Consider the following 114287-nt stretch of genomic DNA (forward strand, 5'->3'; position numbering starts at 1 on the left):
CACCGACTCGGAATGACCACTCCAACCCTCTGGAGGTTAGATGATGAAAAGCACGACGAAGAAGGTACTTGCTACTGCCCTGATCATGGCCCTATCCGGTGGCGTGTATGCGCAGACAGGCGGTGCCGGTAACGGAACCGCGGGTGCAGGCGGCGGCGCGGCCGGCAACGGCGTCGGCGCAGGCGACGGCAACGCGGGCGGCGCAGGCGGCGTCGCGTCCCCCGGCGCGGGCGTCAACCGCATGCCGCGCGGCACCACCAACGACAGCGGCTACGGCTCGCCAGGCGTGACGGGCACGGGCGGCGGCATGGGCACGGGCACGGGCGCATCGCCGCAAGGCTCGGGCATGAACCGTTCGTACAACGGCTCGTCGAGCAACGGCACGACGTCCCAGCCGGGCACGACGGAGCAGCCGGACATGCGCTCGCAGGGCAGCCAGTAACGGCCTATCGATACGCGATCCACGCTCGATGGATCGAACGGGCGCCCCGACGTCATCACGATGTCGGGGCGCTTCGTTTATAGCGGCGTCTCTTCCCGGCGCGCGTCTTTTGTGCATTCTAGCCATTGGTGTCAAAATAACGTCTCGAGCGATTCCACGACAGAGACTGAGGAAAACATGGCAGGAGTTCGTCAATTCAACGAGGACGACGCGTTCGTGCAGGCGCTGGACGTCTTCTGGCGCAAAGGCTATCGCGCGACGTCGATGCTCGATCTCGCCGAGGCCACGGGCGTGCAGCGCGGCTCGCTGTACAACGCGTACGGCGACAAGGAAGAAATCTTCATGCGCGTGTTCGAGCGCTATGCGGAACGTTTCGTCGCCGATGCGCGCAAGGCGCTCGACAAGCCCGATCTGCACGACGCGCTGACGTCGTTCTTCACGTTCGCGATCCGATCGATCACGCAAGGCTCGCCGACGCGCGGCTGCCTGTCGACGAAGACGGCCGTCGAGATCGAGCCGGAATCGCCGCGTCTGCGCGAGGCCTTGCAGACCATGCTCGATGCGCTGGAGGCGGCGCTGCTGTCCGTGCTCGACACGAAGGAAGCGCGCGCGCAACTGACGCTGCCGCCGCAGCAGGCGGCCAGCCTGATCGTCACGACGACGCGCGGCATCGCGGTGATGGAGCGCGTCTACGGCGATCCGAAGAAGCTCAGGCAGACGGCGTTCGCGCTCGTCGATGCGCTCGTGCGCAAGAACTAGGCATCGCGATTCATCGCATTTCGCGTTTCGCATTTCGCGTTTCATCAGGCATCGCGTTTCGCGCCGCCCGCGTGGGCCTTTCCGTCGACCGCGCCGTGGTCTATTCCTTCAGCCGACCCTTCAGCCGATCCGCGTCGCGCGAAACGCATGGGTGATGTACGGCATCGTCACGACATCGCGTGACGCCAGCGCAGGTTCCGATGCGATCAGCGCGCGCACCTCGCGTTCCACTTCGGCCCATTCGTCGGGCGGCAACGCGAGAATGAAGCTCGTCGAGTGCACGCGCTTCACGATCACATCCTCGATGGAGCCCGTATGTCCATGCGGCATGTGCCGCTCTTCGAGTTGCGTGAAGCCGTCGAACGGAAACGCGTTGCGCCACCTGCCCGTGTGATGGCGCGGCACATCGCCCTCGCGCGCGCTGACGATCGCATCGAGCCGCGCCACCCAGTCGACGCGCGCATCGCGCACGTTCCATACGAGCCCGAGATGCCCGCCGGGCTTCAGCACACGGCGAATCTCGGCGAGCGCCTCGCGCGTCGCGAACCAGTGGAACGACTGTGCGCATATGACGGCATCGACAGAGGCATCGCCGAACGGCAACGATTGCGCCGTGCCTTCGCGCACGTCGGCTTGCGGCAACGCAGCGGCGAGCTGCGCGCGCATCTGCGCGACGGGCTCGACGGCCACCACCTGCGCGCCCGTCTCGATCAGGCGCGGCGTGAACTTGCCCGTGCCCGCGCCGAGATCGACGACGATCTTGCCGGGCCCGAGCCCGATATCGCCCGTCAGCCAGCCCGCCAGTTCTGAGGGGTAGTCGGGTCGGCCTTTCGCGTAGGTGTCCGCGCCCTTCGTATAGCCTTCCGCAGCGGCGTGGTGAACGTCATCCGTTTTGTTGTTGGTCATGTCGGCAACCCGGAGTATCGAAGAGATTCATTGTGAACGATCCGCTCGCGCACGAGCAAATGCGCGGACGGGCGAACGCGTCGCTGGATGACGCGCCGCCGCATGCGCTTGCGTGCGTCGACTGCTTCAATGGGCACCGCTCTTGCGACACTGTCGCGCCGGCGCATGCAGCGCGATAATGGTTCGCATCCGTCAGCGCGACGCACAGGGAGTCGGCGATGCAAGGCAGCCAGCTAACCGTCTACGCGGCAACCACCGGCCCGTGCAAGCACCACAAGAACACCATCGACTGGATACTCGACGAGGCGCAGCAAGCGGGCCTTCACGGCGCGACGGTCATCGAAATCAGCGAATGCATCGATGTGCACGGCAAATATCACGCCGCGCGCTTTCTCGAACTCGCCGACCAGCCGCGCGCCGTCACGCTCGCGGGCGACGACGCGCGCGTCGATGCGCTACTCGATCGCTTACGGCACGGCGGCGTGCCGCTCTTCTACACGCGCTGCCCAGTCGAATTCGAGGTGCTCGGCGGCGACGATCCCTGAAAGCGCGTAATCTGCATCACACCGCCGGCGCATACACTGCGACGCATGGGCCGCACGACGACGTGCAAACAGGCGCAGACACACAGAACAGAACACGCAGACGCTTTTCGACACGCGATGCGGCGCGACGGCAGTTTCGCGCGGCATGCCGATATCAGGAGAATCGCGATGAAGACAGAGCCAAGACTCTTGCACGATGTCGGACTGTTCGAAGCGGTGTTCGCTTGCGTCCACGACAAGGACCCTTCCGTGCGCGAGGGCGCGATGTTCGGCTGCCCGGCCGTGTTCGTCGGCTCGCATCTGGCGCTTTGCGTGTATGGCAGCGGAATTGGCATCAAGCTGCCCGCCGAACGCGCCGCGATGCTCGTCAGCGCCGGCCGCGCGTTCGCGTTCCAGCCGTACGGGCGCTCGGCGATGCGTGAGTGGGTCGAGATACGGATTCCGCGCGAACGCGTCGGCGAGATCGCACCTGTGCTGATCGAAGCGATCGAATATGCGCGGCATCACACAAGCCACGCGGAAGGCAAGGCCCCGTCCGCTTCGGCTTCGAGCGCATAGCAGACCATTGGGGTTTCACTCGCCGGACATGCGCTGCACGAGCAGCATGGCACTAGACATCAGACGATTCGAAAGTCACTCATTGATTTCGTCGAACCGGAATACCGTGCGGACTTCATCGCGCTGATGTACGGGACGGATGCTCTCGCGCAAGCTTTCCGCATCGCACGGATTTTTACTTCGAAACGCCCTTGGCTTTATTCGCCCCCTCATTCGCCGCCGCGTTCGCCGCCGCAGCCGCTGCAGCCACGGCCGATGCAGCAGACGCCGTCATAGTCGCGGAATTGTCGAGCTTGTAACCACGCTTTTCGGTGATCGAGCTGTACATGATCGTCGCAATCAGCAGCCATACGACGGCGACAATAAACACGGTAATACCAAGCGTCTCGTTTCGCTTCTCGCGCAGACCTTTCATGATGCACTCCGCCGGGCTTACGCCCTCACCGACGATCGCGCTGCGGTGGGCAATGCCGCGCTGCGGGACCCATCAGCCCCCTTTTCTCCACCACGGCGGCACGCACCGGCAACGCCGTCTAATGTTTGATCCATTACATCGTCGCAAGATTCATCGATGATGGGATGCCAGCACCCCATTCAAACCGGCGCGCGCCGCGTGGCCGATGCAGCGCACAAAAGCACCGCTACTGGCGATCGCGTATCCTGCGGGATCACGTATCAGCACATCGCCGCATCGCCGCATGGAGGAAGGAACCCGCATGCCTTCACTTTTCGACCTCGATGGACGCACCGCTCTCGTGACGGGCTCGACCCGCGGCATCGGCCTTGCCCTCGCCGAAGGACTCGCACAGGCGGGCGCGCGCGTGATCATCAATGGCACGCGCGAGCAGGCCGTCGCGGATGCGGTTGCCGCGCTCAATGCAAAGCTGTCCGACGCGCAGCGCGCGAATGACCGCGCAAATGGCCGCACGATCGAGCACGCGATTGAACGTGCGATTGGCCGCGCATTCGACGTCACCGATGAGGCCGCTGTCAGCGCCGCGTTCGAGCACTGGGACAGCGAAGGCATCCAGGTCGACATTCTCGTCAACAACGCGGGCATCCAGTTCCGTCAGCCGCTCGTGGAACTGAAGCTCGCCGACTGGCAGCGCGTGATCGATACGAATCTCACGGCGGCGTTCATCGTCGGCAGGGAAGCGGCGCGCCGGATGATCGCGCGCGGCGCGGGCGGCAAGATCATCAACATCGGCTCGCTGACGAGCGAAGCGGCGCGCGCGACGGTCGGCGCCTACACGGCGGCCAAGGGCGGCATCAAGATGCTCACGCGCGCGATGAGCGCCGAGTGGGCCGCGCACGACATTCAGGCGAATGCGATCGGCCCCGGCTACATCCTCACCGACATGAACGCGCCCCTCGTCGCCAATGCATCGTTCGACGCGTGGGTGAAGAGCAGCAACCCCGCGCAGCGCTGGGGCAAGCCGGAGGAACTCGTCGGCACGGCCGTGTATCTGGCGTCGGCGGCATCGAGCTATGTGAACGGACAGATCATCTACGTCGATGGCGGCTGGCTTGCCGTGTTGTAAGCCGCACCGTTGCGGACACAACGTCGTGGCGCTCGCGAGACGGGCTATGCAATAATCAGCGGTCACTTACATCGCTCGCCGCCCGTGCCGCCTGCCCTCAAGGCTTTTACCGCTCCCATCATCGTCGCTTGCGCGATGTTCATGGAGAGCGTCGATGCGAACGTCATCGTCACTGCGCTGCCGGAAATGGCGCGCGCGTTCGGCCGGGACCCCGTCACGCTGAAGATCGCCGTCACCAGCTACGTGCTCGGGCTCGGCGTGTTCATCCCCGTGTGCGGATGGCTCGCAGACCGCTTCGGCGCGCGTTCGGTGTTCCGCACGGCCATCGGCATCTTCGTCGTCGGCTCGCTGCTGTGCGCGGCGTCGACGTCGCTTGCGCCCTTCACGGTGGCGCGCTTCATTCAGGGCGTGGGCGGCGCGATGATGGTGCCCGTCGGGCGCATCATCATCTTCCGCGTGGTGGACCGCTCCGAGTACGTGCGCGCGATGAACTACCTGAGCGTGCCGGCGATGCTCGGGCCCGCTGCGGGGCCGCTGCTCGGCGGCTTCATCACGACGTATCTGCACTGGCGGCTGATTTTCTTCATCAACATTCCTGTCGGCATTCTCGGCATCTGGCTCACCAACAAGTACATCCAGAACACACGCGAGCCGCATCCCGGACCGCTCGACTGGACGGGCTTCATTCTGTCGGCGGGCGGCGCGTCGCTGTTTCTGCTGGGGCTGTCGCTCACCGACGGCGAGCTCGTGACGGGCACTACCGCCGTCATGATGACGCTCGTCGGCGCCGCGATGCTCGGTGTCTATGTGCTGTATGCGCGGCGTGCCGAGCGTCCGCTGCTCGATCTGCGTTTTTTCCGCGTGCCGACGTTTCAGGCGAGCGTGCTCGGCGGGTCGCTGTTTCGCATCGGTCTTGGCGCCGTGCCGTTTCTGCTGCCGCTCATGCTGCAGGAGGGGCTTGGCATGAGCGCGTTCGAATCGGGGCTGATCACCTGCGCGTCGGCGTTCGGCGGCATCTTCATGCGCACGCTCGCGGCCACCGTGTTGCGCCGCTACGGCTTTCGCACGGTGCTGATGTACAACGCCGCTTGCTCGGGGATCGCGATTGCCGCGTGCGGCGTGTTCTTTCCGGGCACGCCGACGTGGCTCATCTGGGTCATCGTGCTGCTCGGCGGCTTCTTCCCCGCGCTGCAGTTTACGAGCCTCAATTCGATGACTTACGCCGAGATCGAAAGCCGCGACGTGGGACGCGCGACGAGCCTTGGTAGTGTCGTGCAACAGATTTCGCTGGGGCTCGGCGTGACGGTTGCGGGCATCGTGCTGCAGATCACGCGGGCCTTGCATGGTCACTCGGCGCTGCAATGGTCGGATTTCTGGCCGGCGTTTCTGGTGGTCGGTTTGTGTTCGTTCGCGTCAATTCCCGTTACGCGGCGCTTGTCGCCGAATGCCGGCGATGAGATCGTGCGGGGCAAGCGGGAAGTGACGACGAAGGCGTAAGGCTCTTGTTGTAAGGTTCTTGTTTTGTCCGCGACGCTCTTTGTTTTTTGCCTTTGCGTTGGCATCCGCGATGCGGTTTTGTCTGCGACGGCCCTTTTATTGTGGTGCTTTTGCCTCTGCGCTGGCATCCGCGATGCGGTTCGTGTCTGCGACTGCCTTTTTGTGATGGTTGGGTCAGCGTGCCGCTGGCATCCGCGATGCGCCTCGCGGCGCGGGCGTTGCCCCTGTGCGGGGCGGCACCTACTCTTCTTTGCCGCGGCAAAGAAGAGTAGGCAGAAGAAAGCCGCTCACACCGCCAGTGCTTGACGTTTACCCGCGGGCCCTCAACGTCCCCGCATTTCTTGCGGCAGTGTGCTGGCTTGTGTTCCTTGCCAGCGCACTGCCTGAACGCCTCACCTGCTTCATGCACCTGCGTTACGGGCCCGCGACATCGAATATCCCCGGCCCCTTCGCGGCAAACTGTGTGTAGGCCTTCGCGCCGCCCAGGACACTCTCGCTACGCGATGCCGCTACAAGTGAGGGCGGCGTCCTGTACGTCGCAGCAACCTCATTCACTACCGACACGCGGCGATGAAACGTTCGATGCCCTAGCCATGTCATGGGTGTATGTCGCGGGTGAGGCATTTAACCAGTGAGTTGGCAACGCGCATTGGCCAGCACGCTGCCGCACGAAACACGGGGCCGTTGAGAGCCCGTGGGTAAGCGTCAAGCACTGGCGGTGTGAGCGGCTTTCTTCTGCCTACTCTTCTTTGCCGCGGCAAAGAAGAGTAGGTGCCGCCCCGCACAGGGGCAACGCCCGCGCCGCCAGGCGCATCGCGGATGCCAGCGGTACGCTGACACAACCACACAAAAAGGCAGTCGCAGACACAAACCGCATACGCGGATGCCCGCGGCGAGCGAGAAACACCGACAATAGAGTGTCGCAGACAGCAGAGAATAGACCGGAGACATGTCATGACAAACCCCCTCCCCATCAGCCGCTACCCGGTCCCCGCACCGGGAGAATGGCCCGACGACATCCGCGCGCGGATTCTCGAGGTCCAGGACAAGGCCGGTTTCGTGCCGAACGTGTTCCTCACACTCGCGCACCGTCCCGACGAATTCCGCGCGTTCTTCGCCTACCACGATGCGTTGATGCTGAAGGAAGGCGGCCTCACGAAAGCCGAGCGCGAAATGATCGTTGTCGCGACGAGCGCCGTGAACGACTGCCTGTATTGCGTCATCGCGCACGGCGCCATTCTGCGCATCTACGAAAAAGCGCCGCTGCTCGCCGATCAGATCGCAGTCAACTACCGCAAGGCTGACATCACGCCGCGCCGGAAAGCGATGCTCGAATTCGCGGTGAAGGTGTGCCGCGACTCGGCCTCGGTGAACGACGACGATTTCGCCACACTGCGCGGCCACGGCTTCAGCGATGCCGACATCTGGGACATTGCCGCGATCACCGCGTTCTTCGGCTTGTCGAACCGGATGGCGAACGTGATCTCGATGCGGCCCAACGACGAGTTCTATCTGATGGGCCGCGTCCCTCGCACATAAACGGCGCTTACTGTTCGAGCGCCTTCGAGCGCGGCGCGAGCGGCGACGACATCAGGTCTTCCAGCGACATCGGCCGCGCGAGGTGATAGCCCTGCCCATGCGCCGCGCCGATCGTGCGCAGCAATTCGAGCGTCGGCTCGTCTTCGATGCCTTCTGCGACGACCGTCAATTCGAGCGATTCCGCCATCCGCACGATCGCACGCACGATTGCGCGGCTGCGCGTGCTCTGCGTCAGTTCGAGCACGAACGACTTGTCGATCTTCAGCCCGCTGAAGCGGTACTGATGCACATAGCTCAACGACGAGAAGCCCGTGCCGAAGTCGTCCAGCACGACACACATGCCGTTGTCCGCGAGACTTTGCATCGTGTTGCGCGCAAGGTCCGGCTCGGCAACGAGCGCGCCTTCCGTCAGTTCGAGCGAGATGCGCGACGGGTGCACATCGTAGCGCTTCAGCAATTCGAGCAACTCGTTCGCGAACTCGGGGCGCGTGATGCTGTAGCTCGACAGATTGACCTGCACGAGCGGCCAGTCCATATGCACGCGCTGCGCCAGAATCTCGGCGACTCGCTTGAGCATGTACATGTCGAGCCGGCCGATCAGCTTGAGCCCTTCCACGGCGGGCAAAAAGCGGCCCGGCGCCCAGACTTCGCCATTCGGCTGCCGCCAGCGGATCAGCGCTTCGAGCGCGACGAGTTCGCCCGTCGCGATGTCGACGATCGGCTGGAAATACGGCACCAGTTCGTCATCGCGCTTGAGCGCGTTGCGCAGCGCGCCTTCCGTTTCGATCTGATCCGACAGCTCGCGGCGCATCTGCTGATTGAACATCGCAAAGCTGTCGCGGCCGCGATTCTTCACGCGGTACATCGCGGCATCGGCATCGCGCAGCAGATCGGCGGGCTTCAGATGGAACGCGCTGTCGGCGCTCACGACGCCGACGCTGCACGACGTGAACACCGTCTGCTCGTCGATGTTGAACGGCGCATCGAAGGCCGCGAGGATGCGTTCCGCGAGCGACAGCACCGTCTGCAGGCTCGCGCCCGGCACGACGACGGCGAACTCGTCGCCGCCCAGCCGCGCCAGCAGATCGTCGCGCCGCAAACATTCGCGCAGGCGCGCCGCCGCTTCGACGAGCAACGCATCGCCGAACAGATGGCCGAGACTGTCGTTGATGACCTTGAAGCGGTCCAGATCGATGAAGAGCACCGACAGCGGCACGCCGCGCCGGCTGTAGCCATGCCACGCCGCTTCGAGCCGCTCGTACAGATGCGTGCGGTTCGGCAGGCCCGTCAACGCGTCGTGATAGTTCTCGTGCAGCAGGCGCGCGTTGGCCTCGTCGAGTTCCTGCGTGCGCGCGAGCACGCGCGCTTCGAGTTCGAGATTCGCCGCGTGCTGCGCTTCCGCGACGCGCCGCCGCGACAGCGCGGTATCGATGTGACGCGAGACGAACGTCAGCAGCTCCTGATCGCGCCCGTCGTAGCGCACGCTCGACGAATAGCTCTGCACGACGAGCACGCCGCGCACGACATCGCCGTCGAACATCGGCACGCCGAGCCACGAACGCAAGCGGATATTCTCGCTGGCGAGGCTGATCTCGCCCGCTTCGACGAGACGCACGGCATCGTCGGTATCGATCAGGCACGGCACGCGCCGGCGGATCACGTACTCGGTGAGGCCGCGCTCGCCACGGCGCGGCGCGGGCACGTCGCGCAGCGCTTCGTCGATGTAATACGGAAACGACACCTCGGCCGTGCCGTGATCGTACAGCGCGATATAGAAGTTCTCCGCATACAGCAGCCCGCCGACGATCTCATGCAGGCTGCGAAAGAACTTGCCGATCTCGACGGACTGACTCGACAGTTCCGCGATTTCAAACAGCGCCGCCTGCAGGTGCTGCCCGCGCCCGCGCTCGGCGATTTCGGCGCGCAGCGTGTCGTTCAGACGCGAAAGCTCGGCCGTGCGGCGCGCGACTTCGGCTTCCAGTCCGACGCGATGCAAAATGCGATCGAGCGCCATCGCCACATGCCGCGCGACGACGAGAAAAAGCGCGCGGTCCTCCGCGCTGTAGATACGCGACGCGTCGTAGACCTGCATCGTCAACATGCCGAACACTTCGTCCGAAGCGTTCTTCAGCGGCGCGCCCATCCAGAACTTCGGCCGATGCCCGACACAATGAAAGCGTCTCGCCGCGGCCGCCTCGACGATGCCGTTCTCGTCGATCAGAAGCGGCTGGCCCGTGGTCAGCACATAGCCAGTGAGCGACAGCCGCTCGGGGTCGACCATGTCCATATGGTTCGCGTCGACGGCTTCGGTATCGATCAGGTCGATGTAGTACGGGTACGTGACGGCGCCTGTCTCGCGGTCGTACAGCGCGAGATAGAAGTTCTCCGCGTCGATCAGTGTGCCGAGTCGCTCGTGAATCGCCTGCAGGAACTCGGTGCGCTCGCTGATCGAGCTGGCAAGATACGCGATGTCGTACAGCACGCGCTGCACGTTCTGCGCGCGCAGCAGCGCATCCGTCTGCATCTGCTCGCCGATCGCGCGCGCGAGCGCGGCGAGCCGCGCATCGGATGCGAATGCGGCAGGCGCAAGCAGCCAGCCGAGCGCAAGCTCGCCGCGCCCCGTGGGCCACGCGATCCAGTCATACTCGGCGCACGCATCGTGCAGCATCGAAGGCACGATCGTGCGCGGCCAGTCGAAACGCGTCGCGCCCTCGCGAACCAGTTCGAGCTGCTGGCCCGCGCGATACCACGCCCATGATGCGCCGAGCGTGTCGACGGCGCGCGCCGCGTCGTCGATCGATTGCGCGTCCGTTCTGCTTGCCGACAGACCGGCATTCCACATAAGTCAGCCCTCGCGCCGTCCAGGATTGTTTTTCGTTCGTTGATGTCGACGGGAATTTGCTCTTCAGCGCTTGCTCCCATCTGATGCAAGGCTGTTATATCGACGAAAGCGGAGGCAAACTTGATGTATCCGACCCGCAAATAATATCGGCCACAGGGCGTGAAAACGTTTGCACCCAAGCTTTCGCGATTCGGTTTTGCCCTGATTGCTGCGGAACGGCACTTGCTGTTTAGCTAACGTCCGTGCCGCTCAGGCGACGCATGCTTTCCGTCCGCTTGCGCGGCGCACCGTTTCGAGGAGCAGACATGCAAGCACATTCGAGGGTCCCGGTGCACGCCGACGCATTCAGGCTCGGCCCGCGCGACTGGGTGCCGAACAACGGGCATCTGCCCGTCATCCTGTATCGCGACGTGCTGGACGATCCGGGCGACGGCGACAAGCTCGCCTCCACGTTCGAAGCGATGTTCACGCGCAACGGCTGGCCGCCGAAATGGCGCAACGGCGTCTTCGACTATCATCACTTTCACTCTTCGGCCCATGAGGTGCTGGGTATGGCAGGGGGCACCGCGGATGTGATCGTCGGCGGGCCGGGCGGGCGCGTCGTGCATCTGGAAACAGGCGACGTGATCCTGCTGCCCGCAGGCACGGGCCATTGCCTCGAATCGTCGAGCGGGCCGCTGCTGGTCGTCGGCGCCTATCCGCCGGGGCAGCAGTGGGACATACGGCGCGAAGCGCTGACCGAAAAGGAACGCATCGCGATGGAGGCGCTGCCGTTTCCGCACAGCGATCCCGTGCTCGGCGCACAAGGGCCGCTGATGGAAAACTGGCTGAAGGCCGCGTGACGCTCGCGGCTCTCGTTGCCGCCGAAAACGATCCTGAGCGCTTCAACGCGCGGCCATCACGCTGAATGTTCGTTGCAGGCGGGCGAGGCTAACGTCATCGGCGTCCGATCGAAGCTGTCACGTCTCGTGCGCTGCGTTGCGCGCGAATGCGCGGCTTGCACAAAGCGCAGGCGCGGCCCGGTGCCCGCCTCGCACGCGGCCCGATGCGTGCCGACGCATTGCCGGCAAGCACATGCGCCACGCCGCGCAACGATCGCTACCGTACGGACCTCCACTGATGTTCGCTGACGTTCGCGGCGCGTTCGGGCTAACATCCCGTAACGGCGTTCGCCGGTGCAGGGTCTCGCGCCAGTACCATGACAAAGGTCTTCATCAATTCGCTTGCCGTACTGACCGCAGTGGGAACGGGACTCTGCGCGCTACCCGCGCACGCGCTCGAACTCGATGAGCAACTCGTCTGCAACACCGACGCGCACACTTTCATCCAGGCGCTGCTCGACGATCAATACATCGATCCAAAACCGATGCGCGTCGAAGCGAATTCCGTCAATGCATTTCGTCCGATGCGCGGCCGCGATCTCACCGCATTCGGCTTTCGCGTCTACGCGATACTCGGCTATCAGCGCGACGACGCGATCTTCCGCAAAGGCGATGGAAAGGCGGAAGCGGATTCGATTTATGGCGCCGTCGTGTCCGGTCCTTCCGAGTCGGTGCGCGTGCGCGTGCAGCAGGCAGGCAGCGGCGCAACCGTGAAGCAGGTGCTGCCTTTCGTCCTCACGGCGATCGTGTGCAGCGACGGCTGAGAGCCGAAAGTCGAGACTGTTGTAATTCCCCACATGGTGCACGCTGCCATCAAACGGCCATCCCCCCGCCGCTAATCTTTCTCGCGCAATTTCATGCGCCGCGTGTCAATCGCGTGCGGCTCTTCATTGCGATTGTTTCGATTTGATGACGCATTACCGCGTCGCCGTGCAAGGGTCTCCTTCAGCCGCACGGCGTTAAATCGAGCCCCGCATTTTCCTATACTCGCCAGGCTGTTTTTTCACTCACTGTCTGGACTAGCTGGAGCTTAACCATGAAAAGAATTCCCGCCGCGGTCGCGGTGCTCGGCCTGTTTGCCACATCGGCTGCACACGCGCAAAGCTCGGTCACGCTGTATGGCCTAATCGACGCGGGTCTCATGTACACCAACAACGTACAGAAGAGCGGCACGAGCGGCGCGCTGTGGCAGGCGACGAGCGGCACGATCAACGGCAGCCGCTTCGGCGTGCGCGGCGCAGAAGATCTGGGCGGCGGCTACAAGGCGCTCTTCGTGCTCGAAAACGGCTTCAACGTGCAGAACGGCACGCTCGGCCAGCACAGTCGTCTGTTCGGCCGCCAGGCGTATGTCGGTCTCGGCAGCAGCACATACGGCACGCTCACGCTCGGCCGCCAGTACGACTCGCTCGTCGACTACGTCGCGCCGCTGTCGGGCACGGCCGGCACGTTCGGCGACACGGGCTTCGCGCATCCGTTCGACAACGACAACCTGAACCACTCCGTGCGGATGAGCAACTCGGTCAAGTACGCGAGCAACAACTACGCGGGCTTCAAGTTCGGCGCGCTGTACGCGTTCTCGAACAGCACCGACTTCGCGATGAACCGCGCGTATAGCGCGGGCGCGAGCTACCAGTGGGGTCCGTTGAACATCGCGGCCGGCTATCTGCAGATCAACGGCTCGAACAGCACGACGAACACGAGTGGCGCGATCGATACGGCCGAATCGGCCGCGAACGGCACGGGCGGCTTCCAGGTCGGCGCGGGTGTCGAGCGCGTGTTCGGCGCGGGCATCAACTACGCGTTCGGTCCCGCCGTGGTCGGCTTCGTCTACACGAACAGCCACTATCAGCAGTCGTCCGCATTCGGCATGACGAACGGCTCGATGCACTTCGACAACTACGAACTGAACGCCAAGTACGCGTTCACGCCGGCCATCTCGTTCGGCATTACGGACACGTACACCGACGGTCATACCAGCGGCTCGCGTACTTTCGGCTCCGATCCGAAGTTCAACCAGGTCAATGCGCAAGCCGTCTATTCGTTCTCGAAGCGCACGGACGTGTACGCCGAAGCGATGTATCAGCACGCGATCGGCCACGGCTATGTTGCGTTCATCAATACGTCGGGCGGCGCTTCGTCGACGGCCAATCAGGTCGTCGCCACCATCGGCATGCGCCATCGCTTCTGATCGGGTCTGCTTCAGCCGGCTTCAAATCATCCGGACTTTGCTTTTCAAAGCCTGCCGCACTTCATGCGGCGGGCTTTTTTTCGCGCTTCGTCGTGCATTGTTCGAACGATCCGCTGCATCGCCGCATTTCACGCGAAGCCGTGCGCTTCGTCCGCCGCGGCTTGCAATTCGACGATTCGGCGCCACATATCATTGACGCCAAAACAACGATCAGGCCGCCAGGGTCAACGCGCCTTTGTGCATCGCACCATGATTTTGACTATAGTGACGGGTGTACATGTCTTTCGCATTTGCGAAAGCACTAACTATTGACGGAGAGTCCGCCGCGACGCGGACGCCAGTCCGCCGCAAGTCATCGTGCTTGCGGTGCTCAGGCGAGGAGAAATCACGATGTTCGATGCCGAAATCGCCGCGAAACTGTTGAACCGGTGGGCGATCAAACCGCCCGCCACCCAGCACGATATTTCGCAGCACGACGCCTATCTGGATCTGCTGCGCGAAGGGAATCTACGCTTCACTCACCAAGTGGGACGCGTGACACTGGGAGATGTCAGCGCGGACGATCTGTTCGATCTCGAATCGCTCGTATTCGTCGACGGGTCGCGCGCGCTGCGCCTGAAAACACCGGGCGCCGTGCCCGACTGGACACAGTGGGCCGCATTCGAGCCGCCCGTCGCGCGCGGCGCGGAGAACGCGAAGTTCGATGCGGCCGACGAATCATCAGCGTGCACGCTGGAGGCGCCCGAGCGCTGAGTCACTCGCCCGCGTTCTGCTTGATCCTCTCGATCAGCGCCATCGCGGCTGCGGGGTTGTGCGCCTTGTGGCCGCTGATCACATAGAGATACACGTCGCGCGCTTTCTTCGCGGCGGGACGGCCGTAGCTGTCGAGATCGTCGGGCGCGCCGCCCGAGGCCCAGGCCTGCGCACGCTCGACCCATTGATCGAGCGCGTCGTCCGCATAGCCGAGCGGGTTCGCCTCTTCCGTGCCCATGATCCGCGCATAGACGAACGAGGCCGTCGGATCGGCGATCTGCGGATATTTCGAATCGCCCGCGACGACGATCGCGACATCGCGCTTGCGCGCGAGCGCGACCAGGGACTCGTCGCAAAAGCTCGCGTGACGCACTTCGACTGCGTGGCGCAGCGCGTGTCCGTTCACTTCCGCCGGCAGCAGTTCGAGAAAGTTGCCGAAGTCGTCGGCATCGAACTGCTTGGTTGGCGCGAATTGCCAGTTGATCGGGCCGAGCTTGTTCCTCAGCTCGAGCACGCCGCTTGCGAGAAAGCGCTCGACGGAATCACGCGCTTCCGCGAGCACGCGCCGATGCGTCGCGAAACGTGGCGCCTTCAGCGAAAAGACGAAGTCGTCGGGTGTTTCGTCGTGCCACTTCGCAAACGTCTCGGGTTTTTGTGAGCCGTAGAACGTGCCGTTGATTTCGATCGTCGTGAGTTGCCGGCTCGCGTATTCCAGTTCGCGTTTCTGCGCGAGCCCTTCCGGATAGAACACGCCGCGCCACGGCTCGAACGTCCAGCCGCCAATACCGACGCGAATGCGCGTTGCCTTTTTTCGAGTGGCCATCGTTGACGCCTTTATGAATCAGAAAGCCGAGCGCACGACGCCGCCGTCCACGCGCAACGCCGCGCCATTGGTCGCCGACGACAGCGCCGAGCACACGTACACGACCATGTTCGCGACCTCGTCAGGCGTCGTGAAGCGCTTGAGGATCGAGCTCGGACGCGCTTCTTCGAAGAACTGCTTCTCGAAGGCCTCGAAGCTTTGTCCGCCCGAAAGCTTCGCGACGAATTCCTCGACGCCGTCCGAACTGGTCGGCCCCGGCAATACGGCGTTGACCGTTACGGCCGTGCCCGTGCACGTTTCTGCAAGGCCACGCGACAGCGCGAGCTGCGCGGTCTTGGTCAGGCCATAGTGAATCATCTCGGTCGGAATCTGAATGCCGCTTTCGCTGCTGATGAACACCACGCGCCCCCAGTTCCTTTTCTTCATGCCCGGCAGATACGCGCGCGACAACTGCACGCCCGACAGCACATTGACGTTGAAAAAGTGCTGCCACTCTTCATTCGAGATTTCTTCGAATGGCTTCGGGTCGAAGATGCCCATGTTGTTGACGAGAATGTCCACATGCGGAAAGCGCTCGACGAGACGGGCGACTTGCGCGGGATCGGACACGTCGCCTGCAAAGCCTTGCACATTCGCGCCCGGCACTTTCACGCGCAGCGCGCCGATCGCCTGATCGACCGACTGCTGCGTGCGCCCGTTGACGACGACCTGCGCGCCTTCGCGCGCGAGTCCGGCTGCGATCGCGTGGCCGATGCCCTTCGTCGAGCCGGACACGAAGGCGAGCTTGTCCTTGATCTTGAGATCCATTTGACGATGTCCTTTGAAGTCGAGCGGGAGATGCATCGCGTGCAAGGGCGCGGCATGGCGCATGCGCTCGCATCGCGTAGCTGCATTCGCGAGTGTAGAACCGCTGCGAAAATCGTGCAGAAGGACAGACATGAATTGCGCGCGAAGGCCACGATGCAATCGCATCGGAGTCGCTGCAATGTCAGCGAACGGCGCTACGTCGACGATCACGCGCCGGCATGAAAAGGCGAGCGGCGCTAGCATTCGACAGACGTTCGCTCAGCCTCGTCGACGTGCGGGTCCATCGAATGGAAATCGGGTAGTGCGTGAACCCAATGTCGAATAACAAGCTATCCACGCGATCAAGGATACGCGGAGATGCCAACGAAACGACGCACCGAGCGCGCGCAGGCCGCCTCATCCGCTTGCATGGATGAGGCGGCCCGCTTGTGCGAGTGCGCGTGTGCGACTGCTATACGCCGTTACGCGGCTTTCGCCTGTTCCGGTTTAGCTGCATGCGTCGCGCCCGTGTCCTTCTGCTGCGCGATCTGCTCGCGCAACTTGATGAGCGCGAGCACCGTGTCGATGGTCGGCGTCTCGTGACTGACGAGGCGCCCCATCTCCTGCACGACGGTCAGCAGCGGATCGATCTCCATCGGACGTCCGGCTTCGAGATCCTGCAGCATCGAAGTCTTGTGCGCGCCCACGGCGCCCGCGCCATCGATACGCCTTTCGACATCCACACGGAAATGCACGCCGAAGCGGTCAGCCACCGACTTCGCTTCGAGCATCATCGTCTTGGCGACGGCGCGCGTGCCGACGTTGCTCGTGATGACATCGAGCGTCGCGTGCGTGAGCGCGCTGATCGGGTTGAAGCACAGATTGCCCCACAATTTCAGCCAGATTTCGTCGCGGATGTTGTCGCGGATGGGCGCTTCGAGTCCCGCCGCAACCATGATTTCGGAGAGCGCCTCGACACGCGGCGAACGTGTGCCGTCGGGTTCGCCGATCGGAAACTTCTTGCCGTACACGTGCTTGATCACGCCCGGTTCGACGATCTCCGCTGCCGGATAGACGACGCAGCCGATCGCGCGCTCCGGTCCGAACTTCTTCCATTGCGTGCCGCCAGGGTCGATGCTTTCGAGCGTCGTGCCCGCGAACTCGCCGCCATGCTTGTAGAAGTACCAGTACGGTATGCCATTGACGGCCGTGACGATCGCCGTCTTCGGACCCAGCAGCGGCTGGATTGCATCGACGACGCCCGGCACCGAATGCGCCTTCAGCGCGATGATCACATAGTCCTGCGGACCCAGCTCGCGCGGGTCCGATGAACAGCGCACATTGACGAGACGCTCGGTATCGTCGATCAACAAGCGCACGCCGTTGCGCTGCATCGCGGCCAGATGCGGGCCGCGCGCGACGAAACTGACATCCGCGCCCGCAAGCGCCAACTGTGCGCCGACATATGCGCCAATCGCGCCGGCTCCATAAACACAGATCTTCATCTATCTGCTCCCATTCCAAGAAGTGATCAGTGAGATCGAGCCGGGGCGTCCAAAGACGCGGCGCGCGATCGTCATCGTCGGTTCATCGTTGCCGACTCATGCGCCCGTTTCTTGACGGGCATATTGACGAAACGCGCGGCCGACTCATCCGCGTACCCAATGCGCGTTTATTGCGCGGCCGCCTCGACGGGGCGAGCAGCCACAAGCTGGTTCGGCAAGGCGCCGATGCCTTCGATCGACACCACGACAGTCGAGCCATCCTTGATCGAGCCGACGCCGATCGACGTGCCGCACGCGATGACGTCGCCGGGCATCAGCGTCATGTCGTGCGAGATCATGCTGACCTGTTCGGCGGGCGTGAAGATCATGTCGGAGAGCGGATAGTTTTGGCGTTCGACATCGTCGAGGCGCGTGACGACACTCGCCTTGCGCCAGTCGAATTCGCGTTCGATGACGGGACCGATGCAACTGAACGTATCGAAGCCTTTCGAGCGGCACCATTGCGCGAAATTCGGGTCTTCGTTCAGCAGGTCGACGGCCGTGACGTCGTTGATGCACGTGTAGCCGAAGATGTAGTCGTCGGCGACTTCGGGTGAGACGTTCGTGCAGCGCTTGCCGATCACGATGCCGAGCTCGCCCTCGTATGCGATCTTGCCGCTGTAGCCTTTCGGGCGGCGAATCGGCGCGCCTGGGCCGATCACCGACATCGGCGGCTTGATCAGAAAGAGGGGATGCGACGGCGCCGCCTTGCCGAGCTTCTGCGACAGCGCATGAAAGTTGTTCCAGAGCGCGACGACTTTGGTCGGCATGCACGGACTCAGCAACTCGACTTCATTCAGCGGCCAATGCTTGCCGTTGGGTTTCGCGTCGCCGAACATGTCGCCGTCGTATTCGGCAATGCTCGCGTTATCGAGCACACCGAAACCGATATAACCGTGCGGCTGCTGAAAGCGTATCCACGATGTCATCGAACCGTCTCCACAATGTTTTTTATCGACCGACACGGTGAATACGCCCGCGTCACGAGTTGAAGCCTGTTTGTGTATTCGTTCAACCTGGCTCAAATGGCGCCAGCCGTTCTGAGCGCGTCGATCTGCTCGCGTGAGTAGCCGAGTTCGGCCATCACCTCATCCGTGTGCTCGCCAAGCAGCGGCGAGCGCGTCACTTCCGTCGGGCTGTCCGACAGCTTGATCGGATTGCCCACGGTCAGGTACTTGCCGCGCACCGGGTGCTCGACCTCGACGATCGTGCCTGTTTTACGCAGCGATTCGTCGTCGGCGATCTCCTTCATCGACAGGATCGGGCCGCACGGAATGTCGTGCTCGTTGAGGATTTCCATCGCCTCGAACTTGGTCTTGGTCATCGTCCAGCGCTCGACTTCCGCGAAGATTTCCTTCAGGCGCGGCAGGCGCGCGTCCGGCGTCGCGTAGTCCGGATGTGTCGCCCACTCTTCCCTGCCGATCACGTTGCAGATCTTCACCCACACCGGCGCCTGCGTGATGAAGTAGATGTACGCGTTCGGATCGTGCTCCCAGCCCTTGCACTTGAGAATCCAGCCCGGCTGGCCGCCGCCCGATGCGTTGCCCGCGCGCGGCACCGCCTCGCCGAACGTGCCGTTCGGATACTGCGGGTACTCCTTCATCACGCCCGTGCGCTCCAGACGCTGCTGGTCGCGCAGCTTCACGCGGCACAGGTTCAGCACGCCGTCCTGCATCGCCGCGAGCACCTTCTGGCCGCGGCCCGTCATCGTGCGCTGGTAAAGCGCCGTGACGATGCCCAGCGCCAGATGCAGGCCCGTGCCGCTGTCGCCGATCTGCGCGCCCGTCACCACGGGCGGGCCATCGTCGAAGCCCGTCGTCGACGCCGCGCCGCCCACGCACTGCGCGACGTTCTCGTACACCTTGCAGTCCTCGTACGGCCCCGGACCGAAGCCCTTCACCGACGCGACGATCATGCGCGGATTGAGCTCCTGGATGCGCTCCCACGTGAAGCCCATGCGGTCCAGCGCACCCGGCGCGAAGTTCTCCACCAGCACGTCGCACTTCTGGATCAGCGCCTCGAGCACGAGCTTGCCCTCGGGATTCTTCGTGTCGATCGTCACCGAGCGCTTGTTGTGGTTGAGCATCGTGAAGTACAGGCTGTCGGCGCCGGGCACGTCGCGCAGCTGCTCGCGCGTGATGTCGCCCGCGCCCGCGCGCTCCACCTTGATCACGTCCGCGCCGAACCACGCCAGCAGCTGCGTGCACGTCGGTCCCGACTGCACATGCGTGAAATCGAGAATGCGCACACCGTCGAGTGCTTTGCCCATGCTACGTCTCCCATCATTGTTTGCTGTACGTTGCGGACGCGATTCGCGCACATCGGGACTGTCCTGCCCTAGCTTCGAATGCATCTGATATGTGATATATCGTATTTACAGCCCGCTATTTGAGCAAGCTTTTTCGGGCGTTTTTTTGCGGGGAAAAACCCTTATGGGCAACGAAGGTACTCAGCGCCCACTGCGGACGCGCCCCGCCCTCGCGATTCGCCCAAAGGCGAATGCGACGGTGGCGGTCGGCAGATTGTGGAAGCGTGAAGAGAGAAGCGGCGCTCTCGGCGAGCCTATGGCTCGATCAACGCAAAGGCGGCGCCTCGCGCGGCCGCAATAGCCGCGGCTTCGGTGGCGAATACGGTGTGGTCGGCGACCTGTTGATACGGCAGGACATGAACGGGCGCATCGGCGCCGTCGTCGAGTTTGCGCACGGCGGCGAATGCGGCCCAGCCGCCGTTGTGAATGAACTGCATGGCCGACAATTCGACTTGATACGGCCCGAAGGTTTCTACACGCATCGATGTTCTCCGTGCTGATCGCCGCGACGGCGATCGACGTGATATTGACTGCGCGAGTGCGGGACGGCGCACGCGCCGCCCGCGAGCAACAACGGGAACGCCACTTCAGGCGCTGACGCGCGCCTCGAGTTCCGCGATGCGCTTGCGCAGATTGCGGTCTTCCTGGAAGCGCGCGGTTTCGTCGCGAATGATGGCAACGATGCCCGTCAGTTCGCGCGTATCCGAATACAACAGTGCGACGGTAAAAGCGATGGACAGCGCGCGGCCATCCTTGTGAACGGAAGGCACCCGCAGCACATCGTTGCCATAGCGCGTCTGTCCCGTCGCCATGGTCTTTTCATAGCCTTCCCAATGACGCCCGCGCAGACGTTCGGGAATGATCAGATCGAGTGATTTGCCGAGTGCTTCTTCTTGCGTGAATCCGAACATGCGCTCGGCTGCGGGATTCCACAGCGTGATCGCGCCGCTCTTGTCGGAAATGACGACGGCATCGCCGATCGCATTGACCAGTTGTTCGTAATCGATGGCTGCTTGCATATTGGGGCTCGTGTATATGGCTGCCGCTCAGTGAAAAACAGCGCCTGGCTAAGGCGCTGTTCGACAGGGCTCCGCTTTTGCAACAGCTTCTGCTGCAACACGGAGCCCAGTGTGAAACGCCTCTGCGATTACACCACTTTCGCTTCGCGCATGCTGGCGATCTGGTCGAAGCTGTAGCCGAGGCCCTTGAGCACTTCTTCCGTGTGCTCGCCGAGCAGCGGCGAACCCGTGATCTCGGGCTTCATGTCCGAGAACTTGATCGGGCTGCCCACCGTCAGATAGCTGCCGCGCGCCTTGTGCTGCACTTCCGTGATCGTGCCGCTTGCACGCAGCGACGGATCGTTCGCAATTTCCTTCATCGACAGAACGGGCGAGCACGGAATGTCGAACTTGCGCAGGATGTCGACGGCTTCGAACTTCGTCTTGTCGGCGAGCCACAGTTCGATCGTGTTGAAGATATCGAAGATGTGCGGCTGGCGCGCTTCGGCCGTCTTGTACGCGGGATCGTCGATCCACTCGGGCTTGCCGATCGCGCGGCAGATCGGCTCCCAGGCGTGGCCCTGAACCGTGAAGTAGATGTACGCGTTCGGATCAGTTTCCCAGCCCTTGCACTTGAGCACCCAGCCCGGCTGGCCGCCGCCGCCCGCATTGCCGCCGCGCGGCACGACATCGGTGAACTCGCCGTGCGGATACTGCGGATACTCTTCCAGATAGCCGACGCGGTCCAGACGCTGCTGATCGCGCAGCTTCACGCGGCACAGGTTGATCACGCTGTCCTGCATCGACACGGCAACCTTCTGGCCCTTGCCCGTCTTGTCGCGGCCGATCAGCGCCGTGAGAATGCCGATCGCGAGGTGCATGCCCGTGTTGCTATCGCCGAGTGCAGCCGCGCTCACCGTCGGCGGGCCGTCCCAGAAGCCCGTCGTCGATGCGGCGCCGCCCGCGCACTGCGCGACGTTTTCATAGACCTTCAGGTCGTCGTAATGGTGGCCATCGCTGAAACCCTTCACCGACGCGACGATCATCTTCGGATTCAGCTCGTTGATGCGCTCCCACGTGAAGCCCATGCGGTCCAGCGCGCCCGGTGCGAAGTTCTCGACCAGCACGTCCGATTCCTTGATCAGCCGTTCGAGCACTTCCTTGCCGTCCTGCGTCTTCGTGTCGAGCGTCAGCGAACGCTTGTTGCTGTTGAGCATCGTGAAGTACAGCGCGTCGACGCCGGGGATGTCGCGCAGCTGGTTGCGCGTCACGTCGCCCGCGCCCGGACGTTCGACCTTGATCACATCGGCGCCGAACCAGGCGAGCAGCTGCGTGCAAGCAGGACCTGCCTGCACGTGCGTGAAGTCGATGATCTTGACGCCTTCAAGGGGTTTGGTCACTTTCGTATCTCCGTGGTTGGCTGAGGTCACTTTTTCATTGCCGCGCTTTGCGGGTTCAGATTGGTCAGGCGTCCGCTTTCCGTACCGGCCGCCTCGTCGATCACTGCGTTGATCAGCGTCGGCTTGCCGGATGCGATGGCTTCCTTGAGGGCCTTTTCGAGTTCTTCGGGCGTCGTCACGTTGTAGCCAATGCCGCCGAAGGCTTCGATCATCTTGTCGTAGCGCGCGTCCTTCACGAACACGGTCGGCGCAACGTCCTTGCCGCCCGTCGGATTCACGTCGGTGCCGCGATACACGCCGTTGTTGTTGAAGATCACCGTGCACACGGGCAGCTCGTAGCGGCAGATCGTTTCCAGCTCCATGCCGCTGAAGCCGAATGCGCTATCGCCTTCGATCGCGAGCACCTGCTTTCCGCTCGTCACGGCCGCGCCGATCGCGAAGCCCATGCCGATGCCCATCACGCCCCACGTGCCTGAGTCGAAACGCTTGCGCGGCTCGTACATGTCGATGATGGCGCGCGCATAGTCGAGCGTGTTCGCGCCTTCGTTCACGACGTTGATGTCGGGGTTCTGCTTGACGATATCGCGCAGCACGCGCAGCGCGCTGTGGAAGTTCATGGGCGAAGGATTCTTCGCGAGCGTCGCCGCCATCTTTTCGAGGTTCTTGTTCTTCTTCTCGTTGACGGCGTCGAGCCATTCCTTCGGCGGACGCGGGAAGTTATCGCCGACCTGATCGACGAGCGCGGCCACGCACGAACCGATGTCGCCGACGAGAGGCGCCGCGATCGCGACGTTGCTGTCCATTTCCTGCGGCGAGATGTCGATCTGCACGAACTTCTTCGGAGCGCCCCACGTCTTGCCCTTACCGTGCGACAGCAGCCAGTTCAGGCGCGCGCCGACCAGCACGACGACGTCGGATTCGGCGAGCACGAACGAACGCGCAGCGGAGGCCGATTGCTCGTGCGTGTCGGGCAGCAGGCCCTTGGCCATCGACATCGGCAGATACGGAATGCCCGTCTTCTCGATGAACGCGCGGATCTCCTTGTCGGCCTGCGAATACGAAGCGCCCTTGCCGAGCAGCACGAGCGGACGCTTCGCACCCTTGAGCAGATCGATGGCGCGCTTCACCGAATCCGGCGCGGGCAACTGGCGCGGCGCGGCGTCGATCACGCGCACGAGCGATTGCTTGGCCTTCACGGCATCGATGGTTTGCGACAGCAGCTTCGCGGGCAGGTCCAGATACACGCCGCCCGGACGGCCCGACACGGCCGCGCGGATCGCACGCGCAACGCCGATGCCGATGTCCTCGGCGTGCAGCACGCGATACGCGGCCTTCGCGTACGGCTTCGCTGCGTTCAGCTGGTCCATCTCTTCGTAGTCGCCCTGCTGCAAGTCGACGATTTCACGCTCGCTCGATCCGCTGATCAGGATCATCGGGAAGCAGTTCGTCGTCGCGTTGGCGAGTGCCGTGAGGCCGTTCAGGAAGCCCGGCGCGGACACCGTGAGGCAAATGCCGGGCTTTTGGGTCATGTAGCCAGCGATAGCGGCCGCATTGCCCGCATGCTGCTCATGACGGAAACCGATAAAGCGCATTCCTTCGGCTTGCGCGAGGCGCGCAAGGTCCGTGATAGGAATGCCGACCAGACCGAAGATCGTGTCGATATCGTTCGCCTTCAGTGCATCGATGACGAGGTGGAAACCGTCCGTCATTTGTTGTGCGTTCTCTTCAGCGGATTCCTGCGGTCTGATCTCAAGTACATCTGCCATGACGTCTCCTCCTTGGCCGGGTGTTGTGTGCGTCTCGTGATATACAATATTCCAAACACAATATTAGTCAACGGTTTTTTGCGGTTGCCTGTTCGTGCTGCTGCATCGCAAAAGGTCTCTTAAGCTTTGTGTTTGAAGGGTCTGGGCGCTTGAATCGTGCACTGCATCAAGCGCCCGTACGGGATAGTCCTGGGGTCGCGCGAGTGGTTTGCGAGACCTCAGTCCAGAAAATCGCAATGCGCTTCGACGTACAGCGCGAGGTCGAGCGAGTGCTGGCGCACGAGCGTTTCGACGCGTTCGGTGTCGCGCGCTTCGAGCGCTTCGATGATGCGCATGTGGTCCTCGATCGAGCGCGACGCGCGGTCGCTCTGCGCGATCGTCATGCGGCGTATCGCGCGCACGTGCATGAAGATGTTCTTGATCGTTTCGAGGATGATCTGCGAGCCGGAGAGCTCGACGAGCGCCTGATGAAACGCGATGTTCACCTCCGAGTACTCCTCGATGTGATCGGTCGGCGTGGCCTCGTTGAAATGGTCGAACATCGCGCGCAGCCGCGCGATGTCCTCATTGGACGCACGCTGGGTCGCCAGACGCGCCGCCACGCTTTCGAGCGCGGCCCACATGCAGATCATCTCGACGATCTCTTTCTTCGTCTTGCGCAGGATGTAGACACCGCGGCGCGGGATCGTGCGCAGAAAGCCTTCCTGTTCGAGCAGCGTCATCGCCTCGCGAACCGGCGTGCGGCTCACGCCGAGCGCCTCGGTCAGCTCCTTCTCATCCAGACGCACTTCTTCACGCGAGTGATAGATGTCGGTGCTCGCGATCGCCTGCTTCAGCCGCGCATACGCCTGATCGCGCAGCGATGCCGTCGCGCTGATCGGCGTCAGGTTCAGGCTCAACGGGACCGTGCGGACATTCTCTTGCGTGTCGGTGGACATGGTCGACGTGTCTCCTCGTTGTCGAAAACGGTGGTGGTCCGCTTGGCTCGTGCGCCTGGTGGGCGCGGTCGTGCGGCCTCGCGATGGCCCTTTTTGTATATGTGCAATACTGTATATCACATATCTAACCGAAACCAACTCTCCTGCACCCTGGGTTTGCAGCGCCCTTTCCATAAACGTTGGTCAATGGTTTTCAAAGAAAACTTTAACTATCGTGAATTAATCGGGCGGTCTATGCTGTCCTTCACGCAATCGATGAAATGGAGGAGATCATGCGCAACGCACACGATGGACACCGGACTGACTACGACCGCGCAGTCGATGCGCAGCTGTGCGCGTTCAATAGCGCATTCGCCGACCTGGGGCTGCGCTTCCGCTGGGACGCGCAAACGCTGACATCGCTTGCGGCGATCGACGGCGAACATGCGCGCGTCGTCGCGTATATCGAGGCCCAGCAGCCGCATTTGCTCAACGCTTACAGCGCGGAGTTCCTGAGCGAGGCGATTCTCGCGAAGAAGCGCGCACACACGCCGGACGCGCTGCCGACGCGTGTCGAGGCATCCAGCGGCCCCGCGCAGCGGTCGGCGGCATTCTCGATCGCCCAGTATTTCGCCGACGACACGGGGCTGCCGGCGCTGGCGGGCGCCTGATCCGCCAAACGGCAACAAGCCGACGAGCCGCCGACGAAGCAAGCCGAAAGGAGCCTCCCGCGCCCCGATGCGCGGGAGGCTTTTTTGTTGGCCATCGGCGACTCGTGAACCGCAACGTCACGCGACACCAAACAAAAAGCGGTGCATGGCGATCAAGCCATGCACCGCTTCAGCTTCCGATCATGCGATTACTCGGCGGCGCTTGCGCACCGCCCTTCGTCAATCTCCCGAGCTGGCGCTCAACGGCGACGAACTGCTTGCAGAAGCAAGCGAAGCGCGCGCCCCCGACGTCTCGATCCAGCGAGCGCGCATTGGCGCGAGGATGAATTTCGCCGAGACGCCCGCCGCAATCGTGACCACGGCCGACACGATGAACACGAGGTTCCATCCACCCGCCGCCGACAACACCGACGCGAGCGGCACGAGCAGCGCGGCCGTGCCCTTCGCCGTATAGAGCGTACCGGCATTGGCCGCAGCGTACTTGCTGCCGAACGTATCCGCGCAGATCGCCGGGAAGATCGAGAAGATCTCGCCCCAGAACAGGAAGATCAGCGCCGCGAACGTCATGAACGCGTACGGGTTCTGGCCGTACTCCATCATCCCGAGCAGCGCGAGCCCCTCGCCGATGAAGATCGCGAACATCGTGTTCTCGCGTCCGATCTTGTCGGAGATGAAACCGCACAGCGGACGCGTGAAGCCATTGCAGATGTTGTCGATCGACAGCGTCATCGTGAGCAGCGGCAGCGTTGCGCCGAAGAGCGTCATCGGCAGCTTCGCGAGGCCCCAGTCCTTCGCGATCGGCCCGATTTGCGCGGTCGCCATCAGGCCGCCCGCCGCCACCGCGACGAACGACAGATAGATCACCCAGAACACAGGCGCCTTGATCATCTGGCCGGGCGTGTAGTCGACCTTGGTTACGGCGAACTTGCGCTTCACGTTGTTTGCCGCGCGCGCGACCGGCTTTTTCAGCAGCAACGCGAGCACGAAGATGCACACGCCTTGCAGGATGCCGAAGAACAGGAACGTGTGCTCGTAACCTGAGCGCGTAATCATGTTTGCGATCGGAATCACCGTGACGGCCGCGCCCGCGCCGAAGCCGGCCGCCGTCAGGCCCGCGGCGAGGCCGCGCTTGTCCGGGAACCACTTCAGCGCGTTGCCGACGCACGTGCCGTACACGCCGCCCGCGCCGATGCCGGCAATGACGGACGCCGCGTAGAGTTCAGGCAGCGTCGTCGCGTATGAATTCAGCACCCACGCAAGGCCCGCGCACAGTGCGCCGCCCGCAACGACAGGACGCGGACCGAAGCGGTCGACGAGCCATCCTTCGACGGGAACGAGCCATGTTTCAGTGAGAATGAAAATCGAGAAGGCAAGCTGAATCGATGCTTCGCCCCAGTGGTGCCGCGCATTCATCGGAGCGACGAACAGCGTCCACGCGTATTGAAGATTCGCGACCAGCGCCATGCATAGCATGCCGATGATCAACTGACACCAACGGTTCGAAAAGAAACCGCTTCCCGTCGCCTGTCGGGTGTTTCCATTCATGTGCATCGTCTCCGCTCTCGACGGGAATCCGCGCCTTAGCGCTTGCTCCCCGTCGCATGCAAAATGTTGCGTTCTAATGTTTTCGATGCGGACTGCGCGATCCAGGATCGTTGCGCCCGCAAGCGCCTTACTCGTTTTCTTCTACCCGGCCTTGGGTGACTTTCGACAGACCTGCGTAGTTAACCATTCAAACAGGCTGCGGTCTTTTCATTTTTATTCCAATGGGCTGCGGATTTTCCCTAAGCGATGCACATCGAAGCGCAAAAGCAAGCGTTAACCCTTAACCCAAAGGCTTATTCCGGGCGAACCCATGCTAAGCGGATGTAGCGAATTGCGAATAATTAAAGTTACTTATCGAATCGATAGACGATCGTTTATGGAAGCGATGGCGTGGGACGCGCAGAGGAGCTTGCCGCCTGCCAATGAGGGAAGATGCGGACATCCGCAAACGGATGTCCGCTGGAGAACAGTGAACAGTGCTGTTGAAAACGCGCTGCGTTCAGTCTAGGAAATCGCAGTTCGCCTCGATGAAGGCGGCGAGATCGAGCGAGTGCTGACGCACGAGACGCTCGGCGAGTTCGGTGTCGCGCTTTTCGAGTGCTTCGATGATCCGCAGATGATCGACGATCGAGCGCGACGCGCGGTCGCTCTGCGAAATCGTCATCCGGCGAATGGCGCGCACGTGAATGAAGATGTTCTTGATCGTGTCGAGGATGATCTGCGACTTCGACAATTCGACGATCGCCTGATGGAACGCGATATTCGCATCCGAGTACTCGGCGATATGTTCGGCAGGCGTCGAATCGCGGAACTGGTCGAACATATGACGCAGCCGCGCGATCTCCTCGTCCGTCGCGTGCAGCGTCGCGAGACGCGCGGCCATGCTTTCGAGCGCGGCCCACATCTGCACCATTTCGACGATCTCGCGCTTACTCTTTCGCACGATGTAGATGCCCCGGCGCGGAATCGTGCGCACGAAGCCTTCCTGCTCGAGCAGCGTCATCGCCTCGCGCACGGGCGTGCGGCTCACGCCGAGCGATTCGCTCAGCGCGCGATCGTCGAGACGTATCTCTTCGCGCGACGCATAGATGTCCGCGTCCGCGATCGCCTGGCGCAGCATCGCGTACGCGCGATCGCGCAGGCTCGCGCTGGTCCCGATGGGTTGCAATGACAGGGTGAACGGTGTTGCCGCCGGCCGGCTGTCCAGTTCTGACGACATGCATCGCCTCTGATGGGTCGGTGTCTTGAACACCGTGATTGTTCAAGCGGCCGAATGCGCCGCGCCCGTATCGTGCCGCGCGCGTTCATCGCCACGCGGACTGGTGACGTATTTAGTATATCAGTGTGTGAGGTATTGTCGACGGGCGGCGCGTCCCGCCTGGCGGAGAGCGCGGTCGGCGTGCTGTCGCCGCTTACGGATTCGGGACGCTCGTCGCCGCGCCGTTCACGGACGCCGTCAACGCACCTACGGCCGCCGACGGTTCGCGCGGCGCTTCGAGCATCACCGCGCCGCATTGCAACTGGCCGTTGTCGTTCGATTCGAGTTCAGCGGCCGTCAGGTTCGCGCACGCCGCATCGACGATCGTGCCGATGTCGTGCCGGTTGCGCTCGCGCGCAGCGTGCTTCATTTCACCCTGAAGCCATCCGCTGAAACTCACGACGGCGAATACCGCTACGGCTGAAAGTACTGACTCGAGCTTCGTCAAACGCATCTTGGGTGAAGGCTTTGCAGAGGGATGGCAGTCACGATAACGGCATCGCCGCGAAAAGCTTGAGCCCGCGCGCATTTGCAAATGCGTCCCGAAGTGTCCTGCCCGCCGATTGCAGCCGGAAAAATGCCCGGCTACATCTGATCGCGCGGCGCCTTTTCTGCAATTTGCGGCGAGCCAATCGTCTTGGTGTTGCCGGAACGATCCTTGAGCCTGTCGATAGCTTCGACACCACAACTTTACTTGCAGCTTTCGCATAACAAGCCAATCCGCCTTGAACGGGAGAGCGTCATGGCCACCGAGCCCGAAAGTTTCCGCGATCAGTTCGTCTCGATGTTTCAATCCGTCGTCGATGAAGTCGTGCGCACAACGACGCCTTCCACGGGACTCACGTCTCGACCGGGCCTCGACAACCCGCTCGTCAACGCCGCCGCGACGATTGCGCAACTGAAGGCGCAAGGCGAGGCGTCGCTGCCCGATGTCGCGCCGGGCGAAATCGCGCAGGATGCCTGGACGTGCGCGAAGATGGGACTCGATCTGATGGAGGCGCGCGCACGCGGCGACACCGCGACAGCCGAAAGCATCCAGAACGATATCCGCTACAACGTCTGCGACCCGGCGTGGCTCACGGTCATCGAAAACTACATGCAGTACTTCGGCGCGGACGGCAAACGCGCCGCGATTCCCTACCGGCGCGCGGCCGCGATCGGACCCGTCACGGTTCCGCTGAAAGCGGGCGCCACGGTCGCGCTGATCGCCGACTGGGGCACGGGCACCCAGGTCGCCGCCGATCTGCTGAAACAGGCCGCGCTGCAAAGCCCCGACGTCGTGATCCATCTCGGCGACATCTACTACTCGGGCACGCCGCAGGAGTGCAACGCGAACTTCAGGAAGATCGTCGATGCCGTGCTTTCGCGCGATACAAAGGACGTGCCCGTCTATACGCTCTCCGGCAATCACGACATGTACTCGGGCGGCGCCGGCTATTACGGGCTGATCGACACGCTCAACGATCACGCGCGCCTGCAGCCCGCCAGCTTCTTCTGTCTGCGCAACGACGACTGGCAGTTCATCGCGATGGACACGGGCCTGCACGACTACAACCCGTTCACGGTGACCGACGTCGTGACGTTTCTGGAACAGGACGAAGAAGACTGGATCGTCGAGCGCATCGCCGAATTCAGCGGCAAGACGATTCTCCTCTCGCATCACCAGCTGTTTTCCGCGCTCTCGCAGATCGGGCCGCTGCAGACGGACGGCAAACTCACTGCGTACAATCCGCGGCTGCTCGCGAGCTTTCGACGCTTTTCGCAGGCCGCGAAGCAGCCGATCGCCGCGTGGTTCTGGGGCCATGAACACAGCCTGAGCGTGTATCAGCCGTACCTCGGCTTGACGCATGGACGGTGCATCGGACACGGCGCCGTGCCCGTGCTCGTCAATGGCCCGGAGAACGCGCCGGACCCGCGCGTCGTCAATCCGCCCGTACTGCAGAACGTCCTGCTGAAACAGACGAATAAGGTTTACATGCACGGCTTCACGATCATCCGGCTCGGACAGGCAGCACAGAAAGCGCAAGCGTCGGCCGAGTACTACGAGAGCACCGACGGCACGACGCCCATGTTCACCGAAACGCTCTAGCTCTTGCGCGCTGCATGCGGAACGTCTCGCGCCGGAAGTCTCGCGCTAGACGTCGACGATCACTTCGAAGCCGCCGTAGATCAGACGCTTGCCATCGAACGGCATCGGCAGCGTGTCGGGCTGCGTGCGCGGATCGGCCATCACTTTCTTCATGCCTTCGTCGCGTGCCGCGCGCGAAGGCCATACGACCCACGAGAACACCACCACCTCGCCTGGTTCGAGCTTGACGGCCATCGGAAACGACGTGAGCTTGCCTTCGGGCACGTCGTCGCCCCAGCACTCGACGACATTCAGCGCGCCGTATTCCTTGAAAACGCCCGCAGCGATCTGTGCATGCCTACGGTAAGTTTCGCGATTCTCCTCCTTTACACCGACGACAAATCCGTCCACATAATTCATTGCAGCCTCCTTTTGCGGTTTCGTGAGAACGTAGGCATATCTCGCATCGTTGCCCGGTTCTACACACACGACGAGCGAGGCGGCAGCGAATCGACAGCACCGCGATAAATTTCCGTTTGCCTGTGCACACGGCCTTGCTGCGCGTGGCACCGTGACATAATCCGCGCAGCCCTCAACAACGCTTTTGACATGTCGAACCGTTTCCATCAGAAGATTGGCAGCATCCTCGGATTGCTCGCGATCCTGATGGCGACGCTCGCGCCCACTGTCTCGCAGGCCATCGCAGCGAGCCGTGGCGCGTACGATCCCGCCGCCGCGCTCTGCTCGTCGCACACGGCCACGCTCGCCGACACGCACGAGGACGACCCCACCGACACCCACACGCTCGCCTCGCACTGGCATGCATGCGGCTATTGCAGCCTGGTCGCGCATTTCCCCGTGTTGCCCGCATCGTTGTCGACGTTTGCGCTGATCGTCACGGCCATCACGCAGCGCGCCGCCGCGCGCTTCGACAGCGTCGCGCTCGCCACGCCCTATCAAGCCGCGCAACCGCGCGCGCCGCCTATTCATCTCTGAGTCGAATTGCGTTCCGGCAGCGCCATGACGGCGTTGCTGTTTTCGCGCGTGTTCGCTTCGCGCAGCGCAAGCCGCTCACGCGCGCGCTCATACTCGGGATGACCCATGAACATCACACTCGACAAGCGCGGCACATGGCCGCTCGCCTGCTGCATTGCCGCGGCCCTGTGTTTTCCGGCGCTCTCGCACGCGCACGCGATTGCCGGTGACCGCGTATTCCCCGCCACGATGGCCGTCGACGACCCCGGCGTCGGCGACGAACTCAACTTGCAATACGGCCATCAGCGCGTGCCCGGCGACGATGGCGATCAGAGCATCAACACATTCAGCTTCGAATACGACAAGCTGATCACGCCGCGCCTCGCGATATCCGTCGGAGGCGCTTATGTCGGACAGAACAATCCGACGGCACACGGCTTCGACAACTTCAGCGTCGGCCTCAAGTACCTGTTGTACGTGAACGAAGCGCACGAGTTCATGACGTCGATCGGCGTCAACGCGGATCTCGGCGGCACGGGCAGTCACGCGATCGGCGAGAGCTTCTCCACGATCTCGCCGACGATCTTCGCGGGCAAAGGTTTCGGCGACCTGCCCGATTCGCTCGCCTGGCTGCGCCCGATCGCGATCACGGGCGAAGCCGGTCCCGCCTTCACGACGGGCGCGGGCGAGCCCAACGCGTTCAACTACGGCGTGACGGTGCAATACAGCCTGCCCTATTTGCAGCAGCACGTGCGCGATGTCGGCTTGCCGCAGCCGCTCGCGAACCTGATCCCTATCGTCGAAATTCCGCTATCGCGCAGTCAGGGGCAAACGACGGGCACGGTGAATCCGGGCTTCATCTGGATCAACCGCTATGGGCAACTAGGCATCGAAGCGCAGATACCCATCAACCGCGCTAGCGGTTCGCATGTCGGCGTGCTGGTGCAGGCGCATATCTTCTTCGACGACATCGCGCCGACGACGATCGGCAAGCCGCTCTTCCCGTAACGAGGACATCGCGATGAACATGACACGATTCGCAATCGTAGGCAGCGCACTGTGGGCGCTGAGCCCGCTCGCGGCCAACGCTCACGTGTTTCCGCAGAAGCAGGAGCCCGGCGCGGGCGCGACGGTCGAATCACCGGCCAAGGTCGTCATCACGTTCGACGGACCGCTCGAACCGGCATTCAGCACGTTGACAGTCACCGATGCGTCGGGAAAGCAGGTGAACACCGCGAAATCGGCCGTCGACGCGCAACAGCCGCGCGTCGAATCCGTCGCGCTACCCGCTTTGCCTGCCGGCAAGTACACCGTGCATTGGGTTGCCGTCGCGTCGGACGGCCATCGCACACACGGCGATTATTCGTTCAACGTGAAGTGACGAAGCGATGACGTTACGACGACGGGCCGCGACTCAAGCACCCGATGACGCCCGGTTTCGTGGCGAATGCCAGAACAGTGCGCGTTCTCGCTGACGACTGCGTGCGGCTTCTGCATGGCCTCTCCGTTCAACGATCGACGCCTGCAGTCCGGGGACGGCTCTGATGCGCAACAAGAAAAAATGTCGTAAAAAATGGGCTCGAGCCTGTAGCGATCGCGGCATCGCATCGACCATCGCGCCGCGTTGCACGACGCCGTGCTACTGTCGCGGCAACCGTCTCACATGTTTCGTCATCGTTCCATCCCGCCATGGAGTGCGCGTGAACAATCCGCTGATTATCGGCTTTGCGCTCGTCGCGCTCGATGTGGTGGTGTGGCGTTGCACGATACCCAGAAACGAAGTCGCGCGACTGCTGGTGCGGCTCTGCATCTATGCGGCCTTTAGTGCGCTGCTGTTCAGCTCGAACCTGAGCCCGTTCTCGCAGGCGCCCTATTTGAACTCGCGGCCGCTGCACGTGATCGGCCAGGTGCTCGAAATCATCTGGTGGCTGATGGGCGCGCGCCTGCTCAGCATGGCGCTCGACACGCTGCTGCTGCCCAGGACATGGCGCCGTCAGCGGCTCTTTCAGGATGTGTTCGGCGCGCTCGTGTTTCTGGCCGCCGTCGTCGCCGCGCTCGGCTTCGTGCTCGAGCTGCCCGTGCGCGGGCTCGTCGCGACATCGGGCGCGCTCGCGATCGTGCTGGGTCTCGCGATTCAAAGCACGCTCAGCGATGTGTTCGCGGGCATCGTGATCAACACGACGGAGCCGTATCACATCGGCAACTGGGTTTCCATCGACGGCGTCGAGGGCAAGGTGCTGGAGATGAACTGGCGCGCGACGCATCTGCTGACTTCACAAGGCAACATCGTCATCGTGCCGAACGCGGTCGCGGCCAAGGCGAAGATCACGAACAGCAGCCGCCCGCCGACGCTGCACGGCGTGACCGTCACGCTCGAAATCACGCCAGAGGCGCGCCCGAGCGCCGTGCTGGCCGCGCTCGAACGCGCGCTGGCCGGCGTGCGCGCCGTGATCGCGGACCCCGCGCCGTATGCGCTCGTGAAGAGGACCACCGTCACGTCGATCCAGTACGAAGCGACGGCCTACGTCGACGACATGAGCAAGAAGCTCGCTGTGACGAACGAGCTTTACGACCTGTGCTTCCGGCATCTCGCGGCAGCGGGCGTCGAACTGAGACCGCTGGGTGTCCCGTATGCGCCCGCCGCACCCGCGGCGCAGGTCGATCGCAGGATCAGCCTGCTCAGGCGCGTCGAACTGTTCGCCGCATTGACGCCCGAAGAGCTGGCGGGGCTCGCGCCACTGCTTTCGCGCCATGAATATGACCGCGGCGATATCGTGCTCACACCCGAAACCGTGCCCGACAATCTGAGCATCGTCGATTCGGGCGTGCTGTCGGTCGTCGCGGACAGCGCGTCAGGTCCCGTCGAAGTGAACCGCCTCGGTCCCGGCGATGCAATGGGCGAAGCGGGGCTGCTCGCGGGCATGCCTGCGCGCGTGAAGATTTCGGCGTTGACGCACGCCGTCGTCTATCAGTTGAAGAAAGACGACGTGACGCCGCTGCTCAAGGACAATCCCGACGTCGCGAGGCTGATGTGCCGGCTGCTGTCGCGTCGCCAGGATACGCTAGGCAAGCTCGGCACGCCGACGCCCGTAGTGCAGTCGGAGCAGTCGATCTTTCAATGGCTGCTCGATGGCATGCGCAAGCTGCACGATCTGACGTTCTGAACTGAACGCCACGTGGCGCATCGCGTGACGCACGCACGCGCCACGGAATGCCCACGTCAGCCGATCAAACGATCAAACTCGTTCGATCGCGATCGCAATGCCCTGCCCGACCCCGATGCACATCGTGCACAGCGCGAAGCGTCCATGCGTGCGTTGCAACTGATACATCGCGGTCGTCACGAGCCGCGCGCCGCTCATGCCGAGCGGATGGCCCAATGCGATCGCCCCGCCGTTCGGATTCACGCGTGCATCGTCATCGGCGACACCCAACGCGCGCAGCACGGCAAGGCCTTGCGATGCGAACGCTTCGTTCAACTCGATCACGTCGAACTGGTTGATGCTCATGTTCAGGCGCGCAAGCAGCTTCTGCGTCGCGGGCGCGGGTCCGATGCCCATCACGCGCGGATCGACGCCTGCCGTCGCGATTCCGAGCACGCGTGCGCGCGGCGTCAGGCCATAACGCTTCGCGGTCTCTTCGTTCGCGAGCAGCAAAGCAGCCGCGCCGTCGTTGACGCCCGACGCGTTGCCCGCCGTCACCGTGCCGTCCGGGCGCACGACGCCCTTCAGCTTTGCGAGCGCTTCGAGGCTCGTCTCGCGCGGATGCTCGTCCTTCGACACGACGATCGCATCGCCCTTCTTCTGCGGGATCGTCACGGGGACGATTTCCTGCGCGAGCGTGCCGTCCTGCTGCGCGCGCGCCGCCTTCTGCTGGCTGCGCAGCGCGAACGCGTCCTGATCGGCGCGGCTGATGTTGTAGTCGGTCGCGACGTTCTCACCCGTCTCCGGCATCGAGTCGACGCCGTAGAGTTGCTTCATCAGCGGGTTGACGAAACGCCAGCCGATCGTCGTGTCGTAGATGTCGGCCTGGCGCGAAAACGCGCTCGTCGCCTTGCTCATCACGAACGGCGCGCGGCTCATGCTCTCGACGCCGCCCGCGACCATCAGCCCCGCCTCACCCGACTTGATCGCGCGCGCCGCAATGCCGACGGCATCCATGCCCGAGCCGCACAGCCGGTTGACCGTCGAGCCCGGCACGTCCTTCGGCAGGCCCGCCAGCAGCAGCGACATGCGCGCGACGTTGCGGTTGTCCTCGCCCGCCTGGTTCGCGCAGCCGTAGATCACGTCGTCGATCGCGTTCCAGTCGACTTCCTTGTTGCGCTCCATCAGCGCCTTGAGCGGCACGGCGCCCAGATCGTCGGCGCGCACCGACGACAGCGAACCCGCATAGCGGCCAATCGGCGTGCGAATCGCGTCGCACAGGAAAGCTTCCGTCATGAGATGTCTCCAGTAATGGCAGGCTGGCGTTATCGTGGAAGGCGCCAGCGTCGGCGCATGGGAGCGCCGGAAAAACGTGCCGATGAACCGACATTTGTTCTATACTCGAACAAACGATCATATATCGAACAATTCAGGTTTGATGATAGGCGGGTGGCGGAAAGACTGTCAAGCGCGGCGGCGCGCGAGTGCGCGTCGAAATCCGCAATGAGGTGTCGCTGTAAACAGCAGAATCCGGCAGGAACGGGCGGCGCACGGAAAGCCGCGGCGAAGTTGGCGAATCCGGGCGCTTGCGCTATCGTCACGGCTTTCCGCAGGCTATCGAAGGCTGTCCCAACGTTTGAACGTATCGTGCATAGGCCCATGAGCAAAGTCCCACCAGTGTCACAAGCCGTTTCCGTCAACGATGGGGACGCGCCCGACAAACCGGGCGACTCGTACGTGCAGTCGTTCGCGCGCGGCCTCGCGGTGATCCGCGCGTTCAACGCCGAGCGGCCCGAGCAGACGCTCACCGACGTCGCATCGGCGACGGGCCTCACGCGCGCGGGCGCGCGCCGCATTCTGCTGACGCTGCAAACGCTCGGGTACGTCGAGGCCGAAGGGCGACTCTTCCGCCTGACGCCGAAGATTCTCGATCTGGGTTTCGCGTATCTGACGTCGATGCCGTTCTGGAATCTCGCCGAGCCGTTCATGGAAGAACTGTCGGCGCAGGTGCACGAAAGCTGTTCGGCGGCCGTGCTCGATCGCACGGAGATCGTCTACGTGCTGCGCGTGCCGACGCACAAGATCATGACGATCAATCTGTCGATCGGTAGCCGCTTGCCGGCGTATTGCACGTCGATGGGACGCGTGCTGCTGTCGTCGCTCGATGAGGCGACACTCGACGCGACGCTCGACGCCTCGCCGATCGTCGCGCACACGCCGCGCACCATCACCGACCGGAACGAGTTGAAGAAGACGATTGCGCAAGTGCGCAGCCAGGGGTGGGCGGTCGTCGATCAGGAGCTGGAAGGCGGGCTGATTTCGCTGTCCGCGCCGATCCGCAACCGGCGCGGACAGATCATCGCGGCGATGAACATCAGCGGCAACGCGCAGCGCAACAGCGCGAAGCAGATGGTGAAGGCGTTTCTCGAACCCCTGCAAAAAGCGGCGCAATCCGTGTCGGATATGGTCGCGCTGCGCGGCTGATCGGGTTGCGCGCGGCTTGCGGCGCATCGTGAAGTGCGGGAGCGACTCGTGCGTCAGTGGCTTCGCTTCGGCGAATCTCGAAAGCGAAGCCGCGCACCTGGCGCCGATTCAAACATGCGTGTTCATCGACGGCCCATCAACGGCCCAGATAGCGCTCCACGAGACGCGCCCAGTACGCGGCGCCGATCGGCAGATTGCGGTCGTTGAAATCGTAGTGCGGGTTGTGCACCATGCAGCCGTCCTCGCCGACGCCGTTGCCCAGGCGAAGGAACGACCCCGGCCGCTGTTCGAGCATGAACGCGAAGTCTTCGCTGCCCATCAGGATGTCCGCGTTCGGCTCGACGTTTTCGGCGCCCGCCAGTTCGCGCGCGACCTGAATCGCAAACTCCGTTTCGGCATCCGTATTGACGACGACGGGATAGCCTTCGATGTAGTCGACGTGCGCCTTGCCGCCATAGCTCGCGGCCTGCGCTTCGGCGAGTTCGACGATGCGCTGCTTCAGAAGCGCCCGCACTTCCGGGCTGAACGAGCGCACGCTCAATTCGAGCTTCGCGCTCGACGGAATCACATTGTTCGCGACGCCCGAGTGCATCGTGCCGACCGTCACGACAGCGGGCTGCGCCGGGTTCACGTTGCGCGCGACGATGGTTTGCAGCGCCATCACGATGCTCGACGCGATCACGATGGGATCGACAGTGAGATGCGGGCGCGCCGCATGGCCGCCGACGCCTTCGATCGTGATCGTCGCCTTGTCGCCCGCCGCCATGAACGCGCCCTTGCGGAACAGGAACTTGCCCGGCTCCGCGCCCGGATGGTTGTGCACGCCGAACACCGCGTCGCATGGGAAGCGCTCGAACAGGCCGTCTTCGATCATCTTCTTCGCGCCGCTGTCGATCCCGCTTTCCTCGGCCGGCTGAAAGTACAGATGCACCGTGCCCGAGAAGCGGCGTGTCTTCGCCAGATGCTGGGCCGCGCCGAGCAGCATCGTCGTGTGGCCGTCGTGTCCGCATGCGTGCATCTTGCCGTGCGTGCCGCTCGCGTACGGCAGGCCCGTCTGCTCGACGATAGGCAGCGCGTCCATGTCCGCGCGCAGCCCGATGCTGCGCGTGCCGTCGCCGACCTTCAACGTGCCGACCACGCCCGTCTTGCCGACCCCGCGCGTCACCTTCCAGCCCCACCCCTCCAGTTTTTCGGCGACGAGCGCCGCCGTCGCGACTTCCTCGTACGCGAGCTCGGGATGGTGGTGAATGTGGCGGCGGATGTCGCGCAGCGAAGCGGCGGCGGGTTCGAGGTCGGCGGTTTCGGTCAGGAGGGTGGCGTCGGTCATCAGGGGTGCTCCACGGGTTTGTTCTGGTCTCGCCGCGTCTCGTGCGCAGCGTCAATCCGCAGACTATAGCAACGCGAGACCTTTCCCGTAAGACGGTCGCGCCTGTGACTTACTTAACGCTTTCATCGGGAACGGGTGCATCGGTCCGGGGCTCACACGACGACTGCGCTCGCGCTTCGTTCTTCAGCACGTCGACGAACGCCTGACCGGCTGCTTCGAGCGTGCCGGAATTGTCGATATGCGTGAGATGCGCGCCGCGCGGCAGCGTGAACGGCGCCTTGCGCGCAAGGCGCGCCTCGACCTGCTCCTGCGTCTCGCGTCCGCGCGACGCGAGACGCTGCGCGAGAATATGCGGCGCTGCATGGATATGCACGACTTCGAGATGCGGATAGCGCTTCAACGCACGCGACAGATACGCACGCGACCCATTGACGACGACGGTGCAGCCGCGCGCGAGCCACGCGTCGATCTCGATGCCGATGCCGTAATGCAACTCGTGACTCGACCATTCGAGCGCAAAGAGGCCTTGCGCCGAACGCGCGGCGAACTCTTCGCGCGTCAACGCGATGTGATTCTCGTTGTGCCCCGTGCCGCGCGTGATGTAGCGATGCGCAAACACGACGGGCGTTCCCGCGACGCGATCGCGCGCGAAGTGCAGCAGCGAATCCTTGCCCGCGCCCGATGGTCCGATCACATAGATCAAACGGCCCTTCATGCGTTCGTTCACTCCTTCATTCACTCCTTGTGTTCTGCCGTAAATGCGAGCCGCTGCCACAGCATGAACGGCTCGCCGGGCGCAGGCTCGACGAAGATCGCTGCGCCGTCGATTGACAGCGGCCCGAGACGCTGCGCCTCGCGATGCCACCATCCGACGATCGCGGCACGATCGGCGGCATTGTCGAGCGAGTTGGACAGCGTCATGTGGAAACGAAACTCGTCGAGCACATACGGATATCCCCATTCGACGAGCAGTTCGCGCTGGCGTTCCGTCAGCGGCGCCTGCATGCGCTTCGCGGTGTCGGCGGCGGACGGCTTCTCGCGCAGCGGCGCGAACGTGCGCAGCGCATCGGCGGCGAGCGCGCGCATGCGTTCGTCGCCCGATGGCGTCGCGGGACGCATCGCCACGAAGTCGCCCAACGTCGCCGCTTCGACGTGCAATGCGAACGGCCTCTGTGTGTGCGCCCAGTTTTCGGCGGCTTCGAGCAGATCGGCAACGGTCGCGCCATCGGCAAGACGGAACGGCGCGACGAGCGTGCCGTGCCAGCCATAACGGCGCGGCGATGCCGTCAGCTGCGCAAGCGGTTCGGATAGAGCGGGCGCTTCTTGCGGATCGAACGAAGCGCCGCTTTCGGCATCGCGACCGAGCCACGCGGAGCCCGCATCCCACCAACCCGACGCGCGCGCCGGCGCGTAATAGATTGCGAAGCGTGCCTGCGCGGACCAGGCATTCACCGTGGCCGCGCTCATATGTCGTGCTCGACCATCAATTGCACGCGGTCGGCGGCGAAGTGCGTGAAGCCGTATTTGATCGGCGCGCCTTCCGTATCGACGTCGACGTTTTCGACCCACAGCACCGGCTGCTGCCGGTTGATGCCGAGACGCCGCGCGACTTCCGGCTCGGGCAGCACGCTGCCGATACGGCTCCACTTGCGCAGATAATCGTTCACGCCATATTCGGCCATCGCCTTCGTGATGCCGCCCACGCGTTCCAGCACGTCGGGCAGATCAGCGAAACGCGCGGCCGGGTAGAAGTTGCGTGCGAACGTGAGCGGCACGCCGTCCGCTTCATGCAGCGACTCGATGCGATACACGGACGCGCCCGCGCGCAGGCCCAGCGCTTTCGCGACGGTGGGATCGGCCTTCACGCGCGCCGCCGACAGCATCGTGCCCGCCGCCGAATGATGCTGCTGCCGCAGGTTCTCGGTAAAGCGCGTGCGGCGGCCGATCGTATAGTCGATGGCGCCCGGCTGCACGAACGTGCCGCGTCCCTGCTCGACGCTGACGAGTCCTTGCGCGGCGAGACCCAGCATCGCGCGGCGAATCGTATGGCGGTTCACGTCGAAGCGCCGCGCAAGCTCGCCTTCGCTCGGCAGACGACCGTCCTCGCCGAAGCCGCTTGCCGCGATCTCCTTCGCGAGGATCTGCTCGATCTGCCGCCACACGGCAACGCCCGCTCCCCGTTCGAGCATCGTGCCCGGCGCCGCGTCGTCGTTCGATGTCATGGTGCTGTCATTCCCTTCCGTTCAAATAGGCGTTCTGTGCATTGTAGTCCGCAAGCCGTGGCGGAAATATGAAACGCGCCTTCTGTCACGAGACAGCGACATTTTAGCTCTAAACGTCTAGACGTTTAGACGAATAGATGCTCAAATGTCTGCACTTGCTACCGACCGTCCACTTCCAGGAAATCCCGATGAGCGCCCCCGCTTCTCCTCCTGCCACCGCTTTCCCTGCCTCTGCCAACGCCGCGCGCCGCGCATGGATGGCCGTCCTCGCCCGCGCGTCGCGCGCCGATCTCGAAGCCGCCTTGACCCGCGCGATGCAAGGCACGCCGTTCCCTGCTTTCGACTGGCTGCGTCTGCCCGAGATCGGGCTCGCGATGGTGCGCGGGCGCATCGGCGGCACGGGTGATGCGTTCAATCTAGGCGAAGCAACTGTCACGCGCGCCACGCTGCGTCTGCGCGCGATCAACGACGATGCGGATGAAAGCGCAACCGTCGGCGTCGCGTGTCATCTGGGACGCGACCGCCGCCGCGCCGAACTCGCTGCTATCGCAGACGCATTGCTGCAAACGCCGCAGCATCACGAACGTCTGCAGCAACAGCTGATCGCGCCGCTCGCTACGCAACTCGCGGCGAAACGCGCGCAACGTCAACAGGACGCCGCATCGACGCGCGTCGAGTTCTTCACGATGGTCCGAGGCGACTGATGAACCCTTCCCCGCAATCCGCGCAGATCGCGCTCTCCATGCTGACGCCGGGCTTCGCCGATCCCGTCCACGATACGCAGACGGTGTTCCGCACGCTGCTCGACGCGCTGTCGCGTCCGGGCAAGATCGGCACCATCGACAACGTGCTGCCCGCTTCGCGCAGCGACGCGCGCAACAACCTGCCGCACGCGCGCGCCGATCTCGCCGCTTTCGCCGCGCTGCTCGCGCTGTGCGACTACTCGACGCCCGTATGGCTCTCGCAGCCCGATGCCGTGCTCGGCTCGGCGTTGCGCTTTCATACGGGCGCGCCGCTCGTCGACGAACCGCAAGAGGCTGCGTTCGCCTATGTGCACGATGCGAGCACGCTGCCGCCGCTCACGAGTTTCGCGCTCGGCGCGCCCGAAACGCCGGAGCAATCGGTGACGCTGCTCGTGCGCGTCGATTCGCTGAATTCGTCGACGGGGGGCACGCCCCTCACGTTGCGCGGTCCCGGCATCGAAGACACGCACACGATCGCGCCTTCCGGCCTGCCCGCGCGTTTCTGGCGCGAGCGCGCCGAACTCGCGCCGCTCTTTCCGTGCGGCATCGACTGTTATCTCGTCTGCGGCGACACGCTGATCGGCCTGCCGCGCACAACCCGAGTGGAGCTGAACTAATGTACGTTGCCGTCAAAGGTGGAGAACGCGCGATCGAAGCATCGTGGCGTCTGCTCGACAAGGCGCGCCGCGGCGATACGCAGTTCGCCGAACTGAGCGTCGCGCAGATCCGTTCGCAATTGCGCCTCGCCGTCGCGCGCGTAATGACGGAAGGCTCGGTCTACGACGAAGAGCTTGCCGCGCTCGCGATCAAGCAGGCAGCCGGCGATCTCGTCGAAGCGATCTTCCTGCTGCGCGCCTATCGCACGACGCTGCCGCGCTTCGGCTACACGCAGCCCGTCGATACGGAAGACATGCATATCGAGCGGCGCATCTCCGCGACGTTCAAGGACGTGCCCGGCGGCCAGATGCTCGGCGCGACGTATGACTACACGCAGCGTCTGCTCGATTTCACTTTGCTCGCAGAAGGCGACGGCGATGCCGCCGCGCCCGCGAAGCGCAGCGAAAGCGCGAGCGAGGAAGCGATGCCGCGCGTCGTCTCGCTGCTCGACAAGGAAGGCCTGATCGAACAGGAACGCATGTCCGAAGGCGCGCCCGAACCCGGCGATCTGTCGCGCGAACCGCTGTCGTTTCCCGCGAGCCGTGCGACGCGCCTGCAAAACCTCGCGCGCGGCGACGAAGGCTTTCTGCTCGCGATGGGTTACGCGACCCAGCGCGGCTACGCGCACTCGCATCCGTTCGCGGGCGAGATCCGCTTCGGCACGGTGGCCGTCGAGATGGAACTCGACGAACTCGGCGAGGCCGTCGAGATCGGCGAAATCGACGTGACGGAATGCCAGATGATCAACCAGTTCGCGGGCAGCAGCCAAGTGCCGCCCACCTTCACGCAAGGCTACGGTCTCGCGTTCGGCCATTCCGAGCGCAAGGCGATGGCGATGGCTTTGGTCGACCGCGCGCTGCGCGCCGAAGAACTCGGCGAAACGCTCGGCTCGCCGACGCAGGACGTCGAATTCATGCTGTCGCATAGCGATAACGTCGAGGCATCCGGCTTCGTGCAGCATCTGAAGCTGCCGCATTACGTCGACTTCCAGGCCGAACTCGAACTCGTGCGCCGCCTGCGCGCGAAACACGCGACACGCGATCAGCGCGACGACAGCGACCAGAACGACAAAGAGGACAAAGAGGAGCAAGCGGCATGAATGCGCCCGACACGACGATGCAAGCTTCGGCGCACGACAGCGCCGCCGAGGGCTACAACTTCGCATATCTCGACGAACAGACCAAGCGCATGATCCGCCGCGCGCTTTTGAAGGCGGTGGCCGTGCCGGGCTATCAGGTGCCGTTCGCGTCACGCGAAATGCCGCTGCCGTTCGGCTGGGGCACGGGCGGCATTCAGGTTACGGCATCGATCATTGGGCGTGACGACACGCTGAAAGTGATCGACCAGGGTTCCGACGAAACGACGAACGCCGTCAACATCCGCCGCTTCTTCGCGCGCACGACGGGCGTGAGCACGACCCGCAAGACGTGCGAGGCGACCATCGTGCAGACGCGTCACCGCATTCCCGAGACGCCGCTCACCGACAAGCAGATTCTCGTCTATCAGGTGCCGATGCCCGAGCCGCTCTTCCGGCTCGAGCCGCGCGTGGCCGAGTGCAAGAAGCTGCATGCGCTCGCCGACTACGGGCTCATCAGCGTGAAGCTGTACGAGGACATCGTGCATCACGGCAGCATCGCGACGACGTACGACTACCCCGTGATCGTCAACGGACGCTATCTCGCGTCGCCGTCGCCGATCCCGAAGTACGACAACCCGAAGATGCACATGAACCCCGCGCTGCAACTGTTCGGCGCGGGACGCGAGCGGCGCATCCATGCGATTCCGCCGTACACGCCCGTAAAAAGCCTCGATTTCGACGATCACCCGTTCGAGGTGCAGCGTTGGGAGCATGCGTGCGCACTGTGCGCATCGACGGAGAGCTTCCTCGATGAAATGATTGTCGACGATGCGGGCAAGCGCATGTTCGTCTGCTCGGACAGCGACTATTGCCACGAGCGCCGCGAACAGCAAGAGATCGAACAAAGCGGGGAACACAACGAAGGAGAAAGCGCATGACGCCGCTTCTGAGCGCACGCGCGCTCACCAAACAATATGGCGGCCGCAACGGTTGCCGCAACGTCAGCTTCGATCTGCATCCGGGCGAAGTGCTGTGCATCGTCGGCGAATCGGGCTCGGGCAAATCGACGCTGCTGAACACGCTCGCGCTGCGCACGTCCGCCGATGCAGGCACGCTGCACTACGCGAGCGCACACGGCGAAACACTCGATCTGCTCGAATTGTCGGAGCCGCGCAAGCGTCTGCTGATGCGCACCGAGTGGGGCTTCGTGCAGCAGAATCCGCGCGATGGCTTGCGCAGCGGCGTGTCGGCGGGCGCGAATATCGGCGAGCCGTTGATGGCCGTCGGCGCGCGCCACTATGGCCAGATCCGCGATACGGCAACGCAGTGGATGTCGCGCGTCGAGCTCGACGCAACACGTATCGACGAATTGCCGTCGGCGTTTTCGGGCGGCATGCAGCAGCGTCTGCAAATCGCGCGCAATCTGGTGACGGGCCCGCGGCTCGTGTTCATGGACGAGCCCACGGCGGGTCTCGACGTATCCGTGCAGGCACGTCTGCTCGACCTGCTGCGCACGCTGACGTCGACGCTGCATCTGTCCGTGCTGATCGTCACGCACGATATCGGCGTCGCGCGCCTGCTCGCGCATCGGCTGATGGTGATGCAAGGCGGCGAAGTGGTCGAAGCGGGTCTCACCGACCAGGTGCTCGACGATCCGCAGCACCCGTACACGCAGACGCTCGTCTCTTCCGTTCTTCCCGTTTGAGGTCCTGGCGATGACAACGTCAATCGAAACATCGTTCGTCGACAACAATGCGCTGATGCTGCGCGCCGTCAAAATCGGCAAGACGTTCACGCTGCACGGCCAGGGCGGCGTGCAGATCGAAGCGCTCGCGGGCGTATCGCTCGACGTCGGGCGCGGCGAGTGCGTCGTGCTGGTCGGGCCGTCGGGCGCGGGCAAGAGCACGTTCCTGCGCTGCCTGTACGGCAACTATCTGGCGAGCACGGGCACGATCGCGATCCGCGACGAAGCACACGAAGCGAAGCACGTGCGGATCACGGGCGCCGAGCCGCGCGACGTGCTGTATTTGCGGCGCAGCGTAGTCGGCTACGTGAGCCAGTTCCTGCGCGTGATTCCGCGTGTAAGCGCGCTCGATCTCGTCGCCGAGCCGCTCGTCTCGCGCGGCGTCGATGAAAACGAAGCGCACGAGCGCGCCGCCGCATTGCTCGCGCGGCTCAATGTGCCTGAGCGTTTGTGGCCGCTCGCGCCCGCGACGTTTTCGGGCGGCGAGCAGCAGCGTGTGAATATCGCGCGCGGCCTGATCGCGGAACATCCCGTGCTGCTGCTCGACGAACCAACGGCTTCGCTCGATGCGGAGAACCGCGACATCGTCGCGGACCTGATCGTCGAAGCGCGCGAGCGCGGCGCGGCCATCGTCGGCATCTTCCACGACGAAGATACGCGCGCGAAAGTCGCCACGCGACGGCTCGAACTGCGTCCACCGTTGCGTCACACGCCGGCACTACACTGATAACGATCAGATACGGAGCATCCAGATGTTGATCAAGAACGCTCGCGTCGTGACGCGGGACGAAGTCTTCAACGGCGTCGTGCGGGTCGAAGACGGCGTGATTCGCGACGTCGCGCGCGGCACGACGTCCGCCTCCGACGCCCAGGACTGGGACGGCGACTACCTGTTGCCGGGCCTCATCGAACTGCATACGGACAATCTCGAGAAGCATCTGGTGCCGCGTCCTGGCGTCGAATGGAATACGGATGCCGCGTTCGTGATCCACGACGCGCAGGTGGCGGCCGCCGGCATCACGACGGTGTTCGATGCGCTCGCGATCGGCTCGCGCTCGAACGTCGGCTTGCGCGGCCGCGACACGCAGACGCGTTGCGCGCAGGCGCTGCACCGCTTTTCGGAGCGCAAGCTGCTGCGCGCCGAGCACTTCCTGCATCTGCGCTGCGAGATCGCGACGCCCGATGTCGTCGAGGTGTTCGATACGCTGAAGGACCATCCGCTGCTGCGTCTCGCTTCCGTGATGGATCACACGCCCGGCCAGCGCCAATGGCACGACCGCGAGCAATGGCGCCGCTTCCAGGAGCGCCACGGCAAGATGACGGACGAACACGTGGCCGCGACGCTCGTTGCGCTCGAAGACGAACAGCAGCGCTTTGCGGACCAGCATCGCCGCGAGATCGTCGAGCGCTGCAAGGCGCTGGGCTTGCCCGTCGCGAGCCACGACGACACGCTCGTCGAGCACGTGCAGCAGGCCGCCGACGAAGGCATCGTGCTCGCCGAATTCCCGACCACGCGCGTCGCCGCGGAGGCCGCCCACCGTCACGGCATCGCGACGATCATGGGCGCACCGAACATCGTGCGCGGCGGCTCGCACTCGGGCAACGTGTCGGCGCTGGAGCTGGCGAAGGCGGGGCTGCTCGACATCCTGTCGTCCGATTACGTGCCGTCGAGCCTGCTGACGGCCGCCTTCGAGCTTGTGGACAAGGCCGGCTGGACGCTGCCGCAAGCGATGGCGACCGTGTCGGCGGAACCGGCGCGCACGGCCGGCCTGCATGACCGCGGCGCGATCGAAATCGGGCTGCGCGCGGATTTCGTCCGCGTGACGATGCTCGATGCATTGCCCGTGCCGCGCGCAACATATCGCGCGGGCGCGCGGATCGTTTGATGCGCGCTACTCGATACGCCCTGCTCGATACGTCCTCTGGACGGGCCATCCGGCCCGGTTCGGCCTGTTCGAATCGCTGATCGAAAGCACTGACCGAAAAGCGTTTGCCGCACCTCCGCATGAGCGGCAAACGCTTCCATCAAAGGCGCCCTGCCGCCTTGCGGCCGCCCATCGGCGGCTGTCGATTTGCTTTCAATCCGTCTTCTTGCCCCATATCACAAAACCGCCCTTTAGAGGCAATACTCCTGTGCCATCCGGTGTTTCACTAGCACCACAAATATTTTGATTTGTTAAGCTTGGCGCGCGCTGCTGGCGGCTGGCCAGCGGCCATTAGACAAGCCCGGACACAATGGCCGGGCATCGTCGCGCAGCGGCACGACCGCATGCGGGACACTTCGAACCACTCCCGGGAGTACATCAGTGAAAAAACTGCTTGCGGCTTTGACGGTTGCCCTGCTCGCCACCGTTTCGATCGGCGCACACGCAAAAGACTGGACCACCATCCGTTTCGGCGTCGACGCCAGCTATCCGCCGTTTGAATCGAAGGGCTCCGACGGCAAGCTGGTCGGCTTCGACGTCGATCTCGGCAACGAAATCTGCGCGCGCCTGAAGGCGAAGTGCGTGTGGGTCGAGAACGACTTCGACGGCATGATCCCGGCTCTGAAGGCGAAGAAGTTCGACGGCGTGCTGTCGTCGATGTCGATGACGCCGCAACGCGCCGAACAGATCGCTTTCTCGTCGAAGCTGTTCAACACGCCGACGCGCCTCGTCGCGAAGAAGGGCTCGAACATCCTGCCGACGGCGGAATCGCTGTCGGGCAAGTCGGTCGGCGTCGAACAGGGCACGATCCAGGAGACGTACGCTAAGACCTACTGGGAGCCGAAGGGCGCGAAGGTCGTGCCGTACCAGAACCAGGACCAGGTCTACGCCGACCTGATCTCGGGCCGTCTGGACGCTGCGCTGCAAGACGCCGTGCAGGCTGAGATCGGCTTCCTGAAGACGCCGCGCGGCGCGGGCTTCCAGTTCGTCGGCAAGGATCTCGTAGACAAGAAGATCCTCGGCGAAGGCGCCGGCATCGGCATGCGTAAGGAAGACACCGACCTGAAGGCGAAGGTCGACAAGGCGATCGCCGACATCATCAAGGACGGCACGTACAAGAAGATCGAGAAGAAGTACTTCGACTTCGACGTGTACGGCAGCTGATCGTCGCCTGATCGCGCGAGGCGCGCAACGCCGCGCCTCGCGACGCTACGCAAACGGGCTCCCTTCGGAGCCCGTTTCGCTTTTTGGCTCAGGCAAGGCCCAAGGAAGGCCTGGCCGCCCGGCCCGAAGGCGGGGCGTTCGCCCGCGCCGCCCAAATGGGCTAAGATCGAACGGTTCATCGGCGCGATTCGTTGATTCGTTGTATGCGCCACCGTTTTTAAAGCCTCATTCCTTTGCAACTACAGCGCGCGCTGCGCGTCATCCGCAGCGCCACATCGATCATGCAAACCCACAATCATCCGCTGATTTCCCCGACCCTCGGCACCGCTCGCAGCCTGACGAGCTTCCACTACGGTCCGGGCGGCGGCCAGAAAGTCTACATCCAGTCGTCGCTGCACGCTGACGAGCTGCCCGGCATGCTGGTGTCGTGGGCGCTGCGCCGCAAGCTCGAAGCGCTCGAAGCCGCGGGCAAGCTGCGCGGCGAAGTCGTCGTCGTGCCCGTCGCGAATCCGATCGGGCTGAACCAGCATGTGCTCGGCCTGCTCGCCGGCCGCTTCGAAACGAACACCGCGCAGAACTTCAACCGCAACTTCTACAACCTGTTCGACCTGATCGAGCCCGTGATCGAAGCGCGTCTGACGGGCGACGCGGACGAGAACCGCGCGATCGTCCGTCAGGCGATGCGCGAAGCACTCGACGCGCAAAAGCCGCGCACCGAAATCGAATCGCAGCGTCTCGCGCTGCAACAACTGTCGTATGACGCGGACATCGTGCTCGACCTGCATTGCGACTGGGAAGCGGCGCTGCATCTGTACACGAACCCGGACCTGTGGCCCGACGTCGAGCCGCTCGCGCGCTATCTGGATTCGAAGGCGTCGCTGCTCGCAGTCGATTCCGTCGGCAATCCGTTCGACGAGATTCACAGCTTCTGCTGGTCCGAGCTGCGCACGCGCGTCGGCGACCGCTTTCCGATTCCGAACGGCTCGATTTCCGTGACGGTCGAGTTGCGCAGCCAGCGCGACGTCTCATACGAGTTCGCCGAGCACGACGCGCAAGGCATCGTCGAGTACCTGACGCATCGCGGCGTGATCGCGGGCGAAGCGGCGCCGCTGCCGCCGCTCGAATTCGCCGCGACGCCGCTCGCGGGCACCGAGCCGATCGTGACGCCCGCAAGCGGCGTCGTCGTGTATCGCCAGGATGTGGGCAAGTGGGTCGAGGCGGGCGAGCCCATCGCCGATATCGTCGATCCGCTGACGAACCGCGTCGTCACGCTCAAGACGAATGTGGCAGGTGTGATGTACGCGCGCCATCTGTCGCGCTTTGCCCAGGCCGGGATGGAGATCGCGCGCATCGCGGGCGCGAAGGCATACCGCACGGGGCAATTGCTGTCGGCATAACGATGCCTGCGGCGAGCGCCGCTTCGCTTCACAACGAATCGCCCGCCTCGCGCGGGCGATTCTGTTTGCAGCACCTGAAGCGCTTCTGCGTCTGTCAGCGGCGCGGCACAGCGCATATGCACAGGTTCGCGTACAAGCCATTCATACGCGAATGATCATCTGTCGCATTTGTACGACAAATTCACTAGAAATATTTACTGTCATATTGCTTTCTCTTGCTCCCTATAAATTTCCGCCCGTCGCGCGACCTGCCGGAGAGCCAGGCTCGCGATTGCACCTTTAAAAACCGGAGAAAGCTTTTGAACAAGAAGATCATTACCACCGCTCTACTCGCCTCGGCATTTGCAGGCTCCGCACACGCACAAAGCAGCGTCACGTTGTATGGCCTGATCGACGCTGGTATCAGCTACGCGAATCACTCGAAGACGGCATCAGGCGGCTCGGAAAAGCTGTTCAAGTATGACGACGGCGTTGCGCAAGGCAGCCGTTGGGGCCTGCGCGGCTCGGAAGACCTGGGCGGCGGCCTGAAGGCACTGTTCGTACTGGAAAGCGGCTTCAACAGCGGCAACGGCACGTCCGGCCAAGGCGGCGCGCTGTTCGGCCGCCAGGCGTACGTCGGTGTGTCGAAGGACGGCATCGGCTCGCTGACGTTCGGTCGTCAATACTCGTTCTCGACCGACTACCTGGGCGGCAACTATTCGACGGGCGGCCTGACGGTTGCCGGCAACTACGCTTACCACATCAACGACGTCGACCAGCTGACGTCGAGCCGTATCAACAACGCAGTCAAGTTTAGCAGCGCGAACTTTGCGGGCCTCACGTTCGGCGCGATGTACGGCTTCTCGAACTCGACGTCGTTCGCCGGCGCTCCGGCAACGGGCACGGCGGCTAATCCCGTCGCTGGCTCGTCGCGCGCATACAGCTTCGGTGTGAACTACGCAAACGGCCCGATCGGCCTCGGCGCGGCGTACACGGACATCCGCTTCCCGAGCCAGGCAACCCCCGCCTTCTCGACGACGATCGCAAACGTCCCCACGGGCACCGTGCGCGACCTGCGCACGTTCGGCCTCGGCGGCCGCTACATCATCGGACCGGCGACCCTCTACGCACTGTGGACGAACACGCACTTCGAGCCTCTCACGGGCGGTTCGACGACGTTCAACAACTATGAAGGCGGCGTCAAGTACGCGTTCACGCCGGCGCTGGCAGGCGGCCTCGGCTACACGTACTCGCAACTGACGGGCGCGACGCATGGCCACTTCAACCAGGTGGACGCAAGCGTCGACTACGCACTGTCGAAGCGCACCGATGTCTACGCGCTCGCCATCTACCAGGACGCATCGGGCAAGACGGGCACCACGCCGATCCAGGCTCAGATCGGTTCGTCGACGTCGTACTTCAACACGTCGGGTTCGGGTTCGCAGAACCAGCTGGCGTTCCGCGTCGGCATGCGCCACAAGTTCTAAGCTGTCTCGCGAAGCGAGGCGCCGTTGCGCGCTTCGCTTTCGCGCAGACGGAATGGATGGCGAACGCTCCGCTTGCGGGCGTTTTCTTTTTCTGATTCGCCACTTCCCCTGCTGCCTTCTATCGCGCTGCGCTAATCCTGCGTCACGAATATCCGTATCTCGCCGTTCGGCGTCGGCATGATGAAGTCCCACGTGCGGCCCGCGCGCACGTCGAAGAGCAACCGGTCGAGCCGTTCGACCTGCGCTGCCTTTTCGCCCGCAGTCAACCCATGGGCGTCATCCGAATCCTTCAGCAGCGCCTGTCGCGCGGTCAGAATGCGTGCGACCGCGCTCGATCTCGATACGAAAACTTCTTCCATCCCGGCTACATCCTTCAGGCGCGGCCATGTGGAAACATCCCACGCCGCGCCAGCTACGTTCAAAAAGCACTGCGCCTGCCTCGCCAGCCTTTAAGCCGGCGCGCAGTGATTTTATGGGCATGCGGGAATTCCTGCCGCGATGCGTACATGAACGCTTACGCAAGCGGCGCGCTGCCGTGCGTCGAACGCCCGTCATCGAAGCGGCCGCGACCCAACGCCGCAATGCCTGTTCCCTGACGTGGCGTGCCAACCGGTCCGCCGCGCGATCTGCTACGCTGCGCCCTTTCCCTCAGCCTGAACCTGTGAAGATGGAAATTCCATTCAATGAACGCGGCGTCTCGGTCACGCGCAATGCCTTGTCGGCGGCGGGCCAGGTCTTTCCGTTGCGCGATATCCAGAACGTGCGCGTCGTCACCGTGCACAAGAACAAGGTGCTGCCGTACGCGATTTCGCTGATCGGCGCAGCGGGCGCGGTTGCGGGCGGCATCTATGCGTCGCCGGCCGGCATCGTGTGCGGCGTGATGCTGATCGTGGTCGGCTGGCTCACGTGGCGCACGCAGGACGTCACGTATCGCCTGATGGTCCAGACAGGCGACGCCGAACGCGAAGCGTTGTCGAGCATCGACCTGCCGTTCGTCGAGCACGTCGCGCAGACGGTCCGCGAGGCGCTCGCCGCACCCGCGCAGAAAAGCTGACGGGCCAAGCAGGCGCGCCGTCTTTACGGAAAATTGACGGCGCGCGCGGTTCCTTTTTCACGAGCTTGAGACGCCGCCCGCTACAGTGGACGCGTCTCAACAGCCGCGCCGCCAATTTCGCGGCGGCGCATCGACGATGCAATCGCAACCCATCCTCGCTTCATCGCGTGCCGCTTCCCGCTGCACGCCGGCCACGAAGCTCGCGCAGCAACCGGCGTTGTCCCTCGTGACGATCGACGTGACCGTGCCCGGCACCTCGTCGGCGTCGGGCCGCCGCGCATTGCGCAAAGCGCTCGGCGAAGGCTCGCGTCTCTTCGCGATCGACCTCGACAAACGCAACGAGTGCATCACCTTTCGCGTCGATGTGATGGCGCGCAGCGTCGGCGACGTGGTCGGCGCACTCGCGGGCGCGCTGCGCCGCGCCACCATTGGACGCGTGCACGCCGTCCACGTCACGCATTCGAACGCACAGCACCACTGAACGCCGCGCAACGAACGGGCGATACCGCGCCACGCACACACTTTTTTGCAGGTGACCCAGACCGCGCGCGTAGAGTCGGCGGTCCTGTCATCTCGCGTGCCCTCGCGCCAGGCCAACCGCGCGTCGCGAATGGGAGCCGTCCATCCGTCCGCGTTCGCCGAAACCTGAAGCGCCACGCCTGCCCTGCGGAGCGTGGCTGTCGCCGGGATCACGCATTTTCTGCAAGGTGTGTGCGATGCCTGTCCCGATGTTTGCCCTGCTGTTTGCCTCGCTGTTTGCCTCGCTGTTTGTCCCGCTGTTTGCCCCGCTGTTCGCTCTGAGGTCGGTTGCCTCGCTGTTTGCCTCGTTGTCCGTTCATCTCTTCCGGCGCATGACCGGCCTTGCCGGCGCGCTGACCGTGCTCGCGCTCGCGGCCTGCTCCGCGCCGATCTCGACGCCCGTTCCGCCCGAGCTGAAAGCAAGCCTCATCAACGAAGGACGCGACGGCCTGCTCGTTCCACTCAACACCGAACGCAGCGACACGCACGGCCGCACGTCGATCGGACTGCCCGTGCAGATGGACGGCAAGGCCGTCTATCTGATGCTCGATACGGGCACGCGCGGCGTGCGTGTGCTGTCGTCCGTCCTGCCGCGCTCGAACTATCCGGCAGCGGGCGCGCGGACCTCGCTCGCCTTCGCGACGGACGCGCAGGTTTCCGGCGCCGTCGTCAACGTGCCGCTGAGCATCGCGGGCACGAAGCCCGTCGATGTCGCCGCGCAAGCCGTCGACGAAGTCAGCTGTCTGAAGACTAATAAGCACTGCGTCGCGCAGGACGGCTACACGGGCGAATTCGGCTGGGCGTTCTCGGGCATCCTGGGCATCGGCGCCGACGAGCCGCGCGACGCCTGCTGCACGCAGCCGCTGCGCGCACTGCCCGCGAACATTGGTCAACGCTATTTGGTGCGCTCGAACCTCAATCGGCCGTTTCTCGTGCTGAGTCCGTCGAATGCGCTGACCAAAGGCTTCACGCTCGTGCCGTTCACGGTTGCGAAGGACGGCTCGACGCAATGGCCGACGGGCTGCGTGCAAGTGGCCAGCAAGATGCGCTTTTGCGCGCCTGTCGTCTTTTCGACGGGCGGCACGGACATGATCCGCGTCGAAACCGACAAGGCCCCCGACTGGGCCGGCGATACCGACGAGCACAAGGCATTCGCGCAAGGCAACTACGACGTGGTGCTCGGCGTCGGCGACTGGGCGCATCGCTTCAACGATGCGCAAACGGCCATCGTGAAAGCCGCGCCGGGCGCGAACCGCATCGTAATCGGGCTGATGTCGCTGCAGAGCATCGACGTGCTGTTCGATTTCACCAATGGCAAGCTCGGCTTGCGCGCGTCGAAAGAGATCGAACGGGTGGGCGGCTGAAACACGCGCGCTTCGACCGAGGCCAACGAAGCCAACAACGAAGCCAACAACGAAGCCAACAACGAAGCCAACATACGAAGCCAACATACGAAGCCAACATACGAAGCCAACATACGAAGCCAACATAAAAGCCGCCGCGCGATGACGAATCGCGCGGCGGCTTTTTCAATCGTCGAACGAGTCGAACGAGCCGACGATCACTCGGTCTCCAGGGGCTTCACGTTCCAGATATCGCGCGCATACTCGGCGATCGTGCGGTCCGACGAGAACTGCCCCATGCCCGCGACGTTTTCGATCGCGCTCGACGTCCAGCCGCGCCGGTCGACGTAGCGTCGGTCGACCTCTTCCTGCGCCTTCGCAAACGCCGCGAAATCGGCGAGCACCATGTAGTGGTCGCCCCAATCGACGAGCGTGTGGAAGATATCCGAGAAGCGCAGCGGATCATCCGGCGAGAAGAACCCCGTGCGGATCTGATCGAGCGCCACCCTCAGTTCCGGGTCGTGCTCGTAGATCTCGCGCGGCCGATACCCCATCGCGCGCAGATCGTCGACCTGATCGGCCGTATGCCCGAAGATGAAGATGTTCTCGCGGCCGACGGCATCGCTGATCTCGATGTTCGCGCCGTCCATCGTGCCGATCGTCAGCGCGCCGTTCAGCGCAAGCTTCATGTTGCCCGTGCCCGACGCTTCCGTGCCCGCCATCGAAATCTGCTCGGACAGATCGGCGGCGGGAATGATCAGCTCGGCCACGCTCACGCCGTAGTTCGGCACGAACACGACCTTGAGCTTGTCGCCGATCAGCGGATCATTGTTCACCTTCTGGGCCACGTCGCCGATCAGCTTGATGATCGTCTTCGCCATCCGGTATGCGGACGCCGCCTTGCCCGCAAACATCACGACGCGCGGCACCCAGGCGCGCTCCGGATGCGAGCGAATGCGGTTGTAGCGCACGATCACATGCAGCACGTTCAGCAGTTGCCGCTTGTATTCGTGGATGCGCTTGACCTGCAGATCGAAGAGCGCTTCGGGATCGAACGCCATCTTCGTGTGCTGCTGAAGCCGGTGGATCAGACGCATCTTGTTCTGCCGCTTCGCTTCATGGAATGCGTCGATGAACGCCGGGTCGTTGTGCAGATCGCGCAGCTTCGACAGTTCGAACAGATCGCGCCGCCAGTGCGTGCCGATCTGATCGTCGATCAGCTTCGACATCGACGGGCTCGCCTGCGCGAGCCAGCGGCGCGGCGTCACGCCGTTCGTCACGTTGGTGAAGCGCTCGGGGAACATGCGCGCGAAGTCGGCGAAGATATCACGCGTCATCAGTTGCGAGTGCAACTTCGAGACGCCGTTCACCTTCTGGCTCGCGACGATCGCGAGATGCGCCATCCGCACGCGCCGCTGCCCGTATTCGTCGACGAGCGAAATGCGCCGGATCATGTCGACGTCATGGCCCGAATGCTCGCTCACGTGCTTGAGAAACTCGGCGTTGATCTCGAAGATGATTTCGAGGTGGCGCGGCAACAGGCGCGCGAGCGTCTCCACGTCCCACGTTTCGAGTGCTTCGGGCATCAGCGTGTGGTTCGTGTACGAGAACATCTGCTGCACGTCTTTCCATGCTTTCGCCCACGGCACGTGATGTACGTCGACGAGCAGACGCATCAGTTCGGGAATCGCGAGCACGGGGTGCGTGTCGTTCAGATGCACGGCGACCTTCTCGGCGAAGCGGCCGAACGTGCTGTGCGTGCGCTGATAGCGGCGGATCAGGTCCTGCATCGTCGCCGACACGAAGAAGTACTCCTGACGCAAGCGCAACTCGCGGCCGGCGGGCGTCGAGTCGTCGGGATACAGCAGGCGCGATACGTTCTCCGACATGTTCTTCGCATCGACGGCGCGGCGATAGTCGCCTTGATTGAACGCCGACAGATCGAGCTCCTCCGTCGCGCGCGCGGACCACAGGCGCAGCGTATTCGTCGCGCCCGTCGCGAAGCCGGGGATCACGGTGTCGTATGCCATCGCGTTCACGTGCTGCGTTTCGATCCACTCGACGTGGCCGTTGCGCTGCACCGTGCGTCCGCCGAAATGCACGATGTACTGCACTTCGGGGCGCGGAAACTCCCACGGGTTGCCCGCGCGCAGCCAGTAGTCGGGCGTTTCGATCTGTTCGCCGTCGACGATCTGCTGCTTGAACATCCCGTATTCGTAGCGGATGCCGTAGCCGAAGCCCGGAATGCCGAGCGTCGCCATCGAATCCAGGAAGCACGCGGCCAGCCGTCCGAGGCCGCCGTTGCCGAGCGCCGCATCGGGCTCGAGATCGGTCAGCGATTCCATATCGACGCCGAGGCCCGCCAGCGCTTCCTTCATCTGGTCGTAGATGCCGAGCGCGAGCAGCGCGTTCGTGAACGTGCGCCCGATCAGAAATTCCATCGACAGGTAATACACGCGCTTCACATCCTGTTCGTATTGCAGGCGCGTGGTTTTCATCCAGCGCGCGACGAGCCGGTCGCGCACAGCGAGCGCCGCGGCATGCAGCCAGTCTTGCGGGCGCGCTGTCACGGCGTCCTTGCCGACGCCGTACATCATGCGGTTGGAGATCGAGCGCCGCAGCGCATCGACGGTACTGTTGAGCTGGTCGAATTCCAGATCCACCGCTGTCATCGAAACCTCCGGTAAATCGACGCGGCGCGCGCCTTGTTGCATGCGTCTGGTGCGCGGGCGGCGCGAGCCGGTCTGGTGGATAAATAAGCAGAGTAGGACATTTTGCGTGATCCCGCGTCTGCCGCCGTGGGTTATGTCGCTGGGTTCGTGCACTGCTTTCCCGCGTCTTTATGCGGGATTGTGTGCAGGATTACGCCCGCTACCCAAGCAGACACCAGCGACAGCGGCACAGTTCCGTGATCGCCGGCTTGAGTCGATCCGCATGCCGCTGTCGTCTTTGCGTTTCGCACGATGCGGGTGCAGACGGCTCTGATCCTTGCACTAGTATGGATGTGTAACAAGGCGGATCGGAGACAGCATCGTCCTGCCGCGCCGCTCTCCGCCTCGTTGCGTCTCGCTGCACAGCCGCTCGCGCCGCCGCGCTCCGATGGAGGTCGAAATGAACGCACAATCCGTGCTCGGTATGATCCACGCGCAGGAACTGCTGATCGTGTCCCTCATCCGCGCGCTCCCGCCCGACGCGCGGCGCAAGGTTTCCGACGAGTTTCACGGACAGGTAGAACTGGCCGAGGCACCGCATCTGAGCGACGGTCATGACCGTGACTTGACGGAAGCATTCAGGGCACATATCCGCAAGCTGTCGATCTTGCTGGCGTCGTGTAGCTGAACGGGCGACCCCGGCTGGAGCTGGATGGCGGGCTGTTGGTCGCGGGATCGCGCCGCGCGTCGGCTCGTTCGCCGCTATCGCACCCCAAACTCATCTGCGCGGTGCGGGCTTGGCGGTTAGTTGCATCGCGCACGCAGCCGCGTGGTTCTGGTAACGCACACGCATCTCGCAAGCCAGCGCCTCCTTGCAACCACCTTTCACACAGGTCATTTCCGCCCGGCTTCGAGCACGATCCGCGCGGCTCTGCAACAATCGCTACATTCACCGAGCGCCGCTGCTGCCCGGCGCGCACGGTTGCGCACGTGTTGCGCGCCTGTTGCGCCATTCCCGCCCTTAGCCGAGCCGTCCTTGTCCGAGATCATGCCCAACCCGGCGCGCGTCGCCGATGCGCCGATGTCCACCCGTCACCGCTACGCGTTGGCCGCGATCATGCTGTCCGTCGCGCTCGCATCACTCGATACCGCGATCGCCAACACCGCGCTGCCCGCGATGGCCGCGAACCTGCATGCGAAGCCGGCTGCGTCCGTGTGGATCATCAACGCGTATCAGCTTGCGATGGTTGCGACGCTGCTGCCGCTCGCCGCGCTCGGCGATATCGTCGAACACCGGCGCATCTACATCTGCGGCATCGCGGTGTTCACGGCGGCCTCGCTGGCGTGCGCGCTCTCGCCGACGCTGCCCGTGCTCGCGGGCGCCCGCGTCGTGCAGGGACTCGGCGCGGCCGCCATCATGAGCGTCAACACAGCGCTGATCAAGCATATGTACCCGCCGCATCAGTTGGGGCGCGGCGTGGGGCTGAACGCGCTGGTCGTGGGTGTGTCGTTCGCCGTGGGACCGACGGTGGCGTCGCTGATCCTGTCCGTCGCCAGCTGGCCGTGGCTCTTTGCCGTCAACGTGCCGCTCGGCGTACTGGCGCTGTCGTTCGCGCTGCCGGGACTGCCGCGCACGCCGCGCGGCACGCATCAATTCGACAGGGTCGCGGCGCTGTTGAACGTCATCACGTTTGCCGCGCTGATCTTCACGCTGGGCGAAGCGGCACAGCGCGCGCCGTCGACGCTCGTGCTGGGCGCGGCCGCCGTCGCCATCGTGTTCGGCGCGCTGCTGATGCGCCGCGAAGCCGGCCACCCCGCGCCGATGCTGCCCGTCGATCTCTTCAAGCTGCCCGTGTTCGCGCTTTCGTCGCTGACGGCCGTGTGCTCGTTCGCCGCGCAAGGACTCGCGTTCGTCTCGCTGCCGTTCTATTTCGAGGATGTTTTGCATCGCAGCCAGGTCGAGACCGGCTTTCTGATGACGCCGTGGCCCGTGATCGTCGCGCTCGCGGCGCCCTTTGCGGGACGTCTGTCGGACCGCTATCCGCCGGGGCTGCTCGGCGCGATCGGCCTCGCGATCCTATGCGGCGGCATGGCCTCGCTCGCGATGCTGCCGCCGCATCCGTCCGTGCTCGCCATCACGATTCGCATGGCGATCTGCGGCGCGGGCTTCGGCTTTTTCCAGTCGCCCAACCTGAAAGCGCTGATGGCGAGCGCGCCGCCTCATCGCAGCGGCGGCGCGAGCGGCATCATCGCGACGTCGAGGCTGATCGGGCAGACGACGGGTGCTGCCCTTGTCGCGCTGAGCTTCACCATTGCGGGACGCCATGGCCCGACGCTGTCGCTCGCGACGGGCGCCGTATTCGCCGGCGCGGCCAGCATCGCGAGCGGCTTGCGGCTCTTCGCGCCGTCGCATCGCGCGCAGACGACGGCCGCGACCATGACGGCGGCGAAGGAGCGATAGGCGTCAATGCGCGTGCGCCGCGGACAACACGGCGCGCCGTTCGGTGCACAACACGACGGCAATGCGCCTCGCGCCGATCAACGCGCGAAATACCCCTTCACGGCCGCGACGAACGTATCGATATCGGTACGCGACACGTCCATGTGCGTGACGAAGCGCGACGCGTACAGCATCTGCGTGAGGATGCCGCGTTCCTTGAGCCACGCTTCGAGCGGCGCGCAATGCTCTTGCGGAAACCGCGCGAACACCATGTTGGTGGCGTGCGACTGCACCTTCACCTGGTCGATCTGCGCGAGGCCTGCGGCCAGATGCGCGGCGTTGTCGTGGTCTTCGGCGAGACGTTCGACGTTGTGCTCGAGTGCATACAGACACGCCGCCGCGAGCAGGCCCGCCTGACGCATGCCGCCGCCCAGCACCTTGCGCCAGCGATGCGCAACGTCGATCAGCGCCTTGCTTCCGACCAGCACTGAACCCACGGGCGCGCCGAGCCCCTTCGAAAAGCAGATCGACACCGTATCGAACGGCGCGCACAGCGCATCGAGCGGCAGCTTCGACGCGACGGCCGCATTGAACACACGCGCGCCGTCGAGATGCGTGGACAGCCCGCGTTCGCGCGCAAGCTGCGCGGCTTCGGCGACATAGCCCGCGAGCAGCACCTTGCCGCCGATCGTGTTTTCGAGCGCGAGCAGACGCGTGCGCGCGAAGTGATTGTCGATGGGCTTGATCGCGGCCGCGATCTTGTCGAGGGGAAGCGAGCCGTCGAGCGCGTTCTCGATCGGCTGCGGCTGGATGCTGCCGAGCACGGCCGCGCCACCGCCCTCGTACTTGTATGTGTGCGCGGCCTGCCCGACGATGTATTCGTCGCCGCGCGCGCAATGCGCCATCAATGCGGCGAGATTGCTCTGGGTGCCGCTCGGGAAGAACAGCCCTGCCTCCTTGCCGGCGCGCCCGGCGACGGTGGCTTGCAGACGCTGGACCGTCGGGTCGTCTCCCCAGACATCGTCGCCGACTTCGGCGGCTGTCATCGCGGCGAGCATGTCCTTGCCCGGTCGGGTCACGGTATCGCTGCGCAAATCGATCATGTGCTTTTCCTCGTGGATGACGAAGCGCCTCACGCACAACGGCACGATGCGTGAAGCGCGCGATTGAATCCGCAGAGTGTATCAACTCTGCCCGCGATGAGCAGTTAGCCGGATGGCCAGGTACATCGCTTCCGTCAGCGGGCGGTCGTCAGTCGGCGCTCAAGATTTGCGTCCATCGGCCGATACAGCAGTTGCCGACACACCTGAGAGACCTCGCTTTGAAAACGAAGATTTTGCTGGCGTCGATTGCCGCCTCTGTTGCGTTGTGCGCATGCGCGCCGTCAGTGCCCGTTCAGGGCGTTCAGTTCACGCCGATGGCCGCCACACAGCAGCAGCGCATACGGATAGTCGACACCGTGCATGTCCGACTCTCGACGGGGTATTCGCGGCGCATTTCGAGCGGTTCGCTCTGGCGTCTGGCAGGCGAGCTTCCGCAGGGTTTCGCGTACAGGCCGATCAACGACGTGTTCACCGTCGAAGGCCGGCAGGTGCACGAAGCCTGGCTCGTGGTGAAAAACGACCGCCTGGTGGGCTTCTATCTGCCCGGCGAATCGCATTTCTCCCCGCTCGATCCCACACAATCGATAACTACCGAGACCCTCCATGATTAAGCTTTCCCGAGTCCTTATCGCTGCATCGGCAGCGGCACTGCTGGCAACGGGCTGCGCCAGCGGCCCCGAATTCAAGGACGTTGCATCGTCGATCCCGACCATCAAGGAATCGCAAGGCCGCATCTATTTCTATCGTTCGAACTCGATGTTCGGCGCGGCCCTGCAGCCGGACATCAACCTGAACGACCAGGTTGTCGGCAAATCGAAGCCGGGCGGCTTCTTCTACGTCGACGAGCCGGCAGGCGACTATGTCGTCTCGACCACCACCGAAACCAAGAAGACGCTCTCGTTCAAGCTCGAAGCGGGCGAAACGAAGTACGTGAAGACGAGCGTCGGCCTGGGCCTGCTGGTCGGCCGCATCATCCCGTCGCTGGAATCGACGGAGGAAGCCAACAAGGACCTCGAAGGCCTGCACTACATCGGCACGCCGACTACGGCAGCTTCGAAGTAAGCAGCTTCGAAGTAAGCAACGCTGCGCGACGAACCGGCCGGCGGCATCCGGCATTCCGCTGGCCTTCGTGAATCTGCTGCACGCAGCAAACGCACGGACTTCAGGGTGTCGCCACGGCCCACTGCCGCGAATCGAAAGTATCGGCGAACGCATCGAAGCCTTCGATGGGAAGCGGACGGCAGAACAGATAGCCCTGATACGCGTGACACCCCGCATCGGCTAGAAACCGACGCTGCGCTTCCGTCTCGACGCCCTCCGCGATCACGCCCAGCCCGAGGCTTTGCGCGAGCGCGACGATCGCGCGCGCGATCACGGCATCGTTCGGATCGTCGAGCACGTCGCGCACGAACGACCTGTCGATCTTCAATTGCCCGAGCGGCAGGCGCTTCAGATACGACAGCGACGAATAGCCGACGCCGAAGTCGTCGAGCGAAAACACCACGCCTTTCGCGCGCAGCAACGTCATCTTGCGGATGATGTCCTCGACGTTGTCGACCAGCACGCTTTCCGTCAGCTCGAGTTTCAGGCGGCTCGGATCGGCGCCCGTGCGCGCCAGCACGTCGAGCACGCTGGTGACGAAGTTGCCTTCGCGAAGCTGGTGCACGCTCACATTGACGGCGATCGACAGATGCGCCCTGTCTGGGCGCGCCGCCCATTGCGCGAGCTGCCGGCAGGCCATTTCGAGCACCTTGTCGCCGAGCGCGAGAATCAGGCCCGTCTCTTCCGCGAGCGGAATGAACTCGGCGGGCGGAACCAGCCCGTGCTCGGGATGCTGCCAGCGCACGAGCGCCTCGGCGCCCGTCACGCGATCGGCGTTGAATACCTGTGCCTGGTAGTGCACGAGCAACTGGTCTTCGTCGATTGCCCGGCGCAGCGCTGCCTCCAGCGCCGCGCGTTCCATCACGACGGTCTGCATCGCCGGATCGAAGAAGCAGATCGCGTTGCGCCCGCTTTCCTTCGACTTGTACATCGCGAGGTCGGACTGTTTCAGCAGCTCGTCAATGGACGTTTCGTGTCCCGTGAAGAGCGTCGCGCCGATGCTCGCCGTCGTGCGGAACTCCGTGCCGTCGAGATGGTACGTTCTGGAAAGCGCCACCAGCACCTTTTCGGCGGCGGCCTCCGTTTCGGCCGCTGCGTCGTCGCGGTTGCGGCTCAGGTCGCCCAGCACGATCACGAACTCGTCGCCGCCCATGCGCGCGACCGTATCGCCTTCGCGCACGGCCGACAGCAGCCGGTACGCGACCTGGCTCAGCAGCAGATCGCCCTTGTCGTGGCCGAGCGTGTCGTTGAGCGTCTTGAAGTTGTCGAGATCGACGAACAGCAGCGCGCCGTGCGTATGGTTCTGCGCGCTCAGCGCGATCACCTGCTTGAGCCGGTCGCGCAGCAGCGTGCGGTTCGGCAGATGCGTGAGCGCGTCGAAGAACGCCAGCTCCTTGATCTGCTCTTCCGCGAGCTTGCGCTCCGTGATGTCGTAGTGCGTGCCGACGTAATGCGTGACGCGGCCGTCCTGCGCGGTCACGGCCGTGATCGTCAGCCACTTCGGATAGATTTCGCCGTTCTTGCGGCGGTCCCATATCTCGCCCTGCCAGCCGCCGACGCGATGAATGGTGTCCCACATCTCGCGGAAGAACGCGGGATCGTGACGGCCCGAGCCGAGCATGCGCGGGTTCTCGCCGACCACTTCGTCGGCTGTGTAGCCCGTGCATTGCGTGAAGGCCGAGTTGACGCGCAGGATCGTGCCTTTGGCGTCCGTGACCATCATGCCTTCGAGCGAATCGAACGCGACGGCGGCGATGCGCAGCTCCGCCTCGCTCTCGCGAACCTCGGCCGTCATCTTCGAAGCGAGCCGCATCGCGCGGCTGCGGCCGCTCGCGAGGCTCCACGCGAGCAGCGCGAGCAACAGCGAGAGCCCCGTGCCCGTGCAGGCGATCAGCAGCTTCGCGTTGCGCCCGAAGCGCGCCTTGAAGTCGTCCTGGGCCGTCATCGACAGCGTCCAGTCGTGGCCGCCCACGACGAGATATTCGTTCGCCGAGATCACCTCGCGGCTCTTCGGCTCCGACGACCTGTAGAGCAGTGACTCCGGCGACGGCTGCGTGCCGTCGTAGATCGACAGATAGAGACCGGGCGGCTGTTCGCCATAGAGGCTTGCGAGCACGTCGCGCATGCGGAACGCCGCATAGACCCAGCCGAGCAGATGCGCGCGGCGCTCATCGACGGTATCTTGCGGCTGCCCATGCTCGTAGATGGGCAGGTACATGACGAAACCGGGCAGCGGCGGCGCGCCCGCGTCCGATGCGAGCTGCACCTTGCCCGACACCACGGCGAGCCCCGAATCGCGCGAGCGCTCCATCGCCAGGCGGCGCACGGGATTGGCCCACGCATCGTAGCCGAGCAGCGAGCCGCCGTCGGCGAGCGGCGGCTCGCGGCTGATAACGGGCGCGTAGCCGGCGCGCTCGCCGGGCGGATCGATCGCATAGCGCCGGCCGAAGCGCCCGCGCATGTCGGCCATGTGCGCGTCGTGCCTGTCGGCGGGCACCCATTGGACGACGCCGATCGCCTGCACGCCCGAGAAATTCGCGTCGGCGTTGACGGCGCCGAGATAGCCGTGAAACGCCTGCAGATCGAGCGAGCCACGCGCCGCGAACATGCCTTGCACGCCGCGCAGCATCTGCTCGTAGGTCGCCATCCGCTGCTCGATGCGGCTGACGGAATCGCCCAGCGCGAAGTTGAATTCGGAAAGCAGCTCGCGCCTCGCCGCCTGTCGCTCGTGATCCCATACGGACCAGGTGATCGCCAGCCCGGTCACGAGAATCAGCAGCGGCAACAGGATGAGGCGCGCGCGGTTCATCTCGGTGTCGTGAAGTCGACCATCGAATCGGCCAGCTCGGGTTTGAAATACTTTCTGAAAATGCGGCGCACGGTGCCGTCCGCGCGCATCGATGCGACAAGCGCGCGCCACTTCTCCCGTTCCTTGGGCGACAGCGCCTTCTTCGACATGATGAGGCCGTGCGGCACGGCGGCGTCGTTGAATTCGATGATCGTGGTGATGTCGCGGATGCGCTTCTCATCCAGCGCCGGATAGTCGAACGGCTCGATGATCATCCCCTGGATGCTGCCGCGCATCAGCGCCTGATAAAGCGGCTCGAGGCCACCCGCCTGACTGACGCGATTGCCCGCGGCGAGCGTATCGACGAGTTCGTTGGCCGACTGACTATACCGGAAGCTCCGTATCACGCCGAGTTGAAACTGGTCGTTGTGTTCGAAATCGGACAACTGATGGATGCCTGCATCTTTGCGAACGAGCAGGTAGAACTTATCGCTGAAGTACCAGGCGAACGACGCGTAGCCGTCGCGTTCCTCGTTCGTGATGCCGGACAGGCTGAAGTCGAGCGCGCCTGATTCGATCAGCTTCCAGATGCGCGCGCGCGACATCAGGCTGACGCGGATCTCGCATCCGCTGCGGCGGATCATCTCGTCGGCGAAATCCTTGTCGATGCCCGTGTTCGTTTCCAGCGAATATAGCAGGCCATGGTCGTGCAGCGCGAGCGTGAACGGCCGCGAGCAGTCGGGGCCGCTTTGGCCGCTTTGTGCGAATGCGTTGCTGCTCAGGGTGCTCATCGCGATGAGCAGGGTCAGCAAACCGATGAGGCCACGGTGGATCACGGTGACTCCTGTTATTGACGCTCGGGTTCGGATTCGGTCCGTGTCGGACGGCCGGCGAGGCCTGTCATGTGCACTGTCAGCCTCGCATGACGGTTGGCCCGCGGATGAGCAGGCCTCACGCGTTAACGGCAAGCTATGACGATGACTTGAGCCGCTCTTTCAACAGGCGCTGGTGAAAACGTTTACGCGGCTAAAACGTGGGGTGTTGCGGCAAATGATCCATGAATTCCACTTCTTTATTTGTGAAGTGGAAATGCCTGTTACCGGTCATTCAGCCCTTTTCCATCGAGAATCTGCTGCCTGCACTTTTCGACTCGCGACGCCCTGGTTTTCGATTGCGTGGGCGCGGAGAAATAGAGAAGGTAAGCGCGTTGCCGGCCGGGCGTCAGCGCATCGAAAGCGTCTTTCAACTCGGGCGCCTCGTCTAGTTTGTTCTGGAATTCTTCTGGAACGGCGAATTCAGCGGTCTTTTTTAAAGTCACCTTCAAGCCGGCTTTTTCCACTTCGACGGCTTCGCGGATATAGGACTTCAGGACGTCGGACATCGCGTCGATGTCGCGAATGCAGGTGAACCGTATCTGGCGCGACGACTGCACGTTTTCAGTTTGCGCGATCAGAATGCCTTTCGCGTCCTTTAACAACGCACCTTTGAAAAACAGAAGCGCGCAGTATTCCTTGAATCCGTGCATCAGAACGACGTTTCGTTTATCGAACGTATAGCAGGGAACGCCCCACTTCAATTCTTCCGTCAACTGACACTCGAGAATGATCGCTCTCAGTTTCTCGAACTCTGCCTGCCATTTTTTGTTCTTGCTTAAAAAGGCATCGACCTCCGGATTCATTTGCGGCGCTCCGACACGGAATGAACCTGTTATCTAACTGCATCCGCGTAACAAGTCAATATCGGAGGGAGCGTCACGGTCAGTGACGACATGACGCCCGCGTCGCTATCAATGCCCCATCGACTCCACTTTATTCGGCAGCGTATCGACACCATGCGGCCGCGCCATCTGCTTGATCAGCAGCGCGACGCAAGCGATCAGCCCAGCAACCGCGATCGTCGCGAAAACGCCCGAGAAGGTGAAATGCCGGCGCGTCAGTTCGGCCACGAGGAACGACCCCGCGATTCCGCCGAAGCGTCCGACGCCGAGCATCCATGCCACGCCCGTCCCGCGTCCTTCAGTCGGATAGAACGCAGCGGCGAGCGCCGGCATCGACGACTGCGCGGTATTCATCAACACGCCGGCGATGAACACGATCGCCACGAGCGCGCCGACATTGCCCGCAGCCTGACCGATGAAATAGACGCTGACGGCCGTCAGCGCATAACATACGGCAATCACGCGATTCGCGTTGAAGCGATCCATCAGCACACCGCACAAAACCGCGCCCACGCCGCCCAGCGGGAACAGCGCGGAAATCAGCGTCGCGCTCTTCGGCGTCAGGCCCGCATCCTTCAACAGGATCGGCATCCAGTTGATCGACGCATAGAAGATCACGAGGCCCATGAAATAGGTGACCCACAGCATCACCGAACCGACGATGTACGAACGCGACAGCACGACGCCCGCGCCCTTGCCGCCCGTTTGCGGCGCGGTCTCCGTCATCACGAACGAACCGGCATCCAGCGCCGACGACGAAATGCGCGCAAGCGTCGCGCGAATCCGCTCGACAGGATGACGGTTCGCCACCATCAAGCGCACCGATTCCGGCATCCTGGCGAGCAGCACGACACCGAGCAGCAAAGGTGTCACGCCGCCGAGCATCAGCACGCTGCGCCAGCCGAAATGCGGAATCATCCACGCGGCGAGAAATCCGCCGAACGCGGCACCAAGCGGAAATCCGCAGAACATCAGATTGATCACCGTCGCGCGGCGGCGATCAGGGCAGAACTCGCCCATCATCGTGACGGCGTTCGGCATCGCAGCGCCGAGGCCGACACCCGTGACGAAGCGCAGCACGGTCAATTGACCGATGCTCGACGAAAACGCCGACGCGAGACACGCGAAGCCGAACAGGAACACCGAGCCGAGCAGCAGCGAACGGCGTCCGAGACGATCCGACAGCGGCCCCGAACCGAGCGCGCCGCATGCGAGGCCGAACAGCGCGGCGCTCAACACGGGCGCGAGATCGGGCTTGGTCAGATGCCACTGCGTGAGCAACGACGGCGCGATAAAGCCGATTGCCGCCGTGTCGAAACCGTCCAGCAGGACGATCACGAAGCACATGAAGAAAATGAGCCATTGAAAGCCGCCGAATGGCTGCTCGTTGATGAACGTCTGAACGTTCACGACGGAAGTGCGGTTCATCGCCTGTCTCCTAGACATGGCGCAGCTTGCTGTGCTGCGTCCAGTCGTCCTAAAGTGCCTGGAAATAATGCGCGATACCTTTCTCCGCGCTTCGCTTCGATCCTGTCAATGGGCGCAAACCGGGCCTTTTGGCGTCGACTTTTGACCATGACCCATTGTTCGCATATCGCACAATCTTTCAGATTGCGAACACTTTAGCGGTTGGACTCGGCAAGCGTCAACGAAGGGTAACTACCGATGGCCGAAGCCGCCTCACAAAACGGCTTGTCGATACGAACGCGTTATCAAGCGTAGCAGGCGTTCCCGTCAAACATCGTTGCGCGCCCAAGTATTTTCCCGTCACTTACTTACAAACAAAAAACTTCCATTACGTTTTACTTTCATCTATAACGACAGGGCATGCGCGAACACGCCTGTCTCGTTGCATGTCCTCAGCCCGTCTGTGCTAGCCGACGGGCTTTTTTTTTGCTCACCCAGCATAAGCCTAGACGACCTACAACTTCCTTTCATCAAACGAATCGACTCGGTGAAAACCCCTTGCCGCTTTCACTTGACTTACTTGATATATCACATATCGTATGGGATCTATCAGCGCTGCATTTTTAGCGGACGGTGATCGGAAGCGTGGTCGGAGCTTTCGCAAATTATTAGGCAAGCAAGTCAGCAACCATCGAGCATGGGACGAGAGTCAGCGCGAAAGCGCAACTCCCGTCGACCAAGGAGACAGAGATGAAGACGGAGCATCAGGAACAGGCGGCATCGTGGTACGCATCACCGTGGGCGCAACTGGTATTCGGCGTGATCTGCATGGCAATGATCGCCAACATGCAATACGGCTGGACATTGTTCGTCAATCCCATCGACGAGAAGTACCACTGGGGCCGCGCCGCCATTCAGGTCGCGTTCACCATCTTCGTCGTGACAGAGACATGGCTCGTGCCGATCGAGGGCTATCTCGTCGACAAGTACGGCCCTAAACCGGTCGTGGTCGGCGGCGGCCTGCTGTGCGCGCTCGCGTGGGTGATCAACTCGATGGCGTCGTCGCTGCCGCTGCTGTACGTGGCGGCGGCCATCGGCGGCATCGGCGCGGGAGCCGTGTATGGCACGTGCGTCGGCAATGCGCTGAAGTGGTTCCCCACCCGCCGCGGACTCGCAGCGGGTATCACGGCGGCCGGATTCGGCGCGGGCTCTGCGGCTACCGTCGTGCCGATCGCGAACATGATCAAGCACAGCGGATACGAAGCCACGTTCCTCTGGTTCGGCCTCGGCCAGGGGATCGTCGTGTTCGCGCTCGGTCTCTTCCTGCTTGCGCCGCCCGCCAGCATGCTCGCCAATGTGAGCAATGCAATGAAGAGCGCGCTCAAGCGTACCGTTCACAACGCGACGCCTCGCGAAGTGGTCTCCGCGCCCGTGTTCTGGGTCATGTACCTGATGTTCGTGATGATGGCAGCCGGTGGCCTGATGGCGACCGCGCAGCTGGGCCCCATCGCGAAGGACTTCGGCTTGCACGATTCGCCCGTTTCGCTGCTCGGCCTGACGTTGCCCGCGCTGACGTTCGCACTGACGATCGACCGCGTGCTCAACGGCTTGACGCGTCCGTTCTTCGGCTGGATATCCGATCGCATCGGCCGTGAAAACACGATGTTCCTCGCGTTTGCCGTCGAGGCGATCGGCATTGTCGCGCTGTCGAAGTTCGGCCACAGCCCGACTGCGTTCGTCGTGCTGACGGGCATCGTGTTCTTCGCGTGGGGCGAGATCTACAGTCTCTTCCCGGCCACTTGCGGCGACACGTTCGGACCGAAGTTCGCCGCGACCAACGCTGGCTTGCTGTACACGGCGAAAGGCACGGCCGCGCTGCTCGTGCCGTTCACGAGCATCGTCACGGCGGCGACGGGAAGCTGGCATGCCGTGTTCATGCTCGCATCCGGCATGGCCGCCGTCGCGGCGCTGCTGGCGCTGTTCGTGCTCAAGCCGATGCGGCGCGCGTATGCGCTCCAGCATGCGGAGCCGTCGCTGGACATGCCGTACGAATCCACGCGCATCAGCGAATCGGCGCGCATTTCCGCGGGAGGACGCTAAAGAGCGGCGAGGGTTTCCGCTGAACAACGCTGATCTGATCGGCGGCACGCGTTGCCGCCGCTGCTCCAAGGGTGTCCGCTCGCCGTCCATAGGCGATCGCGAAGCGGACACCCGTTCACGCACATGCCAAACCTGGCGCAATCTGTAGCAGGCGGCGTGACACACTGCCCCTGCCGCGAAAGCCGCCGCCGCGCGCCCGCGCTGCACGTGCCGTCGGCGCAAGCCATACAGCGCGCCGCGACATTCGCCTGGCACGAACCGTGCGCACCACGCTTACGCTGATACGCACGCCCCTCTCCGACGCTTCCTTTCCGTTCCGCCGGCGTACGTGTCGCCTTTCGACAACGGCCGACCGCAGAGGCGAATCCGATGGAAAGCGAAGAGCTACTCGAGGACTGGCGCAAGCTCGCGCTCGATATCGAGCATCAGGTGGGGAACGCTGTCATCGGGCAGCGCGAGACCATCCGTCTGATCAACGTCGCGCTGTTCGCGCGCGGGCACGCGCTGCTGGAAGGCGGCGTCGGCGTCGGCAAGACGACCATCCTGCGCGCATTCGCGCGAGCGATCGGCGGCGATTTCGAGCGCGTCGAAGGCACGATCGATCTGATGCCGGGCGATCTCGTGTATCACACGTATGTCGATGCCGAAGGCAAGCCGCGCATCGAACCGGGCCCGCTGATCAAGCACGGTGAACGGCTCGCGACATTCTTCTTCAACGAGATCAACCGCGCGCGTCCGCAAGTGCAATCGCTGCTGCTGCGCGCGATGGCCGAGCGCTCCGTGTTTGCGTTCGACCGCGAATACCGCTTCCCGCACATGACCGTGTTCGCCGACCGCAACAAGGTCGAGAAAGAAGAAACGTTCGAGCTGGCGGCCGCCGCACGCGACCGCTTCATGTTCGAGCTGAATATGTCGACGCCGGACGATCAGCCCGCACGCCGCGCGCTCGTGTTCGACCCGGCCTTTCACGACACGGAAGCGCTGCTCGCGCGCGTCGCGCCCGACGTGCTGCCGTGGCAACGGCTCAATGCAATCGCAGCGGGAATTCAGCGCACGATTCACGCGAGCGAAGCGATCGAACGTTACGCGCTCGACATCTGGCGCGCGACGGAGAACCCGACGCAATTCGACATCGCGCTCGACGACGTGGACATGCAGCGCCTGATCCTCGCCGGCGCGAGCCCGCGCGGCATGAGCGCGCTGCTGCGCGCGGCGCGCGTCGTTGCGTGGCTCGAAGGGCGCACGTATCTGATGCCCGAGGACATTCACCGCGTGCTGCTGCCGACACTCGGCCATCGCGTGTACTTCACGCCCGTCTATGAACTGCGCCGCCAGGAACTCGCCGATGCGCTGATCGCGCAGATCGTATCGAGGATCGCGGCGCCGTGAACACGCTGACGGAGTTCCAGTACCGGCTGCCGATGCGCGTATCGGGCGCGCGGCCCGGCGGACATCGCGGCTCCAGTGTCGGCATCGGCCAGGAGTTCGCGGCGCACACGCGGCTATTCGACTATCCCGATCCACGCCGGATCGATGTGCGCGCAAGCGTGCGCACGGTCCAGCGCGAATGGCTCGTGCGTGTTCACCGGCAGCGCGTGGCCGTGGCCGTGCATGCCGTCGTCGATGTGTCGGGGTCGATGCGCTTCGGCGCCGCGCAGACGAAGCTCGATGTTGCCGCAACGTTCGTCGAGGCGCTCGGACACAGCGCGTTTCGCATCGGCGACCCCGTCGGCATGATCGCCTTCGACGATGCCGGGCGCGAAGACCTGTTCGTGCCCGCGCGGCACGCGCGCGGCATGGGCGCGCTGATGGGCGAGCTGCTGCGCGCTTCTACGCAAACGGCGGCGCCGCCGCAAACGGGCGCGCCCGCGCGCGCGGTCGGCTTGCGCGATGCCGTCACGCGTCTTGCGGGCCGCGCGTGCCTCGTCTTTCTCGTCTCCGATTTTCACTGGCCGCTCGACGTGCTGTCGGGATTGCTCGATACGCTGACTCACGCGTGGGTCGTCCCCATCGTGATCTGGGACCGCGCCGAAATCGAGCCGCCGTCGCTGAACGGCTGGATGTCGCTGGCCGATATCGAATCGGGCGAAGCGCGGACGATGTGGATGCGCGACTCGGTCCGCAACCGCTGGCGCAATGCCGTCGCCGAACGGCAAGCGCAGATCGTCGCTGCGTTCGCGCGTCATGGCATCCGTCCATTCTTCAATCGTGGCGCGTTCAATCCCGAGGCGCTCAGCCGCTACTTTCTCGAGATGACGGCATGAATCGCGCTGATCTCCCGTCGTCGATGCACGCATGGGCACAACGTGCGGTTTCGCACTTCGTTGCGCTCGCAGCCGCTTTCATGATCGCAAGCGTTCCCGCACGGACAACACGCGCAGCGCCAGCAACGCCACAAGCAACACAGACCAAACCTGCCACTGTGCAGCAGCCTCGCGCGTTCGGCCATGTGCTCGGCGACATCCTGACCCAGCAGATTCTTCTCGACGATAACGGACGCGATGCGACGCTTTCCGCGATGCCATCGACGGGCCGCGTCAACGCGTGGCTCGAACGTCGCCCGCCGACGCTCAAGACGGACGCCGATGGCCGCCGATGGCTCGTGCTCGACTATCAGGTGATGAATTCGCCGCGCGCGCCGACCGTGACTTCGACGCCGCCGCTGCAATTGCGTCTGACGTCGGGCGCGACGCTCGATATCGCTGAGAGTCCGCTGTCGATCGGCCCGCTCGCGCCGTTGGGCGTCGCCGACGCGGGACGCCTCGCGACGCTTCAGCCCGACCGGCTGCTTACCGCGCAATCCACTGCGCCGCTCGAACACGCGATGGCCGTGTGGATCGCGCTGACCGTCGCGGTGCTGCTCGCGTGGCTGGGCTGGTGGATCGCGCGCAACAGGCGCGACGCGATGCGGCTGCCGTTCGCGAAGGCATGGGCGCGCTTCGGCCAGCACGACGACGACGCGCTCGAAGGCGACCCCGACGCATGGCGCGGCCTGCATCGCGCGCTCGACGAAGCGGCGGGACGCGTCGTGCACGCCGGCTCGATCCCAGGCCTGACGGACAACGCGCCTCATCTGCGCGAGCTTCGGCCGCAGATCGAGCAGTTCTTCCAGCGATCGTCGGACCGCTTCTTCGGCGACCTGCCCGTCGCGTCGCCGTTTTCGCTGCGCGAGCTGTATCGCGCGCTCTATCGCGCAGAAAAGCGTCATCACCGATGAGCACGCCTCCCGACTTCCTCTATCCGTGGGCGCTCGCGCTGCTGCCACTCGCTGCGTTGCCGCTGCTGCGCCGGAGCATCGACATGCTGCCGTATTCGTACGTCGGGTGGCTGCCGCGCGACCGCGCGGGCCGCGTCGTCGCCTTCGTCTGGCGCACGGCCGCGATACTCGCGCTTGCGGCCCTCATCGTCGGACTCGCGGGCCCCGGCTTCTCCGGCGAACAGAAGCGGATCACGGGAGCGGGCGCCGAAATCCTGATCCTGATGGATGGAAGCGGCAGCATGTACGCGCCGATGGGCACCGGCAGCGCAAATGTCGCCGACGCGCCGACGGCGGGCGAAACAAAAAACCAGATGGCGCGCGATGCGATCAGCGCATTCGTCGCGCAGCGCGTCAACGATCGCTTCGCATTCATGCTGTTCGGCACGCATCCGATGCTGGCCGTGCCGTTCACGCGCAATCGCACGGTGATCGACGCCGCCATCGATGCGACGGCCGTCGGGCGCGGCATGCCGGACACGCTGCTCGATCGCGGCATTCAGTCCGCTGTCGAGCTGTTCGACGGCCGTGCGCGCACGAGCAGCCGCGCGATCGTGCTGGTATCGGACGGCGGCGCGCTGCTCGACAACGTTGCGCGCGAGCACATTCGCGCGGGACTCGCGCGCAATGGCGTCGCGCTGTACTTCATCTATCTGCGCAGCGGCGTGTACAGCCCCGATCTGCATGCGCGGCTCGCCGCATCGGACCATTCGCCCGAAGCCGAGTTGCATCGCTTCTTCCTGTCGCTGCCGACGCCCTACCGTCTGTATCAGGCGGACAGCCCTCAACAGGTTGCGCGCGCAATGACCGACATCGCGCGCAACGAGAACGCGCCCGTGTCGTTCGTCGAACGGCTGCCGCGACAGGACGGCAGCGCGTGGTGTTTCGCAACGGCATTGCTCTGCTGCGTGCTGCTGCTGGGCATCTGGTTCGTGCAAAAGCGGAGCCTGTCGTGAAGCGCCTGCCCATTCACCTGATGTTCGGTGCGGCGACGCTGTGCTGCGCGGCCGTCGCCGGGTACTACGCCGTGCGCCTGCTGCATGCAACCGGCGCGAATCGCGAGATCGCCGCGATCTCCACTCAGCCGCCGAGCCAGTGGAGCAAGACAGCCGCGAATCAGCAAGACCCGGCCGTGCGGCTCGCGCAAGCCGTCGCACTCGCTCGCGCGGGCCAGCATGCCGAAGCGGGCAAGCTCTACTACGAGCTCGCGCGGCTCGCGCCATCGAGCGAAACGGGCCGCATCGCACTCTACGATCTCGCCAACATGTATCTGCGCGAAGCCGCGGGCGACGGCGCGCAAGGGCCCGTGCGCTCGCCGCCGATGCTCGAAAGCGCGAAGGCGCGCTATCGCGAAGTGCTGCGCCTCGACCCCGGCGACTGGGACGCGCGCTACAACCTCGAACGCGCGCTGCGTCTTGCGCCCGAAGCCCAGGACACCGCCGACGACGAGAAGGACATCAAGGAGCAACACAACATCAACGTGCGCGGCGCGGCACCGGAGGAACTGCCGTGAAGGCGCCGCGACGCGCATCGCTGCCGCATCTGGGGCGCCGCTGGTGGCAGCTTCCGCTGGCGTCGCTGCTGCTCGCCGCCGCCGTGTGGATGCCGCCCGTGCAGTTCACGCGCCCCGTCTTCCGTTACGTCGTCACGTTCGACATCACGCAGAGCATGGATGTCGAGGACGTCTCGATGGGCGGCAAGCCGGTCAGCCGTCTCGACTTCGCGCGTGCCGCGATGAGCGATGCGTTGCAGCACCTGCCATGCGGATCGGAGATCGGCTGGAGCGTGTTCACGAATCAGCGCTCGCTGCTGTTGCTCGCGCCCGTCGAAGTGTGCAGCAACTACGACGCGCTGCTGTCCTCGCTCGATCAGATCACGGGCAAGATGCGTTGGGTGAATAGCAGCGTAATCGCGCAAGGCGGCCTCTATTCGGCGATACGCGCGGCTGCGGACCTCGGCCACAACACCGATATCGTCTTTGTCACCGATGGCCAGGAAGCGCCCCCTGTCGCGCCGAACGAGACCAGCGTGCGCGATATTCCGCAAGGACTCGTGCATGGCTGGCTGATCGGCGTCGGCGGCGATCAGCCGGCGCCGATACCCAGGACGAACGCCGACGGCGTGCGCACCGGCTTCTGGCGCGCGGGCGAAGTGCGCCAGGTCCAGCCGACGCCCGACGCGCCCGCCACGGCCGAGAGCCACGAAGAACTGTCGGAGCTTCGGGAGACGTATCTCGAAGCCATCGCCGGGCATCTCGGCTTCGGCTACAAGCGGCTGGTCGCTGCCGATTCGCTGCGCGCGCCGCTGACCGACGCGCGCTTCGCGCGTCCGACGCCCGTCGCGACCAATGTCCGCTGGTGTCCCGCGCTGCTTGCGCTCGTGCTGCTCGTCTGGCGCTTTCTACCCGCGAGGCGGATCGTGGGCGCGAGTCGCAGACGCTATTTGAAACTCGCGTCGTCGTCGTCGGGCGTGGGGCGTCGCGTGTCCTCTTCCCCTTCCTCTTCCTCTTCGGGCGATGGCGTGGGCGCGAGCGGGTCCATGTCGGGCGGCATGCCCGGCGTCGGACGCGGCTCCTGTTCGGGTTCATCGAGTGGCTGATTGGCCGGGTCCGCGATGGGATCGACCGTCGGATCGGTTTGCATGACGTATTTCCGTGTGTTGATCGGAAGGCAATGTCGACACGATGGATGATTCAACCGCGCGACGCTCCATGCGTATCGCCGGGAACGACGGGCGGATCGAAGTCGGGATCGGTCGGCTCGCCATGCGCGGCCTTGTCCGCCCGTTTCGCCCGTTTGTTTCCCGTCTTCGCGTGCGGCGTGTGTTCGTCGGGGAGCGGCGCTTCCGGGCCGCCCGGCTCGTCCATCGTGTTCTGCTGCCCCTTGATCGTGTTTGCCATTTCATGCCTCCGTGGCGTCAATTTCCGGCCGCAATGCGCGCGCCGAAACGATCGAACCAGCAACGCTTGTTCCCGTTCGTGCGCATGCAGTTTCGAGGTCAGGCGCCCTGCGACTATCGCAATCACGGTCAGCGCCGCCGACGGCACGCCGATCACCTCGAAGCCGAACCGATGCTGTCCCATCGCGCCCGCTGCCGCGCGCATCACGAACATCCCAGCCGTACGGATCGTGCGTCTGCGGTCATACGATGGGCGGCGCGATCTGTCGTGCTTGCGCCGATCAGCCCGCACGCACATGACGGCCGCCGACTGTCAACGCGATGACGGAGAGCGCCGCGGATACGGCCGCGAACGCCACATCGGCCCACAGGTGCCCGACGCTGCGCGACAGCAGCGCGATGCCCACGGCCGGCAACGAGTTACCCGTATAGCAGCACAGCAGATACGCGGATAACAGTTCCGCGCGCTGCCCGGCGGGCGCCATCCGGTTCGCCTCCTGGAGGCTTCCGCGAAAGCCCAGTGCCGACGCAACGCCGCCGAGCGCCGTCGCAACAACCAGCAGCGCAATCGATCCGGCAATCTGCGCCCACAACAGCAGCGCAAGGCTGGGTGGCAGCAGCCAAAGGCCGGCGGACATCGCGACCCGCGCACCGAGTGTGCGCGTCGCGATCACGGTGATGGTGCTCGCGGCGAACAGCTCGGCGACGACTGCGCCGCTCAGCGCGGCACTGTGCGAATGCATGCTGTTCTGCATGAGATTCGGCAGCAGCGCCGCATAGAAGCCGAGCAGCGCAAACGTCGCAAAGGCCGTGACCGCGGGCGCGACGAACGCCATATAGAGCCCGGTGGGCACGCCGATACGCGGCTCGAACGACAGTTCCGGAAACCGCCGCGCCGGATGGTCCACTGTTTCGCAGGCTCTTGCCGTCATCGCCGCCGTGCCGGCCAGAACCAGCACGTAGACGACGAACACCGTGCGCAGCGGCCACGGCGCAAATTGCGCGAGCAGGCCCGCGATCAGTGCGCCCGCTGCAAGACCGGCGAGATTCACGGCTGCGGCGAGGCGGCTCGCGGCGGCCTTGTCGGCGGCGGGATGCAGTTCGGCGATCCATGCCGTCGCCGTGGCCGCGCCGACGCCGATCGCAAGGCCGCTCGCCGCGCGCGCGACGAAGAGCCACGCAGGATGCAGAGCGACAAGAAACAGCAGCGTACTGAGTATCGCGACGGCGAGCACGACGAGGCTCACGGGCCGGCGCCCCGCGCGGTCCGACACGCGGCCGAACGCAAACAGCGCACCGAGATTGCCGATCACATAGGCCGCATAGACGAGCGTGACCATCAACTCCGAAAGGCCGAACGCGCGCTGATACAGCGGATAAAGCGGCGTGACGAGCGGGCTGCCGGCGTAGAGGACGCCGAGCAGCGCGGCGGCTGTGATCAGCGATGCCCGGCGGCCAGGCATCGTTCGCGAGCGCGAAAGCGGATGCATGTGCGTCTCCATCGAGGTTCACATCGTGTCGAAGCAGCAAGCGATATTCCGCGCACCCTCCTTTTTTGGCCGAAATCGTGGGCATACCGTTTGCGCGAATTACCGTGAGAGGACACGCATAACAGGAGCACACCATGACCATCACCACGATTCGCACCTCCGATACGCGGATCCAGGTCGAGCAGACGGTCTACACTTTCGCGAACAAAGAGGATGCCGACGCATTTCAGCAGTGTCTCGTCGACGGCACGGTGGACTCGTGTCACCGCGATCACCCGGCCGTTTCGATGCGCCCCGTTCGCGCCGACAAATCCGCCGACAAACGCGCCGACGAACGCGCCGACGATCCGAACCGCGACAGCACGATCTCGCCTTCGCTCGGCGGCGATACGGCGATGTGACCGCGACGCGTGACCGTCGCGGTGAGCCCGACCTACGCGGGCTTTTCGGTGAGCGGCACGTATTCGCTCGGCGGCGTCGCGGGCGACTTCTCGCAGAAGCGCGGCTGGGCCGTTTCGGCCAGCTACAACAACGCACCCTTCTCGTTCGGCATCGGCTATCTCGACCTGAACAGTCCGCTCGATGCGGCGCTCGGCGGCGAACAGGGTTATATCGGCGACTTGGCGTGTTCGAATCCGACGGCGATGTACTGCGAGTTGCAGAACGCGCATGCGTTGAAGGCGTTCGGCGCAGGCGGCTCGTACACGATCGGACCGGCGACGATCGGCCTTGTCTATACGCATACGACGCTCGACGACAGCCTGTATTTCGCGAGCGCCGCGCGTCCGCAGGGCGCGGATGCGCGATTCGATATCGTCGAGGTGAATGGCACTTATGCGCTGTCGCCCGCGCTGACGCTCGGCGCGGCGTATACCTACAACGCGATGAAGACCGATATGAGCGGCTCGCCGAAATTCCATCAGGTGAATCTGGGCGCGACGTACAGCCTGTCGAAGCGCACGACGCTTTACGCAGTGGGGATTTTCCAGTAGGCGGCGGGGAGTGGGATCGGCACGGACCCGGTGACGGGGCAGGCTGCGAACTATGCGCAGATTCCCAACCTGCCGAATTCGTCGACCGACAAGCAGGTGTCGGTGACAGTCGGGTTGAAGCACAGCTTCTAAGTTTCACTGTCGACCGACAAGCAGGTGTCGGTGACAGTCGGGTTGAAGCACAGCTTCTAAGTTTCACTGAGCTTCTTGGCTGCGACGGCGTTTTGCGCGCGAATGCCAGGCGTGCCGCCGGCATCCGCGCCTGCGCCTCGCTGCTGCGCAGGCGTTGCATCCACTTTTGCGCGTCGGGTTTCAGCGTGATCCGCCGTCGCCTCGTCGATGAGAAGCATCGACGCTTATCCATTCGACTCAATTGTACTGGCTCACTACCGTGACGCGCGGAGCTTCGACAGCGGATTTCACGCCCGCCGCGGATGTCAGCAACAACGTGCCGCCCGCACGCCCGACGTGATATTCGCCGTTCCAGTCTTGCGCTGTCTTATAGCCTGAGCCGTCGGCAAAGATGGACGTCACGGAACCGGAAGCAGCGGACCCTGTACGCGTCGCTGAATCTTTGACCGCCTCGATCGAGATCCTGGCGCTCGGCGTGCTGTCGGCGAAGACAGCGAACGTCACACTCATTGCCGATGCGTTGACGACGAATCGTGCTGCGACCCGCGGCAGTACCGATGCTTCGGCACTCGCGGCCATCACCTCGAAGGGCGGCTCGACCACCGCGCCGATGAATGAAATCACACCGCCCTCTGCCGCCGAAACCAACGCGGATGTGCAAAACGCTGTGGCCGTGACCATCGCTCTGACAATCGTCCCCCAGTTCGTTCGATCGCTTTTCCCTCTCGCCACCATCACGGCCTCCCTTTCGAATAAGCCCTACGAAACAGTAAGGGTCATCGTATGCCTCGGGGCATGTTTAGAGACTCGACAGCGATCAAATGATTAGCCGTCGAATGGTGGCGAACGGCCGCACCCTCAGACATTCACCGCGTGTCAATTTCGGAATTCTTCTATCCGGCTCGGCAATTTTAGTAATCGTTCTATGGAAGCTGAGTCTGCGCGTCGATACGATGCGGCAACTCCTTGGCAATGCACAGCCATTCCGCTGGCGGGCGCCGAGGCGTATGGAATCCGGGCAACGTTCGCACGTCGCGGGCGACTTTGGTTCATCAATATTCTTCGACTCACAAGACAACCGACTATGAACGTCAAGCTATTAACAGCTCTGATCGTTGCCGCTGGCGCCATGGGTTCGCAGTTCGCGCACGCTGCTCCGGACGGCACGATCACGCTCACGGGCGCAATCACGTCCACCACCTGCAAGATCAATGGCGGCACGGCTCCGCAGAACTTCACCGTGACGATGCCGACGGTTTCGACGACCACCCTGGCGGCGGCAAATCAGACTTCGGGTCGCACAGGCTTTCGTATTGCACTGAGCAACTGTACGGGTACGGGCAACGTGCATACGTACTTTGAAGCCACCCCCACTGTCGACCTCGGCACGGGCCGCCTGATCAATGCCGGCACGGCCGCCAACGTGCAGGTCGAACTGCTGAACAAGGACGCGAGCGTCATCACGGTCGGCGCATCGGACGGTATCGGTGCGGGCCTGCAGAACTCCAAGTCGGTCGCCATCGTGAGCGGTGCAGCCAACCTGGACTACTTCTCCCAATACCACGCCACGACGGGTGCTGCCAGCGCGGGCTCCGTGTCCGCGACCGTCACTTACGACATCTCGTATAACTAACCGACTATGCCGGGCGACGTCTGACCGAAGGGCGTCCCCTGCTTCTTTGAATCCCGCGGAGCGCGACCGTCTCATTGTCGCGCGTCATGCCGCTCGACTCGCTTGCATCTGCTCGCTATGGTAACGAGCGAGGTAACAGCCGATTTCACGCCCACAGCGGATGTCAGCAACAGCGTGCCGTCCGTATGTCCGACGTGACATTCACCGTTCCTGCCCGGCGCGGTTTTGTGGCGAGCCATCGGCAACGACCGACGTACGGAACCACAAGCAGCGCGTCGACAAGCGGGATCCCACGCCCTCTGCCGCTGAAACCATCGCGGATGCGTAAAGCACTGTGACCGTGACCATCGTTCCGACAATCACGCCGATCATTCGATCACGTTCTGTCTCGCCACCATCCAGGCATTCTTCTATTCGCTCGCCAATTTTTTAGTAATTGTTCGATAGAAACTGAGTCTGCGCGTCGATACGATGCGGAAACTCCCTGGCAATGCACAGCAGTTCCGCTGGGCGCCGAGGAGCGTGGAATCCGGGCAGCGTTCTCGTGTCGAGGGCCGCTTTGGTTCATCAATATTTTTTCGACTCACACGACACTAACTTATGAAAATCAAGCTCTTCACAGCTCTGATCGTTGCCGCGGGCGCCATGGGCTCGCAGTTTGCGCACGCTGCTCCGGACGGCACGATCACGTTCACGGGCGCAATCACGTCCACCACCTGCAAGATCAATGGTGGCACGGCTCCGCAGAACTTCACCGTGACGATGCCGACGGTTTCGACGACCACCCTGGCGGCCGCCGACCAGACCTCGGGCCGCACCGGCTTTCGCATTGCACTGAGCAACTGTACGGGCACGGGCAACGTGCATACGTACTTTGAAGCCACCCCCACTGTCGACCTCGGCACGGGCCGCCTGATCAATGCCGGCACGGCCGCCAACGTGCAGGTCGAACTGCTGAACAAGGACGCGAGCGTCATCACGGTCGGCGCCTCGGACGGTATTGGTGCGGGCCTGCAGAACTCCAAGTCGGTCGCCATCGTGAGCGGTGCAGCCAACCTGGACTACTTCTCCCAGTACCACGCCACGACGGGTGCCGCCGGCGCGGGCTCCGTGTCCGCGACCGTCACTTACGACATCTCGTACAACTAATCGACTCTGCGGGGTGACACCTGATCGAAAGCCGTCACCCTGCCTTTTCATTCTTGGATGCTGCAATGAACGCCAGGGGAACGATCCAATCCGTGCTGGCCGCCGGAATGCTTGCACTGGGCCTCATCGGGTCCCCGGGTGCGCATGCGTCGGTGGTGGTCGGTGCAACACGCGTCGTCTTCAACTCGCAGGACAGCGAAGCCACGGTCAAGATGACCAACGAGGGCAAACTGCCCGCACTGGTCCAGTCGTGGGTGGACACGGGCAATGCGAAGGAAACTCCGTCTTCCATCGAAGTGCCCTTCACGGTCATGCCTCCCGCCGCGCGCATCGATCCCGCCAAAGCGCAGACGCTGCGAATTCTCTATACGGGCGAGCCGTTGCCTCAGGACAAGGAATCGGTGTTCTGGCTCAACGTACTGGAAGTGCCGCCCAAGCCGACGGGCGAACTGGCCGATGTCAACAAGCTGCAACTGGCATTCCGTACGCGTATCAAGCTCTTTTATCGACCGTCCAGTCTCAAGGGCGTAGCGGCCGATGCGCCGGCACAGCTTTCCTGGCGCATCACGCAGTCCGCGAAGACACCCGCGATCGAGGCACGCAACCCGACGCCTTACTACGTTTCCTGTGCCAGCCTTGAAGTCAGCGCAGGCGGCAAGACCCTGAAGAACGTCGACGGCGGCATGGTCGCCCCCGGTGGAACCGCAGTGTTTCCTCTTGAGGGTGAAGGCAGTCCTGTGGCTGGCGCGAAGGTTCATTACCGCGCGATCAATGACTGGGGCGGCCCCATCGACGGCGAGGCCTCGTTATCCGCTGCCAACTAGGGACACCCAGGGACAGCCGGGACGGACACGTCGTAACCGGCTGCCCAACTTCACCTCTCTCCGAACAGTCTCTTGATGCAGCTGCGACAGCTGCAGGGCGGACTGTTGTCCTGAATCCTGAGTCGACTGTATGAATTCGTATCGAAGTACTCGCCCGATTCCGTCGCGCCTCAGTCCGATGAGTGCGGTGGCGCTTTCCTTGTTCTCAAGCGTAGGCGCATGGGCAGCCCAGCCTGCGCCGGCCGATACGACGGTCGCCTCGGTCGAATTCAATGATGCGTTCCTGCACGAGCAGGGCGGGACGCGGCTGGACGTCTCGCGCTTCAATCAGGGCAATGCTGCGGCACCCGGCATCTACCGCGTGGATCTGTACGTCAACGAGGTCTGGACGGGGCGCTCGCAGGCCGTGCTGCGCCAGGCCGGAGGCGGCGACGTACAGCCTTGCTTTGACCGCGCGATGCTGGAGCACATCGGCGTGGATGCGGACAAGCTTTCGCCGGAGGCCATTGCACTTCTCGCGGACAACGCGGGCAGCGCATGCGCGCCGCTTCCGACGCTGATCCCTGGCGCCACCGCCGTATTCGACAACGGCGAGCAGCGCCTCGACATCAGCGTGCCGCAGATCGCGATGAGCCGCGCAGCGCGTGGCTATGTCGATCCGCGCTACTGGGACGACGGCGTGCCCGCCGCGCGCGTGCAGTACAACGCCAACGCGTATCACTCGGACGGCGCGGGCGTGTCCTATACGCAGGCCTATGTGGGACTGAATGCCGGCGTGAACATTGGCCCATGGCGCTTTCACCACGACGGCAGCCTCGTCTACAGCGACCATGCGGGCACTCAGTACCAGGCCCTGCAGACGAACATGCAGCGCTCGATCGCGCCGCTCAAGAGCCAGCTCGTCATCGGCGATGCATTTACCGACGGCTCGATGTTCGACAGCTTCGGCTTTCGCGGCGTGCAACTGGCCAGCGATGACCGGATGTACCCGGAGTCGCAGCGCGGCTATGCACCGACCATTCATGGCATCGCCAACAGCAATGCGCGCGTGCAGATCCGGCAGAACGGCAACATCATCTACGAAACGACGGTGTCGCCGGGCGCGTTCGAGATCAACGATCTGTATCCGACCGGCTATGGCGGCGACCTGGAAGTGATCGTGACGGAAGCCGACGGCAGCCAGCGGATCTCACGCGTTCCGTATGCGCCGATGGTCAATGCGCTGCGCCCGGGAACGACACGCTTCAACGTGACCGTTGGCCAGTATCGCAACCCTTCGGTGCAAATCGCGCCGGGCGTTTTCCAGGCGACGGTCCAGCACGGTTTCAACAACCTGTTCACCGGCTATGGCGGCGTGTTGCTCGCGCAGAACTACGCTTCTGCGCTAGTGGGCGTCGCATTGAATACCGCGTACGGCGCGTTCGGGCTCGACATCACGCATGCCACTACGGGCCTCACCAACGAACCCAGCCGCAACGGGCAGAGCATCCGCATTTCATACAGCAAGCTGGTCGCGCCCACCAACACCAATCTGACGCTCGCGGCCTACCGCTACTCGACGCGCGGCTTCCTTGGCCTGTCCGACGCGATGGCGCTGAAGGATCTGGATCGGCAAGGCCTCGGCTTCGCGATGGGCGGGACCGTGCGCGGACGTCTGCAGTTGATGGTCAATCAGCTTCTGCCTGCCGGCTATGGCACCTTCTACCTGTCCGGGTCCACGCAGGACTACTGGAACCGCAATGGCCGCGATACCCAGTTCCAGGCCGGCTACAGCAACAGCTACAGGAACATCAACTTCGGCATTTCGGCGTCGCGTCAGCTCAACATCAACAGCGAGAGGTGGGACAACCGCGTGATGCTCACGCTCGGCATCCCGCTAGGCAAGTCGCCGTATGCGCCTTACGCAAGTACCAGTCTGACGAAGGATTCGTCTGGCATCCTGAGCACGCAGGAATCCGTATCGGGTTCGCTCGGCACGGACAACTCGTTCTCGTATTCCGCGAGCGCCGGCCACAGCGGCGGAGGCGGCATGGGCAGCAATACCAGCGCGGGCCTGGGCGCCAGCTACATTTCTTCGGCAGCGACGCTCACCGCCAACGTCAGCAAGGGCAGCAACTACAGCCAGGTAGGTGCGGGCATTTCCGGAGGTGTCGTCGCGTACCCGGGCGGCATCGCCTTCATGTCGAGCATGGGCGACACGCTGGCCGTCGTGGAAGCAAAGGACGCGGCGGGCGCGCGCGTGCTCAACGGCAACGGCCTGCGCGTCGACCGCTGGGGTCATGCCGTCGTGTCCAATCTGACGCCGTTCTCGCGCAACGAGATCGAAATCGATCCGAAGGGCCTGCCGCTCGACGTCGAATTCAAGTCGACGATACAGAACGTCGCTCCGACGGCGGGCGCCGTGGTCAAGGTGAAGTTCGAAACCGACAATCCGGGCCGCGCCGCGCTGCTTCAGGTCAGGACATCTGACGGCAAGCCGTTGCCGTTCGGCGCGGACGTGATGGACCCGGCGGGACAGATTGTCGGGACGGTGGCTCAGGCCGGCCGCATTGTCGTGCGCGGCCTGAAGAGCGACAGCGGAACGCTGACGGCGAAGTGGGGAACGGGGGCGAACGAGACCTGCACTCTGGGTTATGCGCTGCCGAAACTGGCGGATGCAAAGAGCCGGATCGTCGTGCGCGTGCCGGCCGAATGCAGGTTGTAGCAGATGGCGAAGGCATCTTGAGGGCGGTGGTTTCAACAGTCCCGGCGACACGGGGTGGCCCCGTTGTTGTCGTGCGTGGCTGCCTGGCGTAAGCACGGCGCGATGCGGAAGCGTGCACGTGCCGGCGGCACCGAACTGTATTCGTACGCTGCGGGGCACGGACTTTCTGTGTGAGTTGGGCCCCGATCCGAAGGGTCGGCCGCTGACGATCCGCGCATGCGAAGGTCGGATCGATCGTTGAGATATGAAGGTGACGGGAAGCGTGTCTTCCCACAATTGGAGTGGTGATGTTTGACAACTGGATGTTCGCGCTGCGCGGTCTCTCGCGCTGGCGACGCTCCGCTGGATGGTCCCGGCTGGCTGCGGCCGCATTGATCGCTCTGGCCGGCTTGACGAGTGCGAATGCCCTCGCTGTCACGTGTTCTTCCGGTCCTGCCCCGGGCAGCCTCAGCTTTGCGCTGCCGGCCGGTTCCTACAGCGTGCCGCGCGATACCCCTGTTGGCACGCGCATTACGCCATGGACGGGATTCTCAAGGACCTATGCGCATGTATGGAGCTGCACTCCGCCGGCTGGGAATGTCATCTATTCCGGCCCGGCGTACCTCGCGACGCTGACGCCAGCCGGCCAGACATATTCTGAAGATGGCCAGAGTTTTACGGTGTTCCAGACGAACCTCGCCGGCGTTGGTCTGGTGATCGGCGCGGCCTCGCAGCTGCAGTCCTGGTCTGACGGTACAACCGGGGCGGATGTGTGGGCCGACATCGAATTTAGTCTTCCAATCGGCATACCTTTGGACAACGTCAATTGGGCCGGCTCGGGTGCTTCTACCTCCGGTGGTGCTAGTCCTGCCCCGACTCTCTGGTTTGGCGCGAGTCTCACGTTTGCATTCGTGAAAACCGGTCCTGTCACGGGCGGGACGATCAGCATGCCGGCTGTGATTGGCACGGTCGGGATGTCAGACAGACCGATCGCAGGCCCTATCCTCAACGCGAATCTTGTCGTCAGCGGCAATCCGAGTTTCCAGGAGATTGCGTGCACGACTCCATCCGTGACCGTGAATCTCGGATCGCACGCGAATACCGAGTTCAATGGAGTCGGTTCGACGACGAGCACCACGGCCTTCACGATCAATCTCAATAGCTGTCCTTCCGGCATCAACAACGTCCATTACGAAATCGATGCCGTCACGTCGGTTGTCGATACCGCCAACTCGGTAGTCGCACTGGACAGTGGATCGAAGGCGCGTGGTGTCGGCGTGCAGTTACTGGACGGATCAGGTACTCCGGTGCCGTTGGGAAATCCCATTGCCTTCACGTCATACAACCCGGCGGGCGGCAACTTCAGCATCCCGTTCAAGGCTCGCTACTACGAGATACCGGGCTCTCCGGTGCTGGCCGGGTCGGCCAACACGGTGATGACTTTTACGATGAACTATCAGTGAGTTCATGCCACCCGCAATACAAACGGGATGCGATGCCATCCCTGAAGGAGATCAATATGAAGACGACGCATGCTCTTCTGACGCTGGCGATGTGCGCGGTTGCAGTGGCCTCGCCGATCCCGGCAGGCGCAGCAGGCATAAGCGCGCCAGCCGTCGGCGCGCCGCGGGCCAATATGACGGGAACCGGTGCGCCTGCCGCCGGCAGTCCCGTGGCCCCGGCAACTCTGGCCAGCGGTCGCCCTACCATACCGCAGGGCTCGACGAATCCGGAGACGGGTATCGGCGCACCAGCGCCAGTCCGGATGCCTCCGGGTGTCGAGTCATCGAAGAGAAGTCAATGACGGGCGAGCCTACCGCATCAACTCATCAAAGCTCGCCAGCAACCGCTCGATATCGGGCGCATGAATCGCCCCCATCGTAGAGATGCGGAACAGCTCCTTCGACAGACCGCCCTGCCCCGCATAGATCACGAAGCCGCGCGCCTTTAACGCATCGTGCAGCTGCTCATACGCGATGCCCTTCGGCAGACGATACGCGCGCAGCACGACGGAACACTCCTGCGGCGGCAACACGCTGTCGATCCCGCGCGCAGCAAGCCCGGCGCGCGCCTGCTCGGCGAGCGCCGCATAACGCCCGTGACGCGTCTTCCAGCCGCCTTCGTCGTCGAGTTCGCGCAGCGCTTCGACAAGCGCGTAATACGCATGCACGGACGGCGTGAACGGCGTATTGCGCTGATCCTGCAAGCTCGCGAGACGCGCGAGCCCGAGGTAATACGTGCGGCTCGCGGCGCTCGCCAACGCATCGCGCCGCACGATCACGAACGCCGCGCCCGGCACGCCGTGCAAACACTTGTTCGCCGTCGCCGCGACGGCTGCAATCGTGCCTTCGGCGAAATCGATCTCTTCCGCGCCGAAGCTGCTCACGCCATCGACGAGCATCTCCACGTTGCGCGCGCGGCAAACCTCGGCGAGCGCCTTCAGGTCGTTCAAACGGCCCGTCGTCGTCTCGTGATGAATCACGGCGACATGCGTGATCGACGTGTCGGCGTCGAGCGCGGCCGCGATGCGTGAGAGATCCGGCGCCTGCATCCATTCGTGCTTCACGATGCTGTGCGCGATGCGGTACTGCGTCGCGATCTGCGTGATGCGCTCGCCGTACACGCCGTTCTCGACGATCAGCAGCTTGCCGTCTTCCGGCACGAGCGCCGCGATCATGCTTTCGACGGCCGCCGTGCCCGAGCCTGTCATCAGCACGGCGCTCCATTGCGCGGGGTCGAGATCGTACAGCTTCACGAGACGCGCGCGCGTTTCGTCCTGCAGATCGAAGAACTCGCTCTCACGATGGCACAGGTCCGTTTGCAGCAGGCTGTTGCGCACGCGCTCAGTCAGCGTGACGGGGCCTGGATTCATCAGCAGCATCAGCGTGCTCCTTCGTTCGAGCCGGAAGTGGCGATGTGGCGCATCAGACGCGTCTTCACATCAGGCGGAGTGATGGTCGGGCGGGGCAGGCCATCGGGCGTGCCGCGACGGATCGCGACGCGCACGAAGCGCGGACCTTCGAGTTGCGGCGATGCGAACAGCTCGTCGATCAGGCTCACGTCATCGCCTTCGACAGCCGACGCATAGCCGCACGCCGCCGCGACGCCCGCGAACGACACTTCGGGCGACACCGTCGACTGGCCGCCCGTCGAATCGTGCGCGCCGTTGTCGAGCAGAATGTGCGTGAGGTTCGACGGACCGTATGCGCCGAGCGTCGCGAACACGCCCATGCGCATCAGCGCGGCGCCGTCGCCGTCGAGCGCGACGACATGCAGGTCGGGACGCGCGAGCGCAAGACCCAATGCGAACGGCGTGAGGCAACCCATCGAGCCGACCATGTACAACTGATTCGGCCTGTCGTCGATTGCGTAGAGTTCGCGGCCGCAGAAACCCGTCGATGCGAGCACGACCGTCGAATCCAAAGGCGTGTGCGCGATCACGCGTTGCAGCGCCTCGTTGCGCGTCGGCAGCGCATCGGATGAGACGCCTCGCGACACGTCGCGCGACGCACGCACTGCGCGTTTCGCTGCGCGGCCCGCGTCCTTCAACTCATACGGTGCGACGCTGCCCTTCTGCATCACGAGCGCGTACGGGCGGCCCGTCGCATCCATATGCTCGATCGCGCGATCGAGCGCGGGGCCGATCGCGTCCGCTTCCGTCGGGAACGTCTCCCACGGAATCTCCATCGTGTCGAGCATCGCCGGCGTGATGGGGCCCATCAGTTGATGCTGCGGCTCATCGGGCACGCCCGGCTGGCCGCGCCACGTGACGATCAGCAGTTGCGGCAGACGGAACGTCCACGTCAGCGACGTAAGCGGACTCACGGCGTTGCCGAGGCCCGAGTTCTGCATCATCGTGACGCCGCGCCCGCCGTTTTCCTGACCACCGCGCGCGCCGAGCGTGATGCCCGCGATAAACGCGACGGCATCGCCCTCGTTCGCCGCCGATACGTAGTGCAGCTTCGGGTCTTGCAACACGTAGTTGATGAACGGCGTGAGATACGAGCACGGCACGCCCGCATACCAGTCGAAGCCACGCTCGCGCGCCGCCTCGACGAACTGCGCAGCTTCGATCATTGCGCCGCGCCTCCCGCCGCATCGCCCTTTGCAAGCGGCGTCTGCTCATGCGCGAAATCGCCCGCGCGACGGAAGTCTTCGAGGTCGTTCACGCCGCGCCAGTGGCCGTGCACGTACTGCACTTCGATTTCTTCGCCGGCTTCGATCAGCGCGTTCAGCAGCGCGGGCATATCGAGCGCATCGAAATCGGCGCGCGCGCGCAGCGTGTTCATCACCGCCTGCAAGCGCTCGCGTCCTTCGCCGCGCACGTTCAGCAAACCGATCCAGCGGCCATGCGGCGCTTCGCCCTTTACGTCGGCTTCGTTGTTCGCCACGCGGCGCAGCAGCACCTTGTTGCCGAACAGGCCGCGATCGTCGGCGGACGAGCACCACGCGAAATCGCGCACGCTCTGGTTCGCCGCGCCCGCTTCCGCAACCGTCGACGAATCGACGACCACGCTGAACGGCGCTTCGCTTTCGACCAGATCGCGCACGATGTAGCTGCGGAACAGCAGGTCCCCGTACGAAATCACGGTGTCGTTGTGCAAGCCGTCGACGGCGCATGCGAGCGACGTCAGCTCGCCCGTCCCTTCATGACGCTCGTTGACGACGAGCTTGATGCCCGCCGTGTCGATCGAGTCGGCGCGATAGCCGCCGACCACGGTGATGTCGTTGACGCCCTGCTTCTTGAACGCGTCGACGAGCCAGCGCAACAGCGGCTTGCCCGCAATGGGCAGCATGACTTTCGGACGGTCCGTCGTCACCGCTTCGAGGCCCTTGCCGCGGCTCGCGGCGAGCACGATGGCCGAGCCCGATGCGCGCGATGCCGACAGATAGCGCTCTTCCGCTTCCGAGTACTCGTCGGCGTCCTGCAGACGGAAGATCTCGTTGACGGTCGCAATGCGGTCTTCGACGTTGACGAGCGTCTGGCTCTCGTAGATTTCCTTCACGACGGCCTGCATCGCCGACGTAGCCGCGCGAATCTGATGGTTCGCCCAGATCACCGTGCTGATGCCCGCCTTGCGGAACACTTCCGTCGGCGTGCTGTAGTACTTGGTCGGCACGATGACGAGCGGACCGCGCCCTGCCCACTCGCGCGCGAACTCGAGAATCTCATCGGGACGCGAGAGCTTGCTGTGAATCAGGATCGCGTCGGCGCCCGCCTGGCGATACGCTTCCGCGCGCTTCAACGCTTCGTCCATGCCCCAGCCCGCGATCAGCGCTTCGACGCGCGCGACGATCGAGAAATGCTCGTCCGTCTGCGAGTCCTTGCCCGCCTTGATCTTGCCGCAGAACTCGTCGATGTCGGCGAGCGGTTGCGCTTCGCCTTTGATGAAGCTGTTCGTCTTCGGAAACTGCTTGTCCTCGATGCACACGCCCGCGATGCCGCGCTGCTCAAGCTTGCGCACGAGACGGCGCACGTTGTTGAAGTTACCGTAGCCTGTGTCGCCGTCGAGCAGGATGGGCAGGTCGCTCGCGTCGGCCATGAATTCGAGCGTATCGACGACCTGCGTCCAGCTCGCTTCATTGTTGTCGCGCACGCCGTATTGTGCGGAGATTGCAAGGCCCGAGCCCCAGATGCCCTTGAAGCCGGCTTCGCGCGCGATACGCGCGGAGATGCCGTTGTGGGCTTCCATCAGGAATTCGAGTTCGTTGCTCGTCAGCATCTGTCGCAGGCGCGCGCTGCGCGACAGCGTGGTGACGAAAGAAGGTTCGCGTGCGTTCATCGTGTAACTCCAATGTCGATCCGAGTTAGTGCTTCAGCTGTCGGCTGGAGTTGGTGCTTTAGCACTTACTCCAGCCCCATGCAGAGCTGTCGGCTGGAGTTGGTGCTTTAGCACTTACTCCAGCCCCATGCAGAGCTGTCGGCCGGAGTTGGTGCTTTAGCACTTACTCCAGCCCCATGCAGAGCTGTCGGCCGGAGTTGGTGCTTTAGCACTTACTCCGGCGCCATGCAGAGCTGTCGGCCGGAGTTGGTGCTTTAGCACTTACTCCGGCGCCATGCAGAGCTGTCGGCCGGAGTTGGTGCTTTAGCACTTACTCCAGCCCCATGCAGAGCTGTCGGCCGGAGTTGGTGCTTTAGCACTTACTCCGGCGCCATGCAGAGCACTTACTCGGGTCCCATGCAAAGCCGGCCGCTGAAGTTGCGGCAGAACTTCCTGGCTTGCGCGCGCAACATCATTGGGAAAATCGATTTCGATCCACGGCAGGCCGGTGACGTCGGCCGCATCGAATGCGTGAGTGCGTTCGAGCAGCAGGTCGCGCACGGCTTCTTCGTGCGGCATGTTTGCGCGTCCGCTGTCGATATAGCCCGCGACGATCTGCGCGAAGCGCTCTGCCGCCGCATGCGTGAAGCGGAAAAAGCCGACCGATTCGCCGATCGCGTCGTAGTCGAGACCGACGGCCAATTGCTTGCGCAGCTCGACGGGCACGCCGTGTTTCAAACACAGCTTCACGGGCTCGTCGCCTGCTTCGTAATCACGGTCGATCAGCAGGCGGTTCGCGTGATCGCCGGCGACGAGCGCGGCCAGCATGCGCTCGTCGTAAAGCACGTCGGCGTCCATCAGCAGCACATCGCCGCCGCGCGTGAGCGCATCGGCAACCGTATGCACGGTGAGCACGCTGCCGAGGTCGAAACGCGGATTGAGTCTGATCTCGGGCACCTTGCGGCCCGCCTGCTTCAATTCGGCCTCGACGCGTTCCGGCTGAAAACCGAGCGCGAGCACGACTTCATCGACACCGACCGCATCGAGCATCGACAGATGTCGTTCGAGCAGCGTCACGCCATCGAATCGCAACAGACATTTTGGAAACTGCTCCCCCGGGGGTTGCTGGAGTCGCAGGCCGAGGCCCGCGGCAAGAATGATCGCTCGCATTCGGGTTCCAGGGAAAAGAGTGAATGGTCTTTTGGCTTTTTAATTCGGCGCTCGAAATGGGCTTAACGCGCAGTGCGCGTGCGCATTCTGGCTCGCCAAAAATCGCGACTATATCGGAATTGAGAATCTATTGCAGACCAACTAACCCGCTTTTGGCAATTGATGGAATAAGAGTGAAAAATGTGGAGGTTTTTATCGGCGATGGCTTTGCAGCGATCGCTTTAAAGCATTGGCACGCGCATTGCTGGGCAACGCAGAATGGTGGCCTGGGGACGCACAACTCGTCAGGAGGAACGCGATGATCCGTCGACCGGACAGAATCGCCATTGCCGGCTTTGTCATCATGGTCGTTTTGATAGTGGTGGCGCTTGCACTGCCGATGGACAGCGACAGGCTTGCCGCCTACCGGTCGGTGTATGGCGGCGACGAGTATCCGCCCAGTGCAAGTTCATCGAGCGCGGCGGACGAATCCGCGCGTCGCGCCGAGCTATCTGCGGCTACCTCCGACGGCACGTCCGATGCCGACATCGCGTTCATCCTCCAGTCGATACGCGCGAGTCTGCACCGCAACGATCTGACGTCCGCGAAGGTATTGCTCGGTGCAGTGCTATCGGTTCGCGCGAATCTTCCTGAAGCATTGGAGTTGCAAAAAGAACTCAATATCCGCGAAGCGAGGGAAGCGAAGACGATGGCACCCGCAGTTGCCGCTGCCGCAGTCCGCGAAGGCGCGCACGACGCTTCGCGCAGTCCCGTTGAGGAGAAATCAGACCGTGCCGTGGTGCCGCCGGCTCAACCATCGGCCCTCGTGCGCGCATCGACCGAATCGGGTGACAGGCCGGAACACGGCACGCGGCGCGAGCGGCTTGCGTCGGCCGACAAAACATCCGCAAAGACGCGACACGCCGGACAGACGTCGCGCCATCATTCGACCACGCATGTTTCCACTGGACGTCCGAAAACGCGCGCCGAAGTCGTCGCCGAACTGAAGCACGCCCGCGCGAACGGATCGATGCCTCGCTTCGGCAATCCTTCCCCGTATGGGTCCGCGAGCTCGACGTATCACGCCGCGCGGTGACGATGAGCACTCGCGCTTCTCATGCACCCGCACAGCACAAATCATCGATGGCGCACGCGAGGATCATCCGGTTGTGATCGGTCGTGAGATAGCCCTGCTCGGTCCGGGGCCGAAAGATCCTGTCGCCGTATCGAATCTGTTTGCCCGTCAACAGGCAGAGCGAATCGGTGCGCGCGCGTCCCAGACGCCAGACCTGTTCCGAGTAACGGCCCATTCTCGCGTCGCTCCAGCAAACGCTCACGGTTTCCGATGACAGGCGCTCTACAACCGATATACGCGTCGGCCGAGGCTCCGCGTCGACTTCAGGCGCGCGCTCTTCCCGCAAGCGGCGCTTCTTCAAACGGAACCGTTGCTTCTTCCCGCGTGCCGTGCCCATTGCGGAATCCGGTGCGTGCGCAACGGGTAGCAGGATGTCCAGCAACGCGCGTCGCCCGATGTCTTCTTCCGCGAAAGTGCCCATCACATTCCTCCGCTACGAAGCGTTTCGCTATCTGGCATTCATCGATCGCTCTGAATCGTCAGGTTGTTCCTGACCTCCGTGACGCCCCGAACACCTTTTGCGGCGCTAGCCGCTCTGTCCACTGCGGCACGGTTGGGCACCGTTCCCGTCAGCGTGACGACGCCGGCATCAGCGTGAACCCTGATACCGATGCTCGTCAGATGCTTCGTCTTGCCGAGCGCATGATGCACGTCCTTTTCCAGTTGGCGGTCGTTCACTTTCGTAGCCGTGGCGGTTTGCGTGCTGTCGGCAGGCGCCGCAGCGCTTGCGCCATTCGGCGCGCCCGCAGTCTGTGCGAAGACGCTTGTCGATAGCGTCAGCACGGCGATTGCCCAAGCCCCTGTCATTGCGATCTTTGCGTTCATCGATGCTCTCCTTCCGACCCACAGATAACTGGCGACACGCGGCATCACGCGATGACGTGCCGCTTCGCTTCCGATGCACTTACCATCCATACTTCAGTTCGACGCCCACGTAGTCCGCGTTGCTGCCACCCGCGTTTCGAATCGAATCGCCGACCTGGAAGTGCACCGCTTCGACGGAACCGATCAGGTTCGCTGCCATGGTCCAGTCGGCGCGCACCTGCACATACATGCCCGTCCACCGGCTGCCGTGTCCCGCCGTGCCCGGCACAACGGCATTGGCCTGCTGATACACGGCATCCGCTGTCGTTTCGCGCCACTGGAAACCGAGCGCGCCGAGCAGCGCGAGCTTGCTCGTCGGCTTCAACGTGATCGACGGCTTCACGTGGATGAGGTTCGCATAGCCCGTGTAGCCCGCGAGCGTGAAGTAGTAGCCGTTCGGAAACAGCGGATTGAATGTCTCAACGCGTCCGTCGCCGGGATGCCCGTCGCCCGACGCCGCGTCGATCTGGACGCCCACGCGCGGGGCCCACGGAAGGTCCAGCGTGTAGCCCGCGAGCGAGCCGACAGCCCACGCGCCGATCGTCTTGTTGCCGACGTGCCCCGACTGATACATCGACTCCACGTCCCAGTCCACGCGGCCGACCTTGCCTGTGTATCGAAGGTCGAAGACGTCGCGATGCTCGTCGCCCGTTGCATCGAGGAAGCGCGCATTCGAGCGGTTGTACTTCGAGTAGTAGCCTGAAAGATCACCGGGCCCGACGCCCTGCCGCTCGAAGCGCACGCCGCTGAACGTGAGATGCCGGTTCGAAACATCGTCGAACGTGGTCACGTCGCGATACTGCACAGGCTGCGTCAGATAGCCGATGAAGCGCCATTTGCCGTACTCGTAGTCCGCCCAGATCGCGTCATACGCCTGCCGCACGTTCGGGCCGTCGCGAACGGAGATGAAGCGCTGCAAGTCGAACGCCATCTCCTGACGGCCGACGCGGAACTTGAACGTGCCCGGTCCCAACGGACTGACCCACGCGACGAAAGCCTGCTCGAGGTCGAGCGGATTCTTGTCGACGGGCGACACCGTATCCTTGCCGAACGGCCTCGCATCTTCGAGCTGCGCGAAGAACTGAAGGTACGGGCCGATACGCGCGTCGGCGCTGAGCTGCGCGCGCTGTATCACGTAGGTATCCGAATGCCCGGTGCCGATGCCGAAGAGCGGCGCATCGTTGACTTCGAGGCGCTCGCGCAGATTCGCGCCGAGCGACAGATACGAATGCGGATCGCCGCCGAGGGGAATGTACTTGAGGCTATCCAGCGGCTGCCGGGGCACGCACTTGTCCGCGAGCACGGACCAGTCCTCCTGCCAGCGGTTGAACAGCACGACGGGCCGCTTCGCGGTGCATGCGGCCGTTGCCGTATCGGCGGAAGCCGTTTCCTCCGTCGCCCGCGCACTGCCGCTCAACGCCAGGCCGGCGACGAAAAGGGCAAGGCACGCAACAGCATTCGTACCTGCGAACGGCCTGGGCCACACACGCGTCATAGCGTCTCCGTGTCGTGAAAGGAATGCGATACGTTTGCTCGCGACATTCATCAGCGCCTGTTCGAAATGGAGTTCGCACTTGCCGTTCAATCGAACGTGAACTGCCGCAATCAGCAGTCCGACCAGAACCGCTTCGACTATTTCCTTGCGTTGGTCGCGGTCGTAGAACCGGTTGGCGAAGCGCCAGGATGAGTGGCCATCTCCGTCTGTCCATCGCGTGCGTTGAATGCGAGCCACACAAGCACGACGAACGGCAGCAGCAGTGCCCAGAACCCGACATGCCGATACGCAAGCGCGCCTGCGATCGCGCCCGCAGCGAACGCGAGAATGGCCGGCAGCATCTTGCCCAGACGCGTTCGCGCCACGGCTTGCGCATCGGATGGCGCGCGCGGCGAAAGTACGTCGATTGCGTCGAGCACGGCTTGCGTGACGTTGCCCGTCATCACGGTGTTCGGCACGCCGGGACGCGCCACGAGGCGGCCGTGCGCGTTCTGCACGCCCATCGCCGCCGCGCCGACCATCCCGCACACGATGACGGGCGTGCTGTCCGAATGAACCACGGGCGATACGCCGACACCCGCAAGGCAAAAGGCCAGCATCAGCGCCGCCTGCACGGCATAGAGAAGACACGCGGCGCGATTGGGCGTCGCCGGTTCCATGCTCTTCACGAGCAGGCTGCTGACGACCACGCCCGCAACGAATGCCGGGAACGCCATCAGCTTCATGAACACGCCCTGGCCGAAGCCTGCCGCCTCCGCGCCGATCAGCACGAAGTTCCCCGTGACGTGCGCAGTGAACAGGCCGAAAAGCGCGACGAAGCTGAGCGTATCGACATAGCCTGCGATAGCGGCGAGCACGCTGTCTTCAGATTTCATCGATCCTCTCCCGCCCTTGGGATGACATCGGAGTAAACGGTATCGGCACGCGCGCCCTTGCGCGCATACGCACGCATCACACATCGCACGCCCGCGTTCTCGCACACGTTACTGCGCCGCTGCATGAATCTCGGCGATATAGCCGCCGGGGAACTGCACGACGGCCGCTTCACGTTTGGCCGAAGTGAACGGCGCGACCAGCACCGTGACGCCTGCTGCCTTCGCCTTCTGCAGCGTGTCGCCGAGATTCGACACTTCGTATCCCGTCATCTCGTGGCCGTACGGATACGGCAAGTGGCCGTCCGTCACCAGCACCGTCATCCGGCCGAAGCCCGACTCGATCCGCACGCGACGATACGTGTCGTCAGGCCGGCCGATCTCGACACCCGGCGCCTTGCGATCGTCGGAGATCACCTTGCCGTGCGAAAAGGCCACGAAATTGCGGATCAGCGCATCGGCGCGTTCCGGCGATACGTAGACGCGGTTCTCGGGCACCGTCTGCAGCGCATCGTAATTCGGCGCCTTCGTGTGCCAGTAGAGCTGCATGTTGACGCCGCCCGGCCACGAGACGATCGCATCGCGTCCGATCGGATCAGGGAACGTCGCAACCGTGACATCCGCGCCGTGTGCCTTCGCCGACTTCACGGCTGCGTCCATGTCCGTCACGAGGTAGCCCGTGCGCTCGTTGCCGAACGGATACGGAACGGGCGTCTTGAAGCCGAACACCGAGATCGTGCCGACGGGTGTGAAGACGAGTTGCGACATCGTCTGGCTCGGCGTCGGCGTCACCTGAAACACGCCTTGCTGCGACTTGTGGCCGCCGAAGGTCGCGACGAAGCTGTCGGTGAACTTGTCGAAGTCATCGGGCGCGACGTAGACGTGCGTGGTGTCGTATTGCGGTCCGACGGAGAGCTGCGGAGCCGCCGCCGGTTTGGCAGATGCAGCGAACGCACCAGGCGCAACGGACGATGCGGCAAGACCGACGGCAACAAGCGTCGTCACAATCAGGGAACGGAGGTTACGCATGATGGTGAAGGTCCTTTAAGGTCTTTATTGGGTCTTTATTGAACACCGGCATGGCCGGAAGAATGTTGGACGCCGGCGAGGCATGTCGCCATGATGAGCGCGGCGATCAGTCCAAGGTGTTCGAAGAAGGCGTTCAACGCAAAGAAGTGCGCGTCGCCCGTCAGGTTCCAGAAGTCGTTCGCGACGAACATCGCCACGGCCGTCAATGCGGCGAGCGCCCCCGCGCCCAGCCACACGACGCGATTGGCGATCACGCACGCCGAGCCGCCCAGCTCGACGATGATCGCGAGCGCTGCCCACAGCCATCCCGGGTGCAACCCGAAATGCTCCTGTTCCAGAACCGCGCCATGAAAGTTCGCGAGCTTGGCCAGACCGCCGATCACATAGGCGGACACCAGCGCCGTGCGTATGAGCATCAGAAGCCAGGGCTGCGCGAGCAGCGCAGCGATCCAGTGCGGATTCCCTTGAGCGTGAGCGTTCATGTCAGACCGCCCAGCACGCGCAGCCGAGCGCGCCCCAGAACGAGCGCAGATCGGACGCGGGCGCGTTGTTCGACCACGCGCGCGCGTGGTCGTGGCCGTGCACCGCGCATCCGTTCGAGCAGCCGCACGATGCCGCCGCCATCTGCTGCAACGAAGCCTCGCCTTCTCCCTTCGAGTCTTTCCGTGCGGCGAAGCCACCGAAGCGGCGCACGGGAGACCAGTCGGGCATCGCGGGCGGCGGCGCGTTGTCGTCGAGATCGGCAAACGCTCCCGCGCCAAAGACAATGCGGCCACCGACAATCGTCAGATCCGACACGGTGCTCGCAATCTCGTCCTCGGGGCACGCGAAGAAGTCGCGGTCCGGAACGATCAGATCCGCAAGCTGGCCCACTGCGATCTGGCCTTTCTTGCCTTCTTCATTCGAGAACCAGGTGACCTTCTCGGTCCACATGCGCAACGCGGTATCGCGGTCCAGGCGATTGCGCTGCGGATAGAGGCGCAGACCGCCGACCGTCTTGCCCGTCACGAGCCACGCAAGCGACACCCACGGGTTGTACGACGCGACACGCGTCGCATCCGTGCCCGCCGATGTGCGCACACCTTTCTCCAGCATGCGCGCGATGGGCGGCGTCGCCTCGGCTGCCGCTGAGCCATAACGTTCGACGAAATACTCGCCCTGGTAGGCCATTCTGTGTTGCACCGCTACGCCTCCGCCAAGCGCCGCGATACGGTCCATCGAACGCTCGGAGATCGTCTCGGCGTGATCGAAGAACCAGTGGATGCCGTCGAGCGGAATGTCCCGGTTGACCTTCTCGAAGACATCGAGCGCGCGGCTGATCGTTTCATCATAGGTTGCGTGCAGCCGCCAGGGCCAGCGGTTTTCGGCGAGTACGCGCACGACTTCTTCGAGTTCGTCTTCCATTTGCAATGGCATGTCGGGGCGCGGTTCGCGGAAGTCTTCGAAGTCCGCCGCCGAGTACACGAGCATTTCGCCAGCACCGTTATGACGGAAGTAATCGTCGCCCTGCTTGTACTTCGAAGTCTTCGTCCAGTTCAGGAAGTCCTGCTTCTCCGCCTTGGGCTTTTGCGTGAAGAGGTTGTACGCGAGACGCACGGTCATCTGTCCGTCGTCCGCGAGCTTCTGGATGACTTCGTAATCGTCGGGGTAATTCTGGAAGCCGCCGCCTGCATCGATGACACCCGTCACGCCGAGCCGGTTCAGTTCGCGCATGAAATGGCGCGTCGAATTGAGCTGATAGTCGAACGGCAGCTTCGGCCCTTTCGCGAGCGTCGCGTACAGGATCGACGCGTTCGGCTTCGCCAGCAGCAGACCCGTCGGGTTGCCGTCGCCGTCACGCGTGATCTGTCCGCCCGGCGGCTCCGGCGTGTCCTTCGTATAGCCGACCACGCGCAGCGCCGCCGCGTTCAGCAACGCACGGTCATAGAGATGCAGGATGAAGACGGGCGTATCTGGCGCGACGGCATTCAGTTCTTCGATCGTGGGAAGACGCTTCTCGGCGAACTGCTGCTCGGTAAAGCCGCCGACCACGCGCACCCACTGCGGCGGCGGCGTGATGGCGACCTGACGCCTGAGCATGTTCATCGCGTCGGCGAGCGAGCGCACGCCGTCCCAACGCAGTTCCATGTTGAAGTTCAGGCCGCCGCGCACGACGTGCGTGTGGTTGTCGATGAGCCCCGGCAGAACGGCACGTCCCTTCAGGTCTATCACCGTCGTCGCGGAAGTCGCCATCGACATGACGTCGGCATCATCGCCGACAGCGACGAACTTGCCGTCCTTGATCGCGACCGCGCTCGCGCTCGGGTTCGCGCGGTTCAGCGTCGTGAAGCGGCCGTTGTGCAGGATGAGGTCAGGGGCTGTTGCGGATGCAATCATGAGCGGGTTTCCTTGATATCGGCACGATCGGCGTTATCGGCGTGATCGGCACCTTCTGCACCATCGATATTTGCGCGGCCAGCCTGCCCGACGGCATGACGGCTCGGCAGCATGCCGAACATGTGCGCCGTACTGCGCGCTTCGTTCAATGCCGTCGAAAGCGGCGAGCCCGAAAAAAGATGCTTGCCTACGGGAATGATCTGCTCGCCGCCAAGAATGCCGAGCAGGCCCACGAGCGCGACGAGCGGCGGCGCCGGCGAACGCACATTCAACAGGCTATAGACGACGCCGACCAGAATGCCGGCGCCCAGTGACAACACATACACTTTCATCGAATCTCACCTTGCTTGCGTCGTCGGATCATCTAAAAGAGCGGCCGGCGCGCAAACGCGCCAGCCTTGCCACTGTGGCGCGAGGTCAGTGACCTTCGCTGCCGCCAAACATGGTCTTCGCGTAGATCAGGCCGAGGCCGTAGCCGCCGCCGTGCTGGATCGACGTCGCCACCGTCTGGTTGTACGTCTCGCTGCGCGCCCAGTCGCGTTGCAGTTCGAGCAGGTATTGCAGCGAGGTCATCGGACGCGCGCCCGCCTGCACCATGCGTTCCATCGCGCGCTCATGCGCTTCGTCGGTCACGTCGCCGCATGCGTCGGCGATCACATACACTTCGAAACCCTGATCGAGCGCCGACAGCGCCGGGCCGACGATGCACACGCTCGTCCACAGACCCGCGAACACGATGCGCGGCTTGCCGATCGCGTTGACGCGATCGGCGATGCGCTGGTCTTCCCACGTGTTCATCGACGTGCGGTCGATGATGTCCGCTTCCGGAAACACCGACTTGATCTCATCTCAGATCGGGCCTGAGAAAGTCTTCGAGGCCACTGTGGTCAGAATGGTCGAGACCGAGAACTCCTTCGCGGCCTTGGCCACGAGCGCCGCGTTATTGCGAAGCGTCACGGGATCGATCGACTTCGTCGCGAACGCCATCTGCGACTGATGATCGATCATGATCAGCGTGTGATCGGACGGCGAGAGCAGCAGTTTTCCGGGCTTGGCTTGAGCTTGAGGCATCGTGTTCTCCAGGTTGAATCAACAAACGTGACGTTGGATGATGAATACCGTCCCGCGCTGCGAACGTCATCGAAATTCATGAGCACCTTCGCAACGTCGATTTCGGAGAAGCGATAGTATTGGACCTCCTCAACCTAATAAATAGAATGGAATGAATAGATTCCATTCCAATCTTTTCATGCCACCTCTACCCGATCTTGAAGCCTGGGCAATATTCGCCCGCGTTTCCGATCTCGGCTCGTTTGCCAAAGCGGCCGAATCGCTCGGCATGTCGCAGCCCACGGTATCGAAGGCCATCGCGCGGCTCGAACAACGGCTCGGCACGGCACTGCTGTATCGAACATCGCGCCGCCTGTCGTTGACACCGACAGGCGTGATGGCTCTGGAACGCGCGGTCCGCATCCTGAACGAAGGCGAAGCAGTGGAAGCCGAAGCGTCCGCGCAAGCGCTCACGCCGCACGGCACGGTGCGCGTCACCGCGCCGATGTCGTTCGGCCTCAAATATCTGACGCCGCTTATCCCTGAATTTCTCAACCGCTATCCGCACGTCGACATCGACCTGTCGCTCACCGATACGGTGATCGATGTCGTTGCCGAAGGATTCGATGTTGCACTCCGTATCGCCGAACTGCCCGACTCTTCGCTCCGCTCGCGCAAGCTGTGCGCGGTGCGCCGGCCGCTTGTCGCAAGCCCCGACTATCTGGCTCGTCACGGCCGCCCGACGCATCCGCAAGAACTCGTCGATCACACGTGCCTGATCTACACGAACCTGCCGACGCCCGGCCAATGGCGCTTCCGTCACGAGTCGGAAGGGGAATACGTGGTGCCCGTGAAGGGGCGAATCAGCAGCAACAACGCCGAGGCCATCAGCCCCGCACTGCTCGCCGGACAGGGTCTGGCGCTGCAGCCGGAGTTCGTCGTCTGGGATGCGCTGTCGAGCGGCGCACTCGAAGAAGTCTTGCCCGACTGGCAGATCGCGAGAGTTCACCTCAACCTGATTACACCGCCAGGCCTTCTCAGGCCCGCACGAGTGACGGCGCTGCTGGACTTTCTCGTCGAATCTCTTGCGAGCGCACCGTGGGCGTACCCGGAAGAATGACGTCTCATGAATGCGGGAGCCGATAACACAAGTTGTGGTTCCTCGCATGCACTTACCCGTCGACACGATCCGCCGAGTCATCCGGCTCACCTCCGTCGTCATCGAATTCGCTGCAATCAGACGACGCCTTTTGCCTCGATGATTGCGTCGCCCCGTCAACTCGATTGATACGCAGCCACAAGCAGGCAGGAAGTGGCAAGCGAATGTGGCCCGCCACTTCCCTCTGTTTTATCGCTGTGTTATTCGCGCTTTTACTTCGCGACTGGCGCCGGCACGGGCGCGAGTACTTCGTGCTTTTCCTTTACGCGTTGAGCTGCCTTGTGGACCATCGTGTATGCGTAATCGACACCCATGCCGTATGCGCCCGAATGCTCCTTGACGATCGCCATCACGGCATCATAGGTATCCTTGTGAGCCCAGTCGCGCTGCCATTCGAGCAAGACCTGCTGCCACGTCACGGGCACCACGCCCGCCTGAATCATGCGCTGCATCGCGAAGTCGTGCGCGGCCTTCGACGTGCCTCCCGATGCGTCTTCAACCATGTAGATCTCGTAGCCGCCTTCACCCATCGCACATAGCGCAAACGTGTTGTTGCAGACCTCAGTCCACAGGCCGGAAACGACGACTTTCTTGCGGCCGTTTTTCGCCAGTGCGTCACGCACTTTCTGATCGTCCCAGGAGTTCATCGACGTGCGTTCGAGCAGCGGATGATCGGGGAACACGTCCAGCAATTCAGGGTAGGTGTAGCCGGAAAAACTCTCGGATTCCACCGTGGTAATCGTGGTGGGGATGTTGAATACCTTTGCCGCCTTTGCCAGCGCGACGACATTGTTCTTCAGTACCTGGCGGTCAATCGACTGGACGCCAAATGCCATCTGCGGTTGCTGATCGATGAAAATGATCTGACAGTTGGAGGGCGTCAAGACTTCAAGCTTTGGATTACTCATGGTGTGATCCATCCGCGTTTCGATAGAAGAGAAGGACCGCCCTGCCCCCAGGATTCAGGCAAGACAGGATCGCCGTCGTCAGCCCGAGTAGTCTTCCACATAGGCAACGAGATTCGAAGTGTATGACATGGACCGCGAGATATGAAAGCTATTTCGCACGTTCCTGAAGAAGATGACAGAGGAAAGAAACCGAGCAGCATGTTCTTCTGCTTTTTGCACCGTATAGGTGATACGGAAAGACATCACTAAAGAAATCGAATCGATTCATTTCCAAAATATGCATGCACGTGATGCCCTCTTTTCATCGTGCTTTAAACCCGATACTCTTTCGCGTACTCGCCGCCAGATGACGAGCGTGCGTTCCACACTGCCGGTGTGTTGCGCGTGCAGTGCTTGCGCATCACCTTCATCGATCCGCCAACATGAGTGGCGACCCGTTGTCGCCGTTTCCTATCACCCCAGCGCCTGCGAAGCACTCGCACGACGCGTGAACCACAGGAATACGAGCCAATGAAACTCTATCTTTTCTCCTTGCTTGCGGGCGTACTTGTTGGCGTGATCTACAGCCTCATCAACGTGCGTTCCCCAGCTCCGCCTCTTGTCGCCCTTGTCGGGCTGCTCGGCATTCTCGGCGGCGAGCAGATCATTCCCGTCGCGAAACAGATGCTGTCCGGCAGCGGCTTCCACACCGCATGGACCGACTCGAAGTGCACGCAGCATATGTTCGGCTCGCTGCCCGGACGCCAGACGGGCAACACGTCGCGCGCTGCCGCCGCCGATTCATCGGAGAAACGCTCATGAGCACTCACGCTGGCGATACGCCCGATCTGATCCTGCATCACGGCCGCTTTACCACGCTCGACAGGAGCAAGCCCGAAGCGTCGGCTGTCGCGATACGCGAAGGCGTGTTCAGCGCCGTGGGCGACGACGCCGAAATCCTGCCGCTCGCAGGCAATGCGACGAAGGTCATCGACCTGCAGGGCCGCCGCGTCTTGCCTGGGTTGATCGACAATCATCTGCACATTATTCGAGGCGGCCTCAACTTCAATATGGAGTTGCGTTGGGACGGCGTTCCGTCGCTTGCCGTCGCGATGGAAATGCTCAAGCGTCAGGTGGCCATCACCCCGCCGCCGCAGTGGGTGCGCGTGGTCGGTGGCTTCACGGAACATCAGTTCGCCGAGAAGCGTCTTCCCACGATCGAAGAACTGAATGCCGTTGCGCCCGATACGCCTGTGTTCATTCTCCATCTATACGACCGTGCAATGCTCAATGCGGCTGCGCTTCGCGTGGTTGGCTATACAAAAGACACGCCGGAGCCGCCCGGAGGCGAAATCGTGCGCGATTCATCAGGCAATCCGACGGGCCTGCTGCTCGCGAAGCCCAATGCCGGCATCCTGTACGCGACCCTCGCAAAAGGCCCTAAGCTGCCGCTCGACTATCAGGTCGATTCGACGCGCCACTTCATGCGCGAACTGAACCGGCTCGGCGTGACGGGCGCGATCGATGCAGGCGGGGGTTTTCAGAACTACCCCGAGGACTATGAAGTCATTCAGAAGCTCTCTGACGAAGGCTTGCTGACGATCCGCCTCGCTTATAACCTCTTCACGCAAAAGCCCAAAGGCGAAAAGGAAGACTTTCTGAACTGGACGCGCACGTCGAAATACAAACAGGGCAATGACTACTTTCGGCATAACGGCGCGGGCGAAATGCTTGTGTTCTCGGCAGCGGACTTCGAGGACTTTCGCCAGCCGCGCCCCGATATGAGCGCCGAGATGGAAGGCGACCTCGAAGAAGTCGTTCGTGTGCTCGCGCAAAACCGTTGGCCGTGGCGCATGCATGCGACTTATGACGAGACCATCAGCCGCGCGCTCGATGTCTTCGAAAAAGTCAACCGCGATATTCCGCTCAAAGGTCTGAACTGGTTCTTCGATCACGCGGAGACGATCAGCGAACGGTCGATTGACCGTATCGCGGCACTCGGCGGCGGCATTGCTGTGCAGCATCGGATGGCGTATCAGGGCGAGTACTTTGTCGAGCGTTATGGCTCAGCGGCAGCCGAGGCAACGCCCCCCGTCGCGCGCATGCTGGAGAAAGGCGTGAAGACATCGGCGGGCACTGACGCAACGCGTGTCGCGTCGTACAACCCATGGGTCGCGCTCTCGTGGCTCGTCACGGGCAAGACGCTCGCGGGACTGCGGATCTATCCGCAACGCAATTGTCTGGACCGTGAGACTGCGCTGCGCATGTGGACCGAGAACGTCACATGGTTCTCGAATGAAGAAGGCAAAAAAGGCCGCATTCAGACGGGACAACTCGCTGACCTGATCGTGCCCGACCGCGATTATCTGAGTTGCCCCGAGTCCGATATCGCCGATACGACTGCCGTGCTGACCGTGGTGGGCGGCAAGATCGTGTATGCGGCCGGTCCTTTTGCAGATCACGATGCGCCGATTCCGCCCGCGATGCCAGACTGGTCGCCCGTGCGCGCATACGGCGGCTATGCAGGATGGGGGGCCGCGCAAGGCACGCCGTTGCAGCGCAGCCAGAACGCGCTGGCCTGCGGTTGTGCGAGCGCCTGTGGCGTGCATGGTCACGCGCATGCGCGAGCATGGTCGAAGAGCGTGCCTGCGTCGGACCTCAAAAGTTTTTGGGGCGCGCTGGGTTGCTCGTGCTGGGCCGTTTAGAAGTCCGGCTGTCCGATATCGGCATGATGCCGCGCGCTCGAATGTGTGACGCGCGCGGCATCGTCATCGAGCGCTCTTCAACAAGCCCGGCTTCAATATCTGTGCCCACGTTCTGAATGCGGGCCTTGTTTCCCTTCGCTTCGCTCGCCTGCTTACCAACTTACCGGCTCACCGTATCGAGCATCACTTCATCGGCCCCTTCACACACGAATACTAAACATCGGTGGCAACATCGCATCGCACTGAGCAGAACGATGCGCGCGAACGCGTTGCCTCCGTTTCTCCAAGCGTCCAATGTTTGCCAGAAAAAATCCTGCATGAATAACGTCGAGTTCTTTCACTACCTATTGCTGCTCGTTTGCGGTGCTGGCGTACTGACATGGGTTGCCGAGCGCATGGCGATTCCGCCCGCGGTGATCCTGCTGTTCGGCGGGGCGGCCGTCGCGCGGATGGGACGGCACACGACCGTCGACATGGACCCCAACCTGGTGCTGACAGCCGTTCTGCCTCCACTGCTGATGTCGAGCGCGTTCTACACCGCGTGGTCGGACTTCCGTCGCGAGGTCTTGAGCATCCTGTCGCTCGTGCTGGGCGCGGTTGCGTTCACCACCGTCGCGGTCGCCGTCACCGTGCATGCCTTCGCGCCCGCATTGGCGTGGCCCGCATGCTTTGCTCTGGGCGCAATCGTCTCGCCGCCGGACGCGGTGGCCGCGAAAGCCATCCTCGATCGCAATCCGCTTCCATCGCGGCTCGTTACCGTGCTCGAAGGCGAGAGTCTCGTCAACGACGCAACGGGACTTCTCCTCTATCAGATGTCGATTGCAGCCGCGTTCAGCGGGCAATTCACGGCGAGCCGCGCGACGGGCGTTTTCCTGATGTTGACGTTCGTCGGCATCGCTGTCGGCATTGCGTGCGGACAGGTCATGATGTCGCTGATCAAGCGCGTCCCGGACCCGATGCTTCGAATCGTGCTCACGTTCCTCATGGCATGGGCCAGCTACAGCATCGCGGAAGCGCTCGGAGGGTCAGGCGTGCTGTCCGTCGTCACGTGTGGTCTGATGCTCGGCGTGCGTCAGCATCGCGCTTTCGATGCGCATACGCGCATCAAGGCCTCGGCAACGTGGGAAGTGATCGTGTTCGTGCTCGATGCGCTCGTGTTCATTCTGATCGGACTCGCGCTGCACGGAATCGTCGAGCGGATGGGCGACACGCGCTCGATGCTGGCGACGAGCGCGAGCGTCGCGTTGCCCGCCATCGTGGCCGTGATTCTGTCGCGCCTCGTATGGGTGGCGATCGGGATCTATCTGCCCGCGCGCATCGCGTCTGGACATCGCAATGCAGGACGCCCATGGCGTCCCGGCGAAATCGCCGTTCTTGGTTGGGCAGGCGTCAGAGGCGTCGTCAGCCTCGCTGCTGCACTTGCATTGCCCGAGCAGTTTCCGAATCGCGACGCCATCGTGTTCAGCACCTTCCTCGTCATCTTCGGGACGCTCGTGATACAGGGCGGCAGTCTCGGCGTGCTGATCCGCATCATCGGTCTCCAGCCGATGCGCGGCTCGACGATGTCGGAACTGGAAGCCCGCTCGCATACGTTCCGTGCATCGTTGAACGAGCTGGAGAAGATCAGCAAGTCGGCCAAGGGCGAGGACAAGAACCTCGTGCGACGGCTCATCGACGAATACGAAGTGAGAGTGCGCAACAACGAGAAAGCGCATTCGGAAGGCAGCGAACAGGTCGAACTGCGAGCCCGCCATTTGCGCCTCGAACTCGATCTCGTTGCGACTTCGCGGCAAACGCTGCTGCGTCTGCATCGCGAAGGCAAGATCGAAGACTCCGTACTGCACAGGCTGGAGGCAGAACTCGATCTCGAAGAAATGCGCCTGCATCGGCTGCTGGAACCGTGACGGGCGGCGCAGCCTGCCCTGTCACTTGTCACTGGTCGACGCGCTTCATCGTGACCACGCGCGGCACCTGCTTGTCGGCTGCATCGCCCGGCCGCAACTTCACGCGCCACGCGCCGTACCCGGCGAACGGGAATTGAGCCAGCGCACCCTTCACGAGCCACGGAATGCGATGCTCGGTGTCGGCATCGCGGTCGCGGCTCGTCGCCGTGACCTTGTACACTTCCTTGCCGCTTGCCGCTTCGAAGAGCCGCAACGTCATCGAATGCCGATACTCGCGCCCGAACAGCGAAAAGCCCGTGCCCGCGGCACCGTCGCATGCGTTCCCGCAATCGGCCGCGCTGACGCCGACGGCGGCAGGCCGCGTGTCATACGCGAGCGACACCAGATAGCTCGCGTGATCCGCCGTCCGATCGACGAGCCCATAGTTCGCAAGCTCGTTTCGAACCAGCGCTTCGTACTGCTCGCTCGCGGGATGCGCTTGCGGCCACGGGGCACGCACGAACGCATAGGTACGCTCGCCCTGCAGCACGACGGCAGCGCCCGTTGCGTGCACATCCGTCGTCACATCGGCGCAGCCCGCGAGACCGACGACACTCGCAAGGACCACTGCGGCGCTATACGTCACTTTCTTCACTTTCATCTCGCTTCGATTGAGTAGAGTTCGCGTACCGTTCATGTTCGTGCGCCGTTCATGCGTGCGCGTCGGCTTCGTCGAGCACGGGCAGAGAAATCGTGAAGGCCGTCCCTTTGCCCGGCGCACTCTCGACGCACACATCGCCGCCGTGCCGCGTCACGACCGCCTTCACGAAGGCCATGCCGAGCCCCGTGCCGGCCACTTCCGGCCGCTCGGCTTCGTGAAAGCGCTGAAAGCGCTCGAACAGATGCGCCTGATCTTCGGTTGAAATGCCATAGCCCTCGTCGCGGATCGTGCAGCTCACGCGCGCCGGCGATGCGCCCGAAGCACCGCGCTCCTGCGCGACGGTGCACGTGATGCGCGTATCGGTCGGACTGTATTTCACTGCGTTGTTCAGGATGTTCACGAGCGCGCGTGTCATCAGCGAGCGGTCCGCGTTGATCCAGTGGCCGTCGCCCTGCTCGTCGTACGCCGCTTCGAGGCGGATGCACTTCGCTTGCGCCTGAGGCCAGACCTCGTCGCTGGCATCGATCACGAGTTCGACGAGGCTCACGGGCTCGAGCACATAGGCCTGCGATTCCGCGCGCGCGAGCTGCACGAAATCGTCGGCGAGCGTGAGCGCGCGTTGCGCGTAGCGTTCGATGCGGCACAGAAAATCGCGCATGCGGTCGGACTCGAGCTTGCGCGCCCGCTCGATCTCGACGAGCGCCAATATCGATGCCTGCGGCGAGCGCATGTCATGCGACAGCAGGCGCAGCGCGTCCTCACGCAATCGCTCGGCCGCATGCAGGGCCGTCACGTCGACCAGGCCCGCAATCCAGCCGATCGCCTCGCCTTGCGCGTTCGTGCATCTTGCGTAGCGCAACAGGTGATCGCGCTGGTTGCGATCGCGCACTTCGATGCCCTGCTCCATCATGCCGGCAAACGCAATCCGCCCCGGATCGAGTATCGCGGGCCAGTGCGCGTGCCCGAAGCCGTCGGCCTCCGCGCTCGAACCGATCGCCTTCACGAAGACGAGATTGCCGAGCACTTCGCGCATCTGCCGCCCCTCGGGCCTCGGCGCGCCCAATCCCGCGAAGTGTGCCTTCGCTGCATGGTTCGCGATCAGCACGATACCGCGCACATCGCTTACGAGAATCGGCTCGGGCACGCTGTCGAGGCTGTCCCACACGAAGCGCTTCATGTCCTGCACGCGCCGCGCCGCCTGCGCCATCAGCGCCATGTGCTGCGCGAGCACGTCGCCGCCGAACTCGCGGCTGCGATGCGGCGCTTCGGGCAACAGATAGGGCTCGTCGGCGAGGCGCTGCAGTTCCTTGCGCAGATACGACATCGTCATTTCGAGCCGACGCCAGTTCCACATCGGGTACACAGCGATCAGTCCGACGATGGCGGGCACGGGCGAAATCCAGAGCCGCAGTCCGTACAGGAGCGCCGCGCTGCCCGCCACCATCGCTACGCAGAGCACGAGCGTCATCAGCAGCGAACGCAGCGGCGACAGCACCAGCAAGCCCGCGAGCAGCACGCCGAGCGGCACGAGCGACGCGGCGCACACGAGCGCCTCGCTCGCGGGCTCGATCTCGCGCCCCGTCACGAGCATATCGAGCACGTTCGCGTGAATATAGACGCCCGGCAACGGGCCGAGCCGACCCGATACGGGTGTAGAAAACCTGTCGTAGAGCCCCGATGCCGTCACGCCGATCACCACGATCTTTCCGCGCAGCATGTCTTGCGGCACCTGGCCATCGAGCACGGTCGCGAACGAAATCTTCGGATACGACTGCGCGAGCGGGCTGAATGGAATCAGATAGCGCCCTTCCCCATCGCCATCGACGCTCGTTCGATCCGGCGACGCCGCAGCGGTGCCGCGATCGTCCGCGAGCTTCAGCTTGCCCTGCCTGATCGCGCGCCATACGGGCACCATCAGCTGCGGCCAGCGCATATGCGCATCGCCTTCGAACAACGCGACACTGCGCACGATGCCGTCGCCATCCACTTCGAGGTTGATATGACCGAGCCCCGCGGCGGCCTGGGCGAGCGGCTCGACGGGCTTGACTGCGACGCGCGCGCCGCTCGCATCTTCAGGCGTCAGGAGAACGGGCAGCCACGTCGGGTTCGCGGCGATCGATCGCGCGAGTTGCGCATCGTCTTCGGCCGGCTCGGTGAAGAGCACGTCGTAGACCACGGCAGCGGGTTGCGCCTTCGCGATTTCGTCCAGCAGCCGCGCATGCACGGCGCGCGGCCAGGGCCAGCGCCCGAGCCGCGCGATGCTCGCGTTGTCGATTTCGACGACGGCGATATCGGGCAGCACGGGTTGCGCTCGCCAGCGCAGGAAGCGGTCATAGACGAGATGATCGGCGCTCACAGTCAGCCTGCCGGGCGAACCGAGCAGAACGACCACGACGCCGAAGAAGCCGATGCACAGCCATTCGAACAGGAAGCGGCGCCCAACTGGCCGCCCAAGACGTATGCGCGGATCGAAGCTCATGCGCGGGCCGCCCGTGGTCATCACCGGGCCAGTGTAAACGAGCGGACGGAACTTCCCTTCTGATAGAGCCGGCCGTGCTCGAACTGCTCGGCGATCACGGTCCAGTAGTAGACACCCGGCGGCAAATCGGACACGACGATCTGTCCCACCGTGAGATCCGTGCGATCGACGATCGGCTCGCGCAAATCGTCGGTGGTGGCCAGCACGAAGCGGAACCGCGTCTCGACACCCGGACGGCTCGCCGACAGCCAGCGGAACTCGAAGTCACGGCTGCCGGGGCGTTGTCCCGCCGACGCGTCGAGTGAGAACTGGCGGCGCTCGAATGCGTAGATCTGCGGCAAGCCTTCGAGGCCGATGTCGTCGATCGACGCAATGCGCACGAAGTAGTTGCCGTCCGGCAAGTCTTCGAACGTTGAGTGCGGCGCGCTCACGCGCTGGTCGCGTATCAGGTCGAACAGGTCGGCGTCGCGCGCGATCTGCACGCGATACGCGCGGGCTTTGTCGGACGGCACGATAGCGAACGAGACGTCCTTCGTGTCCTGCACCTTGCCGGGTTCCGCGAGCGCGGGCGCCGGCAGCAAGGCCACGGGCGCGCCGACGCTGCCCGTCGCGCGCGTGACGTTGCCGAACTTCGCGCCAATCAGTTGCGTCGACGCCTGCAGCGGCACGCCCGGCGCACGCGGCCGCAGACGCGCCGCATCGACGCCGACGGCACCATCGAGCACGGCGACGGCCGTCGACTGCTCGCCGCCGTCGTAGCTCACGCGAAAGCGGGTGCCGCGCACGCCCGCCACCACCGACGGCGAGCGGATCTGAAAGCGATCGTCCTTCTTCGTCGCATGCGTGACCTCGCTGTCGACCTCGCCTTGCCTCAGGTCGATCACGCGATCCTGCGAACCCGTCAGCACGGTCTGCCGCAGCGTGCCGATCTCGATCGTGCTGTCCTGGGGCACCGACAGATGCGAGCCGTCGTCGAGTTCCAGCGTGACGAAGCCGTTGTGGCCCGTGCGCACGCGGTCGCCTTCGACGAGCGTCATGCCGACGGTGACAGGCACGAACGCGTTATGACGGAACGCATGTTCGGCGGGACCGCTCATCGCGACGACGCGTGCGGTCCTGGGCTCCTGCTTCAGCAACGCGACGGGCAGGATCAGCTTCGCGCCCGGCTGTAGATGAAGCGGGTCCTCGACGTGATTGAGCTTACGAAGCACGACCCAGTCGCGCCGGTCGCGCAGGTAGCGATCGGCGACGTCGTATAGCGTGTCCCCGGCACGCGCCACGTAGACCGTGGATGCAGCGGGCGCATGCTTGACGGCCGTTTGCGCGTCGGCGCATGCGGGCAGCAGCGCCAGCGCGGCCATCACGCACCCAATGATGCCGCGCAACGCGAATGGCGCCGTCCGGACGAAAACGCGCCGCAGCGACGACAGCGGCGGCGACGGCACGCGCGGTGCGATGTCCGCTACGGCAACCGTCACGCATCCCCCTTTTCGAGCCGTTCGAGCCGGTAGCCGTAGCCGTAGATGGGCGTGAGCCGATAGCCCTTCTCAGGGCGAAGACCGAGCTTTGCGCGCAGCATCGATACGTGCGTGTCCATCGTGCGCGACGGAATGTCGATGTCCTGTCTCCAGATCGCTTCGAGGATATGCGCGCGCGATAGCGGCTGGCTCAGATGCCGGAACAGCAGCAGCGCGAGTTCGAATTCCTTCTGCGTCAACGTGACGGGCAGACCGCGAGCGACCACCTGCTTCGATCCCAGCTCGAACTCGAATTCCCCGAAGATTTCCCGCGTCGCCGCCTGGTTGAGCTGATAGGCGCGACGCAGCAGCGATCTGACGCGAGCGAGAAGCACGCTCGTCGCGACGGGCTTGACGACATAGTCGTCGGCGCCCTTGTTGAGCATCGCTGCGATATCCGCCTCGCGGCTGCGGCTCGTCATGAACAGCACGGGCAGACGGTCGGACAAGGTCTGACGCACCCAGCGCAGCACCTCTTCGCCCGACATGTCGGGCACGTTCCAGTCGAGCACCAGCAGATCGAATGTCTGACGGCGCAAATGCTTCACGAGCGCCTGGCCCTCAGCAAAAGCATGGCAATCGTGCCCATCTACCGCCAGCGACTGACAAACGAAGTCGGCTTGCGCCACATCATCGTCCAGCACTGCAATTCTCATAAGACCCCGCACGCGAAATCACTCATCGGGCCGATGGACACATCGCGTCCGGGAACGCGCTGTCCGTCATGCCTTTGCTCCAGCGCCACTCAGGGCCGCCACCTTGTCGTCGACGTTTTCCTTCCGTCGCAGATGCGCGCTCAGCGCCGCCTCCAGACCCACCCTCACATGCTCCCACGCGGCGTGCGCGTAGTCCGGCTCGCGCGACGCACACTCCTGCGCGAGGTCGAACACGCGGCGAACCGTCGATGCGCAATTCGTCAGACCGGCATCGCCATCGCCTGCCGCAGAATCGCGCAGCCACTCGGCGAGCCACGGCATGTCCAAAGCACAGGAATCCGCATAGGCTTCCGTTGCCGCGCGAGCGTGATAGTCGTTCGCCGGGTCCAGCTCGATTCGCCGCCCGTCGCTGCCGCCTTTGCGCGCCCCGTTGCCGGTCCTGAACGGAATCCTCGTAGTGCCTGGTCTGAAAAACATCCGATCCCTCGGTGAACAACGACGATTCGAGTCCCTCTCGGTGCTGCTAGCCTTGGCAGCCCGAAAAAATTGTCATCTGGCGTCGATGGATTTTGACAATTTTGCGCACAGTATAAAAAGAGGGCGCAATAAAATCATTTAAAGATTGTTAGATCGGTTCGCCTAACCGATTGCTTTAGCCCGCAGAGGCCGCCCGCAAGGCGGCGCTGTCGATGAGGGCGCCCGCCGTCTCTCGCCTGTCGCGGGCCGTGATGGCTCGCAGCGGATCACGCCGGGCGGGCGCTGAACTGTTGCCACCATCTGTCACTATCATCTGTCAAATGGCTGACGGTCACGAAACGACTGGATCGACAATTGAGCAGACGACGCCGTATCGATCGCAGCCGTCCCGTGCGTCCCCGCTGACTCGCCGCTCGCGGCAGGCGAACTGCCGGATGGTTGCCGCAAGCACGGGCAACCGATCGGCAGATAAGTTACGGATGCACGACGTGAGGCAGCGTTCCACCCGCGCCGCGCGCGGCCACGCCTTCTTGCAGGATGACGCACATGCTCGTGAACAGGACGAGAATGACCAGCGCCATGCTGCACAATCCGATGATTCTCCAGGTCTTCATCTTCGCCATCCGAGTAAGCAGCGTGCAATAGGCGCGCGCGCTGCGAATGAAAGGCCTCGGTAATGCTGTGAGTCTCGCTGTCAGTCGCGCTGTGAGTCGCGCTGTGAGTCGCGCCTGGAGTGAACACTCAGGAAACGCGGCCCGTCACGGCATCGCGAATCTCACGCAGCAGCAGCACGTCTTCGGATGGCGCGGCGGGTGCGGGTGCAGCGACCGGGTCCGGGTTGCGCAGGCGATTGATGAACTTCACCATCATGAAGATGATGAAAGCGAGGATGATGAAGTTGATCAGCACGGTGATGAACGAGCCGTAACCGAACGCCGCGACCCCGGCAGCCTGCAGATCTTTATAGGAGTCCGGGTTGCCCTTGAAGGTGGATGGTATGTCGCCAAGGCGTACGAACATGTTCGAGAAGTCGAGGCCGCCCGTCGCGACGCCGATCACGGGCATGATCAGATCCTTCACCAGCGAATTGACGATGCCGGAAAAGGCACCGCCAATGATGACGCCGACAGCGAGATCCATTACGTTGCCCTTGAGGGCAAATTCCTTGAATTCCTGAACGATACGCATCGACTTTCCTTTGTCTTTTTTCGAGCGAATTGCAATGACGTCTGCATGACAGTTTGATGACCGTTGCGCGTCATTCGCACACTTCAACGATCATCGGGAAGCTGGATAGTCCAGTCTGGTAGTTCTCCCTGATTGCCTTCGTATTCGAAGAAATTCGAATTGCGGTAGGTACTATATGAGATCCGCAATTCGAATTCTTTTAGCAATTGTCAAGTCGACGAACAAACACGAATGGCAATTCCCGTTTGCACCTTTGATGCAATGACGTAAGGGAAGAAGCCGGCCATATGCTCGTCGTGCGAAAACTGCACTAACATTATTTAAAAAACGAACACATCAGGTTTTGGTAGTCTTTTGACGTCAGGAATCGATCGTCGTATGTGAGCGAGCGGTGCAACAGCTTCGCAGCCTGCGCAACGTTGTCCGATAACGCGAGGGATTCATCATGCTGATGTGGATTGCAAACTGGGCGGCACGCCACGCGCCGACGCCCGAGAAACAGGCCGAGCGCGCGGTGGACGAACTGCGCATGGAATTGTTCCGTGCCGAACAGCAGGTACTCGACGCACAGTTGCGCGCCGAGTACTACCGGTCGCGGCTTATCTTCCTCGAAGATGTCACGAGAAAGGGCATCGAGGCGGTGTCCGACCAGCGCAAGGGACAACAGGACGTGTCGCTGCCGACGCGCCCGGGACCCAGGCTCACTGCCGCGCAATAGCGGCATCTCGACTTGCGACGTGCGAATGTGTCGAAGGCCGAAGGGATTTGCGAGGCAAATCCCTTCGGCTTATTTGAATGATCGT

The 114287-nt window shown here is 63.5% G+C and carries 105 protein-coding genes and 3 pseudogenes; 55 read left to right on the plus strand and 53 right to left on the minus strand.

Features of this window, described 5'->3' with window-relative positions; translation table 11 throughout:
- Positions 1-43: 43 nt before the first annotated feature.
- Positions 44-442 (plus strand): hypothetical protein, encoded by a 399-nt coding sequence (locus tag AB4Y32_RS19215; protein WP_368722983.1) that lies wholly within the window; start codon positions 44-46, stop codon positions 440-442.
- A 177-nt stretch (positions 443-619) separates the two neighbouring features.
- Positions 620-1201: a TetR/AcrR family transcriptional regulator gene (locus tag AB4Y32_RS19220; RefSeq protein WP_368722858.1), complete on the plus strand. Its 582-nt coding sequence runs from the start codon at positions 620-622 to the stop codon at positions 1199-1201.
- A gap of 120 nt (positions 1202-1321) precedes the next feature.
- Here AB4Y32_RS19220 and AB4Y32_RS19225 read toward each other — a convergent pair whose 3' ends face one another.
- On the minus strand, positions 1322-2107 hold the full coding sequence (locus AB4Y32_RS19225) for a class I SAM-dependent methyltransferase (RefSeq protein WP_368722859.1): 786 nt from the start codon (positions 2105-2107) through the stop codon (positions 1322-1324).
- Between the two features lie 218 nt (positions 2108-2325).
- On the opposite strand from AB4Y32_RS19225, the gene AB4Y32_RS19230 reads away from it, so the two are divergent.
- Both AB4Y32_RS19230 and AB4Y32_RS19235 read left to right on the plus strand, forming a co-directional pair.
- Positions 2326-2652: a DUF190 domain-containing protein gene (locus AB4Y32_RS19230; RefSeq protein ID WP_368722860.1), complete on the plus strand. Its 327-nt coding sequence runs from the start codon at positions 2326-2328 to the stop codon at positions 2650-2652.
- 168 nt (positions 2653-2820) lie between these two features.
- A complete protein-coding gene (locus AB4Y32_RS19235; protein ID WP_368722861.1) occupies positions 2821-3210 on the plus strand; it encodes a hypothetical protein in 390 nt (129 codons plus the stop codon).
- A gap of 175 nt (positions 3211-3385) precedes the next feature.
- On the opposite strand, the gene AB4Y32_RS19240 is transcribed toward AB4Y32_RS19235, so the two are convergent.
- A complete protein-coding gene (locus AB4Y32_RS19240; protein ID WP_368722862.1) occupies positions 3386-3625 on the minus strand; it encodes a hypothetical protein in 240 nt (79 codons plus the stop codon).
- Positions 3626-3926: 301 nt separating this feature from the next.
- Between AB4Y32_RS19240 and AB4Y32_RS19245 the strand changes: the two genes are divergently transcribed.
- The 3 genes from AB4Y32_RS19245 (at position 3927) to AB4Y32_RS19255 (ending at position 7787) form a co-directional block, all read left to right on the plus strand.
- On the plus strand, positions 3927-4751 hold the full coding sequence (locus AB4Y32_RS19245; RefSeq protein ID WP_368722863.1) for an SDR family oxidoreductase: 825 nt from the start codon (positions 3927-3929) through the stop codon (positions 4749-4751).
- Between the two features lie 54 nt (positions 4752-4805).
- Positions 4806-6248, plus strand: a complete 1443-nt coding sequence (locus tag AB4Y32_RS19250; RefSeq protein WP_368722984.1) for an MFS transporter — start codon at positions 4806-4808, stop codon at positions 6246-6248.
- A gap of 954 nt (positions 6249-7202) precedes the next feature.
- Positions 7203-7787, plus strand: a complete 585-nt coding sequence (locus tag AB4Y32_RS19255) for a peroxidase-related enzyme (RefSeq protein ID WP_368722864.1) — start codon at positions 7203-7205, stop codon at positions 7785-7787.
- 7 nt (positions 7788-7794) lie between these two features.
- On the opposite strand, the gene AB4Y32_RS19260 is transcribed toward AB4Y32_RS19255, so the two are convergent.
- Positions 7795-10629: a sensor domain-containing phosphodiesterase gene (locus AB4Y32_RS19260; protein WP_368722865.1), complete on the minus strand. Its 2835-nt coding sequence runs from the start codon at positions 10627-10629 to the stop codon at positions 7795-7797.
- A gap of 305 nt (positions 10630-10934) precedes the next feature.
- Between AB4Y32_RS19260 and AB4Y32_RS19265 the strand changes: the two genes are divergently transcribed.
- From AB4Y32_RS19265 to AB4Y32_RS19280, 4 genes are all read left to right on the plus strand, one after another.
- Positions 10935-11471 carry a cupin gene (locus AB4Y32_RS19265; RefSeq protein ID WP_368722866.1) on the plus strand — a complete coding sequence of 179 codons (537 nt, stop codon included), beginning with the start codon at positions 10935-10937 and terminating at the stop codon, positions 11469-11471.
- A gap of 356 nt (positions 11472-11827) precedes the next feature.
- Positions 11828-12274: a hypothetical protein gene (locus AB4Y32_RS19270; protein WP_368722867.1), complete on the plus strand. Its 447-nt coding sequence runs from the start codon at positions 11828-11830 to the stop codon at positions 12272-12274.
- Positions 12275-12546: 272 nt separating this feature from the next.
- A complete protein-coding gene (locus AB4Y32_RS19275; RefSeq protein ID WP_368722868.1) occupies positions 12547-13698 on the plus strand; it encodes a porin in 1152 nt (383 codons plus the stop codon).
- A gap of 390 nt (positions 13699-14088) precedes the next feature.
- A complete protein-coding gene (locus AB4Y32_RS19280; RefSeq protein ID WP_368722869.1) occupies positions 14089-14451 on the plus strand; it encodes a hypothetical protein in 363 nt (120 codons plus the stop codon).
- A 1-nt stretch (position 14452) separates the two neighbouring features.
- Here the strand turns inward: AB4Y32_RS19280 and AB4Y32_RS19285 are convergent, their stop codons facing one another.
- The 10 genes from AB4Y32_RS19285 to AB4Y32_RS19330 all read right to left on the minus strand — a co-directional run bounded on the left by AB4Y32_RS19285 (position 14453) and on the right by AB4Y32_RS19330 (position 25014).
- Positions 14453-15274 carry a DUF72 domain-containing protein gene (locus AB4Y32_RS19285; protein WP_368722870.1) on the minus strand — a complete coding sequence of 274 codons (822 nt, stop codon included), beginning with the start codon at positions 15272-15274 and terminating at the stop codon, positions 14453-14455.
- Positions 15275-15292: 18 nt separating this feature from the next.
- Positions 15293-16081, minus strand: coding sequence for an SDR family NAD(P)-dependent oxidoreductase (locus AB4Y32_RS19290; protein ID WP_368722871.1), 789 nt, complete (start codon positions 16079-16081; stop codon positions 15293-15295).
- 461 nt (positions 16082-16542) lie between these two features.
- The gene (locus AB4Y32_RS19295) at positions 16543-17565 is read right to left on the minus strand and encodes a 2-dehydropantoate 2-reductase (protein WP_368722872.1); all 1023 of its coding nucleotides are present in this window, start codon (positions 17563-17565) and stop codon (positions 16543-16545) included.
- Positions 17566-17732: 167 nt separating this feature from the next.
- On the minus strand, positions 17733-18533 hold the full coding sequence (locus AB4Y32_RS19300) for a fumarylacetoacetate hydrolase family protein (protein ID WP_368722873.1): 801 nt from the start codon (positions 18531-18533) through the stop codon (positions 17733-17735).
- Between the two features lie 92 nt (positions 18534-18625).
- On the minus strand, positions 18626-19873 hold the full coding sequence (gene frc / locus AB4Y32_RS19305; protein ID WP_368722874.1) for a formyl-CoA transferase: 1248 nt from the start codon (positions 19871-19873) through the stop codon (positions 18626-18628).
- A 293-nt stretch (positions 19874-20166) separates the two neighbouring features.
- Positions 20167-20394: a hypothetical protein gene (locus AB4Y32_RS19310; protein ID WP_368722875.1), complete on the minus strand. Its 228-nt coding sequence runs from the start codon at positions 20392-20394 to the stop codon at positions 20167-20169.
- A 105-nt stretch (positions 20395-20499) separates the two neighbouring features.
- Positions 20500-20931, minus strand: a complete 432-nt coding sequence (locus AB4Y32_RS19315; RefSeq protein ID WP_368722876.1) for a PAS domain-containing protein — start codon at positions 20929-20931, stop codon at positions 20500-20502.
- A 128-nt stretch (positions 20932-21059) separates the two neighbouring features.
- Complete coding sequence (gene frc / locus AB4Y32_RS19320; RefSeq protein ID WP_368722877.1) at positions 21060-22310, minus strand: formyl-CoA transferase; 1251 nt, start codon at positions 22308-22310, stop codon at positions 21060-21062.
- Positions 22311-22336: 26 nt separating this feature from the next.
- Positions 22337-24076 (minus strand): oxalyl-CoA decarboxylase, encoded by a 1740-nt coding sequence (gene oxc / locus AB4Y32_RS19325; protein ID WP_368722878.1) that lies wholly within the window; start codon positions 24074-24076, stop codon positions 22337-22339.
- 218 nt (positions 24077-24294) lie between these two features.
- Positions 24295-25014 (minus strand): GntR family transcriptional regulator, encoded by a 720-nt coding sequence (locus AB4Y32_RS19330; RefSeq protein WP_368722879.1) that lies wholly within the window; start codon positions 25012-25014, stop codon positions 24295-24297.
- Between the two features lie 272 nt (positions 25015-25286).
- Here AB4Y32_RS19330 and AB4Y32_RS19335 point away from each other — a divergent pair, with 272 nt between their 5' ends.
- Positions 25287-25664, plus strand: a complete 378-nt coding sequence (locus tag AB4Y32_RS19335; RefSeq protein ID WP_368722880.1) for a hypothetical protein — start codon at positions 25287-25289, stop codon at positions 25662-25664.
- Between the two features lie 219 nt (positions 25665-25883).
- Here AB4Y32_RS19335 and oxlT (AB4Y32_RS19340) read toward each other — a convergent pair whose 3' ends face one another.
- The 3 genes from oxlT (AB4Y32_RS19340) to AB4Y32_RS19350 all read right to left on the minus strand — a co-directional run bounded on the left by oxlT (AB4Y32_RS19340) (position 25884) and on the right by AB4Y32_RS19350 (position 28837).
- On the minus strand, positions 25884-27209 hold the full coding sequence (oxlT, locus tag AB4Y32_RS19340) for an oxalate/formate MFS antiporter (RefSeq protein WP_368722881.1): 1326 nt from the start codon (positions 27207-27209) through the stop codon (positions 25884-25886).
- A gap of 499 nt (positions 27210-27708) precedes the next feature.
- The gene (locus AB4Y32_RS19345; protein ID WP_087734741.1) at positions 27709-28428 is read right to left on the minus strand and encodes a GntR family transcriptional regulator; all 720 of its coding nucleotides are present in this window, start codon (positions 28426-28428) and stop codon (positions 27709-27711) included.
- A 193-nt stretch (positions 28429-28621) separates the two neighbouring features.
- Entirely contained in the window at positions 28622-28837 is a 216-nt protein-coding gene (locus AB4Y32_RS19350; RefSeq protein ID WP_368722882.1) for a hypothetical protein, read from the minus strand.
- 372 nt (positions 28838-29209) lie between these two features.
- Here AB4Y32_RS19350 and AB4Y32_RS19355 point away from each other — a divergent pair, with 372 nt between their 5' ends.
- A complete protein-coding gene (locus AB4Y32_RS19355; RefSeq protein ID WP_368722883.1) occupies positions 29210-30556 on the plus strand; it encodes a metallophosphoesterase in 1347 nt (448 codons plus the stop codon).
- A gap of 45 nt (positions 30557-30601) precedes the next feature.
- Here the strand turns inward: AB4Y32_RS19355 and AB4Y32_RS19360 are convergent, their stop codons facing one another.
- Entirely contained in the window at positions 30602-30955 is a 354-nt protein-coding gene (locus AB4Y32_RS19360) for a DUF1428 domain-containing protein (protein ID WP_368722884.1), read from the minus strand.
- A 189-nt stretch (positions 30956-31144) separates the two neighbouring features.
- Here AB4Y32_RS19360 and AB4Y32_RS19365 point away from each other — a divergent pair, with 189 nt between their 5' ends.
- From AB4Y32_RS19365 to AB4Y32_RS19380, 4 genes are all read left to right on the plus strand, one after another.
- Positions 31145-31531, plus strand: coding sequence for a DUF2946 domain-containing protein (locus tag AB4Y32_RS19365; RefSeq protein WP_368722885.1), 387 nt, complete (start codon positions 31145-31147; stop codon positions 31529-31531).
- Between the two features lie 105 nt (positions 31532-31636).
- Entirely contained in the window at positions 31637-32518 is an 882-nt protein-coding gene (locus AB4Y32_RS19370; protein WP_368722886.1) for a hypothetical protein, read from the plus strand.
- Between the two features lie 19 nt (positions 32519-32537).
- Entirely contained in the window at positions 32538-32891 is a 354-nt protein-coding gene (locus AB4Y32_RS19375) for a copper resistance CopC family protein (RefSeq protein WP_439899811.1), read from the plus strand.
- A gap of 319 nt (positions 32892-33210) precedes the next feature.
- Entirely contained in the window at positions 33211-34674 is a 1464-nt protein-coding gene (locus AB4Y32_RS19380; protein WP_368722888.1) for a mechanosensitive ion channel domain-containing protein, read from the plus strand.
- A 72-nt stretch (positions 34675-34746) separates the two neighbouring features.
- On the opposite strand, the gene pcaF is transcribed toward AB4Y32_RS19380, so the two are convergent.
- Entirely contained in the window at positions 34747-35949 is a 1203-nt protein-coding gene (gene pcaF / locus AB4Y32_RS19385; RefSeq protein WP_368722889.1) for a 3-oxoadipyl-CoA thiolase, read from the minus strand.
- A 363-nt stretch (positions 35950-36312) separates the two neighbouring features.
- On the opposite strand from pcaF, the gene AB4Y32_RS19390 reads away from it, so the two are divergent.
- Positions 36313-37137, plus strand: coding sequence for an IclR family transcriptional regulator (locus AB4Y32_RS19390; RefSeq protein ID WP_368722890.1), 825 nt, complete (start codon positions 36313-36315; stop codon positions 37135-37137).
- A 136-nt stretch (positions 37138-37273) separates the two neighbouring features.
- Here AB4Y32_RS19390 and AB4Y32_RS19395 read toward each other — a convergent pair whose 3' ends face one another.
- From AB4Y32_RS19395 to phnF, 4 genes are all read right to left on the minus strand, one after another.
- Positions 37274-38464 carry a M20 aminoacylase family protein gene (locus tag AB4Y32_RS19395; protein ID WP_368722891.1) on the minus strand — a complete coding sequence of 397 codons (1191 nt, stop codon included), beginning with the start codon at positions 38462-38464 and terminating at the stop codon, positions 37274-37276.
- 109 nt (positions 38465-38573) lie between these two features.
- A complete protein-coding gene (phnN, locus tag AB4Y32_RS19400) occupies positions 38574-39179 on the minus strand; it encodes a phosphonate metabolism protein/1,5-bisphosphokinase (PRPP-forming) PhnN (protein WP_368722892.1) in 606 nt (201 codons plus the stop codon).
- 20 nt (positions 39180-39199) lie between these two features.
- Positions 39200-39931 carry a DUF1045 domain-containing protein gene (locus tag AB4Y32_RS19405; RefSeq protein WP_368722893.1) on the minus strand — a complete coding sequence of 244 codons (732 nt, stop codon included), beginning with the start codon at positions 39929-39931 and terminating at the stop codon, positions 39200-39202.
- Entirely contained in the window at positions 39928-40686 is a 759-nt protein-coding gene (gene phnF / locus AB4Y32_RS19410; protein ID WP_368722894.1) for a phosphonate metabolism transcriptional regulator PhnF, read from the minus strand. Before phnF ends, AB4Y32_RS19405 begins: the two co-directional genes overlap by 4 nt.
- Positions 40687-40874: 188 nt before the next feature.
- Here phnF and phnG point away from each other — a divergent pair, with 188 nt between their 5' ends.
- The 10 genes from phnG to AB4Y32_RS19460 all read left to right on the plus strand — a co-directional run bounded on the left by phnG (position 40875) and on the right by AB4Y32_RS19460 (position 50860).
- On the plus strand, positions 40875-41390 hold the full coding sequence (gene phnG, locus AB4Y32_RS19415) for a phosphonate C-P lyase system protein PhnG (protein ID WP_368722895.1): 516 nt from the start codon (positions 40875-40877) through the stop codon (positions 41388-41390).
- Complete coding sequence (gene phnH / locus AB4Y32_RS19420; RefSeq protein ID WP_368722896.1) at positions 41390-42046, plus strand: phosphonate C-P lyase system protein PhnH; 657 nt, start codon at positions 41390-41392, stop codon at positions 42044-42046. Before phnG ends, phnH begins: the two co-directional genes overlap by 1 nt.
- Positions 42046-43185, plus strand: coding sequence for a carbon-phosphorus lyase complex subunit PhnI (locus AB4Y32_RS19425; RefSeq protein ID WP_368722897.1), 1140 nt, complete (start codon positions 42046-42048; stop codon positions 43183-43185). Before phnH ends, AB4Y32_RS19425 begins: the two co-directional genes overlap by 1 nt.
- Complete coding sequence (locus AB4Y32_RS19430; protein ID WP_368722898.1) at positions 43182-44102, plus strand: alpha-D-ribose 1-methylphosphonate 5-phosphate C-P-lyase PhnJ; 921 nt, start codon at positions 43182-43184, stop codon at positions 44100-44102. The genes AB4Y32_RS19425 and AB4Y32_RS19430 overlap by 4 nt, the downstream gene beginning before the upstream one ends.
- A complete protein-coding gene (gene phnK, locus AB4Y32_RS19435) occupies positions 44099-44869 on the plus strand; it encodes a phosphonate C-P lyase system protein PhnK (RefSeq protein ID WP_368722899.1) in 771 nt (256 codons plus the stop codon). Before AB4Y32_RS19430 ends, phnK begins: the two co-directional genes overlap by 4 nt.
- Before the next feature lie 10 nt (positions 44870-44879).
- Positions 44880-45635 carry a phosphonate C-P lyase system protein PhnL gene (gene phnL / locus AB4Y32_RS19440; RefSeq protein WP_368722900.1) on the plus strand — a complete coding sequence of 252 codons (756 nt, stop codon included), beginning with the start codon at positions 44880-44882 and terminating at the stop codon, positions 45633-45635.
- Positions 45636-45660: 25 nt separating this feature from the next.
- Positions 45661-46794: an alpha-D-ribose 1-methylphosphonate 5-triphosphate diphosphatase gene (locus tag AB4Y32_RS19445; RefSeq protein ID WP_368722901.1), complete on the plus strand. Its 1134-nt coding sequence runs from the start codon at positions 45661-45663 to the stop codon at positions 46792-46794.
- A 420-nt stretch (positions 46795-47214) separates the two neighbouring features.
- Positions 47215-47997: an ABC transporter substrate-binding protein gene (locus AB4Y32_RS19450; protein ID WP_368722902.1), complete on the plus strand. Its 783-nt coding sequence runs from the start codon at positions 47215-47217 to the stop codon at positions 47995-47997.
- A 281-nt stretch (positions 47998-48278) separates the two neighbouring features.
- The gene (locus tag AB4Y32_RS19455) at positions 48279-49394 is read left to right on the plus strand and encodes a succinylglutamate desuccinylase/aspartoacylase family protein (RefSeq protein WP_368722903.1); all 1116 of its coding nucleotides are present in this window, start codon (positions 48279-48281) and stop codon (positions 49392-49394) included.
- A gap of 299 nt (positions 49395-49693) precedes the next feature.
- Complete coding sequence (locus AB4Y32_RS19460) at positions 49694-50860, plus strand: porin (RefSeq protein ID WP_368722904.1); 1167 nt, start codon at positions 49694-49696, stop codon at positions 50858-50860.
- 131 nt (positions 50861-50991) lie between these two features.
- On the opposite strand, the gene AB4Y32_RS19465 is transcribed toward AB4Y32_RS19460, so the two are convergent.
- On the minus strand, positions 50992-51219 hold the full coding sequence (locus tag AB4Y32_RS19465; RefSeq protein ID WP_368722905.1) for a hypothetical protein: 228 nt from the start codon (positions 51217-51219) through the stop codon (positions 50992-50994).
- A 308-nt stretch (positions 51220-51527) separates the two neighbouring features.
- Here AB4Y32_RS19465 and AB4Y32_RS19470 point away from each other — a divergent pair, with 308 nt between their 5' ends.
- The 3 genes from AB4Y32_RS19470 (at position 51528) to AB4Y32_RS19480 (ending at position 53797) form a co-directional block, all read left to right on the plus strand.
- Positions 51528-51914 carry a DUF6232 family protein gene (locus AB4Y32_RS19470; RefSeq protein WP_368722906.1) on the plus strand — a complete coding sequence of 129 codons (387 nt, stop codon included), beginning with the start codon at positions 51528-51530 and terminating at the stop codon, positions 51912-51914.
- Positions 51915-52050: 136 nt separating this feature from the next.
- Positions 52051-52395 (plus strand): hypothetical protein, encoded by a 345-nt coding sequence (locus tag AB4Y32_RS19475; RefSeq protein ID WP_368722907.1) that lies wholly within the window; start codon positions 52051-52053, stop codon positions 52393-52395.
- Positions 52396-52741: 346 nt separating this feature from the next.
- Positions 52742-53797 carry a hypothetical protein gene (locus tag AB4Y32_RS19480; RefSeq protein ID WP_368722985.1) on the plus strand — a complete coding sequence of 352 codons (1056 nt, stop codon included), beginning with the start codon at positions 52742-52744 and terminating at the stop codon, positions 53795-53797.
- Between the two features lie 197 nt (positions 53798-53994).
- Here AB4Y32_RS19480 and AB4Y32_RS19485 read toward each other — a convergent pair whose 3' ends face one another.
- A complete protein-coding gene (locus AB4Y32_RS19485; protein ID WP_368722908.1) occupies positions 53995-56448 on the minus strand; it encodes a glycogen/starch/alpha-glucan phosphorylase in 2454 nt (817 codons plus the stop codon).
- 439 nt (positions 56449-56887) lie between these two features.
- Between AB4Y32_RS19485 and AB4Y32_RS19490 the strand changes: the two genes are divergently transcribed.
- Positions 56888-57115: a hypothetical protein gene (locus AB4Y32_RS19490; protein ID WP_087734815.1), complete on the plus strand. Its 228-nt coding sequence runs from the start codon at positions 56888-56890 to the stop codon at positions 57113-57115.
- A 393-nt stretch (positions 57116-57508) separates the two neighbouring features.
- On the plus strand, positions 57509-58888 hold the full coding sequence (locus AB4Y32_RS19495; protein ID WP_368722986.1) for an MFS transporter: 1380 nt from the start codon (positions 57509-57511) through the stop codon (positions 58886-58888).
- Between the two features lie 77 nt (positions 58889-58965).
- Here AB4Y32_RS19495 and ltaE read toward each other — a convergent pair whose 3' ends face one another.
- A complete protein-coding gene (gene ltaE, locus AB4Y32_RS19500; RefSeq protein ID WP_368722909.1) occupies positions 58966-59970 on the minus strand; it encodes a low-specificity L-threonine aldolase in 1005 nt (334 codons plus the stop codon).
- A gap of 50 nt (positions 59971-60020) precedes the next feature.
- Between ltaE and AB4Y32_RS19505 the strand changes: the two genes are divergently transcribed.
- Together AB4Y32_RS19505 and AB4Y32_RS19510 are read left to right on the plus strand one after the other, a co-directional pair.
- Positions 60021-60581 carry a hypothetical protein gene (locus AB4Y32_RS19505; protein ID WP_368722910.1) on the plus strand — a complete coding sequence of 187 codons (561 nt, stop codon included), beginning with the start codon at positions 60021-60023 and terminating at the stop codon, positions 60579-60581.
- Positions 60574-61032, plus strand: coding sequence for a DUF2846 domain-containing protein (locus AB4Y32_RS19510; RefSeq protein WP_368722911.1), 459 nt, complete (start codon positions 60574-60576; stop codon positions 61030-61032). Before AB4Y32_RS19505 ends, AB4Y32_RS19510 begins: the two co-directional genes overlap by 8 nt.
- Positions 61033-61132: 100 nt before the next feature.
- Here AB4Y32_RS19510 and AB4Y32_RS19515 read toward each other — a convergent pair whose 3' ends face one another.
- The 4 genes from AB4Y32_RS19515 to AB4Y32_RS19530 form a co-directional block, all read right to left on the minus strand.
- Positions 61133-63880, minus strand: coding sequence for a bifunctional diguanylate cyclase/phosphodiesterase (locus AB4Y32_RS19515; protein WP_368722912.1), 2748 nt, complete (start codon positions 63878-63880; stop codon positions 61133-61135).
- Positions 63877-64695: a substrate-binding periplasmic protein gene (locus AB4Y32_RS19520; RefSeq protein WP_439899809.1), complete on the minus strand. Its 819-nt coding sequence runs from the start codon at positions 64693-64695 to the stop codon at positions 63877-63879. The genes AB4Y32_RS19515 and AB4Y32_RS19520 overlap by 4 nt, the downstream gene beginning before the upstream one ends.
- A gap of 260 nt (positions 64696-64955) precedes the next feature.
- Positions 64956-65537: a YdeI family protein gene (locus AB4Y32_RS19525; RefSeq protein ID WP_368722913.1), complete on the minus strand. Its 582-nt coding sequence runs from the start codon at positions 65535-65537 to the stop codon at positions 64956-64958.
- A 108-nt stretch (positions 65538-65645) separates the two neighbouring features.
- The gene (locus AB4Y32_RS19530) at positions 65646-67004 is read right to left on the minus strand and encodes an MFS transporter (protein WP_368722914.1); all 1359 of its coding nucleotides are present in this window, start codon (positions 67002-67004) and stop codon (positions 65646-65648) included.
- A 729-nt stretch (positions 67005-67733) separates the two neighbouring features.
- On the opposite strand from AB4Y32_RS19530, the gene oxlT (AB4Y32_RS19535) reads away from it, so the two are divergent.
- The 7 genes from oxlT (AB4Y32_RS19535) to AB4Y32_RS19565 all read left to right on the plus strand — a co-directional run bounded on the left by oxlT (AB4Y32_RS19535) (position 67734) and on the right by AB4Y32_RS19565 (position 74937).
- Positions 67734-69083, plus strand: a complete 1350-nt coding sequence (gene oxlT, locus AB4Y32_RS19535; protein WP_368722915.1) for an oxalate/formate MFS antiporter — start codon at positions 67734-67736, stop codon at positions 69081-69083.
- A 369-nt stretch (positions 69084-69452) separates the two neighbouring features.
- On the plus strand, positions 69453-70472 hold the full coding sequence (locus AB4Y32_RS19540) for an AAA family ATPase (RefSeq protein ID WP_368722916.1): 1020 nt from the start codon (positions 69453-69455) through the stop codon (positions 70470-70472).
- Positions 70469-71347: a DUF58 domain-containing protein gene (locus tag AB4Y32_RS19545; RefSeq protein ID WP_368722917.1), complete on the plus strand. Its 879-nt coding sequence runs from the start codon at positions 70469-70471 to the stop codon at positions 71345-71347. Before AB4Y32_RS19540 ends, AB4Y32_RS19545 begins: the two co-directional genes overlap by 4 nt.
- Positions 71348-71505: 158 nt before the next feature.
- Positions 71506-72300 carry a hypothetical protein gene (locus AB4Y32_RS19550; protein ID WP_368722918.1) on the plus strand — a complete coding sequence of 265 codons (795 nt, stop codon included), beginning with the start codon at positions 71506-71508 and terminating at the stop codon, positions 72298-72300.
- Positions 72297-73295, plus strand: a complete 999-nt coding sequence (locus AB4Y32_RS19555; protein ID WP_368722919.1) for a vWA domain-containing protein — start codon at positions 72297-72299, stop codon at positions 73293-73295. Before AB4Y32_RS19550 ends, AB4Y32_RS19555 begins: the two co-directional genes overlap by 4 nt.
- Entirely contained in the window at positions 73292-73852 is a 561-nt protein-coding gene (locus AB4Y32_RS19560) for an MxaK protein (RefSeq protein WP_368722920.1), read from the plus strand. Before AB4Y32_RS19555 ends, AB4Y32_RS19560 begins: the two co-directional genes overlap by 4 nt.
- An 89-nt stretch (positions 73853-73941) precedes the next feature.
- Positions 73942-74937 carry an MxaL protein gene (locus AB4Y32_RS19565; protein WP_368722988.1) on the plus strand — a complete coding sequence of 332 codons (996 nt, stop codon included), beginning with the start codon at positions 73942-73944 and terminating at the stop codon, positions 74935-74937.
- A 94-nt stretch (positions 74938-75031) separates the two neighbouring features.
- Here AB4Y32_RS19565 and AB4Y32_RS19570 read toward each other — a convergent pair whose 3' ends face one another.
- Positions 75032-75238, minus strand: a complete 207-nt coding sequence (locus AB4Y32_RS19570) for a hypothetical protein (protein ID WP_368722921.1) — start codon at positions 75236-75238, stop codon at positions 75032-75034.
- Between the two features lie 280 nt (positions 75239-75518).
- Positions 75519-76727 carry an MFS transporter gene (locus AB4Y32_RS19575; protein ID WP_368722922.1) on the minus strand — a complete coding sequence of 403 codons (1209 nt, stop codon included), beginning with the start codon at positions 76725-76727 and terminating at the stop codon, positions 75519-75521.
- A 134-nt stretch (positions 76728-76861) separates the two neighbouring features.
- Between AB4Y32_RS19575 and AB4Y32_RS19580 the strand changes: the two genes are divergently transcribed.
- Complete coding sequence (locus AB4Y32_RS19580; protein WP_368722923.1) at positions 76862-77128, plus strand: hypothetical protein; 267 nt, start codon at positions 76862-76864, stop codon at positions 77126-77128.
- Positions 77129-77152: 24 nt separating this feature from the next.
- A pseudogene (locus AB4Y32_RS19585) lies at positions 77153-77851 on the plus strand (porin); the annotation flags it as partial.
- 237 nt (positions 77852-78088) lie between these two features.
- On the opposite strand, the gene AB4Y32_RS19590 reads toward AB4Y32_RS19585, so the two are convergent.
- On the minus strand, positions 78089-78589 hold the full coding sequence (locus AB4Y32_RS19590) for a hypothetical protein (protein ID WP_368722924.1): 501 nt from the start codon (positions 78587-78589) through the stop codon (positions 78089-78091).
- Positions 78590-78935: 346 nt separating this feature from the next.
- On the opposite strand from AB4Y32_RS19590, the gene AB4Y32_RS19595 reads away from it, so the two are divergent.
- From AB4Y32_RS19595 to AB4Y32_RS19615, 5 genes are all read left to right on the plus strand, one after another.
- On the plus strand, positions 78936-79484 hold the full coding sequence (locus AB4Y32_RS19595) for a fimbrial protein (RefSeq protein ID WP_439899810.1): 549 nt from the start codon (positions 78936-78938) through the stop codon (positions 79482-79484).
- 600 nt (positions 79485-80084) lie between these two features.
- Positions 80085-80633, plus strand: coding sequence for a fimbrial protein (locus tag AB4Y32_RS19600; protein ID WP_368722926.1), 549 nt, complete (start codon positions 80085-80087; stop codon positions 80631-80633).
- 65 nt (positions 80634-80698) lie between these two features.
- On the plus strand, positions 80699-81457 hold the full coding sequence (locus AB4Y32_RS19605) for a fimbria/pilus periplasmic chaperone (RefSeq protein WP_368722927.1): 759 nt from the start codon (positions 80699-80701) through the stop codon (positions 81455-81457).
- Positions 81458-81587: 130 nt separating this feature from the next.
- A complete protein-coding gene (locus AB4Y32_RS19610; protein ID WP_368722928.1) occupies positions 81588-84161 on the plus strand; it encodes a fimbria/pilus outer membrane usher protein in 2574 nt (857 codons plus the stop codon).
- 287 nt (positions 84162-84448) lie between these two features.
- On the plus strand, positions 84449-85603 hold the full coding sequence (locus AB4Y32_RS19615) for a fimbrial protein (RefSeq protein WP_368722929.1): 1155 nt from the start codon (positions 84449-84451) through the stop codon (positions 85601-85603).
- Positions 85604-85953: 350 nt separating this feature from the next.
- On the opposite strand, the gene AB4Y32_RS19620 is transcribed toward AB4Y32_RS19615, so the two are convergent.
- From AB4Y32_RS19620 to AB4Y32_RS19635, 4 genes and pseudogenes are all read right to left on the minus strand, one after another.
- Entirely contained in the window at positions 85954-87021 is a 1068-nt protein-coding gene (locus AB4Y32_RS19620) for a 2-aminoethylphosphonate aminotransferase (protein WP_368722930.1), read from the minus strand.
- Entirely contained in the window at positions 87021-88217 is a 1197-nt protein-coding gene (gene aepY, locus AB4Y32_RS19625) for a phosphonopyruvate decarboxylase (protein WP_368722931.1), read from the minus strand. Before aepY ends, AB4Y32_RS19620 begins: the two co-directional genes overlap by 1 nt.
- Positions 88214-89923, minus strand: a complete 1710-nt coding sequence (aepX, locus tag AB4Y32_RS19630) for a phosphoenolpyruvate mutase (RefSeq protein WP_368722932.1) — start codon at positions 89921-89923, stop codon at positions 88214-88216. Before aepX ends, aepY begins: the two co-directional genes overlap by 4 nt.
- A 396-nt stretch (positions 89924-90319) precedes the next feature.
- Positions 90320-91072: pseudogene (locus AB4Y32_RS19635) on the minus strand (NTP transferase domain-containing protein); the annotation flags it as partial.
- Positions 91073-91370: 298 nt separating this feature from the next.
- Between AB4Y32_RS19635 and AB4Y32_RS19640 the strand changes: the two are divergent.
- Positions 91371-92147 (plus strand): hypothetical protein, encoded by a 777-nt coding sequence (locus AB4Y32_RS19640; RefSeq protein WP_368722933.1) that lies wholly within the window; start codon positions 91371-91373, stop codon positions 92145-92147.
- A 19-nt stretch (positions 92148-92166) separates the two neighbouring features.
- On the opposite strand, the gene AB4Y32_RS19645 is transcribed toward AB4Y32_RS19640, so the two are convergent.
- The 9 genes and pseudogenes from AB4Y32_RS19645 to AB4Y32_RS19685 form a co-directional block, all read right to left on the minus strand.
- A complete protein-coding gene (locus AB4Y32_RS19645; RefSeq protein WP_368722934.1) occupies positions 92167-92607 on the minus strand; it encodes a DUF3331 domain-containing protein in 441 nt (146 codons plus the stop codon).
- A 38-nt stretch (positions 92608-92645) separates the two neighbouring features.
- On the minus strand, positions 92646-93011 hold the full coding sequence (locus AB4Y32_RS19650; RefSeq protein WP_368722935.1) for a BON domain-containing protein: 366 nt from the start codon (positions 93009-93011) through the stop codon (positions 92646-92648).
- A gap of 79 nt (positions 93012-93090) precedes the next feature.
- On the minus strand, positions 93091-94545 hold the full coding sequence (locus AB4Y32_RS19655; RefSeq protein ID WP_368722936.1) for an alginate export family protein: 1455 nt from the start codon (positions 94543-94545) through the stop codon (positions 93091-93093).
- 137 nt (positions 94546-94682) lie between these two features.
- The gene (locus tag AB4Y32_RS19660; protein WP_368722937.1) at positions 94683-95420 is read right to left on the minus strand and encodes a YoaK family protein; all 738 of its coding nucleotides are present in this window, start codon (positions 95418-95420) and stop codon (positions 94683-94685) included.
- Positions 95421-95528: 108 nt separating this feature from the next.
- Positions 95529-96446 (minus strand): glyoxalase, encoded by a 918-nt coding sequence (locus AB4Y32_RS19665; RefSeq protein ID WP_368722938.1) that lies wholly within the window; start codon positions 96444-96446, stop codon positions 95529-95531.
- A gap of 35 nt (positions 96447-96481) precedes the next feature.
- Positions 96482-96928: a DoxX family protein gene (locus tag AB4Y32_RS19670; RefSeq protein WP_368722939.1), complete on the minus strand. Its 447-nt coding sequence runs from the start codon at positions 96926-96928 to the stop codon at positions 96482-96484.
- A 1-nt stretch (position 96929) separates the two neighbouring features.
- On the minus strand, positions 96930-98822 hold the full coding sequence (locus AB4Y32_RS19675) for an amidohydrolase (protein WP_368722940.1): 1893 nt from the start codon (positions 98820-98822) through the stop codon (positions 96930-96932).
- Positions 98819-99154 carry a XapX domain-containing protein gene (locus AB4Y32_RS19680; RefSeq protein ID WP_368722941.1) on the minus strand — a complete coding sequence of 112 codons (336 nt, stop codon included), beginning with the start codon at positions 99152-99154 and terminating at the stop codon, positions 98819-98821. Before AB4Y32_RS19680 ends, AB4Y32_RS19675 begins: the two co-directional genes overlap by 4 nt.
- An 85-nt stretch (positions 99155-99239) precedes the next feature.
- A pseudogene (locus AB4Y32_RS19685) lies at positions 99240-99893 on the minus strand (hydrolase).
- A 178-nt stretch (positions 99894-100071) separates the two neighbouring features.
- Here AB4Y32_RS19685 and AB4Y32_RS19690 point away from each other — a divergent pair.
- Complete coding sequence (locus AB4Y32_RS19690) at positions 100072-100992, plus strand: LysR family transcriptional regulator (protein WP_368722942.1); 921 nt, start codon at positions 100072-100074, stop codon at positions 100990-100992.
- A 251-nt stretch (positions 100993-101243) separates the two neighbouring features.
- On the opposite strand, the gene AB4Y32_RS19695 is transcribed toward AB4Y32_RS19690, so the two are convergent.
- Positions 101244-101939, minus strand: a complete 696-nt coding sequence (locus AB4Y32_RS19695) for a hydrolase (protein WP_368722943.1) — start codon at positions 101937-101939, stop codon at positions 101244-101246.
- Between the two features lie 510 nt (positions 101940-102449).
- On the opposite strand from AB4Y32_RS19695, the gene AB4Y32_RS19700 reads away from it, so the two are divergent.
- From AB4Y32_RS19700 to AB4Y32_RS19710, 3 genes are all read left to right on the plus strand, one after another.
- The gene (locus tag AB4Y32_RS19700) at positions 102450-102740 is read left to right on the plus strand and encodes a XapX domain-containing protein (protein WP_368722944.1); all 291 of its coding nucleotides are present in this window, start codon (positions 102450-102452) and stop codon (positions 102738-102740) included.
- Positions 102737-104623, plus strand: a complete 1887-nt coding sequence (locus tag AB4Y32_RS19705) for an amidohydrolase (protein ID WP_368722945.1) — start codon at positions 102737-102739, stop codon at positions 104621-104623. Before AB4Y32_RS19700 ends, AB4Y32_RS19705 begins: the two co-directional genes overlap by 4 nt.
- Positions 104624-104940: 317 nt before the next feature.
- A complete protein-coding gene (locus tag AB4Y32_RS19710; protein ID WP_368722946.1) occupies positions 104941-106527 on the plus strand; it encodes a Na+/H+ antiporter in 1587 nt (528 codons plus the stop codon).
- Positions 106528-106555: 28 nt separating this feature from the next.
- Here AB4Y32_RS19710 and AB4Y32_RS19715 read toward each other — a convergent pair whose 3' ends face one another.
- From AB4Y32_RS19715 to mscL, 7 genes are all read right to left on the minus strand, one after another.
- Positions 106556-107167 carry a DUF4136 domain-containing protein gene (locus AB4Y32_RS19715; protein WP_368722947.1) on the minus strand — a complete coding sequence of 204 codons (612 nt, stop codon included), beginning with the start codon at positions 107165-107167 and terminating at the stop codon, positions 106556-106558.
- Positions 107168-107216: 49 nt separating this feature from the next.
- Complete coding sequence (locus AB4Y32_RS19720) at positions 107217-109667, minus strand: CHASE2 domain-containing protein (RefSeq protein WP_368722948.1); 2451 nt, start codon at positions 109665-109667, stop codon at positions 107217-107219.
- Complete coding sequence (locus tag AB4Y32_RS19725) at positions 109667-111007, minus strand: FecR domain-containing protein (RefSeq protein ID WP_368722989.1); 1341 nt, start codon at positions 111005-111007, stop codon at positions 109667-109669. Before AB4Y32_RS19725 ends, AB4Y32_RS19720 begins: the two co-directional genes overlap by 1 nt.
- Positions 111008-111120: 113 nt before the next feature.
- Complete coding sequence (locus tag AB4Y32_RS19730) at positions 111121-111819, minus strand: response regulator transcription factor (RefSeq protein WP_368722949.1); 699 nt, start codon at positions 111817-111819, stop codon at positions 111121-111123.
- Positions 111820-111885: 66 nt separating this feature from the next.
- Positions 111886-112296 (minus strand): hypothetical protein, encoded by a 411-nt coding sequence (locus tag AB4Y32_RS19735; RefSeq protein ID WP_368722950.1) that lies wholly within the window; start codon positions 112294-112296, stop codon positions 111886-111888.
- 473 nt (positions 112297-112769) lie between these two features.
- Positions 112770-112910 carry a hypothetical protein gene (locus AB4Y32_RS19740; RefSeq protein WP_160111715.1) on the minus strand — a complete coding sequence of 47 codons (141 nt, stop codon included), beginning with the start codon at positions 112908-112910 and terminating at the stop codon, positions 112770-112772.
- 127 nt (positions 112911-113037) lie between these two features.
- Positions 113038-113484: a large conductance mechanosensitive channel protein MscL gene (gene mscL, locus AB4Y32_RS19745; protein WP_368722951.1), complete on the minus strand. Its 447-nt coding sequence runs from the start codon at positions 113482-113484 to the stop codon at positions 113038-113040.
- A 445-nt stretch (positions 113485-113929) separates the two neighbouring features.
- Between mscL and AB4Y32_RS19750 the strand changes: the two genes are divergently transcribed.
- The gene (locus AB4Y32_RS19750; RefSeq protein ID WP_152765604.1) at positions 113930-114202 is read left to right on the plus strand and encodes a hypothetical protein; all 273 of its coding nucleotides are present in this window, start codon (positions 113930-113932) and stop codon (positions 114200-114202) included.
- The last annotated feature ends 85 nt before the right edge of the window (positions 114203-114287 follow it).

Source organism: Paraburkholderia phymatum (assembly GCF_040965635.1).
GTDB lineage: Bacteria > Pseudomonadota > Gammaproteobacteria > Burkholderiales > Burkholderiaceae > Paraburkholderia > Paraburkholderia phymatum_B.

What these genes read in the sequence shown, in the direction of transcription:
- AB4Y32_RS19465 (WP_368722905.1), bottom strand. Translation starts at nt 51,219, where the DNA reads ATGGAAGAAGTTTTCGTATCGAGATCGAGCGCGGTCGCACGCATTCTG.
- AB4Y32_RS19345 (WP_087734741.1), bottom strand. Translation starts at nt 28,428, where the DNA reads ATGTCGTCAGAACTGGACAGCCGGCCGGCGGCAACACCGTTCACCCTG.
- AB4Y32_RS19700 (WP_368722944.1), top strand. Translation starts at nt 102,450, where the DNA reads ATGAAACTCTATCTTTTCTCCTTGCTTGCGGGCGTACTTGTTGGCGTG.
- pcaF (WP_368722889.1), bottom strand. Translation starts at nt 35,949, where the DNA reads ATGACGGAAGCTTTCCTGTGCGACGCGATTCGCACGCCGATTGGCCGC.
- AB4Y32_RS19690 (WP_368722942.1), top strand. Translation starts at nt 100,072, where the DNA reads ATGCCACCTCTACCCGATCTTGAAGCCTGGGCAATATTCGCCCGCGTT.
- ltaE (WP_368722909.1), bottom strand. Translation starts at nt 59,970, where the DNA reads ATGATCGATTTGCGCAGCGATACCGTGACCCGACCGGGCAAGGACATG.
- AB4Y32_RS19370 (WP_368722886.1), top strand. Translation starts at nt 31,637, where the DNA reads ATGAACATCACACTCGACAAGCGCGGCACATGGCCGCTCGCCTGCTGC.
- AB4Y32_RS19530 (WP_368722914.1), bottom strand. Translation starts at nt 67,004, where the DNA reads ATGAACCGCACTTCCGTCGTGAACGTTCAGACGTTCATCAACGAGCAG.
- AB4Y32_RS19330 (WP_368722879.1), bottom strand. Translation starts at nt 25,014, where the DNA reads ATGTCCACCGACACGCAAGAGAATGTCCGCACGGTCCCGTTGAGCCTG.
- AB4Y32_RS19615 (WP_368722929.1), top strand. Translation starts at nt 84,449, where the DNA reads ATGTTTGACAACTGGATGTTCGCGCTGCGCGGTCTCTCGCGCTGGCGA.
- AB4Y32_RS19350 (WP_368722882.1), bottom strand. Translation starts at nt 28,837, where the DNA reads ATGAAGCACGCTGCGCGCGAGCGCAACCGGCACGACATCGGCACGATC.
- AB4Y32_RS19620 (WP_368722930.1), bottom strand. Translation starts at nt 87,021, where the DNA reads ATGCTGCTGATGAATCCAGGCCCCGTCACGCTGACTGAGCGCGTGCGC.
- AB4Y32_RS19360 (WP_368722884.1), bottom strand. Translation starts at nt 30,955, where the DNA reads ATGAATTATGTGGACGGATTTGTCGTCGGTGTAAAGGAGGAGAATCGC.
- AB4Y32_RS19640 (WP_368722933.1), top strand. Translation starts at nt 91,371, where the DNA reads ATGATCCGTCGACCGGACAGAATCGCCATTGCCGGCTTTGTCATCATG.
- AB4Y32_RS19725 (WP_368722989.1), bottom strand. Translation starts at nt 111,007, where the DNA reads ATGGCCGCGCTGGCGCTGCTGCCCGCATGCGCCGACGCGCAAACGGCC.
- AB4Y32_RS19730 (WP_368722949.1), bottom strand. Translation starts at nt 111,819, where the DNA reads ATGAGAATTGCAGTGCTGGACGATGATGTGGCGCAAGCCGACTTCGTT.
- AB4Y32_RS19715 (WP_368722947.1), bottom strand. Translation starts at nt 107,167, where the DNA reads ATGAAAGTGAAGAAAGTGACGTATAGCGCCGCAGTGGTCCTTGCGAGT.
- AB4Y32_RS19740 (WP_160111715.1), bottom strand. Translation starts at nt 112,910, where the DNA reads ATGAAGACCTGGAGAATCATCGGATTGTGCAGCATGGCGCTGGTCATT.
- AB4Y32_RS19300 (WP_368722873.1), bottom strand. Translation starts at nt 18,533, where the DNA reads ATGACATCGTGGATACGCTTTCAGCAGCCGCACGGTTATATCGGTTTC.
- AB4Y32_RS19390 (WP_368722890.1), top strand. Translation starts at nt 36,313, where the DNA reads ATGAGCAAAGTCCCACCAGTGTCACAAGCCGTTTCCGTCAACGATGGG.
- AB4Y32_RS19355 (WP_368722883.1), top strand. Translation starts at nt 29,210, where the DNA reads ATGGCCACCGAGCCCGAAAGTTTCCGCGATCAGTTCGTCTCGATGTTT.
- AB4Y32_RS19655 (WP_368722936.1), bottom strand. Translation starts at nt 94,545, where the DNA reads ATGACGCGTGTGTGGCCCAGGCCGTTCGCAGGTACGAATGCTGTTGCG.
- AB4Y32_RS19705 (WP_368722945.1), top strand. Translation starts at nt 102,737, where the DNA reads ATGAGCACTCACGCTGGCGATACGCCCGATCTGATCCTGCATCACGGC.
- AB4Y32_RS19265 (WP_368722866.1), top strand. Translation starts at nt 10,935, where the DNA reads ATGCAAGCACATTCGAGGGTCCCGGTGCACGCCGACGCATTCAGGCTC.
- AB4Y32_RS19290 (WP_368722871.1), bottom strand. Translation starts at nt 16,081, where the DNA reads ATGGATCTCAAGATCAAGGACAAGCTCGCCTTCGTGTCCGGCTCGACG.
- AB4Y32_RS19600 (WP_368722926.1), top strand. Translation starts at nt 80,085, where the DNA reads ATGAAAATCAAGCTCTTCACAGCTCTGATCGTTGCCGCGGGCGCCATG.
- AB4Y32_RS19230 (WP_368722860.1), top strand. Translation starts at nt 2,326, where the DNA reads ATGCAAGGCAGCCAGCTAACCGTCTACGCGGCAACCACCGGCCCGTGC.
- phnF (WP_368722894.1), bottom strand. Translation starts at nt 40,686, where the DNA reads ATGACATCGAACGACGACGCGGCGCCGGGCACGATGCTCGAACGGGGA.
- AB4Y32_RS19425 (WP_368722897.1), top strand. Translation starts at nt 42,046, where the DNA reads ATGTACGTTGCCGTCAAAGGTGGAGAACGCGCGATCGAAGCATCGTGG.
- AB4Y32_RS19240 (WP_368722862.1), bottom strand. Translation starts at nt 3,625, where the DNA reads ATGAAAGGTCTGCGCGAGAAGCGAAACGAGACGCTTGGTATTACCGTG.
- AB4Y32_RS19335 (WP_368722880.1), top strand. Translation starts at nt 25,287, where the DNA reads ATGCGCAACGCACACGATGGACACCGGACTGACTACGACCGCGCAGTC.
- AB4Y32_RS19285 (WP_368722870.1), bottom strand. Translation starts at nt 15,274, where the DNA reads ATGGCCACTCGAAAAAAGGCAACGCGCATTCGCGTCGGTATTGGCGGC.
- AB4Y32_RS19565 (WP_368722988.1), top strand. Translation starts at nt 73,942, where the DNA reads ATGCCGCCCGTGCAGTTCACGCGCCCCGTCTTCCGTTACGTCGTCACG.
- AB4Y32_RS19255 (WP_368722864.1), top strand. Translation starts at nt 7,203, where the DNA reads ATGACAAACCCCCTCCCCATCAGCCGCTACCCGGTCCCCGCACCGGGA.
- phnL (WP_368722900.1), top strand. Translation starts at nt 44,880, where the DNA reads ATGACAACGTCAATCGAAACATCGTTCGTCGACAACAATGCGCTGATG.
- frc (WP_368722874.1), bottom strand. Translation starts at nt 19,873, where the DNA reads ATGGGCAAAGCACTCGACGGTGTGCGCATTCTCGATTTCACGCATGTG.
- AB4Y32_RS19675 (WP_368722940.1), bottom strand. Translation starts at nt 98,822, where the DNA reads ATGATTGCATCCGCAACAGCCCCTGACCTCATCCTGCACAACGGCCGC.
- AB4Y32_RS19695 (WP_368722943.1), bottom strand. Translation starts at nt 101,939, where the DNA reads ATGAGTAATCCAAAGCTTGAAGTCTTGACGCCCTCCAACTGTCAGATC.
- AB4Y32_RS19525 (WP_368722913.1), bottom strand. Translation starts at nt 65,537, where the DNA reads ATGAATCCGGAGGTCGATGCCTTTTTAAGCAAGAACAAAAAATGGCAG.
- AB4Y32_RS19220 (WP_368722858.1), top strand. Translation starts at nt 620, where the DNA reads ATGGCAGGAGTTCGTCAATTCAACGAGGACGACGCGTTCGTGCAGGCG.
- AB4Y32_RS19475 (WP_368722907.1), top strand. Translation starts at nt 52,051, where the DNA reads ATGCAATCGCAACCCATCCTCGCTTCATCGCGTGCCGCTTCCCGCTGC.
- AB4Y32_RS19280 (WP_368722869.1), top strand. Translation starts at nt 14,089, where the DNA reads ATGTTCGATGCCGAAATCGCCGCGAAACTGTTGAACCGGTGGGCGATC.
- AB4Y32_RS19680 (WP_368722941.1), bottom strand. Translation starts at nt 99,154, where the DNA reads ATGAAAGTGTATGTGTTGTCACTGGGCGCCGGCATTCTGGTCGGCGTC.
- AB4Y32_RS19485 (WP_368722908.1), bottom strand. Translation starts at nt 56,448, where the DNA reads ATGACAGCGGTGGATCTGGAATTCGACCAGCTCAACAGTACCGTCGAT.
- aepX (WP_368722932.1), bottom strand. Translation starts at nt 89,923, where the DNA reads ATGAACGCACGCGAACCTTCTTTCGTCACCACGCTGTCGCGCAGCGCG.
- oxc (WP_368722878.1), bottom strand. Translation starts at nt 24,076, where the DNA reads ATGGCAGATGTACTTGAGATCAGACCGCAGGAATCCGCTGAAGAGAAC.
- AB4Y32_RS19570 (WP_368722921.1), bottom strand. Translation starts at nt 75,238, where the DNA reads ATGGCAAACACGATCAAGGGGCAGCAGAACACGATGGACGAGCCGGGC.
- AB4Y32_RS19540 (WP_368722916.1), top strand. Translation starts at nt 69,453, where the DNA reads ATGGAAAGCGAAGAGCTACTCGAGGACTGGCGCAAGCTCGCGCTCGAT.
- phnG (WP_368722895.1), top strand. Translation starts at nt 40,875, where the DNA reads ATGAGCGCCCCCGCTTCTCCTCCTGCCACCGCTTTCCCTGCCTCTGCC.
- AB4Y32_RS19580 (WP_368722923.1), top strand. Translation starts at nt 76,862, where the DNA reads ATGACCATCACCACGATTCGCACCTCCGATACGCGGATCCAGGTCGAG.
- AB4Y32_RS19275 (WP_368722868.1), top strand. Translation starts at nt 12,547, where the DNA reads ATGAAAAGAATTCCCGCCGCGGTCGCGGTGCTCGGCCTGTTTGCCACA.
- AB4Y32_RS19245 (WP_368722863.1), top strand. Translation starts at nt 3,927, where the DNA reads ATGCCTTCACTTTTCGACCTCGATGGACGCACCGCTCTCGTGACGGGC.
- AB4Y32_RS19575 (WP_368722922.1), bottom strand. Translation starts at nt 76,727, where the DNA reads ATGCATCCGCTTTCGCGCTCGCGAACGATGCCTGGCCGCCGGGCATCG.
- AB4Y32_RS19510 (WP_368722911.1), top strand. Translation starts at nt 60,574, where the DNA reads ATGATTAAGCTTTCCCGAGTCCTTATCGCTGCATCGGCAGCGGCACTG.
- AB4Y32_RS19430 (WP_368722898.1), top strand. Translation starts at nt 43,182, where the DNA reads ATGAATGCGCCCGACACGACGATGCAAGCTTCGGCGCACGACAGCGCC.
- AB4Y32_RS19365 (WP_368722885.1), top strand. Translation starts at nt 31,145, where the DNA reads ATGTCGAACCGTTTCCATCAGAAGATTGGCAGCATCCTCGGATTGCTC.
- oxlT (WP_368722881.1), bottom strand. Translation starts at nt 27,209, where the DNA reads ATGAATGGAAACACCCGACAGGCGACGGGAAGCGGTTTCTTTTCGAAC.
- AB4Y32_RS19710 (WP_368722946.1), top strand. Translation starts at nt 104,941, where the DNA reads ATGAATAACGTCGAGTTCTTTCACTACCTATTGCTGCTCGTTTGCGGT.
- AB4Y32_RS19395 (WP_368722891.1), bottom strand. Translation starts at nt 38,464, where the DNA reads ATGACCGACGCCACCCTCCTGACCGAAACCGCCGACCTCGAACCCGCC.
- AB4Y32_RS19375 (WP_439899811.1), top strand. Translation starts at nt 32,538, where the DNA reads ATGACACGATTCGCAATCGTAGGCAGCGCACTGTGGGCGCTGAGCCCG.
- AB4Y32_RS19295 (WP_368722872.1), bottom strand. Translation starts at nt 17,565, where the DNA reads ATGAAGATCTGTGTTTATGGAGCCGGCGCGATTGGCGCATATGTCGGC.
- AB4Y32_RS19405 (WP_368722893.1), bottom strand. Translation starts at nt 39,931, where the DNA reads ATGAGCGCGGCCACGGTGAATGCCTGGTCCGCGCAGGCACGCTTCGCA.
- AB4Y32_RS19610 (WP_368722928.1), top strand. Translation starts at nt 81,588, where the DNA reads ATGAATTCGTATCGAAGTACTCGCCCGATTCCGTCGCGCCTCAGTCCG.
- AB4Y32_RS19470 (WP_368722906.1), top strand. Translation starts at nt 51,528, where the DNA reads ATGGAAATTCCATTCAATGAACGCGGCGTCTCGGTCACGCGCAATGCC.
- AB4Y32_RS19720 (WP_368722948.1), bottom strand. Translation starts at nt 109,667, where the DNA reads ATGACCACGGGCGGCCCGCGCATGAGCTTCGATCCGCGCATACGTCTT.
- AB4Y32_RS19595 (WP_439899810.1), top strand. Translation starts at nt 78,936, where the DNA reads ATGAACGTCAAGCTATTAACAGCTCTGATCGTTGCCGCTGGCGCCATG.
- phnK (WP_368722899.1), top strand. Translation starts at nt 44,099, where the DNA reads ATGACGCCGCTTCTGAGCGCACGCGCGCTCACCAAACAATATGGCGGC.
- mscL (WP_368722951.1), bottom strand. Translation starts at nt 113,484, where the DNA reads ATGCGTATCGTTCAGGAATTCAAGGAATTTGCCCTCAAGGGCAACGTA.
- AB4Y32_RS19490 (WP_087734815.1), top strand. Translation starts at nt 56,888, where the DNA reads ATGAACGCACAATCCGTGCTCGGTATGATCCACGCGCAGGAACTGCTG.
- phnH (WP_368722896.1), top strand. Translation starts at nt 41,390, where the DNA reads ATGAACCCTTCCCCGCAATCCGCGCAGATCGCGCTCTCCATGCTGACG.
- AB4Y32_RS19750 (WP_152765604.1), top strand. Translation starts at nt 113,930, where the DNA reads ATGCTGATGTGGATTGCAAACTGGGCGGCACGCCACGCGCCGACGCCC.
- AB4Y32_RS19235 (WP_368722861.1), top strand. Translation starts at nt 2,821, where the DNA reads ATGAAGACAGAGCCAAGACTCTTGCACGATGTCGGACTGTTCGAAGCG.
- oxlT (WP_368722915.1), top strand. Translation starts at nt 67,734, where the DNA reads ATGAAGACGGAGCATCAGGAACAGGCGGCATCGTGGTACGCATCACCG.
- AB4Y32_RS19650 (WP_368722935.1), bottom strand. Translation starts at nt 93,011, where the DNA reads ATGAACGCAAAGATCGCAATGACAGGGGCTTGGGCAATCGCCGTGCTG.
- AB4Y32_RS19315 (WP_368722876.1), bottom strand. Translation starts at nt 20,931, where the DNA reads ATGCAAGCAGCCATCGATTACGAACAACTGGTCAATGCGATCGGCGAT.
- AB4Y32_RS19735 (WP_368722950.1), bottom strand. Translation starts at nt 112,296, where the DNA reads ATGTTTTTCAGACCAGGCACTACGAGGATTCCGTTCAGGACCGGCAAC.
- AB4Y32_RS19215 (WP_368722983.1), top strand. Translation starts at nt 44, where the DNA reads ATGAAAAGCACGACGAAGAAGGTACTTGCTACTGCCCTGATCATGGCC.
- AB4Y32_RS19260 (WP_368722865.1), bottom strand. Translation starts at nt 10,629, where the DNA reads ATGTGGAATGCCGGTCTGTCGGCAAGCAGAACGGACGCGCAATCGATC.
- AB4Y32_RS19605 (WP_368722927.1), top strand. Translation starts at nt 80,699, where the DNA reads ATGAACGCCAGGGGAACGATCCAATCCGTGCTGGCCGCCGGAATGCTT.
- AB4Y32_RS19225 (WP_368722859.1), bottom strand. Translation starts at nt 2,107, where the DNA reads ATGACCAACAACAAAACGGATGACGTTCACCACGCCGCTGCGGAAGGC.
- AB4Y32_RS19555 (WP_368722919.1), top strand. Translation starts at nt 72,297, where the DNA reads ATGAGCACGCCTCCCGACTTCCTCTATCCGTGGGCGCTCGCGCTGCTG.
- AB4Y32_RS19665 (WP_368722938.1), bottom strand. Translation starts at nt 96,446, where the DNA reads ATGCGTAACCTCCGTTCCCTGATTGTGACGACGCTTGTTGCCGTCGGT.
- AB4Y32_RS19310 (WP_368722875.1), bottom strand. Translation starts at nt 20,394, where the DNA reads ATGCGTGTAGAAACCTTCGGGCCGTATCAAGTCGAATTGTCGGCCATG.
- aepY (WP_368722931.1), bottom strand. Translation starts at nt 88,217, where the DNA reads ATGATCGAAGCTGCGCAGTTCGTCGAGGCGGCGCGCGAGCGTGGCTTC.
- AB4Y32_RS19645 (WP_368722934.1), bottom strand. Translation starts at nt 92,607, where the DNA reads ATGGGCACTTTCGCGGAAGAAGACATCGGGCGACGCGCGTTGCTGGAC.
- AB4Y32_RS19495 (WP_368722986.1), top strand. Translation starts at nt 57,509, where the DNA reads ATGTCCACCCGTCACCGCTACGCGTTGGCCGCGATCATGCTGTCCGTC.
- phnN (WP_368722892.1), bottom strand. Translation starts at nt 39,179, where the DNA reads ATGAAGGGCCGTTTGATCTATGTGATCGGACCATCGGGCGCGGGCAAG.
- AB4Y32_RS19660 (WP_368722937.1), bottom strand. Translation starts at nt 95,420, where the DNA reads ATGAAATCTGAAGACAGCGTGCTCGCCGCTATCGCAGGCTATGTCGAT.
- AB4Y32_RS19455 (WP_368722903.1), top strand. Translation starts at nt 48,279, where the DNA reads ATGCAAACCCACAATCATCCGCTGATTTCCCCGACCCTCGGCACCGCT.
- AB4Y32_RS19515 (WP_368722912.1), bottom strand. Translation starts at nt 63,880, where the DNA reads ATGAACCGCGCGCGCCTCATCCTGTTGCCGCTGCTGATTCTCGTGACC.
- AB4Y32_RS19670 (WP_368722939.1), bottom strand. Translation starts at nt 96,928, where the DNA reads ATGAACGCTCACGCTCAAGGGAATCCGCACTGGATCGCTGCGCTGCTC.
- AB4Y32_RS19445 (WP_368722901.1), top strand. Translation starts at nt 45,661, where the DNA reads ATGTTGATCAAGAACGCTCGCGTCGTGACGCGGGACGAAGTCTTCAAC.
- AB4Y32_RS19270 (WP_368722867.1), top strand. Translation starts at nt 11,828, where the DNA reads ATGACAAAGGTCTTCATCAATTCGCTTGCCGTACTGACCGCAGTGGGA.